Genomic DNA, 89852 nt, shown 5'->3' on the forward strand with positions numbered 1-89852 from the left:
TCAACGGATGCGCGTCGGGCACGCCCGCCAGCAACGCGGCCACCGCGTCGCGGTCCGACACGTCACACGCCACCACTCGGACCGACGCTCCCAGCGCGGCCAACTCCTCCCCGATCCCCTCGCCACGGCCACGCCTGCTGGCCAGCACCAGGTGCCGCACCCCGTGCTCGGCGACCAGGTGCCGGGCGAGCCGGGCACCCAGTCCGCCGGTGCCGCCCGTGATCAGCACCGTGCCCTCGGGCTCCCAGTCGAGCCCGGTACCGGCGGGTACCGGCGCGACCCGCGCCAGCCGGGCCGCGAACACCTCGCCGTCCCGCACCACGACCTCGGGCTCCCCGGTGGCCGCGGCGGCCAGCAGCAGAGCCTCGTCGGCATCGCCGGATTCCACGTGGACCAGTCCGAAGCGACCGGGGTGTTCCGACTGCGCGGACCGGACCAGACCACGCGCCGCGGCGACGGACACGCCTCGCCCGGTCACGAAAACCGTTCGAGAGGTCACCGAAGCGTGGCGCTGCACGTGATCGAGCACCTCTGCGGCCAGCCGGTGAGCCGTGTCTACCACGTCCCCGCGGTCGTCCTCGATCCGCACCAGGAAGACCTCGTCCGAGGACGCGCCTGCGCCAGGTCCGTGAAGAGCGATCGGAACCCGGTCGATCCGGAACAGGTCGTCCTGGCCCGGCGAGAGCCGTCCCTCCGGCACCGGGCGCAGGACCAGGGACCCGATCGACGCGACCGGGCCACCGGACTCGTCGGTGATCGCGAGGGAAAGCCCACCGGTGGGCAGGCCCGACAACCGCACCCGCACCGCGGTGGCACCGGTGGCGTGCAGCGACACGTCCTCCCAGGAGAAGGGCAGCCCGAGCGAAGTGCCCTCGACGAAACCACCCGCGTGCAGCGCCGCGTCCAGCAGCGCCGGGTGGATGCCGAACCCGGCGGGCTCGTCGGGCAGGACGACCTCGGCGAAGACGTCCCCGTCCCGCCGCCACACCGACCGCAGACCGCGGAACACCGGTCCGTACCCGAGCCCGGCCTCCTCCAGCCCTTCGTAGAACCCCTCCAGGTCGACCTCTTGTGCGCCCAAGGGCGGCCACGGCGCGAGGGCGGACATCGCGCCGGAGCCCACCTCGGTGAGGACGCCCGTGGCGTGCTCCGTCCACGGCGAATCGCCGCTGTCGGACCGCGAGTGGACGGTCACCTGACGGCTACCGGCCTCGTCGCGGTCGCCGACGTGGACCTGCACCTGGACCGCGCCGTGCTCCGGCAGGACCAGCGGTGCCGACAGCGTCAGTTCCCGGATCCGACCGCACGCGACCTCGTCGCCCGCGCGCACCGCGAGCTCGACGAACCCGGCGCCCGGGAACAGCACCCGATCCCCGACGACGTGATCGGCCAGCCAGGGCTGCGCCGACAGCGACAGCCTGCCGGTGAGCACCACCTCGCCGGTGCCGGCCACCCGCAACGACGCGGCCAGCAGCGGGTGGCCGGGGCGATCGAGCCCCGCCGCGGCCACGTCGCCGAGGAACGCCGTTCCGCTGGGCCAGAACCACCCGTGGTCGAAGGGGTAGGTCGGCAGGTCCGCAAACCGCCCGGTAGGGACGATGCTGTGCCAGTCGACCTCCACACCGTTGACGTGCAGAACACCGATCGCAGTCACCAGTGACGTCTCTTCGTCGCGGCCCCTGCGCAGGGCGGGAACCGCCAGACCTCCCTCGACCAGACCGGCCAGCACGCCATCCGGGCCCAGCTCCAGGAACGCCGACACCCCAGCGTCCGTCAACGCCTCGACACCGTCGGCGAACCGGACAGCCTCCCGCACGTGCCGCACCCAGTACTGCGGCGAGCACACCTCATCGGTGACCAGAGCACCGGTCACGTTCGACACCAGCGGAACACGCGGCTCCGCGAACGACAAACCCTCCAAAGCCCGGGCGAACTCGTCGAGCATCGGCTCCATCAACGGCGAGTGGAACGCGTGCGACACCCGCAGACGCGTGACCTTGCGATCCTCGAAGCGGGCCGTCACGGCCAGCACAGCAGTCTCGTCCCCTGCCACGACGACGGAGGACGGGCCGTTCACCGCCGCGATCGACACGCCCTCGCCCAGCAGTGGGAGCACCTCGGCCTCAGTGGCAGCGATGGCGACCATCGCACCACCTGACGGCAACGCCTCCATCAACGCGGCACGCGCCCGCACCAGTGCACAAGCACCGTCGAGCGACAACACCCCGGCGACATGCGCCGCCGCGACTTCACCGATCGAATGTCCCGCCACGAAATCCGGGCGAACACCCCACGACTCGACCAGGCGGAACAACGCCACCTCGACCGCGAACAGTGCGGGCTGAGCGAACCCGGTGCGGTTCAACAACTCCTGATCCGCACCCCACATGACGTCACGCAGACCCGGCTCCAGCCGGTCCAGCACCTCGTCCAACGCCGCAGCGAACACCGGGAACCGCCCGTACAGCTCCCGGCCCATCCCCAGACGCTGCGAACCTTGACCGGAGAGCAGGAACGCCAGCTGTCGTTCAGCGGCAGAACCGCGGGCGACCTCTGTGATCCCCTCCTCCGAAGCCAGCAGGACCGCCCGGTGACCGAAACTCGCGCGTCCCAGCAGAGTCGAGCCCACGTCCACGCGGTGGTCCTCGACCGAACGCACCCGCTCGACCAGTTCCGCCAAAGCCCGCTCGGACTTCGCCGACACCACCCACGGCACCACAGGAACATCCACCGGCTCCGGCACGGCCACCGGCGGAGCCTGTTCGACGATCACGTGCGCGTTCGTGCCACTGATCCCGAACGACGACACACCAGCACGCCGTGGCCGGCCCACCTCCGGCCACGACACGGCCTCGGTCACCAGCTCGACCGCACCCTCGGACCAGTCCACGTGCGACGACGGCGAATCCACGTGCAACGTCTTCGGCACCACGCCATACCGCAGCGCCTGCACCATCTTGATGATCCCGGCGACACCGGCTGCCGCCTGCGTGTGACCGATGTTCGACTTCACCGACCCCAGCAACAAAGGCCGCTCGCGATCCTGACCATAGGTCGCGAGCAGCGCCTGCGCCTCGATCGGATCACCCAGCGTCGTACCTGTACCGTGCGCCTCGACCACGTCCACATCGGACGTTCCGAGTCCCGCACTCGCCAGGGCCTGGCGGATCACCCGCTGCTGCGACGGACCATTGGGCGCCGTCAAACCGTTCGACGCACCATCCTGGTTCACCGCCGAACCACGCACCACCGCCAGCACCCGATGCCCGTTGCGCTTCGCGTCCGACAGGCGCTCCAGCACCAGCACGCCGACACCCTCACCCCAGGCCACGCCGTCGGCGGCGTCCGCGAACGACTTGCAGCGCCCGTCCGGCGACAGCCCGCGCTGCCGGGAGAACTCGACGAAGACCTCCGGAGTGGACATCACCGTCACACCACCGGCCAACGCCAGCGAGCACTCCCCCGCTCGCAGCGCCTGGGCCGCCAGGTGCACCGTCACCAGGGACGAGGAGCACGCCGTGTCCACCGTCACCGCGGGTCCCTCGAAACCGAGGGCGTAGGACACCCGGCCGGACGCCACGCTCGGCGAACTGCCGGTACCGCGCAGGCCCTCGAACTCGTCCCCGGTCAGCAGGGCGCCGTAGTCGTTGTACATCACGCCCGCGAACACACCGGTCCGACTACCCCGCAACGACACCGGATCGATCCCGGCCCGCTCCACCGCCTCCCACGACACCTCCAGCAACAACCGCTGCTGCGAATCCGTCGCCAACGCCTCCCGAGGAGACATCTCGAAGAAGTCCGGGTCGAACCGGCCCGCGTCGTGCAGGAACGCACCCTGCCGGACGTGCGTGGTCCCGACGTGGTCGGGATCCGGGTGGTGGACGCCGTCCAGGTCCCAGCCCCGGTTGACGGGGAAGCCGGAGATGACGTCCCGCTCCTCTAGGACGACCTGCCACAGGTCCTCAGGCGACTCCACTCCTCCCGGGTAGCGGCAGGACATGCCGACCACCACGACCGGGTCGTCCGAGCCGGACGGCACGGAGACCGGTGGCGGTGTGCGCACGACGGCCGCCGACCCCGTCAACTCCTCGCGGAGGAAGGTCGCCAGCGCCGCGGGGGTCGGGTGGTCGAACACCAGGGTCGCGGGCAGGCGGAGCCCGGTCTCCGCGGCCAGCCGGTTGCGCAACTCCACGGACGCGAGCGAGTCGAAGCCGAGAGCGCGGAACTCCCTTGCGGGATCGATCCTCCCGATGTCGGAGTGCCCCAGTGCCAGCGCGACCTGAGCGCGGACCAGCTCCAGCACCGCCCTCGGCCACTCCGCCTCGTCCAGTCCGGCCAGCCTGCCGGCGAATCCCGACGTCACCACCGCCGATCGCGGGGAAGGCCGCGTGATCATCCCTCGTAGCAGCGGCGGTACGTCGCCGAGCGCCCGGAGCGCGGGCAGGTCCAGCCGCACCGGGACGACCGCGGGCTCGTCCGCGGCCAGGGCGGCGTCGAAGAGAGCAAGTCCCTTTTCCACCGACAGCGGCGGCATCCCGGAGCGGGCCAGGCGCTCCATGTCCGCGTCCGACAGGCTGGCGGTCATGCCCGCGGACTGCGCCCACGAGCCCCACGCGAGCGACACCGACGGCAGTCCCGAATCGCGCCGGTGCCGGGCGAGCTCGTCCAGGAAGACGTTGGCCGCCGCGTAGTTCGCCTGCCCTGGCGCACCGAACACGCCCGCCGCCGAGGAGAACGTCACGAACCTGTGCAGGCCGAGACCGGCGGTGAGCTCGTGCAGATGCCATGCGGCGTCCACCTTCGGCCGCAACACCGCAGCCAGCCGTTCCGGCGTCAACGACTCCACCAGACCGTCGTCCAGCACACCCGCCGCGTGGATCACAGACGTGCACGGGTGTTCGGCCAGCAGGTCCGCCAGCTCGGCCCGGTCCGAGACGTCGCACGCGCGCACGACGACCTCGGCGCCGAGGCCGGTCAGGTCGTCGGCCAGCAGGGGTGCGCGGCCACTTCGGCTCACCAGCACGAGGCGGCGGACGCCGTGCTCGGTCACCAGGTGGTGGGCCAGCAGTCCGCCCAGACCTCCGGTGCCTCCCGTGATCAGCACCGTCCCGTCCGGATCCCAGCCGTTCTGCGGCGGCGGAACCGGAACGCGGACGAGCCGTGGCGCGAACACCTGTCCACCGCGGATCAGCACCTCCGGCTCCCCCGGATCGAGCGCCGCAGGCAGCGGTTCACCGGGTGCCAGCTCGACCAGGCCGAAGCGCCCGGGGTGCTCGGACATCGCCGAGCGGACCAGGCCGCGCACGGCGGCGGCACGCACGCCCGTGCGCGTCACGAACACGAGCCGGCGCCCGGCTGTCTCGTCGCTCGCGAGCCACTGCCGGACCAGTTCGAGGACGCGGGTGGTGCTGTCGTGCACCGCACCGACGACGTCCTCCTGGCTCTCGCCGACGACAGCCAGGACGAGGCCCGTGCTCCCACCCTCGACCGCGGCGACGTCCAGGCCGATCACGGCGGCGGGCGCCTCGACCGACCGCATCACGACCGGGACCAGGTCGACCCGGTAGAGGTCGTCCCCGACAACGCCGAACTGCTCGGGCGTCACCGACCGCAACGCCAGCGAGTCGACCGACGCCACCGGCGCACCACGCTCGTCGGTGATCGCCAGGGACACCGCGTTCCCACCGGCGCGAGCCATCCGGACGCGCACCGCGGACGCCCCGGTGGCGTACAGGCACACCCCTTCCCACGCGAACGGCAGGCCGCCGCCGACGCCCTCGGCGAACACGCTCGCGTGCAGCACGGCGTCGAGCAGTGCCGGGTGCACGCCGAACGCGGCCGCGTCGGGCACGTGGTCCGGGAGCGCGACTTCCGCGAACACCTCCGTGCCGCGGCGCCAGACCGCGCGCAGGCCCTGGAACACCGGACCGTAGGCGAACCCGGCGCTCGCGAGGCCGTCGTAGAGGCCGACCAAATCGACCGGCTCGGCACCCTCGGGCGGCCAGGTCACCTCCACGTCTTCCGACGGGGACGCGAGGTCGGGACTCAGCGTTCCGGTGGCGTGCCGGGTCCACTCCTGCTCGACGTCGTCGGCGGGTCGCGAGTGCACCCGCACCTCCCGCCGGCCCGTCCCGTCGGCGGCACCGACCCAGACCTGGAGCTGCACCGCGCCCGTCTCCGGCAGCAGCAGCGGAGCGGCGACCGTCAGGTCCTCGACGGCGGGGCAGCCGACCTCGTCGCCCGCGCGCACCGCCAGCTCGACGAACGCCGTGCCCGGGAACAACACCCGTCCCAGGACGTCGTGATCGGCCAGCCAGGGGTGGGTCGACAGCGACAACCGGCCGGAGAGCACCACCTCGTCCGCACCGGCCACGACCACGGCCGCACCGAGCAGCGGGTGTGCCGCGGAGCTCAACCCGGCCGACGTCATGTCGGCGGGCGCGGTCCCCAGGCGGCCGAGCCAGAAGCGTTCGCGCTGGAACGCGTAGGTCGGCACGTCGACCAGCCGCCCGGTCGAGATCACCCGGCGCCAGTCCACCTCCGCGCCGTGCACGAACAGGCGGGCCACCGCGGTCAGCAGCGAGACCTCCTCACCGCGGTCCTTGCGCAGAGCGGGCACCGCGGGCACGTCGCCCACCAGAGCCGAGAGCACACCGTCGGGGCCGAGTTCGAGGACGGCCGACACGCCGGCCTCGGACAGGGTCCGGACGCCGTCGGCGAACCTCACGGTCTCCCGGACGTGTCGCACCCAGTACTCCGGATCACACACCTCGTCCGTGACGAGGCCTCCGGTCAGCGCCGAGACGAAGCGGAGCCGGGGGCGCGCGAACGACAGGCCTCGCACGATCCCGGCGAACTCCGCCAGCATCGGGTCCATCAGCGGCGAGTGGAAGGCGTGCGAGACCCGCAGCCGCGAGGTCCTCCGGTCGGCGAACGCGCGGAGCACACCGTCCACAGCGGACTCTTCGCCCGCGATCACGAGCGACGACGGCCCGTTGACGGCGGCGATCGACACGCCGTCGCCGAGGTGGGCGGCGACCTCGGCCTCTTCCGCCTCCAGGGCCACCATCGCGCCGCCCTCCGGCAACGCCTGCATCAGCCGCGCCCGCGCGTCGACCAGCGCGCACGCGTCGGCCAGCGACAGGACACCGGCCACATGTGCCGCGGCGATCTCCCCGATCGAGTGCCCGCCCACGAGGTCCGGGACCACACCCCAGGACTCCACCAACCGGAACAACGCCACCTCGACCGCGAACAACGCGGGCTGCGCGAACTCCGTGCGGTTCAGCCGTTCGTGGTCGGTGCCCCACATCGCGTCGCGCACGCCGGGGCCGAAGTGCTCCAGCACCTCCTCCACCGCGGCCGCGAACACCGGGTACCGGTCGGACAGCTCACGCCCCATGCCCAGCCGCTGCGACCCCTGACCGGAGAACAGGAAGGCGACGGACCGGCCACCCGCGTGGGCCCGAGCGGCCTCCACCACGCCCTCGTCCGAGGCCAGCAGGACCGCGCGGTGCCCGAACACCGCACGTCCCGCGAGAGTCCAGCCGACATCGGTCCGGGCGCCGCGCGCGGACCGGACGCGGTCGAGCTGGTCGGTCAGGGCGCCGTCCGTCTTGGCCGTCACCACCCACGGCACCAGCGCGGCGGTGGCGGGCTCGGGCTGCTCGGCCTCCTGGTGGTGTTCCAGGACCACGTGCGCGTTGGTGCCGCTGACCCCGAACGCGGAGACCGCGGCTCGGCGCGGCCGGTCGGCCTCAGGCCAGGCGGTGCTCTCGCGCACCAGCTCGACCGCTCCGGAACCCCAGTCCACGTGGGACGAGGGCACGTCGGCGTGCAGGGTCTTCGGCACGACGCCGTGCCGCATCGCCAGCACCATCTTGATCACCCCGGCGACACCCGCGGCGGCCTGCGTGTGACCGAGGTTGGACTTGACGGACCCCAGCAGCAGCGGCCGGACCCGGTCCTGGCCGTAGGTGGCGAGCAGCGCCTGCGCCTCGATCGGATCGCCGAGGGGGGTCCCCGTGCCGTGCGCCTCTACGGCATCCACATCGGACACCGACAGTCCGGCCTGCGCCAGCGCCGACCGGATGACCCGTTGCTGCGCGGGTCCGTTCGGCGCGGTGAGGCCGCTGCTCGCGCCGTCCTGGTTGATCGCGGAGCCGCGGATCACGGCGAGCACGGGGTGTCCAGCCCGTTCGGCGTCGGACAGTCGCTCCAGCAGCAGCACGCCGGCACCCTCACCCCACGCCGTGCCGTCCGCGTCGTCGGAGAACGCCTTGCAGCGCCCGTCCGCGGCCAGGCCGCGCTGGCGGGAGAACTCCACGAACATGTCCGGGGTGGGCATGACCGTGACCCCGCCCGCGAGGGCCAGCGAGCACTCGCCCTTGCGCAGGGCGTGGGCCGCCCAGTGCAGCGCCACCAGGGACGACGAGCACGCGGTGTCCACGGTGATCGCCGGGCCCTCCAGCCCGAGGAGGTAGGCGACCCGACCGGAGGTCACGCTGGTCGACACACCGGTCATCAGGTGGCCCTCCACCGACTCGGGCACCTCGGCTCCCGACGCGTACCCGGTGCCGTAAGAACCGATGAAGGTTCCCGTCCGGCTTCCCCTCAGGGTGAGCGGGTCGATCCCGCCGCGCTCGACCGCCTCCCACACGACCTCCAGCAACAGGCGCTGCTGCGGGTCCATCGCGAGAGCCTCGCGAGGGGAGATCCCGAAGAACTCCGCGTCGAACTCCGTCGCGCCCTCCACGAACCCACCGCGGGTGGAGTAGGTCCTGCCGCGCTCGTCCGGGTCCGGACTGAACAACGCGTCGACGTCCCACCCCCGGTCGCGGGGGAACTCCGACATCGCGTCACGGCCGTCTGCCAGCAGGGACCACAGCTCCTCGGGCGATCCGACGCCGCCCGGGTACCGGCAGGCCATACCGACGATGGCGATCGGCTCGGCGTCCGACGCCTCCTTCGCCTGCAGTCGCCGACGCGTCTGCTGGAGATCGGTGGTGACCAGCTTGAGGTAGTCGCGGAGCTTGTCCTCGGTGCTCGCCATGGGTGGGTTCCTCCAGGAGTGGATCGAACTCAGTCGAGACCGAGTTCCTTGTCGATCAGGGCGAACATCTCGTCGTCGGTCGCGTCCGCGAGGACCAGCGCCGGTTCGTCGTGCGGCCCGGCGGTGCCGAGGAGCGTCTGTTGCAGATCGGTCAGGCGCCGGAGCAGGCTCTCCCTGTCCTCACCGGACAGCCGCGGTGCCGCGCTTTCGAGCCCGGCGAGCAGTGGTTCGATCGCGGGCTCGGCCTCGGCGTACACCGCGGCCCGCAGGTGTGCGGCGAGGACGGCGGGGGCCGGGTGGTCGAAGACCAGCGTGCTGGGCAGTCGGATGCCGGTGTCGGCCGCGAGCAGGTTGCGCAGCTCGACCGCCGTCAGCGAGGTGATCCCGAGTTCGAGGAAGCCCCGGTGTGGCTCGACCTGGTCGGCCGACTCGAGACCGAGCACCGTCGCGACGTGACCGGACACGAGGCCGAGCACCAGCTCGTCCTGCTCGCGCGGGTCGAGTCCGGCCAGCCGTTCGGCCAGCGGGGGAACCGCGGGCCGCTGCTCGTCCGCGCTCCGCGGCACGGTGGGAACCAGGTCGCGCAGGACCGCGGGCACGTCCGCGCCCACCAGGACACGCGTGTCCAGCGGTGCGGGCACGACCAGAGCGTCCGGTAGCGCCGATCCGACGTCGAAGAGCTCCAGCCCCCGCGCGGTGTCCAGTGCGATGGCACCGCTGCGCCGGAGCCGGGCGAGGCCCGCGTCGGTCAGATCGCCGCTGATGCCGCTGCGCTCGGCCCACAGGCCCCACGCCAGCGACGTCGCCACCAGTCCGCTGGCACGGCGTCGCTGCGCCACCGCGTCCAGGAACGTGTTCGCCGCCGCGTAGTTGGCCTGCCCCTGGGCGCCGAGGACACCCGCGGCCGAGGAGAACAGGACGAACAGTTCGAGATCGAGGTGCTCGGTGAGCTCGTGCAGGTACCACGCCGAGTCGGCCTTGGCCCGCAGCACCCGGTCGATCTGCTCCGAGGTGAGCGTGCCGACCACGCCGTCGTCCACCACACCCGCGGCGTGCACGACACCGGTGAGCGGGTGTTCGGCGGGGATGTCGGCGAGGAGGCGGGCCACCGCCTCGCGGTCGGCCATGTCGCAGGCGACGACGTGGGCTTCAGCCCCCAGTTCGGCCAGGTCGGCGCAGAGCCGACGCGCGTCCGGCGCCTCGGGGCCGCGTCGGCTGGTCAGCAGCAGCCGGCGAACGCCCCGGCTGGTCACCAGATGGCGGGCGACCAGACCGCCCAGCGTGCCCGTGCCCCCGGTGACGAGAACGGTGCCCGACAGGTCGCCACGGTGTTCGGTCATCGCCGGGGAGTCGAGGACGGGGGAAAGGCGCGGAACGGAGACGACGCCTTGCCGGATCGCGAGCTGTGACTCGTCCCCGGCGAGCGCGGCGCCGACCGCAGCGTCCAGGACGTCCTCGGACCGGTCGTCGCCGTCCAGGTCGACCAGCAGGAACCGGCCGGGGTGTTCGGACTGGGCGGACCGCACCAGCCCCCACACACCCGCGGCGGCGATCCCGGTCACCTCCTCGGCCGGACCGGCCGCCACGGCCCCGGTGGTCACGACGACCAGCCGGGCACCGTCGGGACGGTCGGCTGCGAGCTGGTCCTGGACCGCCGCGAGCGCCTGGCGCGCGGAGTCGTGGACTCCCGCGACGACGTCGCTCCCGATGGACGGCCGGAAGAACTCCAGGTCCCGGCTCACCCCGGCCGGACCGGGGGGCAGGGGGACCCAATGCACCCGGAACAGGCTGTCGTGTGACGCTGTTGCGGTGGCGGGGCCCTCGAGCCACAGCCGCTGGTGCTGGAAGGCGTAGGCGGGCAGTTCCACCCGGCGTCCGGCAGGCACGACCCGCCGCCAGTCCACCCGCACCCCGGCGACGTGCGCCCTCGCCGCCGCTGTCAGCACAGCGGTCTCCTCGTCGCGGTCACCGCGCAACACCGGCACCACTGTCGTGTCGTCCGCCAGTGCCGCCAACGCGCTGCCGGGCCCGACCTCCAGCAGCAGGGTCGCGCCTGCGTCGGTCACCGTCCGCAGGCCGTCGGCGAACCGCACGGTCTCGCGCACGTGCCGCACCCAGTACTCCGGTGAGCACAGTTCGTCCGACACCAGGCCACCGGTCAGGTTCGACACGACCGGCAGGGACGGCCGGCCGAACCGCAGGCCCGCCACCACCCCGGCGAAGTCGTCCAGCACCGGCTCCACGAGTGGTGAGTGGAAGGCGTGGGACACCCGCAGCCTCGTCGTCCTGCGTCCCTCGAAACGGGCGGCCACCGCGAGGACGTCGTCCTCCGGTCCGGCCACCACGACCGACGAACGGGAGTTGACCGCGGCGATCGCCACCGTGGCGGGGAGCACCGCGAGGACCTCGGCCTCGGTCACCGCGATCGCGACCATCGCACCGCCCGGCGGGAGCGCCTGCATCAGCCTCGCCCTGGTCTCGACGAGCAGGCAGGCGTCGGGCAGGGAGAACACCCCGGCGACGTGTGCCGCGGCGATCTCGCCGACGGAGTGACCGCCGACGAAACCGGGGACGATCCCCCACGACTCAAGCAGCCGGCACAGCGCGACCTCGACCGCGAACAGCGCGGGCTGGGCGTTCCCCGTCCGGTTCAGCTCGTCCGCGTCCGATCCCCACATCCGCTCCCGCAACCCGGCCGGGAGGTACCCCAGGACCTCGTCCAGGGCGTCGGAGAACACGGGGAACCGCGCGGCGAGGTCCCGGCCCATCCCGAGTCGCTGCGAGCCCTGCCCGGAGAACAGGAAGGCCGGGACCTGCTTCCCGGCGACGCCCCTGGCCACCTCGGTGACACCCGTCGCGGTCGCGAGCAGCACCGCCCGGTGGTCGAACTCCGACCTGGCCAGCAACGACCAGCCGACGTCCCCGCGCGGGGCGCCGACCTCGCGCAACCGGCCGATCTGGGCCGTCAGCGCCGGTTCCGACTTCGCGGACACGACCCACGGCACGACAGGCCGGTCCGGGGAGTCCTGGCCGGCCGACGGCCCGGGCTCCTCGATGATGACGTGCGCGTTGGTGCCGCTGATCCCGAACGAGGAGATCCCGGCGCGCCGCGGCCTGTCCCCGGTCTCCCAGGGCGTGTTCTCCGACAGCAGCCGCACCGCGCCCGCCGACCAGTCCACGTGGGACGAAGGGGGGTCCGCGTGCAGGGTGGCCGGCAGGACGCCGTGCCGCATGGCCATGATCATCTTGATCACGCCGGCGACACCGGCGGCGGCCTGGGTGTGCCCGATGTTGGACTTGATCGCGCCCAGCAGCAACGGCCTGTCCCGGTCCTGCCCGTAGACGCCGACCAGCGCCTGCGCCTCGATCGGATCGCCGAGCGTCGTGCCGGTGCCGTGCGCCTCCACCGCGTCGACGTCGGACGGCGACAGCCCGGCACCGGCCAGCGCCCGGCGGATCACCCGTTGCTGCGACGGCCCGTTCGGCGCGGTCAGGCCGTTGCTCGCGCCGTCCTGGTTGACCGCGCTGCCGCGCAGCACCGCCAGGACCGGGTGCCCGTTGCGTTCGGCGTCCGACAACCGCTCGACGACGAGGACGCCCACGCCCTCCGACCAGCCCGTGCCGTCCGCCCGGTCGGAGAACGGCTTGCACCGGCCGTCGGGTGCCAACCCTCCCTGCCGGGTGAACTCGACGAACGCGTCCGGTGTGGACATCACCGTGACGCCACCGGCCAGGGCGAGGGAGCACTCCCCCGAGCGCAGCGCCTGGGCGGCGAGGTGCAGCGCGACGAGCGACGACGAGCAGGCGGTGTCGATCGTCATCGCCGGTCCCTCGAACCCGAACGTGTAGGACACCCTGCCGGACAGGACGCTGGCCGCCAGCCCGGTTCCCGCCATCCCGCCGACGTCCTCGGACGCGTTCTCCACGAGGGTCGAGTAGTCCTGGCCGTTCGTGCCGACGAAGACACCGGTCTGGCTGCCCCGCACCGACTCCGGGTCGATCCCGGCGTGTTCGAGCGCCTCCCACGACGTCTCCAGCAGCAGCCGCTGCTGCGGGTCCATCACCTGCGCCTCGCGCGGCGAGATCCCGAAGAAGCCCGCGTCGAACCCGGCGATGTCGTGCAGGAACCCACCTGACGCCGTCGCACTCAGACCCGGCCCCACCCGCCAGCCACGATCCGCGGGGAAGTCACCGATCGCGTCCTCACCTGAGAAGACGAGCTGCCACAGCTCCTCGGCCGAGCCGACCCCGCCGGGATACCGGCACGCCATTCCGACGACGACGACCGGGTCCCCCTCCACGCGGGCGACCGCCTCCACCGCCGCCTGTCGTCCCGACGCGGCCCCGAACAGCTCCTCCACCAGGTACTCGGCGAGCACCTCCGCGGTCGGGTGGTCGAAGGCGAGGGTGGTGGGCAGGGGCAGCCCGGTCGCGGCGACCAGCCTTCCGCGCAGGTCCACGGCCGTCAGCGAGTCGAACCCGAGGTCGCGGAACGCCCTGCCGGGCGGGACCTCGGCGGCGTCGCCGCGTCCGAGGGCGGCCGACGCGGTCGTGCGCACCAGGTCCAGCACGGCCTGTCGCCGCTCCTGCTCGGGCAGACCGGCCAGGGTGCGTCGCAGTCCGGCGTCCTGGCCGCTGACGTCGACCGCCAGTGCCGCGGCGACCTCCGGCAGCTCGGCCAGCAACGGGCTGGGCCGTGCGGCGGTGTAGCCGGACACGAACCGCGCCCAGTCCATGTTGGACACGGTCACGGCGGTGTCGCCGGCCTCGATCGCCCGGCGCAGCGCCGTGAGCCCGGCGTCGGGCCGGATCGGCAGCACGCCGCGCTTGCGCAGGTGGTCCCCCACCTCGGGATCGGACGCCATGCCCGCTTCCGCCCACGCGCCCCAGGAGACCGCCGTCGCGGGCAGGCCCCGGCCCCTGCGGTACTCCGCGAGTCCGTCGAGGTAGGCGTTCGCCGCCGCGTACCCCGACTGCCCGCCGGTGCCCCAGATGCCCGCGATGGAGGAGAACAGCACGAACGCGTCCAGCTCCGCGTCCTCGGTCAGTTCGTGCAGCCACCGGGCCGACGTCACCTTCGCGCGGATCTCCCCGTCGAGGTCGGCCGGTGTCAGCGACTCCACCCCGGCGTTGCCCGCCACCACACCCGCGGCGTGGAACACGGCGGTCAGCGGCACGTCGGCAGGGACGGCGGCGAGGACGCCGGAGACCGCGTCCCGGTCGGCGGCGTCGCAGGCGACGACGGTCACCCGTGCGCCCAGGTCCTCCAGTTCCGCACGGAGTTCGGCGGCACCCGGTGCCGCCGGGCCGCGCCTCGACATCAGCACCAGGTGCTCGGCACCGTCGCGCGCGAGCCACCGGGCGACGAACGCGCCCAGGCCGCCGGTACCACCCGTGATGAGCACGGTCCCCCGCGGCTGCCAGTCGCCGCCCGCGGTGATCGGTGCACGGACCAACCGGCGGCCGAAGACGCCGGTTGCTCGCACGGCGACCTGGTCCTCGCTTCCGGCGAGCACCGACCGGAGGCCCGCGACTACCCGCTCGTCGATCTCGGCGGGCAGGTCGACCAGTCCGCCCCACGTTGCGGGACGCTCCAGCGCCACCACCCGGCCGAGACCCCAGACCATCGACAGCCCGGCGTCGGCGACCAGCTCGTCCCGGTCCACGGCGACCGCACCTCGCGTCACGCACCACAGCCGCGCGTCGAGATCTGCGGCGAGCACGGCCTGGGTGAGCAGCAGCACCGACTCGACCGTGTGCGGGAAGATCAGCACACCGGTGTAGGAGCGCGACGGGTCGATCGGGTCGCCCTGGACCTGGAGGTCGACGTCGTCGCCGAGCACGTCGGTCACCCAGCCCGTGTCACCACCCTCGGACATGATCACCAGCCACCGACCCGGTGACACCTCGGCGTTCGTGGTGGGCACCGGGAGCCAGTCGACGCGGTAACGCCAGGAGTCCACGTCCACGACGTGGTCGATCTCGGGCCAGAAGCGTTCGTGTTCGAAGGGGTAGGTGGGCAGGTCCACCAGCCGGCCCGCGGGGACCACCTGCCGCCAGTCGACGTCCACACCCCGCACGTGCAGCTCGCCGAGCGCGGTCAGCAGCGAGGTCTCCTCGTCGCGGTTCCTGCGCAACGCCGCAACCGCCGGGCGTTCGTCGACCAGGCCGGTCAGCACGCCGTCCGGTCCCAGCTCCAGGAACGCCGTCGCACCCGCGTCCGTCAACGCCCGCAGGCCGTCGGCGAAGCGCACCGCCTCCCGCACGTGCCGCACCCAGTACTGCGGCGAGCACACCTCATCGGTGACCAGAGCACCGGTCACGTTCGACACCAACGGCATCAACGGCTCACGGAACGACAGGTTCTCCAGAGCTCGAGCGAACTCGTCGAGCATCGGCTCCATCAACGGCGAGTGGAAGGCATGGGAGACCTTCAACCGCGACGTCTTCCGGTCTTCGAACCGGGCCGCGATCTCCAGCACCGACGACTCGTCGCCCGCGAGCACCACCGAATCCGCCCGGTTCACCGCCGCGATCGAGACGCCCCCGCCCAGCAACGGCAACACCTCGGCCTCGGTCGCCGCGATCGCCACCATCGCCCCGCCCGACGGCAACGCCTCCATCAAGCCGGCACGCGCCCGCACCAGCGTGCAGGCATCGTCCAGCGACAACACCCCGGCGACGTGTGCGGCCGCAACCTCACCGATCGAATGCCCCGCCACGTAATCGGGTGTGACACCCCACGACTCGACCAGGCGGAACAACGCCACCTCGACCGCGAACAACGCCGGCTGAGCAGAACCCGTGCGGTTCAACAACTCCGCGTCAGATCCCCACACCACCTCCCGGAGCCCCGGCTCCAGGCGGTCCAGCACCTCGTCGAACGCCGCGGCGAACACCGGGAACCGCCCGTACAGGTCCCGGCCCATCCCCAGCCGCTGCGCACCCTGCCCCGAGAACAAGAACGCCACCGACTGTTCCGCCGCCACGCCGCGCGCTACCTCCATGACGCCGTCCTCGGTCGCCAGCAGCACCGCGCGGTTCTCGAACGCGGTCCTGGCCGAGAGCGACCAGGCGATGTCGGTCCGGAGGGCGTCGACCGAGCCGACGCGCTCGATCTGCGCCACCAGCGCCGGCGCGGACTTCGCCGACACAGGCCATGGCACAACGGCCGGATCGGTCGGTTCCGGTTCCTCCGGAACGGCGACGTGCTCCACGATCACGTGCGCGTTCGTTCCGCTGACGCCGAACGACGACACGGCCGCGCGTCGGGGACGCCCGGTCTCCGGCCACGCTGTCTGCTCGGTCACCAGGTCGATCGAGCCGGTCGACCAGTCCACCGCGGAGGTCGGTGCTGTCACGTGCAGCGTCTTCGGAACGACACCGTGACGCATCGCCTGCACCACCTTGATCAGCCCCGCGATGCCGGCCGCCGCCTGGCTGTGCCCGATGTTCGACTTGATCGACCCGAGCAGCAGGGGGCGTTCGCGGTCCTGCCCGTAGGTCCTCAGCAAGGCGTGCGCCTCGATGGGATCGCCGAGTTTCGTGCCGGTTCCGTGGGCCTCCACGACGTCCACGTCGGACGACCTGAGCCGTGCGTCCGCCAGCGCCTGGCGGATGACCCGGCGCTGGGCCGGACCGCTGGGAGCAGTCAGACCGTTGGACGCGCCGTCGGAGTTCACGGCCGAGCCGCGCACGAGTGCCAGCACGCGACGACCGTTGCGTCGTGCGTCCGAAAGCCTTTCCAGCAACAGCATTCCGACACCCTCGGACCACGCGACACCGTCCGCGTCGTCGGAGAAGGACTTGCTGCGCCCGTCGGGTGCAAGACCGCCCTGCAGCGAGAACCCGACAAAGGCGTCCGAAGTGGACATCAGGTTGACACCGCCGGCCAGCGCGAGCGAGCACTCGCCCCTGCGCAGGGCCTGGGCCGCCCAGTGCAGTGCCACGAGGGACGAAGAGCACGCGGTGTCGACCGTCACCGCGGGGCCCTCCAGCCCCAGGCTGTAGGCGACCCGCCCGGACATCACGCTGGCCGCGAGCCCGGTGCCCGTGTGGCCGAGGACGTCGTCCTCCGCGGTGAGCATCAGGTTCGCGTAGTCCTGTCCGTTGGTGCCGACGAAGACCCCGCTCTGGCTGCCGCGCAGGGACGCCGGGTCGATGCCGGCCCGTTCGACCGCCTCCCAGCACACCTCCAGCACCAGGCGCTGTTGCGGATCCATCGCCAGCGCCTCGCGCGGCGAGATGCCGAAGAAGCGGGCGTCGAACCCGGCTATGTCCGCGAGGAAGCCACCGGAACCGGTCACGCTGCGCCCGGAACCCCCTCCTGACAGGGCGTCGAGGTCCCAGCCGCGGTCGGAGGGGAACCGGCTGATCCCGTCGGCACCGTCCGCCACCAGCTCCCACAGGTCCTCCGGTGAGCCGATGCCACCGGGGTACCGGCACGCCATCCCGACGATGGCGATCGGGTCGTCTGCCGACACCGCCCGCAGCGGGTGGGGCCTGTCGGTGTCGGTGTCCTGGCCGAGCATCGCCGATGCGAGGTGTGCCGCGAGGGAACTGGGCGTGGGATGGTCGAAGACCGCGGTGGCGGTCAGTTCCACCCCTGTCATCGCGGCCAGGCGGCGCCTCAGCTCCACCGCCATGAGCGAGTCGAACCCCAGGTCTCCGAACGCCCTGTTCGTCGCGACGCGATCGGCGCTGGTGTGTCCCAGCACAGCCGCGGTCTCGGCGCCCACCACCTTCGTCATCGCCTTGGTCCGCTCGGCGATGCTTCCCGACAGAACGAGGTCCTCCGCGCTCACCTGGGTGGCGGCCGCGGCCGGTGCTCCCGTCGGCCAGAACCGTTCGCGCTGGAAGGCGTAGGTCGGCAGGTCGAGCAGACGACCGGCGGGAACGATGCCGCCCCAGTCGACGTCCACGCCGTGGACGTACAGGCGACCCAGCGCGGTCAGCAGCGAGGCTTCCTCGTCGCGATTCCGGCGCAGGGCGGGCACGGCAACGCCGTCCTCGACCAGACCCGTCAACACGCCGTCCGGGCCCAGCTCCAGGAACGCCGAGGCACCCGCGTCGGACAACGCGCGCAGGCCGTCCGCGAACCGGACCGCTTCCCGCACGTGCCGCACCCAGTACTCGACCGAACACGCCTCGTCAGTCACGAGCTCACCGGTCACGTTCGACACCAACGGAACACGCGGCTCAGCGAACGACAAACCCCGCAGTGCCGCCGCGAAATCGTCCAGCATCGGCTCCATCAGCGGCGAATGGAACGCGTGTGACACCCGCAAGCGAGTGGTCTTACGACCCTCGAAACAGGCCGCCACCGCCAGCACGGCCGCCTCCTCCCCCGCCACGACAACAGAAGACGGGCCGTTCACCGCCGCGATCGAGACACCCTCGCCCAGCAGAGGGAGGACTTCGGCCTCGGTGGCTGCGATCGCGATCATCGCCCCGCCTGAGGGCAGGGCTTCCATCAACCCGGCACGCGCCCGCACCAACGTGCAGGCGTCATCCAGCGACAGCACCCCGGCGACATGCGCCGCCGCCACCTCACCGATCGAATGCCCCGCCACGAAATCCGGCGTGACACCCCACGACTCCACCAACCGGAACAACGCCACCTCGACCGCGAACAACGCCGGCTGCGCAAAACCCGTGCGGTCCAACAGGTCCTGATCCGCACCCCACACGACGTCGCGCAGACCCGGCTCGAGGCGGTCCAGCACCTCGTCCAACGCCCCCGCGAACACCGGGAACCGCCCGTACAGGTCGCGGCCCATCCCCAACCGCTGCGCACCCTGACCCGAGAACAAGAACGCCAGCTCGTGCTCCCCGGCCACACCACGCGCGACCTCGGCAACCCCGTCCTCCGAGGCGAGCAACACCGCCCTGTGCTCGAACACCGAACGGCTCAGCAGCGTCCACCCGACGTCCACGCGATCGTCCGTCCGGGAGCGCAGGCGGTCCACCTGGGTCGCCAACGCCGGCTCCGCCGTCGCCGACACCACCCAGGGCACCATCGGCGCGCCCACCGGCTCGTGGTCCGCCGGTGCGGGGCCCTGCTCCAGGATTACGTGCGCGTTCGTGCCGCTCACGCCGAACGCGGACACGGCGGCCCGCCTCGGACGGTCCACCTCCGGCCACTCCGAGGACGCGGTCAGCAGTTCGACCGCGCCCGCCGACCAGTCCACGTGCGACGACGGCTGGCCGAGGTGCAGGCTCTGCGGTGCCACGCCATGGCGCAACGCCTGCACCATCTTGATCACGCCCGCGAGTCCGGACGCGGCCTGCGTGTGACCGATGTTCGACTTCATCGACCCGACCAGGACCGGACGGTCGCGCTCCTGGCCGTAGGTGGCGAGCAGGGCCTGCGCCTCGATCGGATCACCGAGGGTCGTCCCGGTGCCGTGCGCCTCGACGACGTCCACATCGGACGGTGTGAGTCCCGCGCGCTTCAGGGCACTGCGGATCACCCGCTGCTGCGAGGGTCCGTTCGGCGCCGACAGGCCGTTCGAAGCCCCGTCCTGGTTCACCGCCGAACCCCGCACCAGGGCGAGGACGCGGTGCCCGTTGCGTTCGGCGTCGGACAGGCGCTCCAGCACCAGCATCGCGGCGCCCTCCGCCCACCCCGTGCCGTCGGCGGCCTCGGAGAAGGACTTGCAGCGCCCGTCCGGAGCGAGGCCGCCCTGACGGGAGAACTCCACGAACACACCCGGCGTGGCGAGCACTGCCACACCACCGACCAGTGCGAGGTCGCACTCGCCCTGCCGCAGCGACTGGCCCGCCCAGTGCAGGGCGACCAGCGAGGAGGAACAGGCGGTGTCCACGGTGACTGCGGGGCCTTCGAGCCCCAGCAGGTAGGACAGCCTGCCCGACACCACCGCCATCGAACCGCCGGTGAGGTTGTACCCCTCGGTGCCCTCCGACGCGGCGTCGTAGTCACCGGCCGACGCACCGACGAACACGCCGGTCTGGCTCCCGGCCAACGACGCGGGATCGATGCCGGCTCGTTCGAGCGCCTCCCAGCAGACCTCCAGTGAGATCCGTTGCTGCGGGTCCATGGCCAGCGCCTCGCGCGGGGCGATCCCGAAGAACTCCGCGTCGAAGCCCGCCACGTCGCCGAGGAAGCCACCGGAGCCGGTGATGCTCTGACCCGGTCCCGTGCCGATCAGTCCGGCCAGGTCCCAGCCGCGGTCCTGCGGGAACCCGGAGACGGCGTCCCGGCCGTCGCGGACGAGGTCCCACAGGTCCTCGGGTGACTCGACCCCTCCCGGCAGCCTGCACGCCATCCCGACGACGGCCAGCGGCTCGACCCTGGCGGCCACGAGCCGCTGGTTCTGCCTGCGCAGCCGGTCGTTCTCCTTGAGCTGGGCCCTGAGTGCCTCGACGAAGTCCGCCGCGGGCTGGTTCATCGCGCTCTCCACGGTCATCCTTCGCTCGTGATGGTCCCGGTGGCCAGCCGCAGCAGGCTCGCGGCGTCCAGGTCGTCGAGGGACTCCTCCCCCTCGCGTGGCGGCTGGGGAACCGCGGTGTCACCGGAGGCGAGGCCCAGCACGAGATCCAGCAGGCCGGCTTCGCGATAACGCTCGACCGGGATGCTCGCCAGGACCTCGCGGATGCGCGTCTCCTCGTCGTCCTCGTCCGTCTCGGCGGGGAGGTCCGGGAGCAGCGCGGACCTCAGGTGCCGCGCGAGCGCCGCGGGTGTCGGGTGGTCGAAGACGAGCGTGGACGGCAGGGCGAGACCGGTGGCGGCGACGAGCCGGTTGCGGAGGTCGACCGCCGTCAGGGAGTCGAAACCCAGCTGGCGGAAGGCCTTGCCCGCCGGGACGGCGTCCGCTGACCGGTGACCGATCACGGCCGCAGCGTGCGTGCGGGTGAGGTCGAGCAGGACGGACAGCCGCTCCTGCTCCTCGATCCCCTCAAGCCGGTGCCGCAACGCGGTTCCCGCCTGCACACCGCCCTGCACGGCGTCCGCGATCGACAGCGCCGCGACGGCCTCCGGGATCGAGGAGAGCAACGGGCTCGGCCTGCCCGCGGTGAACGCGGGCGCGAAGAGCTCCCAGTCGAGGCCTGCCACGGTGATCGCCGTGTCGTCGTGGTCCAGCGCTGTGCGCAGGGCGGCCAAGGCCGTTTCCGGGTTCATGGGGGTCACACCGCGTCGCCACAACTGCGCAGCGTCGGCGGCGGCCCCCACCTCCGCCCAGGCCCCCCACGACACCGAGGTCGCCGTCAGCCCTTCGGAGCGGCGGTACTCGGCGAGCCCGTCCAGGTAGGCGTTCGCGGCAGCGTAGGCACCCTGGCCCGCGCCGCCCCAGATCCCCGCTCCGGACGCGAACAGCACGAACGCGTCGAGCTCCAGATCGCGGGTCAACTCGTGCAGGTGCGCGGCGGCGACCATCTTCGCGTGCAGCACCGGGTGCAGTTCCGCCGCGGTCAACTCGGCCAGCTCGTGGTGGTCCACGACTCCCGCGGCGTGGAAGACCGCCGTCAGCGGGCGGTCTGCGGGAACCCCGGCCAGCACCTCCGCGAGCCGCGCCCGGTCGCCCGCATCGCAGGCCACGACGGAAACCCCCACCCCGAGCCCGGTCAGCTCCTCGGCGAGTTCCGCCGCTCCAGGAGCGTCCGGACCGCGCCTCGACACCAGCAGGAGGTGGTGGGCTCCTTCGCGGGCCAGCCGGCGCGCGAGCACGGCGCCGATGCCGCCGGTACCGCCAGTGATCAGGACCGTGCCGCAGGGCCGCCAGGAACGCACCGCGTCCGCGGACACGGGCGCGTGCACCAGCCTGCGCGCGTGCACTCCGGACTCCCGCACCGCGACCTGGTCCTCGGTACCGCCCGCGGCCAGCACCCCGGCGAGGGCGGTGGCGGCCTCGGTGTCGAGTTCGGCGGGCAGGTCGACGAGGCCGCCCCACCACCTCGGGTACTCGAGCGCCGCCACCCTGCCGATGCCCCACACCGCGGCCTGGCCGGGGTCGTCCACCCGGTCACCGTCACCGACGGACACCGCGCCGCGCGTCGCGCACCACAACGGCACCTCCAGTCCGGCGCCGGCGAGCGCCTGCACCAGGTCCAGCGTCGATTCGACCGTCGCCTCCAGCGACAGCACGCCCGCCGGCGGCTCCGAGACCGAGCGCGCCGCGACTTCCGACCGCGCGACGACGTCCAGGGGCATCACGGTCCTCAGGGACTCCACCACCGAGTTCGCCCACGGATCGTCCTCACCGACGACGGCGAGCCAGGTGCCCTGCTGTGCCGCGGTCCTGACCTCGGGCAGCCGCGTCCACGTCACCCGGTACCGCCAGGAGTCCACCGTGGATGCCGTGGTCCGCCTGCGCCGCCAGGACGACAGCGCCGGGAGCACGCCCGCCAGCACGGCCTCGTCCACGCCGAGCTCGTCGGCCAGCGAGGCGACGTCCGCCTCCTCCACCGCCGACCAGAACCCGGCGTCGGCCGCGTCTCCCGCGGGAGCCGGCTTCGGTGACGGCCAGAACCGCTCGTGCTGGAAGGGGTAGGTCGGCAGTTCGGAAGGAGGTCCGGCGGGCAGCACCTGCCGCCAGTCCACGGCCACGCCGCGCACGAACGCCTCGGCCAGCGATGTCAGCACCCTCGTCGGGGAGTCGTCGTCGCGGCGCAGCGTGCCCAGCACGGCCGCCGGTGCGCCACAGGCTTCGACGGTGTCCTGGATGCCCGGCGTGAGGACGGGGTGCGGACTGCATTCGACGAAGACGCCGTGGCCCTGCTCGACCAGGCTCCGGACGGCGTCGTGCAGCCGCACCGTGTTGCGCAGGTTGTCGTACCAGTAGCCGCTGTCCAGTGTGGACGGATCAACCCAGTCACCGGTCACCGTGGACAGCCACGGCACGTCACCCTCGCGCGCGGTCACCCCGGCGAGTGCGGCACGCAGTTCCTCCTCGAGCAGCTCGACGTGGGACGAGTGGGACGCGTAGTCCACCGGGATCCGCTTGACCCTGATCCCGTCACGCTCGCACGAGGCCACGAAGTCGTCCACCAGGCCGGAGACCACGACGCTCGCCGGACCGTTGACCGCCGCGATCGACACGTCCCCGGCCCGCGCCAGCACGGCGTCGACCCCTGCCGCCACCGAGGCCATGCCGCCCTTGCCGGAGAGCACCCGCGCGATCAGCCGGCTGCGCGTGGCCACGATCCGGGCGCCGTCCTCCAGCGACAGCACTCCCGCGACGCACGCCGCCGCGATCTCACCCTGCGAATGGCCCAGCACAGCGGAGGGCACGACGCCGTAGGAGCGCCACAACGCCGCCAGAGACACCATCACGGCCCACGAGACCGGTTGCACGACGTCCACCTGGTCCAGATCCGCACCGGAACGCACCACGTCCAGCAGGGACCAGTCCACGTGCGGGCTCAACGCAGCGGCGCACTCCTGCATGCGCTCGCGGAACACCGCGGAGGTCTCCAGCAACCCGCGGCCCATGCCCGGCCACTGCGCGCCCTGGCCGGGGAACACCAGCACCAGCCCGCCGTCCACCGCGACTCCGCGCGCCGCTTCGGAGACGCCGTCCTCGGTGGCGAGCAGCACGACCCGGTGCTCGAACGCGGAGCGGTCCAACAGGGACCGGCCCACCGCGGTGCGCGAAGCGTCCACCGAACACACGGCCTCGACCTGTGCGGCCAACGCCGCATCCGACCTCGCGGACACCACCCACGGCACCAGGGGGATCTCCGACGGGGCCGGCTCGGCGCGCTCCGGCGCCTGTTCCAGGACGAGGTGCGCGTTGGTACCGCTGATACCGAAGGACGAGACAGCGGCCCTGCGCGGCCGGTCGGAGGTGGTCCACTCCGTGTTCCCGGTCAGCAGTTCGACGGCGCCCCCCGTCCAGTCCACGTGCGAGGACGGCTCGTCCACGTGCAACGTCCTCGGCAGTACACCGTGCCGCAACGCCTGCACCATCTTGATCACGCCCGCGACACCCGCCGCCGCCTGCGTGTGACCGATGTTGGACTTGACGGATCCCAGCAGCAGCGGACGATCGCGGTCCTGGCCGTACGTCGCCAGCAGAGCCTGTGCCTCGATCGGATCACCGAGCGTCGTCCCTGTGCCGTGCGCCTCCACGGCGTCCACATCGGACGCGATCAGTCCGGCCGCCTCCAGCGCCTTGCGGATGACCCGCTGCTGGGACGGACCGTTCGGCGCCGACAACCCGTTCGACGCACCGTCCTGGTTCACCGCGGAACCCCGGATGACCGCCAGCACCCGGTGCCCGTGGCGCTCCGCGTCCGACAAGCGCTCCAGCAGGAGCACGCCGACGCCCTCGGACATCCCGGTACCGTCGGCGGCCTCGGCGAACGCCTTGCAGCGCCCGTCCGGTGACAACCCGCCCTGGCGGGAGAACTCGGCGAAGACGAACGAGTCGGTGAGAACGGTGATCCCGCCGGCCAAGGCGAGCGAGCACTCCTGCGTGCGCAGTGCCTGAGCAGCGAGGTGGATCGCCACGAGAGAGGACGAGCACGCCGTGTCCAGCGTGACCGCCGGCCCTTCCAGTCCGAGGGTGTAGGACACCCGACCGGAGATGACGCTGGCCGCGCTTCCGGTCAGGACGAGTCCGTCGGAGGCCTCGGACAGCAGGTCGGAGTAGCTGCTGCTGCTCCCCGCCGTTCCGACGTACACACCGGTACGACTGCCCTTCAAGGACAGCGGATCGATCCCGGCGCTCTCGATCGCCTCCCACGCGTTCTCCAGCAGTAGCCGCTGCTGTGGGTCCATGGCCAGCGCTTCTCGAGGGGATATCCCGAAGAACCCCGCGTCGAAGCCGGCCAGATCGGACAGGAACCCGCCGAACCCGGCCGCGTCGAGGCCCCAGCCGCGGTCGGTGGGGAACCCGGAGATCGCATCCCCACCGGACACCACGAGCTCCCAGAGCGCGTCGGCGGAACGGACGTCACCCGGATAACGGCAGGCCATTCCGACCACGGCGATCGGTTCGTGCCTGCCGGATTCCAGTTCGGCCAGCCGCTGGCGGGTCTGGTGCAGATCGGCGGTGACTCGCTTCAGGTACGCGACGAGCTTCTCTTCGTCCGGCATGGAGAATCCCTCACCTCGAGATGGACCGGATCAATCGGTGGTGCTCTGGCCGAATTCCCTGTCGATGAACGCCAGCACCTCGTCCGCGCTGGCCGATTCGATGTGCTGGGCCGCGGAGCCGGCCGTGCTCACCTGGCTGCCCCACTTCTCGAGGAGCCTGCGCAGTCGAGCGGTCACACCGGCTTTCGCGTCCTCGTCGAACACGCTCGCGGCCAGCAGCGCGTCGAGTCGATCGAGGTCGGCCAGTGCGGATGCGTGTTCGTCCGGTCCCTCACCCACTCCCAGTACGCCGACCAGGTGCTCGGCGAGGACACGAGGCGTGGGGTGGTCGAATGCCAAGGTCGCCGGCAGCCTCAGCCCCGTGGCGGCGTTCAACCTGTTGCGCAGCTCCACGGCGGTCAGCGAGTCGAGTCCGAGTTGCCGGAACTCCCGCTCCGCCTGGACCAGGGCCTTGCCGTCGTGCCCCAGGACTGCCGCAACCTCCGACCGCACGAAGTCGACGACGAACGGCACACGGTCGGAGGTCCTGACCGACAGCAGCCGCCGGCCGAGACTCGCCCGGCCGGTTCCGCCCGCGGCGGCCGTGCGTCGCGCCGCCCTCACCAGCCCGCGCAGGAGTGCGGGCACCTCGCCCGACATCCGCCAGTCGGTGACGCCCGTAAGGGCCACGGCGGCCTCGTCCGACCCCGTCGCGACGTCGAAGAGGGTGAGCCCCAGCTCCGTGCTGATCGGTGGCAGCCCGTCGTTCTCCATCCGGCGCACGTCGGTGCTCCCGAGCGCGCTCGTCATGGTGGTGGCTCGCTCCCACAACGGCCAGGCGAGCGAGATCCCCGCCAGGCCTCGGCTCCTGCGGTGTTCCGCGAGGCGGTCGAGGAACGCGTTGGCCGCGGCGTAGTTCGCCTGGCCGGCGTTCCCGACGACACCGGCCAGGCTGGAGAACAACACGAACCCGGGGAGGTCCAGATCGCGGGTCAGCTCGTGCAGGTGCACGGCGGCGTCCACCTTGGGCCGCATCACCGCATCGAGTCGCTCCGGCGTCAGGGAGCCGAGGACGCCGTCGTCGAGCACACCTGCGGCGTGCACCACCGCGGTCAGCGGGTGTTCGGGAGGAATGGTGCCGAGCACCTCCGCCAGTGCGCTGCGATCCGCCACGTCGCAGTTCGCGACCGTGACCACGGCGCCGAGTCCGGCGATCTCGTCGAGGAAACCAGGTTCGGTCTCGCCGGTGCGGCTGACCAGCAGGAGGTGTCGCACGTTCCGGGTGGACACCAGGTGCCTGGCGAGCTCGGTGCCGAGTCCGCCCGTACCGCCCGTGATCAACACGGTTCCGTCGGGATCCCACTCGCGCGGCATCGTGAGGACGATCTTGCCCACGTGCTCGGCCAGACTCATGAACCGGAACGCTTCCGGAGCCCGCCGCACGTCCCAGGTCCGCACCGGCAGCGGCTGGAGCGCCCCCTCCTCGAACAGGTCCACCAGGTCGAGGAGGATGCGCTGCACGCGGTCCGGGTGCACCTCGCTCAGGTCGAACGGCAGGTAGTCCACACCGCCCGCGCCGGTGAGCTGCCGGATGTCGGTCTTGCCCATTTCGACGAAACGCCCGCCGTCGCCGAGCAGGGCCAGCGACGCGTCGACGAACTCCCCCGCCAGCGAGTTGAGCACGACGTCGACACCGGGGAAGCGGTGCCCGAACTCCGTCGTCCGCGAAGAGGCGATGTGGTCGTCCGCGACACCGAGAGAACGCAGGACGTCCCACTTCCCCTCGCTCGCGGTGGCGAACACCTCCGCCCCCAGGTGCCGGGCCAGCTGGACGGCCGCCATGCCGACACCACCGGCGCCTGCGTGCACCAGCACGCGTTCGCCCGCGCGCAGGTGCGCGAGGTCGACGAGGCCGTGGTAGGCGGTCGTGAACACGGCCGGTACCGAAGCGGCGACCTCATCGGTCCAGTCCGGGGGCACCCGCACGACGTGGCGTTCGTCCATGACGGCGATCGGTCCGAACGCAGCGGTGAACAACCCCATCACGCGGTCGCCCGGTCGCACGCCGGTCACCTCCGGACCGATCTCCGCGACGTGGCCCACCGCCTCGGCTCCCAGGAGGACGTCGTCTCCGGGGTACATCCCCAGCGCGGTGAGCACATCCCGGAAGTTCACCCCGGCCGCCGTGACCCGCACTCGGATCTCCCTGCCGGTCAACGGCTCCAGCACGTCCGCGCAGGGCACCAGCGACAGTGCGTCGAGACTGCCCTTGGCGCGGCTGTCCAACCGCCACGGGACCCCCACAGGCGGAACCAGTGAGTCCACGGCACCGAGGCGGGCCGCATGAACCGCACCGCCCCGCACCGCCAGCTGTGTCTCCCCCGGCGCCGACGTGCGGACCGCTTCCGCGACCGAGGTGGGGTCGTCCGCGTCCACCAGCAGGAAGCGATCCGGGTTCTCCGACTGTGCCGACCTAACCAGGCCCCACACCGCCGACGCGGCCACGTCCACCACGGTGTCGTCGCGGTCGACGGCGACAGCGCCCCGCGTCACGAACACCATCCGCGACGCCCCGAACCGTTCGTCAGCGAGGAACTCCTGGACCAGGTTCAGCACCTCGGAGGTGACACGCCGGGGTGCCTCCCGACCGGCGATGGGGACCAGCACGTGGTCGGGTGGTGCCGAAGTGAGTTCGCGCAGGGAGCCGGCGACGGTCGCGATGCCCATCTCCCACTCCGTTCCCAACACCCCGAAGCTCACGTCGGAAGCGGGGGCCACGACATCCGCGGGGATCCAACGGACGCGGAGCAGCGACGCGGGTGTGGCCGTCGGGGCGGCCGCCCGATGAACCGGCCGGAAGCTCAACGAGGCGACGGACAGGACCGGGGAACCTTCCGGATCCAGTGCGGTCAGTGCGACCGAGCCGTCCTCGTTCTTCGCCGACCGGATCCTCACGAACGAGGCACCGGAGGCGTGCAGGGAGACACCCCGCCAGGAGAAGGGCAGCATGCCCGCGTCCTCGCCGAGGTCGAGGTGCGAGGTCGCGTGGAGTGCCGCGTCGAGCAACGCCGGGTGGATGCCGTACGACGAACCGTCGTGCACGTGTTCCGGCAACTCGGCCTCGGCGAAGACCTCGTTCCCGCGGAGCCAGACGACTCGCAAACCCTGGAACGCGGCACCGTAGTCGAATCCCGCCTCTGCGAAGGACTCGCGGCACGCGTCCAGGTCCACCGGCTCGGCGCCCGCGGGCGGCCACGCCTCCCCGTCGGCCGTCGAGCCGAGAGCCTCGACGGCGAGCGTGCCGGTCGCGTGCTGGGTCCAGCCGCTTTCACCCCCGTCGGCCGGACGCGAGTGGACCCGCAGTTCACGACGTCCGTGCTCATCCGCCACACCGATCCACACCTGGGTCTGCACGGCACCCGACTCCGGCAACACCAGCGGCGCGGCCAGGGTCAGCTCCTCGACCAGGCCGCAGCCGACCTCGTCCCCGGCGCGGATCGCCAGCTCGAGGAACGCGGTCCCGGGGAACAACACCTGGCCACCGATCCGGTGGTCGCCCAGCCACGGGTGCGTGGCGAGCGACAGGCGGCCGGTCAGCACGACCTCGCCCGAACCCGCGACCGGCACCGCCGCGCCGAGCAGCGGGTGCGTCGCCGACGCGATTCCCACGGCCGCGACGTCGCCGGCGAAACCCGTTCCCCGTGGCCAGAACCGTTCGTGCTGGAAGGGGTACACGGGCAGCTCCACACCGGTCCCGGCGGGCACGACCTGCCGCCAGTCGACGTCGACCCCGTGGACGAACGCCTCCGCCAGTGAGGTGAGCACTCGTGCGAGTGAGTCGTCGTCCCGACGCAAGGTGCCCACCACGGCCGCGTCGACGGCGTCCTGGATGGAGGCCGTCAGCACCGGATGCGGACTGCATTCGACGAAGACACCGTGACCACGTCCGGACAACGCCTCGATCGCACCGTGCAACCCGACCTGGTTGCGCAGGTTGTCGTACCAGTAGGAGCCGTCCACAGTGGATCCTTCGACCCACTCGCCCGTCACCGTGGACAACCAGGGAACCGCACCCCCGCGTGCTGTCACTCCGGCGAGCGCGTCCTTCAACTCCGCTTCCAGCAGCTCCACCTGAGCCGAGTGCGACGCGTAGTCGACTGGAATCCGCTTCGTGCGCAGACCCGCGCTCGCGCAGGCCGCACCGCACCGGTCCAGGTCGTCCAGGTCTCCGGAGATCACGACGCTCGAAGGACCGTTGACGGCGGCGATCGAAGCCCGTCCGAGGTAGGGGGCCACCACGTCGGCCCCGGCCGAGACCGACATCATCCCGCCCTTGCCCGACAGCACGCGCGCGATCAGGCGGCTGCGCACCGCCACGACCCGTGCGGCGTCTTCCAGCGACAACACCCCGGCCACGCAAGCAGCGGCGATCTCACCCTGCGAGTGCCCCACCACCGCGGCGGGTACGACGCCGTACGACCGCCACAGCGCTGCCAGGGACACCATGACAGCCCACGAAACCGGTTGGACCACGTCGACGCGGTCCAGGGCGTCACTCCCGCGCAGGACGTCGGTCAGCGACCAGTCGACCCACGGCGCCAACGCGCTGCCGCAGGCCTCGATGCTGTCGCGGAAGACCGATGACGTTTCCAGCAGTCCTTTCCCCATGCCCTGCCATTGAGCGCCTTGTCCGGGGAACACGAAGACCGGTCGGCCGTCCCCGGCTGCCACACCGCGCGCGACTTCCGCGACACCGTCCTCGGACGCCAGCACGACGGCCCGGTGCTCGAACACCGAGCGACCGAGCAGCGACGCGGCCACCTCGACACGTGGCTCGCTGATCGAGCTCAGCCTTGCGACCTGGGCCGACAGCGCGGACGGGGACTTCGCCGACAGGATCCAGGGCACCAGGGGTACGTCGAGCGGATCCGGCCGATCCGCCACCGGAGCCTGTTCGAGGATGAGGTGTCCGTTCGTGCCGCTGATCCCGAAGGAGGACACTCCCGCGCGACGAGGCCGGTCCACCGCCGGCCATTCGACCAACCCCCTCGCCAGCTCCACCGCGCCGCCGTCCCAGTCCACATGAGACGACGGCTCGCCGACGTGCAGGGTTTCCGGGACGAGCCCGTGCCTGATCGCCTGGACCATCTTGATGACGCCGGCGACACCCGCGGCGGCCTGGGTGTGGCCGATGTTCGACTTCACCGACCCGAGCAACAACGGTCGCTCCCGGTCCTGGCCGTACGTGGCCAGCAGCGCCTGCGCCTCGATCGGGTCCCCCAGCGCGGTGCCGGTCCCGTGCGCCTCCACGACGTCGACGTCGGAGGTTGCGAGCCCGGCCGAACGAAGGGCCAGGCGAATCACCCGTTGCTGGGAAGGTCCGTTCGGCGCGGACAGGCCGTTGGACGCGCCGTCCTGGTTGATCGCGCTCCCGCGCACCACGGCGAGCACCCGGTGCCCGTTGCGCTCCGCCTCCGACAGCCGCTCCAGCACGAGCACGCCGACGCCCTCGGCCCAGGCGGTGCCGTCCGCCGTGTCCGCGAACGCTTTGCAGCGCCCGTCGGAGGCCAACCCGCCCTGGCGCGAGAACTCGCTGTACATCAGCGAATCCGCCATGATCGAGACGCCGCCGGCCAACGCCAGGGTGCACTCACCCCCACGCAGTGCCTGGGCGGCGAGGTGCAGTGCCACCAAAGCGGACGAACACGCAGTGTCCACGGTGATCGCCGGTCCCTCGAACCCGAACGCGTACGACACCCGGCCGGAGATGACGCTGGTCGTGTTGCCGGTCAGCACCAGTCCCTCGGAGCCGGCGTCCAGCAGGTTCGCGTAATCGGTGCTCGATGCCCCCGCGAACACACCGGTCTGACTGCCGCGCAACGACTGCGGGTCGATCCCGGCCCGCTCGAGCGCTTCCCACGACGTCTCCAGCAGCAGCCGCTGCTGGGGATCCATCGCCAGCGCCTCGCGCGGGGAGATCCCGAAGAACGCGGCGTCGAACCCGGCGACGTCGTCGAGGAACCCGCCGAAAGCGGTCGCACTGCGCTCGGCATCGAGCGCCCACCCCCGATCGCCGGGGATGCGGGTGATCGCGTCCGTGCCACCGGCGACCAGGTCCCAGAGGTCGTCCGGGGAGGTCACCCCGCCGGGGAACCGGCACGCCATGCCCACGATGACGACCGGGTCGTCCGTCGTCACGGCCGCAGGAGCGTCCTCCGGGACGACCGCGTCGTCCGAGCCCGTCAACTCCCGCACCAGGAACCCCGCCAGCACGTCCGGTGTGGGGTGGTCGAACACGAGGGTCGCGGGCAGTCGCAGTCCGGTGGCGGCGACGAGCCGGTTGCGCAGTTCGATCGAGGTGAGCGAGTCGAAGCCCAGCCCGCGGAACTCGAGTCCCTTCTCGAGCGCGGCCGCGCTGCCGTGCCCGAGCACCGCCGCCGCTTCCGCGCGGACCAGGTCGACCAGCACGCGCACCCGCTCGTCACCGGGCAGTTCGGCCAAGCGCCGCACGAGAGACTTCGAGGAGCTGGACGCACCGGCACGGGACGCGGTCCGACGGGAGCCCCCGACGAGGGCGCGCAACAGTGCGGGCACCTCGCCCTTGGCCCGCACCGCGGGGACGTCGAGCCGGAGCGGCACCGTGAGCGGCTCGTCCGCGCCGAGCGCGTGCTCGAACAGCCGCAGCCCCTCCTCGACCGACAGCGGCGGCATGCCGTCGCGGGTCATCCGCTGGATGTCGGTGTCCGACAGGGTGGCGGTCATGCCGCCGGACTGCTGCCAGGCCCCCCAGGCCAGCGAGGTCGCGGGAAGACCGCTGTTCCTGCAGTTGTGGGCCAGCGCGTCCAGGAACGCGTTCGCCGACGAGTAGGAGGCCTGCCCCGGACTGCCCATGAGGCCCGCGACGGACGAGAACAGCACGAACCCGGCGAGGTCCAGGTCCCGCGTCAGCTCGTGCAGGTTCCACGCGCCGTCCACCTTCGGTCGCAGCACTCGGACGAACCGGTCCGGTGTCAGCGACGTCACCACGCCGTCGTCGAGCACGCCCGCCGCGTGGACGACGGCGGTCAGGGGGTGTTCGGCCGGGACGGCGGCGAGCAGTTCGCGCAGCGCCTCCCGGTCGGCGACGTCGCACGGGCTTACCGACACGACCGCGCCGCGTCCCTCGAGTTCCTCGACCAGCTCCGGCACACCGGGCGCGGCGAGACCCGCCCTGCTGGTGAGCAGCAGGTGCCGAACACCGCCTCCGGCGACCAGGTGCCTCGCCAGTTCCTTGCCGAGACCACCCGTACCCCCGGTGATGAGCACGGTTCCCTCGGGGTTCCACGACTTCGGGATCGTCAGCACGATCTTGCCCACGTGCCGGGCCAGGCTCATGAACCGGAACGCCTCCGGCGCACGCCGCACGTCCCACGTCGTGACGGGCAACGGCTCCAACGCCCCGCTGCGGAGTAGTTCGACCAGTTCACGCAGGACGTGCTGGGCGCTGTCGGGATCGAGGACCGCGACGTCGAACGCCTGGTAGTCCACACCGGACAGCTCCGACGGCTGACGGACGTCGGTCTTGCCCATCTCGACGAACCGGCCGCCCTCGCGCAACAACCTCAGCGAGGCGTCGACGAACTCCCCTGACAGCGCGTTCAGCACCACGTCCACCGGGGGGAACTTCTCCTGGAAGTGCACCGTCCGCGACGATTCGATCCGCTCCAGCGGGATCCCGAGCGAGCGGAGCACGTCCCACTTCCCGCGGCTGGCCGTCGCGTAGACCTCGGCACCGAGGTGCTGGGCGAGCTGGATCGCGGCCATGCCGACACCGCCGGCACCCGCGTGCACCAGCACCCGTTCGCCGGCACGCAGGCCGGCGAGACCGACGAGCCCCCGGTAGGCGGTCATGAACACGACCGGAACAGCCGCGGCGACCTCGTCCGTCCAGTCCTGCGGCACCGGCACGACGTAGCGCTCGTCGACCACGGCGACGGGTCCGAAACCACCGGGGACCATTCCCATGACCCGGTCACCGAGCCGCACACCGGTGACGTCGGGACCGATCTCGGACACCACACCCACGGCCTCGCCGCCGAGCATTCCCGCGTCACCGGGGTACATCCCGAGCGCGCTGAGCACGTCGCGGAAGTTCACCCCGGCCGCGGAGACCCGGATCCGGACCTCGCGGCCGGAGAGGGGGCGCAGCACCTCCGGGCACGGCTCCAGCAGGAGGTTGTCGAGACTGCCCCTGTCCTTGATCGCGAGCCGCCACGCCCCAGGGCCGGGGGGCATCAGCGCGCTGTCGTCGAGCCGGGCGAGCCTCGCCACCCGAGCGACCCCCGCGCGCACCGCGACCTGCGTTTCACCCGCGCTCATCAGCGCGGGCAGGCTCGGCAGCACGGCCGGCGACGTGTCCCTGTCACCGACATCGGCGAGCAGGAACCGTCCCGGGTTCTCCCACTGCACCGACCTCACCAGGCCCCACACCGCGGCGGCCGGGTAGTCCTGCACCCGTTCGCCGCTGTCGACCGCGACCGCCCCCGAGGTCACGAACACGACCCTGGTGTGGTCGAACCGTTCGTCGGTGAGGAGGTCCTGAACCAGCTCGAGCACCCAGGACGTCAGCGCCGCGACGGAGCGCGGTCCACCGGCGGAGTCACCGGCCACCGGAACGACCAGCACCTCTGGCGGCGCGGCGGCGGCATCGGCCAGCGATCCCGCCGCGACGTGCTCACCGACGGCCGCGCCCAGGGGGAACTCCTCGCCACCCACGACACCGAACCGGACGAGTTCCCCCGCGGTCTCCCCCGCGGGTATCCACTCGAGGCGCAGCAACGACTCCGGAGTGGGCTGGGCCGCCTTCGCCGCCGCTGTGAGCGGAGGACGCACCACGAGCGTGTCCACGGTGACCACCGGCGCACCATCGGCATCCACCGCCACCAGGGTGAAGGAGTCCGCCGCGTTCTTGGTCACCCGCACCCGCAGCAGCGCTGCCCCGGTGGCGTGCAAGGACACGCCCTCCCACAGGAACGGCAGTCCGCCACCTGCTTCGTCGACCAGCATCGAGACGTGCAACGCCGAGTCCAGCAACGCCGGGTGCACGCCGAAACCGGTCGTCTCAGCGGCACGGGTCTCCGGCAGCACGACCTCGGCGAACAGGTCGTCACCGCTGCGCCACGCCGCCCGCAGTCCCTGGAACGCGGGCCCGTAGACGAACCCGTCCCCGGCGAAGACGTCGTAGCACCCGTCGACGTCGACCGGCTCCGCGCCGGAGGGTGGCCAGACGCCCGCGCCGACGGCGACGCCGGACGGCGGTTGCGCGGCCAGTGTGCCGGCGGCGTGTTCCTCCCAGTCGCGCTCCGCGCCACCCACCACCGGACGGGAGTGGATCCGGATCTGCCTCCTGCCCGTGTCGCCGGGTGCACCGATCCACACCTGGACCTGCACCTCACCCCGCTCGGGCAGCACCAACGGCGACGCGAGCGTCAACTCCTCGACGCGGGGGCAGTCGACCTGGTCGCCCGCGCGGATCGCGAGCTCCAGGAAACCCGTGCCGGGGAACAGCACCGCTCCCCCGACCTCGTGGTCGGCCAGCCAGGTCTGCGCCGATGTCGACACACGGCCCGTGAGCACCACCTCACCCGACCCCGCGACGGACACCGCCGCACCGAGCAGCGGATGCCGGACCGGTTCCAGCCCCAGGGTGGCCGCGTTCGCGCCGGACGCCGACCGCGCCGGCCAGAACCACTCGTGGTCGAAGGCGTAGGTCGGCAGGTCGACGAACCGTCCACCCGGGACGACACCACGCCAGTCCACGTCCACACCGTCGACGTGCAGCCGTCCCAGCGCGGTCAGCAGTGAGGTCTCCTCGTCGCGGTCCTTGCGCAGGGCGGGAACCGCGAGGCCGTCCTCGACCAGGCCGGTCAGCACACCGTCCGGTCCCAGCTCCAGGAACGCCGACGCACCCGCGTCCGTCAACGCCCGCAAGCCATCGGCGAACCGGACCGCCTCCCGCACGTGCCGCACCCAGTACTCCGGCGAACACACCTCATCGGTCACCAGGCCGCCGGTCACGTTCGACACCAACGCAATGCGCGGCTCAGCGAAAGACAAACCCTCCAGAGCCCGGGCGAACTCGGCCAGCATCGGCTCCATCAACGGCGAGTGGAACGCGTGCGACACCCGCAACCGCGACGTCTTCCGGTCCTCGAACCGAGCGGCGATCTCCAGCACCGCCGCCTCGTCGCCCGCGACCACCACCGAGTCCGCCCGGTTCACCGCCGCGACCGAGACGCCCTCGCCCAGCAACGGCAAGACCTCGGCCTCGGTCGCCGCGATCGCCACCATCGCGCCACCCGACGGCAACGCCTCCATCAAGCCGGCACGCGCCCGCACCAGCGTGCAGGCGTCATCCAGCGACAGCACACCCGCCACATGCGCCGCCGCCACCTCACCGATCGAGTGCCCCGCAACGAAATCCGGTGTGACACCCCACGACTCGACCAGGCGGAACAACGCCACCTCGACCGCGAACAACGCAGGCTGAGCGAAACCAGTGCGGTTCAACAACTCCTGATCCGCACCCCACATGACGTCCCGAAGCCCCGGCTCCAACCGAGCCAGCACCTCGTCCAACGCCTCCGCGAACACCGGGAACCGCTCGTGCAGACCACGGCCCATCCCCAGCCGCTGCGACCCCTGACCCGAGAACAAGAAGGCCAGTCCGTGCTCCCCGGCCACGCCACGAGCGACCTCGGCGACACCCTCCTCCGACGCCAGCAACACCGCCCTGTGCCCGAACATCGAGCGCCCCAGCAGAGCCGAGCCCACATCCACGCGGCCGTCCGCGATCGAAGAGATCCGTTCCACCTGTGCGGCCAGAGCGGACTCCGACTTCGCCGAGACCACCCAGGGCACCACCGGCACGTCCACCGGCTCCGGCACGGCCACCGGCTCCGGCTGTTCGATGATGACGTGTGCGTTGGTGCCGCTGATGCCGAACGACGACACAGCCGCACGACGCGGCCGACCCACCTCCGGCCACGACACGGGCTCGGTCACCAGCTCGACAGAGCCCTCCGACCAGTCCACGTGCGACGAAGGCGCGTCCACGTGAAGTGTCTGCGGGACAACGCCGTACCGCAGCGCCTGCACCACCTTGATGATCCCGGCGACACCCGCCGCCGCCTGCGTGTGCCCCAGGTTCGACTTCACCGAACCCAGCAACAACGGCCGATCCCGGTCCCGGCCGTAGGTCGCCAGCACCGCCTGCGCCTCGATCGGATCACCCAACGTCGTACCCGTACCGTGCGCCTCCACCACGTCCACATCGGACGGCGACAGACCCGCACTCGCCAGAGCCTGACGAATGACCCGTTGCTGCGAAGGACCATTCGGCGCGGTAAGCCCGTTCGACGCACCATCTTGGTTCACCGCGCTGCCCCGCACGACGGCCAGCACCTGGTGCCCGTTGAGCCGGGCGTCGGACAGGCGCTCCAGCACCAGCATGCCGATGCCCTCGGCCCAGCCCACACCGTCCGCGCTGTCGGAGAACGCCTTGCACCGGCCGTCCGGGGACAGTCCTCGCTGACGCGAGAACTCCACGAAGGTGTCCGGAGTGGACATCACCGTCACGCCGCCGGCGAGCGCGAGCGAGCACTCCCCGGCCCGCAAGGCCTGCATCGCCCAGTGCAACGCCACCAGCGAGGAGGAGCAGGCGGTGTCGACCGTGACCGCGGGGCCTTCGAGGCCCAGCGTGTAGGCCACCCGACCCGACGCGATGCTCGGGGAGGCGCCGTTGCCCTGGTACCCCTCGAAGTCCTCACCCGCGGTCAGCATGGCGTAGTCGCTGTACATCACGCCCGCGAAAACGCCGGTCTGGCTGCCGCGCAACGACACCGGATCGATCCCGGCCCGCTCGATCGCCTCCCACGACACCTCGAGCAGCAGACGCTGCTGCGAATCCGTCGCCAACGCCTCCCGAGGAGACATCCCGAAGAACCCGGGATCGAACTCACCCGCGTCGTGCAGGAATCCACCAGACCTCGTGTACGACGTCCCCGGACGATCCGGATCAGGGTCGAACAAACCCTCCAGATCCCACCCGCGGTTCACCGGGAAACCTGTCACCGCGTCCCGGCCTTCGGCCACCAACCGCCACAGGTCCTCCGGCGAGGTCACCCCACCCGGATACCGGCACGCCATCCCCACGATCACGATCGGATCGTCCGAAGTGGACCGGACACCGATCGTGGCCGGCGCCGCGGCGTCCTCGCCCGCGATCTCGTTCAGCAGGAAGCCCGCCAGCGCGGCTGGTGTCGGGTAGTCGAACACCAGCGTCGCGGGCAGCCTCAGGCCGGTGGCCGAGGCCAACTGGTTGCGCAGTTCCACGGACGTCAAAGAGTCGAATCCGAGACTCCGGAAGTCCCGCCCCGGCTCCACCGACGACGTGTCCGCATGCCCGAGCACCGCGGTGACCCGGCCGAGCACGAGGTCCAGCGCCGCACGCGAACGTTCGCCCGCGTCCAGCCCGGCCGTCCGCTGGGCCCAGACCCCCGACTCGATCGCCGCACTCGCGGTGGACCTGCGCCTGACCGCGGGCACCAATCCGCGCCACACCGCCGGGACGTCACCCTGCGTACGCAGCGCCGCCGGGTCGAACCGGATCGGCGCCGGTACGGGCTCGTCGGCCGCCAGGGCCACGTCGAACAGGGCGACGCCCTGCTCCACCGACAGCGGCGGCATGCCCGAGCGCACCAGGCGCTCCACGTCCACGGCCGACAGGTCCGCCGTCATCCCGGTGGACTGCTCCCACGCGCCCCACACCAGCGACACCGCGGGCAGCCCGAGGCTCCGGCGGTGGTGAGCCAGTCCGTCCAAGAACGCGTTGGCGGCCGCGTAGTTCGCCTGCCCCGCCGCCCCCAGCACCCCGGCAGAGGACGAGAACAGCACGAACGCCGCCAGGTCCAGATCGCGGGTGAGCTCGTGCAGGTGCCAGGCCCCGCCGGCCTTCGGCCCCAGCACCGAGAGCAACCGTTGCGGGGTGAGGGAATCCACGACACCGTCGTCGAGCACACCCGCCGCGTGGACCACCGCGGTCAACGGGTGCTCCGCGGACACACCGCCGAGCAACTCGGCGACCTCGTCGCGGTTCGCGACGTCGCACGCGACGACCCTCACCGAGGCGCCGTGTCCGGCCAGCTCCGCCACGAGGTCCGCGTTCACGACTCCGCGCCGGCTCGCGAGCAGCAGGTGCCGCACGCCGTGCCGGACCACCAGGTGCCTCGCCAGTTCCCGGCCCAGACCGCCGGTACCGCCGGTGATCAGCACCGTTCCCCGCGGGTCCCAGGCGTGCTCCGCCGCCGGCGCGAGCCCGCCCAGGCGCGTCATCCGACCCGCCAGGAGAACGCCTCCACGAACCGCCAGCTGCGTCTCGCCCACTGCCGTCAGCGCCACCCCGCCCACCAGGACCTCGGGGGGAACCTCGGCATCGTCGAGGTCGACGAGCAGGACCCGTCCGGGGTTCTCGAGCTGTGCCGACCGCACCAGCCCCCAGGCGGCCGCCGCGGCGAGGTCCACCACGGACTCCTCCGCACCCGCGGCGACCGCACCGCGGGTGACGAACACGAGGCGTGACCTGTCGAACCGCGGTTCGGCGAGGAACTCCTGGAGCGTGCTCAAAGCCCGTGCCGTCGTGTCCAGAACGTGTTCCGTCCCGGCCCCGGAGCCGGTCAGCTCGATCAGAACCACGTCGGCGGCGACGGCGTCGGCCAGGACTGCTCGCGGCGAGACCTCCGCCCCGTTGTCCCGCAGGACCGGCACCAGCCCGAACAGGTCGTCCCCCACGACGGCACAGCTGCCCGGCGAGGACGGGACACCCGGTTCGACCGGTACCCAGCCGAGCTTCAGCACCGAGTCCGCGTCGCCCCACACCGCCTGGAACGGTGCGGCGGCACGCAGGGCCAGAGAGGCGACCGAGATCACCGGCGCGCCCTCGGCATCCGCCGCGTTCACCGACACCGAGTCCGGTCCGGTCCTCTTCAGCCGCACCCGGAGCGCCGTGGCTCCGGAGGCGTGCAGGGTCACGTCGGTCCACGAGAAGGGGACGCCGTGCGACTCGTCCGCGTCCGAGAACGCCAGAGCGTGCAGCACCGAGTCCAGCAGAGCGGGGTGCAGCCCGAAATCGCCGGCGGCCGCGTCTGCGGTCACCCCGACCTCGGCGAAGACCTCGTCGTCCCGGCGCCACACCGCGTGCAGGCCCTGGAACGCCGGTCCGTAGGAGAAGCCCTGCTCGGCCAGCGCCGCGTAGCAACCGCTGATGTCCACCTCGTCCACGCCCGCCGGAGGCCACTGCCCGGTGAACGCGGTCTCAACCCCGCGTGCTCGTGCCGCGAGGACTCCTGTCGCGTGGCGCGACCACTGCTGCGCGCCGTCCTCAGCACGGCGGGAGTGCACGGCCACCGAACGCCGTCCGTCGCCGTTCGGCTCGCCCACCCACACCTGGACCTGGACGGACCCCTGGTCCGGCAGCACGAGCGGCGCCTCCAGGGTCAGTTCGTCGACGGCACTGCACCCGACCTCGTCGCCCGCCCTGATCGCGAGTTCGAGGAAGGCCGTACCGGGGAACAGCACCACCCCGTTCACGCGGTGGTCGGCGAGCCAGGGCTGTGCCGCCGCCGACAGCACGCCGGTGAGCACGGCCTCGTCGGAACCGGCGAAACGCACCGCGGCGCCCAGCAGCGGATGCCCCGCGGGGTTCAGCCCCAGGCCGGCCGCGTCCGCGCCGGTCGCGCGGCTGTCCATCCAGAAGCGGCGACGCTGGAACGGGTAGGTCGGCAGGTCCACCCGCCGCGCGCCGGACCCGGCGAAGAACGCCCGCCAGTCCACCGCGACCCCGGCCACGTGCAGCCTCGCAAGGGTGGCGAGGACGGACCGGACCTCGTCCTCGTCCTCGCGCAGTGCGGGCAGTACGAGCGCGTCGAGGTGGTCCGCGACCATCGCCGACAGCACCGCGTCCGCACCGATCTCCACCACCTTGGTCACCCCGGCGGCGCCCATCGTGTCCACCGCGTCGGCGAACCTCACCGCCGCACGGGCCTGGTGCACCCAGTACTCCGGCGAGCGCATGTCGGCACCGGCGAACTCGCCGGTCACCGTGGAGATCACCGGAATCGAGGGCTCGCGGAAGGTCAGGACCTCCGCGACCCAGCGCAGGTCGGCCAGCGCCGGTTCCACGAGGGACGAGTGGAACGCGTGGCTGACGGCGAGGCGCGTGCAGCGATGCCCGCGTTCGGCCAGTATCTCCGCGGCTCCCAGCACCGCGCTCTCGGTACCGGACAGCACCACCGATCCCGGCGAGTTCACCGCGGCGACGCACACGTCGTCGGAGAGGAGATCGCGCACGTCCTGCTCGGTCGCCCTGACCGCGACCATCGCGCCACCGGAGGGCAACGCCTGCATGAGCCGCCCGCGGTGCGCGGCGAACGCGCTCGCGTCCGCCAACGACCAGATGCCGGCGACGTGCGCGGCCGCGACCTCACCGATCGAGTGGCCGGTGACGTGGTCCGGACGCACACCCCAGGACTCGAACAGCCGGAACAGCGCCACCTGGAACGCGAACAACGCCGGCTGCGCGTAGGCGGTCTGGTCGAGCAGGGCGGCGTCCGGCGAACCGGGCTCGGCGAACACGATCTGCCGCAGCGGGCGGTCGAGGTGCGGGTCGATCTCTGCACAGGCCACGTCGAACGCCTTCGCGAAGACCGGGAACCGGGCGTGCAGTGCCCGACCCATCCGGTTGCGCTGCGCGCCCTGTCCGGGGAAGACGAACCCGACGAGGCCGTGCTTGGCCGTCCCCTGGACCACCGAGGGCGAGGATCCCCCCTCAGCCACCACGTCGAGACCATCGACCAGTCCGGTCGTGTCGGAGGCGAGCACCACGGCGCGATCGGTCAGGGCCGCGCGTCCGGTGGCGGCAGAATAGGCGACGTCCAGTTCGGAACCTGCCGTGCCCAGGCTGGCGCGCAGGAGTCCTGCCTGGGCGCGCAGGGCGGCCTCACCGCGCGCGGACAGCAGCAACGGAACAGGTCCCTCGTAGGTGCTCTGCTCAAAGCCGGCCGGGTCCTGCTCGGGTGCCTGTTCCAGCACGGCGTGGGCGTTGGTGCCGCTGAAGCCGAACGACGAGACGGCGACCCTGCGGGGCCGGCCGGTCGGCGGCCACGGCGTGTTCCCGGTGAGCAGCCGCAACTCCCCCGCCGACCAGTCCACGTGCGGTGTCGGCTGGTCCGCGTGCACCGTCCTGGGGAGCACGCCGCGGCGCAGCGCCTCGACCACCTTGACGACGCCGACGACACCCGCCGCCGCCTGGGTGTGACCGAGGTTGGACTTCACCGAGCCCAGCCAGACCGGATCTCCGACCGGCCTCCTGCCGTACACGCGTTGCAGGGCGTGCGCCTCGATCGGGTCACCGAGCGCGGTTCCGGTCCCATGCGCCTCAACGGCGTCCACATCGGACGGTTCAAGACGGGCGTCCGCCAGCGCCTGGCGAATCACCTGTTGCTGGGCAAGACCGTTGGGTGCGGTCAGTCCGGCGCTGGCGCCGTCCTGGTTCACCGCGGATCCCCGCAGGACCGCCAGCACCCGATGGCCGCGCGCGCGAGCGGTGGAGAGTCGTGCGAGCAGCAGGGTCGCGACGCCCTCGCTCCACACGGTCCCGTCCGCGTCCGCGCCGAAGGCCTTGCACCGTCCGTCCGCGGCCAGACCGCGCTGCCTGCTGAACGCGAGGAACGAGCCAGGCGTCGCCATCACCGCGACACCGCCGACCATCGCGAGATCGCATTCACCGCCGCGCAACGACTGCGCGGCCATGTGCAGTGCGACCAGGGAGCTCGAACAGGCGGTGTCGACGGTGATCGCGGGACCGCGCAGTCCCAGCTCGTAGGAGATCCGGCCGGAGAGCACGCTGCCCGCGGTGCCGGTGATCAGGTGGCCCTCGGCCCCGTCGGGCGCGCGGTCGAGGCCCGGCCCGTACTCGTGGTTCTCCGCTCCCACGAAGACTCCGGTGCTGGTTCCGCGAAGTGAGGAGGGATCTACTCCGGACCGTTCGAGGAGCTCCCACGCGGACTCCAGCAGCAGCCGCTGTTGCGGGTCCATCGCACGCGCCTCGCGCGGTGAGATGTCGAAGAAGTCCGCGTCGAAATCCGCAGCGCCGTCGAGGAAACCACCGCGCATCACGTACGTCCGGCCGGCCTGGTCCGGGTCGGGGTCGTAGACGGCGTCCAGGTCCCAGCCGCGGTCTTCGGGGAACGGACCGATCACCTCGCCGCCGTCGAGCAGCAGGTCCCAGAGCTCGTCCGGGCTCGTGATCCCGCCGGGCAGGCGGCAGGCGGTGCCCACGATCACGACGGGATCGTCGCCGTCGTCACCGGAACCGCCGCGGTGGGTGGGGGCACCGGCTTCGGCATCTCCCAGGAACAGTCCCGCGACGTACTCGGCCATCGCTCTCGGGGTGGGGTGGTCGAACGCGAGCGAGACCGGCAGGTCGAGACCGGTGTCCGCGCGGAGCCGGCGGTGCAGGTCCACCGCGATCACGGATGTCAGACCCAGGTCGGCCACACCGCGTTCGGCGTCGGCCACCTCGGCCTGCTCGACGCCCAGCGCCGCGGCCAGGTGCTTCCTGACCAACGCGAGCGAGGCGTGCACGACCTCGGACCGAGACCGCCCGGAGATCCACCCGTCGAACGAGCCCGGATCGCTGGACGTGTTGTCGGCATCGATCGACATCGGCGGACCACCTCGGAAAAGACCGGCTGGGCAACGGCAGTGCGCTCGGATCGTAGGGTCGGCGCAACTCGGAGATCCCCTAGAAGAGATCCGTCCGGACGCGGTGACTCCGGCCATGGTCTGGGTGATTTCCGGTGGCCCGGAACCAGAAGATGTGAGCGCTGGACGTCCCGGGCCACGACCGGGTCCGGCACAGGTCTTGGAGGGACCACATCATGAGGCTCGCGTGCTGGCAGGCTGAGGCGCAGAACGAGTCGGTGGACGGACACGTCCACCGACTCGCGGACGCGGCGCGGCGTGCTCGCGGGGCCGGCGCGGACCTCCTCGTCACGCCGGAGCTGTCACTGACCGGGTACCGCACGCACGGTCCGGACGTCGAGCACGCGGCGTACCTGGCGGCGGAGGCGGCCGGCAGCGCGGCATCGATCGCCGCACGCGAGGGCGTGGCAATCCTGTACGGCTGTCCGGAGAGGACGGCAGAAGGCACGTACAACACCGTTCAGCTCGTCGACGCACGAGGTGAAGTGGTCGCGGTCCACCGGAAGTCGCACCTCTTCGGCGACGCGGAAGCCGCGGTCTTCGACAGGGGCGACGGGGCTGTCGTCCAGGCCCGGGTCGCCGGCGTCACCGTGGGATTGCTGATCTGCTACGAGGTCGAGTTCCCCGAGCTGGTCCGGGCCCACTCCCTGCGAGGGACCCAGCTGCTCGCCGTGCCCGGTGCGCTGGCCAGGCCGTGGAGCGTCGTCACGCGCACCCTGGTGCGCGCCAGGGCTTTCGAGAGCCAGCTGTACGTGAGCTACGTCAACTGGTCCGGTGTGGACGGAGCGGTGAGTTACTGCGGTCTGACCAGGGTGGTGACCCCGCACGGCCGGGTGCAGACGGCGCCGGAGCACGGCGAGGCGCTGCTGGTGGCCGACATCGATCCGGCCGAGATCGTCGCGGCCCGGCTCCAGACGCCGTACCTGGCCGACCGGCGCCCCGACTTGTACCAGGACCTCGTCACCGAGCGCTGAGGCACGACACTGCCAGAGAGGCGGGCATCGCCATGACCCCTGCCCCGACCGACCAGCTCGCCATGCTCATCCCCGACTTCCCGTTCAGCTACGACGAGTGGTTGCGCCACCCGGCCGGGCTGGGCCAGGTTCCCGCGGACCTGCACGGCACTCCGGTCGCGGTGATCGGCGGTGGCATCTCGGGTCTCGTCGCGGCGTACGAGCTCATGCGGATGGGCCTGCGACCCGTCGTGTACGAGGCGGGACAGCTCGGCGGGAGGATGCGGTCGGCGGGATTCCCCGGCCACCCCGGCTGCGTGGCCGACCTGGGCGCGATGAGGTTCGCGCCGACCGCCCGGACGTTGTTCCACTACATCCACGAGCTGGACCTGCCCACCTCACCCTTTCCCAACCCCCTCGCGCCGTGCACTCCCAGCACCGTGATCAACCTGAACGGCGTGACGCACCAAGGCCGCTCGCAGATGCTGCTGCCCTCGATCTACCAGGAGGTGGCCGACGCCTGGGACAAAACGCTGCGGGACAAGGCCGAGCTCTTCACGATGGAGGACGCGATCCGCCGCAGGGACGTCGACCTGATCAAGGTGGTCTGGAACCGCCTCGTGCACCGACTCGACGACCAGTCGTTCTACGGTCTGCTCGCCGACTCCGCGGCGTTCACCTCGTTCCGGCACCGCGAGATCTTCGGCCAGGTCGGTTTCGGCGCGGGCGGCTGGGACACGGACTTCCCCAACTCCGCGCTCGAGATCCTGCGCGTCGTGTACGCCCACGCGGACGACGGCGAACAGGTCAGCATCGTCGGTGGCGCGCAACGCCTTCCGCTGGGCCTGTGGTCCCACTCGCCGGCACGGATGGCGCGGTGGCGGCCGGGAACCACGATCGCCTCGCTCAACCACGACGCGCCCCGGCCCGGCGTGACCCGACTCGGCAGGGACGGTGCGGACATCCTTGTCGAGGACGCGGGCGGCGGACTCTCACGCTTTCCGGCCGTGGTGTTCACACCGCACGTGTGGACGCTGCTGGGATCGATCGACTGCTCCGCCGAGCTGCTCAGCGCACCGCAGTGGACAGCTGTCGAACGGACGCACTACATGAGTTCGTCCAAGCTGTTCGTGCTCAGCGACCGCCCGTTCTGGCTCGACACCGACGAGCACACCGGTGAGCACGCGATGGGGATGACCCTCACCGATCGCAGCCCTCGTGGCGTCTACCTGTTCGACCACGGCCCCGACCGGCCCGGGGTCATGTGCCTGTCGTACACCTGGAACGACGACTCCGCCAAGTTCCGCACCATGACCGACCAGCAGCGGCTCACCGTCCTGTTGCGACGGCTGAGCGCGATCTACCCCGGTGTCGACATCGCCTCCCACGTCATCAGCGAGCCCGTCACCATCTCCTGGGAGAACGAACCGCTGTTCATGGGTGCGTTCAAGCAGAACCTGCCGGGCCAGTACCGCTACCAGCGCAGGCTGTTCACCCAGTTCGTGCAGCGGGACGCACCGGCCGCCCAGCGCGGCTTCTTCCTGTGCGGTGACGACGTCTCGTGGCTCGGCGGTTTCGCGGAGGGGGCTGTCACGAGCGCGCTGAACGCGGTCTGGGGTGTGATGAACCACCTCGGCGGCGGTACCGATCCGACGAACCCAGGTCCTGGTGACCGGTTCGACGAGCTCGCTCCGGTCGAGCTGCCCCTCTGACCACCTCGTCCCGATCCCCACGTGCGGCTCTTGCACTGTGCCGCAGAGCGAAAGCCCCGCCTACCGACCGGTAGCGGGGCTGGAACGCAGGAGTTCTTCCCGGGGATCTGCCGCGAGAACCTCACTTCCACGCGGTCTTGGGCGTGACGGCCACGACGCGGAGGTTCCGGGTGGTGCAGTCGAGCCGGTGGAACAACAGATCGGGCCCGGTGATGTACGCGGTCGACACCCCGCGGCCGGTCAGGGTGCCGACCACCGCCGGCCAGTCGATGGGCTGGTCGAACGTCTCCAGCACCATCCGCCGGACCCCCGCGGCCGAACCGACGAGCCTGCCGTCCTGATCGGCGACCACGGGCACGCGGGGATCGGCGAACTCGTAGCGGCTCACGACCTCGGCCTCGGCCTTCTGGCGCAGAGGAGCGAACCGCCTGGCGTGGACCGGTGGGCGCATGGTGCGCATGGAGTACCCGCCCGCGGCGCGGACCGACGAGATGACCTCGTCCAGCAACGACGCGCGCAGCGACACCAGGTACCCACCGCGGTCCAGCGTGCCCGACACCTCGATCCACTCGTCCCGTTCGGTGAGCTCCGCGAGCAGCGCGTGGAACGGCTCGTCCGGCACGTGCACGAAGCAGTGCGTCACCAACTCCTCCGGCTCCGAGGCGAAGTACTCCCGTTCACAGCGGGCGAGTTCGATGGTCATCCGCACGGCGTCGGCGAAGCCCAGAGCACCGGTGTACACCGCGAGCGGCCGCTGTCCGAGGCTCGGGCCGGCGCAGAAGTCCGGTTTCACGCCCAGTTCGCGCTCGGCCCGATCAGCGAGCGCCAGACAGCACACCAGGAACGCGATCTGGGAGAAGTCCCCGTACTGGTCGCCCTCGGCGCGGAACCCGGCGAGCAACGACCCGCCCAGCACCCCGTCGGCTTCCTCCGTGCGCTCCCGCGCGTACCGGTCCAGGACGAGGAACCGGCCGATGTCGGCGAAACCCGCCGCTCCCATCCCCGGGAAGACCAGCGCGATGCCCTCGGTCATGACGCGACGCTCGCGCCTTCCAGCGCCATCTCCTCGAGGCGCTTGCCGTCCGGTTTCCCGTTGCGGTTGAGCGGGAAGTTCTTGACGACGACCACCCGGTTCGGCTGTTCGTACGCGGGCAACACCGGCATGAACTGCTCCTTCCAGTACGACGCCGGCCGGTTCTGGTCGTCCTCGACGAACGCGACGAGGAAGCTTCCGAGGCGGTCGTCGGGCAGTGCGACGACCTTCGCCGAGCACCCGGCCGCACCGATCTTGCGTTCGATCATGTCCGGGTAGAGCGTGTGCCCCATGCGGTGCACCGCCCGTTTGCGGCCGAGCACGTGGAGGTTGCCCGCTTGGTCGAGGAAACCGAAGTCCCCGCTGGCGAACCACCCCGGTTCGACCGGATCGAGCACGCCGTTCTCGTCGAGGTAGCCCGTCATCAGGTCCGGCGTGCGGACCATGATCTCGCCGGTGACGCCCGCGGGAACCTCGGCTCCGTCGTCGTCCACGACGGACAGGTCGACGCCGCGCACGGCAGGCCCGCAGGCGACCGGGTTGCCGACCGACGCGAACGACACGTTGCCCATCTCGGTGCTGCCGTAGCTGTCGAGCAGCGGCATGCCGAACTCCTCGACGTACTGGTCCACCAGACCTGGGTACAGCGGAGCCGCACCGACGCACAACATCCGCGCCGATGCGACGACGGTGCGCAGTGCGGGCCGCGTCCGGACGATGTTGACCATGCTGCGGTACGTGGCGGGAGTGGCGTCGAAGACGGTCGCACCGCACAGGCCCGCCATGCGCAGGGCGTGGTCCAGCCTGCGGTAGGGAGCGACCACCAGGGAGCACCTGGCCAGCCAGGCGATCAGCACCATGGACAGCCCGTACTGGTGCGAGAAGGGCAGCAACGGCACGAGCACGTCGGTGCCGACGTGCCCGACCAGGTCGATGTTGCGCCGCAGGTTCGCGAGGAACGACGCTCCCGTCTTGACGACCAGCTTCGGTGTTCCCGTGGATCCCGACGAGCACATCAGCAGGCCGTCCGGCAGCTCGCACCAGGTTCGGACGTCCAGGTCCACCTCGTCGCGCACGGCGCGTCCCGCGGCGGCCAGCTGCAGCTGGTAGATCGTCAGGACGGCGACCGCCGTCTCCGGCACCACCGCGTCCTCGTCGGCGACGCACAGCACCACGCGCGCCTGACCGATCACCCGCTCGGTCACCTCGGCGGGCTCGTTGTGGTCGAGCAGCACGATCGACGCGCCCGCGTGCATCAGAGCCAGCAGCACGGTGACGTAGCCGACCGAGTTCTGCGCCTTGAACAGGACGCGGTCGCCCCGGTGGAGCCCTCGTTCACCGAGTTCGGCAGCGATGCGCACTGCGTCCTGCTCGAGGTCCTCCAACGTGCGGACGGTGTCCGCACCGCAGATCTTCGCCATCTCAGGACCTTCCTTCGACTTCCGCCCTGGCACGTTCGGTTTCTCGAAGCAGGGCCAGTGTCATCTCCCAGCACGAGGGAATTCACTCGAAAGTGGATGATCGACCGCCGGGCGCGGCCGGAACACTAGGGGTTTCTCTCGAGGTCGCCCGCCACCCGGGACAGCCGCGGACCTGGTCGGCGACGATGCCGGGACTGTCCCGGTGTCTCCAGGACTCCTGGCGGCCCCCACCTGGTGGAGAGTGTTGTTCATGGCGTCGACCCGGCGACCCGTCCTGTTCGTCAGCTATCCGGAGAGCGGACTGATCAATCCTTTGCTCGTGCTGGCAGGGGAACTGGCGCGCAGGGGCGTCCCCGACCTCCACTTCGCGACGGACGAGAACCGGCGGGCGGAGGTGGAAGCGCTTTCCGCTGCCTCGCCCGTCTCGTTCGTGTCGCTGGGCGAGGTCGACTCCGAGATGTCCGCGACCTCGTGGGAGGACGAGGTCTACCGCGCGGTCACCCAGAAGTCGAAGTCGAAGGCGAACCAGGCGGTGATCCGCCAGACCTTCCGGCCCCGCGGCCGGATGGAGAAGTACGCGAGGCTCAAGGCGGCCGCCGAGTCGATCGGCCCGGCGCTGATGGTGGTGGACAGCATCAGCCAGTTCGGCTGCGAGCTGGCCATCACCACCGGCACCCCTTTCGTGCTCGGGGTTCCCTTCCTGCCGAGCAACGTGCTGACGACCCGCACCCACCTGGGCACGTCGCGCACGCCGAAGGACTTCCCGGTCCCGCACTCCGGACTTCCCTACCCGATGAACCGCCGTCAGCGGCTGGCCAACCACCTGATGAAGATCAGGACCCTGCTGCCGTTCCTGACGCCGTCGATGCGGAAGGTCGTGGAGGAGGACGCCGAGCTCCGCCGGCGGCACGGCATCGCACCGGCGGCCAAGGGCGAGATGGCACGGATCGACCAGGCCGAACTGGTGCTCTGCTACTCGATTCCCGAGATGGACTACCCCTTCTCGCTGCCGGAGAAGATGCGCACCGTCGGCGCCCTCGTCCCGCCCCTGCCGCAGGCGCCGGGAGACCACGAACTCACCCGGTGGCTCGACTCACAGGACTCCGTGGTGTACCTCGGCTTCGGCACGATCACCCGGTTGACCCGCGAGCAGGTCGCATCACTCGTGGCGGTGGTCCGGCGAATGCACCGGCACCAGTTCCTCTGGAAGCTCCCCCTCGAGCAGCAGCACCTGCTGCCCCCGGACGACCGGCTCCCGGAGAACCTCCGGATCGAAGCCTGGGTGCCGTCCCAGCTCGACGTGCTGGCCCACCGGAACGTGCGGCTCTTCTTCACCCACGCGGGCAGCAACGGTGTCCACGAGGGTCTGTACTTCGGCACACCACTCGTCACACGACCGCTGTGGATGGACTGCCACGACCTCGCGGTCCGCGTCCAGGACCTCGGCCTCGGTCTCACCCTGGACCAGCCGGAGACGATCGACACCGACGACGTGACCGACAAACTGACCAGGGTGCTCGGCGATGACTCCTTCCGCAGGCGCGCCGAGCTGATCGGCCGGCTCCAGCGGGCCGCGGGCGGGCGGGTCACGGCCGCCGACCTCTTGCTGGACCTCCCCGCCCTCACCTCCGCCCGTCCCCCGCGGCGGAGCACTGCTTCCTGAGATGAGGACACATGACGTTCAAGTACCCGGTCTCGCAGCCCTGGCTCGGAGGGCGTGAGCGCGAGTACGTCTTCAAGGCGGTCGACGCGGGCTGGATCTCGTCGCAGGGTTCCTACGTCGCCATGTTCGAACAGGCCTTCGCGGACTACAACGACATCGCGCACGGCGTCGCCTGTTCGTCCGGTACCGCGGCGCTCACCCTGGCGTTGCGAGCGCTCGGCGTCGGTCCCGGGGACGAGGTGATCGTCCCGGAGTTCACCATGATCGCGACCGCGTGGGCGGTCACCTACACCGGTGCGACACCGGTCTTCGTGGACTGCGGCAACGACTTGAACATAGACGTCACCCGGATCGAGGAGAAGATCACCAGCCGCACCAAGGTGATCATGCCGGTCCACGTCTACGGCCGCCGGTGCGACATGGACGCGATCATGAGCATCGCCCGCGACTACGGCGTGCGGGTGGTGGAGGACTCCGCCGAGGCGCACGGTGTACTGCCGGTCGCTGACATCGCCTGCTTCTCCCTGTACGCCAACAAGATCATCACCTCCGGCGAGGGCGGCATCGCGATCACCGACGACCCGGTGCTGGCCGGGCAGATGAGACACCTGCGGGCCATGGCGTTCAGCGACGACCACAGCTTCCTGCACAAGAAGCTGGCCTACAACTTCCGGATGACGAACATGCAGGCGGCGGTCGCACTGGCCCAGGTCGAGCGGCTGCCGGAGATCCTCGCCGGACGTCGCGACATCGAACAGCGCTACGACGCGGGCCTGACGGGCGTGCGAGGCGTGACGCTGATGCCGCCGCGGGACGTGCTCTGGATGTACGACATCCGCGCCGAACGCCGCGACGAGCTCCGCGCCTTCCTCACGCGGAACGGCATCGAGACGAGGGTGTTCTTCAAGCCGATGAGCAGGCAACCGGGGTACTTCGACCCGGACTGGTGGACGCTCAACGCGAACCGGTTCAGCGAGGACGGCCTGTACCTGCCGACCTACGGCGAGCTCACCGAGGCCGACCAGGACCACATCGTCGGCAAGGTCCGGGAGTTCTACGAGAAGGGTGAGTGAGCGTTGTCCGCACCGAACTTCCCGCCGCCGGACTACGCGCGGTTCCGGGAGCAGCCCGGTCTCACCCGGATCACCTTGCCGGGCGGTGCCCCGGTCTGGCTCATCTCCCGGCACGAGGACGTGAAGGCGGTCCTCACCGACCCCAGGATCAGCTCCAACCCGGCGCATCCCGGTTTCCCCAACCCCGGCCGTACCGGCGGCGTGCCGTCGCAGTCCGACGTGCCGGGGTGGTTCGTCGGCCTGGACGCTCCCGAGCACACCAGGTTCCGCAAAACGCTCCTGCCCGAGTTCACCGTGCGGCGGATCAAGGAGATGCGGCCGTCGATCCAGCGCATCGTCGACGGCCTGATCGACTCGATGCTCGCCGCGGGCGGCACCGCGGACCTCGTCAGCGCGTTCGCCCTCCCGGTGCCCTCGCTGGTGATCACCGACTTGCTCGGGGTCCCCTACGCCGACCACGAGTTCTTCGAGGCGAAGACGCGCACGCTCGTCACCATCTCGTCGTCCGACGAGGAACGGGACGCCGCCGGCAAGGAGATCCTGCGCTACCTCGGCCGGCTGATCACCGTCAAGCGCAAGCGGCCCGGAGACGACCTCACGACAAGGCTGATCCACGCCGGCACGATCACGCCGGAGGAACTGGCCGGCGTCACGATGCTGCTGCTGATCGCCGGGCACGAGACGACGGCCAACAACATCGCCCTCGGGGTCGTGACGCTGCTGGCCAACCCGCGGTGGATCGGTGACGACCGGGTCACGGAGGAGCTCCTGCGGCTGCACTCCGTCGCCGACATCGTGGCGTTGCGCACCGCCGTCGAGGACGTGGAGATCGCCGGTCAGCTGATCAAGGCGGGCGAGGGAGTCATCCCGCTGCTCGCGGGGGCCAACCACGACCCAGGCGCATTCTCCTGCCCGGCGGAGTTCAAACCGGACAGGGCGGAGCGCCACCACGTCGCGTTCGGCCACGGCGCCCACCTGTGCCTGGGCCACAACCTCGTGCGCGCCGAGATGGAGATCGCCTTCCGGTCGCTGTTCGAACGGATTCCGTCCCTGCGGCTCGCCGTCCCCGTCGAGGAACTCCCGTTCAAGTACGACCGCGTCCTCTTCGGACTGCACGCCCTGCCGGTCAGCTGGTAGTCCTCACCGGAAGGAACGCGAGAAGAGGCCAGGGCCGGGAATTTTCGGCCCTGGCCTCTTCTCGTGCAGTCACCAGGCCGTCGCGTGGAGCAGTCCGAACGTGGCCGGGGCCGTCCACTACCTCGTGGACGCCCCCGGCCACGGCCCGCCCCACTCGCGGTGGGCCCGGCGAATCACCCGAGCACGGTGGTGAGCCAGCCGTCCACCACGTCCGCCGTGAGACCGGAATCCTCCATCGCCAGTGCGAAGTGGTCGGTCTCGACGACGCGGACGTCCGCACCCGCCACGACCGGCTCGGCTTGCTCGTCACGCACGAGCGGTTCGCCGTCGGACATCAGCGGGACGGCGCACCGCACCAGGAGCACCGGGGCGCTGGTCGGCCGCACCTCCAGGTCCGCCATCTTCGAGAACCAGTGCGTCATCGCCGACAGCCTCGTGCTGGTCACCTTCACGGCGGTGTCGGACTCGTCCAGGTACACGCGGGTGAGATCGGTGAAGTCGGACGCTCCCCCGGAACCGTGCGTGATGCTCAGCGTGTCGAGCAGGACAACGGCCTCCGGCAGGATGCCCCAGGTGGACTCCAGCACGCCTGCGGCCGCGTAGGCGAGCGAGCCGCCCGAGGAGTGGCCGACGAGCACGAACGGTTCGCCGTCGCTCGCGTGCAGCACGCTCTCCGCGACGACCCTGCTCACCGCCTCAGCCGTGGCGGGAAGGCTCTCCCCCGGAGCGAACCCGGGCAACGGCAGCGCCTGCACGGTCCGCTTGCCGCGGAAGTGGGCGGCGATGCGCGCGTACTGGTGCACACCACCGGTCACCGTCGGCGAACTGACGCAGAGCAGCCTGGCGGGGGCGGGTCCTTCGGCGAGCGTGACCGGCTGGGGCAGTTCCACCAGCTCGGCGGGGGTCTCGAAACCGGGACGGGTGAGGGCGACCGCCTTGAGCATCTGCAGACCCTCCTGGAGCCTGCCGTTCGCCATCGCGGCGAAGAAGACCCCTTCGACGGTCTCGCTCCCGGTGTCAGCGGAGCGGCGCACGGCCGGGGCCGCCTCGCCCAGTTCCCCGTCGAGCCAGCGGGCGAGCCGGCCGGGTGTCCCGGTGTCGAAGACCACCGTGGACGGCAGGCGGACGCCCACGGCCTCGCTCAGCTTGTTGCGCAACTCGACCGCGATCAGCGAGTCGAACCCGAGGCCCAGGAAGTCGCTGTCCGGGGTGACCACGTCCTTGTCCGCGTGACCCAGCAGCGTCGCGGCGAACTCGACGACGAGATCGCACAGTGCCCGCTCCCTCTGCTCGCCGCCCAGATCGCGCAGCCGGTCCCGCAGCGTGGTGGTCGTGCGGCTCGCGGCGGCACGCCGCCCGGTCCGCACGAGGCCCCTCAGCAACGCGGGCACCTCGCCCCGTACCGCGACGGAACCCCTGCGCAGTCCGAAGGGGACGACCAGGGCCGCGTCGGCCGCGGTCGCGGCATCGAAGAGCGCCAAGCCCTGCTCGGTGCTGATCGGTGGCACGCCGCCGGACTTCCTGCGCTCGACCGTGCTGCCGAGGATCTCGCCGGTCATGGTGGTGGCGCGTTCCCACAGCGGCCAGGCGAGCGAGACCGCGGGAAGGCCCTCGCTCCTGCGCTGGTGCGCGAGGGAGTCGAGGTACACGTTGGCCGCCGCGTAGTTGGCCTGGCCGGAGCTGCCCGTCACCCCCGCGAACGACGAGAACAGGATGAACGCGGAGAGATCGCGGGTCAGTTCGTGCAGGTGCCACGCACCGTCCACCTTGGGCTTCATCACCGCGTCGAGGCGTTGCGGCGTCAGGGACTGGACCACACCGTCGTCCAGGACACCCGCGGCGTGGACGACCACCTCCAGCGGGTGCTCAGCCGGAATCCGTGCGAGCAGCGCGGCCACCGCCTCGCGGTCGGCGACGTCGCACGCGACGACCTCGACCGCGGCGCCCGCCGCCCTGAGGTCCTCGACGAGTCCCGGCTCGGCGACCCCACCACGGCTGGTGAGCAGGAGGTGGCGCATTCCGCCCCGCAGCACGAGGTGCCGGGCCAGCTCACTGCCCAGTCCCCCGGTCCCGCCGGTGATCAGCACGGTGCCCTCGGGATCCCACTCGCACGGCACCGTCAGCACGACCTTGCCCACGTGCTTGGCCAGACTCATGAACCGGAACGCCTCCGGAGCCCGCCGCACGTCCCACGTCCGCACCGGCAACGGCCGCAGCACACCCCGCTCGAACAGGCCCACCAGTTCGGTGAGCATCTGCTGGACGTGGTCGGGGTGGACCCGGCCCACGTCGAAGGGGTGGTATTCCACGTAGGGCAGGTCGCCGGGATCGCGGAGATCGGTCTTGCCCATCTCGAGGAACCGCCCGCCCGCACCGAGCAACCTCAGCGAGGCGTCGACGAACTCGCCGGTCAAGGCGTTGAGCACCACGTCCACCCGCTGGAACCTGTGCTCGAACTCGGTCGTCCTGGAAGACGCGATCCGCTCGTCCGGCACCCCGAGGGAGCGCAGCACCTCCCACTTGCCCTCGCTCGCCGTCGCGAACACCTCCGCCCCCAGGTGCTGCGCGAGCTGAAGGGCGGCCATGCCGACACCACCGGCTCCGGCGTGCACGAGGATCCGTTCACCCGCCTGGAGTCCCGCCAGGTCGAGCAGGCCGTGGTAAGCGGTCAGGAAGGCCACGGGGACCGACGCGGCGGTCTCGTCGGACCAGCCGTACGGCACCTTCACCACGAACCGCTCGTCGGTGACCGCCAGCAGCCCGAACACGCCGGGGAACATGCCCATCACCCGGTCACCGGGACGCACGCCCACGACCTCCGGGCCCGCGTCGACCACCACGCCTGCAGCTTCCGCGCCGAAGACGCCCGCGTCGCCGGGGTACATCCCCAGTGCGTTGAGCACGTCCCGGAAGTTCAGCCCGGCGGCGCGGACGCGGACGCGGACCTGCCGGCCGGTCAACGGCTCCAGCACCTCGGGACAGGGCACGAGCTCCAGCGCGTCCAGGCTGCCCTTGCGCGCACTGTCCAGGCGCCAGGGGACTCCTGCGGGCGGCACCAGGGCGCCGCCGACGGACGAAAGGGGCATCAGCCTGCCCACCTCCGCCACTCCCCCACGCACGACGACCTGGGTCTCACCGGTCCCGACCAGGCCGACCAGGCCCGGCACCGCCGCGTGCGACGCCTGGTCGCCGTCGACGTCGACCAGCAGGAACCGGCCGGGGTTCTCCGACTGGGCGGAGCGGACGAGACCCCACACCGCCGACGCCGCCAGGTCGGTGACGGGCTCGCCGTCGCGGACGGCGACCGCGCCACTGGTCACGACCAGCAGGCGCGACCGGGAGAAGCTCTCGTCGGTCAGGAACTCCTGGAGCAGAGCGAGCATCCGCGTAGTCAGTTCTCGCACAGTCGCGGGCGCGGGGTCGTCACCGGACACCGGGACGACCACCACGTCAGCGCGAGCGCCGGCCAGGGAGCTCGTGTAGGCGACGACCGACTCACCGCGCATCTGCAGCACGTAGCCGAGGTCGAAGCGGTCCGCACCCACGATGGACCAGGTGTGGTGCCCGGACGGCGCCTCCTCGGCGGGGATCCAGCCGAGAGCCAGCAACGAGTCGGCGTCCCGGCGACCGGCCGTGACCGGGCCGGGCGCCCGCATGGTCAGCGACTCCACCGACACCACCGGCGCGCCCTCGACGTCGACCGCGCTCAGCGACAGCGACGCCGGTCCCGTCTTCACCATCCGCACGCGCAACACGGAGGCCCCGGAGGCGTGCAGGGTCACGCCCTCCCACGAGAACGGAAGCCCTCCGCGGACCTCCAACCCGGCCAGGCCGGCCGTGTGCAGCGCGGCGTCGAACAACGCCGGGTGCATCCCGTAGGCCGGCACGTCCGCGAGCTGGTCTGGGACCGTGATCTCGGCGTACACCGCTCCGTCGTCCAGCCAGGCCGCCCGCACGCCCCGGAACGACGGACCGTATTCCGCGCCGCGCTCGGCGTAGCCGTCGTAGAAGTCCGCCAGGTCGGCCACCACCGCTTCCTGCGGTGGCGGCCAGCTTCCGCTGCCGAAGCCCGCGGGGTCGTCGGCGGCGGTCACGGTTCCACCGGCGTGCTGGATCCAGTCGTCGTCCTCGGCGTGCTTCGAGTGGATCTGCAGCTCGCGCCGGCCGTCCTCGTCGAGCGCGCCCACCCGCACCTGGACGTGCACCGCGCCGGACTCCGGCAGCACCAGCGGCGTGGTCAGTGTCAGCTCCTCGACCCGGCCGCACCCGCACTCGTCGCCGGCACGGATCGCCAGTTCGACGAAACCCGTGCCGGGGAACAGCACCACGCCACCGATGCGGTGGTCCGCGAGCCACGGGTGCGTGGCCAGGGAGAGCCTGCCGGTCAGCAGCACCTCGTCCGATCCGGCGACCGACACCGCGGCACCCAGCAGCGGGTGAGCCGCCGCCCTCAGCCCGGCGGTGGCCACGTCGCCCGCCGACTGGGCACCGCCGGGCCAGAACCGCTGGTGCTGGAACGCGTACGGCGGCAGGTCCACCAAGCGACCGCTGGGCACCACCCGGCGCCAGTCGACGCCGGCACCCGCGACGAAGGCCTCCGCGAGGGAGGTGAGCAGCCGCTGCGGGGTGTCGTCGTCGTGCCGCAGGGTTCCCAGCACGGCCGCTGTCGAGCCGATGGCCTCCAGCGTGTCCTGCACACCGGTGGTGAGCACGGGATGGGGACCGCACTCGATGAAGACTCCATGTCCCTCGCGCACGAGGACCTCGACGGCATCGCGGAGCCGGACGGTCCCGCGCAGGTTGTCGTACCAGTACTCGGCGTCCAGCTCGGCGGGATCTACCCACCGCGCGATCACCGTCGACAACCACGGCACCTCGCCCTGACGCGCGGTGACTCCGGCGAGGGACTCCCGCAGCTCGTCGGCCAGGGCCTCCACCTGCGCCGAGTGGGAGGCGTAGTCCACCGGGACGCGCTTCGCGCGGATCCCGTCACGCCGACACCCCTCCACGAACTCGTCGACGTCGCCCGGCTCCCCCGAGACCACCAGGCTCACGGGACCGTTGACCGCCGCGAGCGACAACCGGCCCATGCGCTCGGCCACGACCTCCTGGGAAGCGGCGACGGAGGCCATCGCGCCCTTCCCCGACAGCACGCGCTTGATGGCCTGGCTGCGCACCGCCACGATCCGCGCACCGTCCTCCAGGGACAGCACGCCCGCCACGCACGCCGCCGCGATCTCGCCCTGGGAGTGCCCCAGCACCGCCGACGGCTCCACCCCGTGCGACCGCCACACGGCCGCGAGAGACACCATCACCGCCCACGAGACGGGCTGGACGACATCGACCTCGTCGAGTTCCAGCGCTCCGCGCAGCACCTCCGTCAGCGACCAGTCCACGTACGGGCTCAAGGCCTTCTCGCAGGCGGCGATGCTCTCGGCGAACTCGGCCGAGGTCTCCAGCAGCCCGCGCCCCATCCCCCGCCACTGCGCCCCCTGGCCGGGGAACACGAGGACGGGGCGGTCGGCACCGGGCACGACCTTCCCCCGTGCCGCTTCGGTGATGCCGTCACCGGTCGCCAGCAGCACGGCCCGGTGGTCGAAGACCGGACGGGCGAGCAGCGACCAGGCCACGTCGGAGCGCGCGGCGCCGACACCGCCGAGGCGGTCCACCGCGTCCGCCACCGCCTGCGGAGACTTGGCGGACACCACCCACGGCGTCACCGGCGACTCCTGCGCGGCGGGCTGGTCGGTCGCGGGCGCCTGCTCCAGGACCACGTGCGCGTTCGTCCCGCTCACCCCGAACGACGACACACCGGCCCTGCGCGGCCTGCCCGCCTCCGGCCAGGACGTCGGCTCGGTGACGAGCGCGACCGCTCCCTCCGACCAGTCCACGTGGGACGAGGGCGCGTCGACGTGCAGGGTCGCGGGAACCGTGCCGTGCCGCAAGGCCTGCACCATCTTGATCACACCGGCCACACCCGCCGCCGCCTGGGTGTGGCCGATGTTCGACTTGACCGACCCCAGCAGCAACGGCCGGTCCCTGTCCTGGCCGTAGGTGGCCAGCAAGGCCTGCGCCTCGATCGGGTCACCGAGCACCGTGCCGGTGCCGTGGGCCTCCACGACGTCGACGTCGCGTGTGGACAGACCGGCGCCCGCCAGGGCCTGGCGGATCACACGTTGCTGCGCCGGACCGTTCGGCGCCGACAACCCGTTGGACGCGCCGTCCTGGTTCACCGCGGAACCGCGGACCACGGCCAGCACCCGGTGTCCGGCGCTCAGCGCGTCCGACAGCCGTTGCACCACCAGCACGCCGACGCCTTCGCCCCAGCCGGTGCCGTCGGCCGCGTCGGCGAACGCCTTGCACCGGCCGTCGCTCGACAACGCTCCTTGGCGGGAGAACGCCGCGAAGTTCATCGGCGTCGCCATCACCGTCACGCCGCCCGCCAGTGCCAGGGTGCACTCGCCCCGGTGCAGGGCCTGCATGGCCAGGTGCAGCGACACCAACGACGACGAGCACGCCGTGTCGACCGTCATCGCGGGGCCCTCGAAGCCGAAGGTGTAGGCCACGCGCCCGGAGAGCACGCTCGCGGCGAGGCCCGTACCGGCGTGACCCTCGACGTCCTCCTCGGACGCCAGCACGGCGTGCGCGTAATCCTGCCCGTTCGTCCCGACGAACACTCCCGTCCGGCTGCCCCGCAGCGACCGCGGGTCGATCCCGGCGTGTTCGACCGCCTCCCAGGAGACCTCCAGCAGCAGCCGCTGCTGCGGGTCCATCGCCAGCGCCTCCCGCGGGGAGATCCCGAAGAACGCGGCGTCGAAGCCGGCCACACCGGACAGGAACCCGCCGTGGTAGGTCGCGGGTGCGTCGTCGTGGGCCAGCAGGCTGAGGTCCCAGCCGCGGTCCGCGGGAAGCGGGCCCATCGCATCTCCTCCGGAGACGACGAGGTCCCACAGCTCGTCCGCGGACCTGACACCACCGGGGAACCGGCAGGCCATGCCGACGATCGCGATCGGTTCGTACCTGCCGGACTCGGCCTCCTCGAGGCGCTGACGGGTCTCGTGCAGGTCCGCGGTGACCCACTTCAGGTACTCGACGAGCTTGTCCTGCTCAGACATCGCGGTGCGCCCTTTCATTCTCACGGCAGACGGAGGATCAGCGATCCCGCAGGCGGCCGAGCTCGTTGTCGATGAACGCGAAGACCTCGTCGGTGCTCGCGGTGTGGATCCGGTCCGCGACCGCGCGCTCGTCGGACTCCTTGGTCTGACCGCTCCACTGCTCCAGCAGCAACCGCAGCCGGATCGCGACGCCTGCCCGGAGGTCGTCGTCGGCGTCGCAGGCCGCCAGCACGGACTCCAGCCGGTCCAGTTCGGCCAGCGGTGACAGGTCTCCGCCTTCCCCGGAACCACCGGCCAGCGCGGTCACCAGGTGTGCCGCCAGCGCGGCGGGTGTGGGGTGGTCGAACACCAGCGTGGCGGGCAGCCGCAGCCCGGTGACGGCGCTGAGCCGGTTGCGCAGCTCGATCGCGGTCAGCGAGTCGAACCCCAGCTGCCGGAACTCCTGGTCCGCCACGACCTCGTCCGCGTCGGTGTGCGCCAGCACCTCGGCCGCGTGCGACCGGACCAGGTCGAGGGCGAACGCGGTCCGCTCGCCCTCAGGCATCCCGCGAAGCTGGTCGGCCACCGAGTCGACGACGGGGATCGCGCGCGCGGCCGTCCGGCGCCGCGGATCGGTCGTGCTCGCGGGAGGCAGTGCGACCACCGAGGGTTCACCGGAGGCCAGCGCGGCGTCGAAGAGCCGCAGTCCCTGCTCCACCGACAAGGTCGCCGCACCGGCGCGGGACATCCGTTCGAGCGCGGCTTCGCCCAGCGTCGCGGTCATGCCCGCGGTGGGCGCCCAGGCACCCCACGCCACCGACACCGCGGGCAGGCCCTGACCCGCGCGGTGCGCCGCCAAGGCGTCGAGGAAGACGTTCGCCGCGGCGTAGTTCGCCTGTCCGGGGCTGCCCACGACACCGGAGACCGAGGAGTACAGCACGAAACCGGCGAGGTCCTTCTCCCGCGTCAGCTCGTGCAGGTGCCAGGCCGCGTCCGCCTTCGGGCGCAAGACCGCGTCGAGCCGCGGCGCGGTCAGCGAGGCGATGACGCCGTCGTCGAGCACACCCGCCGTGTGCACCACGGCTGTCAACGGGTGTTCGTCGGGGATACCCGCCAAGAGGCCGGCCAGCGACGCGCGATCGGAGACGTCGCACTCGGCGACCACGACGTGTGCGCCGTGCCCGGCCAGTTCGGCGACGAGCTCGGGGGCGCCCGGTGTGGCGAGGCCACGCCGACCGGCGAGCACGAGCCGCCGGGCTCCGTGCTCGCACACCAGGTGGCGTGCCAGCTCACTGCCCAGCCCGCCCGTACCGCCGGTGATCAGCACCGTGCCGTCCGGGTCCCACCGAGCCGGTTCGGTGCCGGCGGGCGTGCGCGTGAGCCGCCCGACGCGCACCTCACCGGCGCGGATGAGGACCTGGGTCTCGTCGGGCAGAACCTGCTCGGCCAGTCCCGCCAGCGCCACCGAGTCGTCCGAGTCGACCAGAAGCAGCCGGCCCGGTTCCTCCGACTGCGCCGAGCGGACCAGGCCCCACACCGCGGCGGCCGCGACGTCGGCCACGTGCTCACGGGCGTCCGCTGCCACGGCGCCCCTGGTGAGGAACACCAGCCGTGAAGTCGCGAACCGGTCGTCCGCCAGGAACTCCTGCACCACCTCCAGCGCACGTGCGGTCAGCAGGTGGGTGGAGGCGACGACGTCGTCGGGGTCTCCCGCGACCGGGACGACCAGGGTGCCCGGTTCCGCGTCGGCGAGCCCGCGGTCGAACCAGCCGCCGACCTCGGTGACAGGAGCCGCGGCGGGCTGGACTGCCAGTGCCGCCCACTCCAGCCGCAGGAGCGGCTCGGGCGAGCCGACGACCGCGACCGGGGTCGGCGCGGGCCCGAGCACCACCGAGGCACACGTGATCACAGGCGCTCCCGAGGCGTCCACCGCGCTCAGCGACACGGTCTCCGCTCCGCTCCTGGCCACGTGCACCCGGATCGCGGAGGCGCCGGACGCGTGCAGCGCGACGCCGCTCCACGAGAGCGGGACCACGTCGTCGAACCCGAGCAGTGCCGCGGCCCCCACGGCCGCGTCGAGCAGTGCCGGGTGCAGACCGAACGCCTCTCCGTCCTCGTGGTCGGGCAGAGAGACCTCGGCCAGCACCTCGTCGCCGTGCCGCCACACCGCCCGCAGGCCAGGGAGGCCACCGGTCTCCCGCCGTGTCGCGCCGTCCGGTGGCCACGCCGAAGTGAGCCGGGTCCCCGCGTCGAGTCCGGTGCTCAGCACGCCGGTCGCGTGTTCGACCCAGTTCCCCTCATCGGCCACGCGGGCGTGCACGTGCAGTGCGCGCCGGCCGGACTCGCCGGGAGCACCGATCCGCACCTGGACCTGGACCGCCTCGCGTTCGGGCACCACGACCGGGGCGACCACCTCCAGCTCGTCCACCCGCGCACAGCCCACCTCGTCGCCCGCCCTGATCGCCAGCTCCAGCAGGGCCGTGGACGGGAACAGCGCGACGTCACCCACCCGGTGCCCGGCCAGCCACGGATGCGTCGCCTGGGACAGCAGACCGGTCAGCACGACCTCGCCGGAGTCCGCCAGGTGCACCGAGGCGCCGAGGAACGGGTGGCGGGCCTCGACCTGGCCGACGCCGGACGGGCCCGCGCTCGCCGCCGACACCGCCGGCCAGAACCGGCGGTGCTGGAACGGGTACGGCGGGAGATCCACCAGACGCCCGGGGACGAGCACCTGCCGCCAGTCCACCTCGGCACCGCTGACGTGCAGCCGGGCCAGCGCGGTCAGCAGAGCGGTCTCCTCGTCGCGGTCCCTGCGCAGCGCCGGCACCGCGAGTCCCTCGTCCACCAGGCCCGACAGGACACCGTCGGGCCCCAGCTCCAGAAACGCGGTCACCCCCGCCTCGGTCGCCGCCCGCACCCCGTCGGCGAAACGGACGGTCTCGCGCACGTGCCTCACCCAGTACCCCGGCTCCCGGAGTTCGTCGGTGGCGGGCGCTCCGGTCAGGTTGGACACCACCGGCACCAGAGGTTCGTGCAGCGTCAACCCCTTCACGACCACGGCGAAGTCCTCGAGCATCGGCTCCATCAACGGCGAGTGGAACGCGTGCGACACCCGCAACCGGCGGGTCCTGCGCTCGGCGAACCCCTCGGCGATCGCGAGCACCCCGGCCTCCTCGCCCGAGATCACCACCGAGTCGGACCTGTTCACAGCCGCGATCGACACACCTCCGCCCAGCAGCGGCAGGACCTCCTCCTCGGTGGCCTCGATCGCGACCATCGCTCCCCGTGACGGCAGGGCCTGCATCAACGCGGCCCGTGCGTTCACCAGCGCGCACGCGTCCTCCAGCGACAGGATTCCGCCGGCGTGCGCCGCGGCGACCTCGCCGATCGAGTGGCCGCCCACGAGGACCGGCCGCACGCCCCACGACAGGACGAGGCGGAACAACGCCACCCCGACCGCGAACAGCGCGGGCTGCGCGTGCACGGTCATGTCCAGCAGGTCGGGGTCCTCCCCCCACATCACGTCCCGCAGCCCTGGGTTCAGCAGCGAGAGCGTGGTGTCGAAGGCTTCGGCGAACACGGGGAACCGCGCGTGGAGCTCCCGTCCCATCCCCAGGCGCTGCGAACCCTGTCCGGGGAAGAGGAAGGCGATCCGCTGCGGGCTCGCGACGCCCCGGGCGACCTCGGTGACACCGCCCCCCGCGGAGAGCAGCACGGCACGGTGGTCGAGGACCGGCCGCCGCGCCAACGACCAGCCGACGTCGGTCCGAGGCGAGCCGACGGACCCCAGGCTCGCGATCCGGGTGGCCAGTGCCTGCTCGGACTTCGCGGACACGACCCACGGGATCACGCGGTCGTCGTCGTGTCCGGCGTGGCCGGTTTCCGGGCCCTGCTCCAGGACCACGTGCGCGTTCGTGCCGCTGAGCCCGAATGACGACACACCGCCACGCCGCGGCCTCCCTGTAGCGGGCCACGTCGTGTTCTCAGTCGTCAGCTCCACCGCGGCCGCGGACCAGTCCACGTGCGATGAAGGCGCGTCCACGTGCAGCGTCTTCGGGGCGACACCGTGCCGCAGTGCCTGCACCATCTTGATGACGCCCGCGACTCCCGCCGCGGCCTGGGTGTGCCCGATGTTCGACTTCACCGATCCCAGCAGCAGCGGGTGCCGGCGGCCCTTGCCGTACACGGCCTGCAGTGCCTGGGCCTCGATCGGGTCTCCCAGCGGCGTCCCGGTGCCGTGTGCCTCGACGACGTCCACATCGGACGGTGCGAGGCCGGCCTGCGCCAGTGCCGCGCGGATCACGCGCTGCTGGGACGGGCCGTTGGGGGCCGTCAGCCCGTTCGACGCGCCGTCGGAGTTCACCGCCGAACCGCGCACCACCGCGAGCACCCGGTGCCCGAGGCGGTCCGCGTCGGACAACCGCTCGACCACGAGCACGCCGACGCCTTCGCCCCAGCCCGTTCCGTCCGCTCCGTCGGCGAACGCCTTGCACCGGCCGTCGGGCGACAACCCGCCCTGGCGCGAGAACCCGGCGAAGTTCATCGGTGTGGTCATCACGGTCACACCACCGGCGAGAGCCAGCCCGCACTCGCCCCGCCGGAGGGCCTCGACCGCGAGGTGCAGCGACACCAACGACGACGAGCAGGCGGTGTCGACCGTCATCGCGGGACCCTCGAAGCCGAACGTGTAGGACAACCGTCCGGAGAGGACACTCGCGGCGAGCCCGGTGCTAGCGTGCCCGGCGGTGTCCTCCCCGGAGGCGAACACGGCGTGGACGTAGTCCTGGCCGTTGGTGCCGACGAACACCCCGGTGCGGCTGCCCCGCAGCGCGACCGGATCGATCCCCGCCTGTTCCAGCGCGTCCCAGGAGACCTCCAGCAGGACCCGCTGCTGCGGATCCATGGCCAGCGCTTCCCTCGGGGAGATCCCGAAGAAGGCCGCGTCGAACCCGGCGACGTCCGGCAGGAAGGCACCGGACGACGTCGATCCCAGATCAGCGCCCAGGTCCCAGCCGCGATCGGCGGGGAAGTCGCCGATCGCGTCCCTTCCCGCGCACACCAGGTCCCACAGGTCGTCCGCCGACTCCACGCCTCCCGGGAAGCGGCAGGCCATGCCGACGACCACCACGGGGTCGTCGTCGGCGGCCACCGGCACGAGTCCGGCCCCGATGTCGTCGCGGCCGGTTCCGGTCAGCTCCGCGACCAGGAACGCCGCGAGCGAGGACGGGGTGGGGTAGTCGAACACGAGCGTCGCGGGTAGCGGGACGCCGGTGGCGGCCTTGAGCCGGTTGCGCAGCTCGATCGCGGTCAGCGAGTCGAAGCCCAGTTGGCGGAACTCGAGCTCCGCGGCGACCTCGTCCGCGTCCGCGTGTCCGAGCACCTCCGCGGCGTGCGTCCGCACGATCTCCAGAGCCCGCACCAGCCGGTCTCGCTCCGGTAGCGCGAGCAACCTCGCGGCTTCGCTCTCCACGGGGACGTCCGCCGGGCCGGGCGTCTCCCGTTTGTCCACAGCGGACGCCAGCGCGAGAACGGCCCCCTCGCCCGACGTCACCGCCAGGTCGAACAACCGCAGGCCCTGCTCCACCGAGAGCAGTTCGGCGCCCGCACGGGACATCCGCCGCAGGCTGGTCTCGTCGAGCGACGCGGTCATCCCCGCCGCAGGCTCCCACGCGCCCCACGCCACCGACGTGGCCGGCAGGCCCGCGCTCACCCGGTGCTGGGCGAGCGCGTCGAGGAAGACGTTGGCCGCGGCGTAGTTGGCCTGCCCGGGAGCTCCCAACGCTCCGGACACCGAGGAGTACAGCACGAAACCGGCGAGGTCGAGATCGCGGGTGAGCTCGTGCAGGTGCCACGCGGCGTCGGCCTTGGGGCGCAGGACCGCGCTGATCCGGTCGGCCGTGAGCGACCTGAGCACGCCGTCGTCGAGCACCCCCGCCGTGTGCACCACGGCCGTGAGCGGGTGCTCGGCCGGGATCGAGGCGAGGAGTTCCTTCACCGCGGCACGTTCGGCCACGTCGCACGCGGACACGGTCACCTGGGCTCCCAGGGCGGTCAGCTCGGCCACGAGTTCCGCGGCACCGGGTGTAGCCCCACCACGTCGGCCCGCGAGCAGCAGGTGCCGCATTCCGTGGCGCACCACCAGGTGCCGGGCCAGTTCGCTGCCGAGCCCGCCGACTCCCCCGGTGATCAGAACCGTGCCCTCCGGGTTCCAGCCGAGGCCGTCGACGACCTCGGGGGTGGCCGGTTTCCCGAGTCGGCTCGCCCGCACGACACCCGACCGCACGACCACTTCCGGCTCATCGGACGGGAGCCGGTCGGCGAGCACGGCTCGCGACGCAGCCGAGTCGTCGACGTCCACCAGCGCGAACCGTCCGGGCTCCTCGGACTGCGCGGAGCGGACCAGTCCCCACACCGCGGCGGCGGCGACGTCCGTGACGGACTCACCCGCACGGGCGGACACCGCCCCGCTCGTGACGAAGACGAGCCGGGAACCGGCGAAGCGCTCGTCGTCCAGGAAGTCCCGCAGCACCTGGAGCGCACGTGCGGTCAGGGAGTGGGCGGAGGTGATGACGTCCTCACGATCACCTGACACGGGAAGGACGAGAGTGCCCGGTCGTGCGGTGGTGATCCCGTTCTCCAGCCAGTCGTCCACCACCACCGATGATGTCGTGGCGCCCCTCACGTCCACGGGAACCCACTCGCGGTGAACCAGCGACTCCGCGGCCGGCGCCTGGTCGGCGGGCCAGTACCGGTTGCGCTGGAACGGGTACGTCGGCAGGTCCACCCGCCTCGCGCCCTGCCCGTCGAAGAACCTGGCCCACAACGGCTCCACCCCGGCGACGTGCAGGCGGCCGAACGCGGTCAGCAGTGCGGTCTCCTCGGCCCGATCACCGCGCAACACGGGTATCGCGAGCGCGTCGTCGACCAACCCGGACAGGACACCGTCCGGCCCGAGTTCGAGGAACGCGGTCGCTCCCGCGGCGGTCAGCGCTTGAAGACCGTCCGCGAACCGCACGCACTCCCGCACGTGCCGCACCCAGTACCGCGGGTCGCACACCTCGGAGGTGACCAGCCCGCCGGTCACGTTCGACACGAGCGGGATCCGCGGTTCCCGGTACGTCAGGTCCTCCAGTGTGCCGGTGAACTCGTGGAGCATCGGTTCCACGAGCGGCGAATGGAACGCGTGCGACACCTTGAGGCGAGTTGTCCTGCGGTCGTCGAACCGGCTCGCGACCGCCAGGACCGCGCTCTCGCGCCCTGCCACCACCACCGAGCCGGCGCGGTTCACCGCCGCGATCGACACGTCTCCGCCCAGCAGCGGCAGCACCTCGCCCTCGGTCGCCTCGATCGCGACCATCGCGCCGCCAGGCGGAAGACCTTCCATCAGCCGGGCCCGGGCCGACACCAACCGGCACGCGTCCTCCAGGGACAGCACGCCCGCGGCGTGTGCCGCCGCGACTTCGCCGATCGAATGCCCGCCCACGAAGTCGGGGATGATCCCCCACGCCTCGACGAGCCGCCACAGCGCGACCTCGATCGCGAACAACGCGGGCTGCGCCCACCCGGTCCGGTTCAGCGGTTCCGGGTCCGAGCCCCACATCACCTCCCGCACACCGGGATCGAGGTGCTCCAGCACCTCGTCCAACCCCTCGGCGAACTCCGGGAACCGGTCGTACAGCTCCCGTCCCATGCCCAGGCGCTGCGAGCCCTGACCGGAGAACAGGAAGGCGACGGACCTCCGTCCCGCCACTCCCCTCGCGACTTCGGTGACAGCGCCGGCGGTGGCGAGCAGGACCGCACGGTGCTCGAACGGTGTGCGGCTCAGCAGCGACCAGCCGGTGTCCACCCGGGACGTCCCGGCCGCACGCACCGCCTCGACCTGAGCCGTCAGAGCGGACTCGGTCCTCGCCGAGATCACCCAGGGGACCACGGGCGGCGCGTCGGGCCGGCTCTCCGGTTCCGGATCCTGGTCGGCCTGCTCGATGATCACGTGCGCGTTCGTGCCGCTGATCCCGAACGAGGACACCGCGGCCCGGCGGGGCCGATCGACATCGGGCCACGGCGTCGTCTCCCTCAGCAGGGCGACCGCGCCCGCCGACCAGTCCACGTGCGACGACGGCACGTCCACGTGCAGCGTCTTCGGGGCGACGCCGTGCCGCAGCGCCTGCACCATCTTGATCACACCGGCCACCCCGGCGGCGGCCTGCGTGTGCCCGATGTTCGACTTGAGCGATCCGAGCAGCAGCGGCTGGTCCCGGTCCTGCCCGTAGGCCGCCTGCAGTGCCCGCACCTCGATCGGGTCGCCGAGCGGGGTCCCGGTCCCGTGCGCCTCCACGACGTCCACTTCGGACGGTCGCAGACCTGCCGCCGCCAGCGCCTGCCGGATCACGCGGTGCTGGGCCTGCCCGTTCGGCGCGGTGAAGCCGTTGGAGGCACCGTCCTGGTTGACCGCCGAGCCGCGCAGGACGGCCAGCACCTTCCGCCCGTTGCGCGTCGCGTCGGACAGCCGTTCCAGCGCGAGCACGCCGACGCCCTCCGCCCACCCGGTGCCGTCCGCGCTGTCGGAGAACGCCTTGCACCGCCCGTCTGCGGCGAGTCCTCCCTGCCTGCTGAACTCGACCAGCGAACCCGGCGTGGACATGACGTTGACCCCACCGGCCAGCGCGAGCGAACACTCGCCGTTGCGCAGCGCCTGTGCCGCGAGGTGGACGGCCACCAGCGACGACGAGCACGCCGTGTCGACGGTGATCGCCGGCCCCTCGAAGCCGAAGGTGTAGGCGATGCGGCCGGAGGTCGCGCTCGCCGCGATCCCCGTGCCGATCCCGCCGTCGGCGTCCTCCAGCGACCCGACCACCAGGTAGGCGTAGTCCTGCCCGTTGGTGCCGACGAAGACACCGGTCCGGCTGCCGCGCAGGCCCGCGGGATCGATCCCGGCCCGTTCGACCGCCTCCCACGAGGTCTCGAGCAGCAGTCGTTGCTGCGGGTCGAGGGCGACCGCCTCCCTCGGGGAGATGCCGAAGAACGCCGCGTCGAAGTCGGTGGCGGTGCTGAGGAAACCGCCCTGGGTGCTCAGGCCCATGCCACGTGCGTCGACACCGCTGTCGCGCAGGAAGCGGAGGTCCCAGCCCCGGTCACCGGGAAAGCCGGTGATCGCGTCGCCCCCTGAGCAGGCCAGGTCCCACAGGTCCTCGGGTGAGTACACCTCACCGGGGTACCGGCAGGCCATGCCGACGATCGCGATCGGTTCGGACGCGGCGGCGAGCAGGCTCTGGTTCTGCCTGCGCAGCCGCTCGACCTCCTTCATCGACGCCCGCAGTGCCGCGACGACCTTGTCCCCGGAAGACTCCATGATCAGTTCTGCTCCTCGAGTGCCGCACGGACCAGGTCGTCGACGGACATCTCGTCGATGCCGTCCTGCTCGTCGGTGTCGTCGTCCGCCTGCCCGGCGGCCAGGCGCCGCATCTGGTCGAGGAGTCCCGCCTCGCGCAGCCGGGCGATCGGCACGGACGCCAGCAGTTCCCGGAACTCGGCCTCCTCGTCGTCCGCGGGCCTGACCGACGAGCCGGGGTCGAGTCGTCCGAGCACGTGCTCGGCCAGCAGGGTGGGCGTCGGGTGGTCGAACACCAACGTCGAGTCGAGGCTCAGCCCGGTCGCCGCGTTGAGCTGGTTGCGCAACTCGACCGTGCCCAGGGAGTCGAAGCCGAGCTCCTGGAACGGGGTGTGCACCCCGACCGCCTCGACCGTGCCGTGGCCGAGCACGTCGGCGGCCCGCTCGCGCACCAGGTCGAGCACCGCCTCCGCGCGCTTGGCGGGCGGCAGGGCCGCCAGGTCGAACCGCGGCGCCTCCTCGGCCGGCGCCGACTCCCGGTAGCCGGGCATGTCCCGGAACAGCGGAGCGGGACGCGACGAGGTGGTCCCCCGCACCGGACCCACATCGGCGACCATCGTGACCGGTTCCCCCTCCGCGACCACCTGCCGCAACGCGGTGTAGGCGAGGTCGGGGTCCATCGCGCCGATGCCCGCGCGGCGGGACAGCTGCTCCGCCTTGCCACCCTCGGCCATGCCTCCGCCGGCCCAGGCACCCCAGGCGATCGACGTCGCCGGCAGACCCGCGGCCCGGCGGCGCTCGGCGAGTGCGTTCAGCACGGCGTTGGCCGCCGCGTAGTTCGCCTGACCCGGGTTGCCCGCGATCGCGGTTCCGGAGGAGAAGAGGACGAAGGCGTCGAGGTCGAGATCGCGGGTCAGCTCGTCGAGCAGCACGGCAGAACCCACCTTGGACCTGAACACGGAGTCGAAGCGGTCCGGGGTGAGCTTGTCCAGCACGCCGTCGTCGAGCACACCGGCCGCGTGCACCACACCGGTCAGGGGGTGTTCAGAGGGGATCGCCGCCAGCAGCTCCCGCACCGCCACCCGGTCGGCCACGTCGCATGCGGCCAAGGTGACCTCGACACCGAGCTCGGTGAGTTCGGAACGCAAATCTTCGGCGCCGTCCGCCTCGGCACCGCTCCTGCTGGCCAGCACCAGGTGCCGCACGCCGTCCCGGGCGAGGCCGCGGGCGACGTGCCCGCCGACCGCGCCGGTGCCCCCGGTGATCAGGACCGTGCCGTCCGGACGCCACAGCTCGTCCGGCCGTGGGGCGGGAGCGGGCACCAGCCTGCGCCCGAACACCGCGGACGAGCGCACGGCGACCTGGTCCTCGCGGTCGAGTCCGGCCAGGATCGCGGCCAGCCCCGCGGCGGACCGGTCGTCGAGCACCTCCGGCAGATCGACCAGACCACCCCAGCGGTCGGGGTGTTCCAGCGCGGCCACCACGCCCAGACCCCAGTGCGCCGCCTGGAGCGGTTCGGCGGGCACGTCGGTGGGAGCCACTGACACCGCGCCCCTGGTGACGCACCACAGGGGTGCGGTGATCCCGGCGTCTCCCAGCGACTGCAGCAGCACCGCCGTGTCCGCCACGGTCTTCTTCTCGGCGAGCAGCGAGACGACGCCGTGGAAACCGCCGTCCAGCTCCCGAAGCCGCTCGGCGAGCGCCGCGCGGTCCAGGTCCGCCACCACGAGCTCGACCACCTCGGTGCCGGCCAGCGCGGTGAGCACCGGAGAGCTGTCGGCACCGGCAGGGGCGACGACGAGCCAGCGCCCGGCGGGCCCTGCCTGCGGCTCGACGACGAGCGGCCTCCAGTCGATCCGATACCTCCACCCGTCCACCAGGGAGCGGTCGGTCTGCTCCCGCCTCCACCGCAGCAGGGCGGGCATCACCTCGGCCAGCGCGTCCTGGTCCACGTCCAGCGCGGTCCGCAGGGTGGTGAAGTCCTCCTGGCCGACCGCCTCCCAGAAGGCGTCGTCCTCGCGGCCCGCCCGCTGGGCGGGCCCTGCCGTGGTCTCCGGCCAGTACCGCTCGTGCTGGAAGGCGTACGTCGGCAGGTCGACCCGGCGTGCACCCGTCCCTTCGAACAGTCCCTGCCAGGACACCGGCACGCCGATGACGTGCAGCTGGGCGAACGCGCTCAGCACGGCGGTCTCCTCGGACCTGTCCTTGCGCACGGCGGGCACCACGACCGCGTCACCGGGCAGCGACTCCGCGGCCAGGGCGGAGAGCACGGAGTCGGGTCCGAGCTCCAAGAACACCGTCGCGCCCGCTTCCGACAGCGCTCGCACGCCGTCGCCGAACCGGACGGTGTCACGCACGTGCCGCACCCAATAGCCCGGTGTGCCGACGTCGGTCGCCAGCTGTCCGGTCACGTTGGACACCACCGGAATCCGGGCAGGTTCGAACGACAGTCCGGCGACCACCCGCGCGAAGTCCGCCAGCATGGGTTCCATCAGCGGCGAGTGGAACGCGTGCGACACCCGCAACCTCGACGTCTTTCGGCCCTGGAGCCGCGCGGCGACCGCGTGCACCGCGTCCTCCTCACCGGCGAGGACCACGGACGAGGGACCGTTGACCGCCGCGATCGAGACGCCCTCGCCCAGCAGTGCGGAGACCTCGGCCTCGGTGGCCTGGATCGCGAGCATCGCCCCGCCCTCGGGCAGCGCCTGCATGAGCGCGGCGCGCGCGGCGACGAGGCGGCACGCGTCCCGCAGCGACAGCACGCCCGCGACGTGCGCTGCCGCCACCTCGCCGATCGAGTGCCCGCCGACGAAGTCGGGGCGAACACCCCAGGACTCCACCAGCCGGAACAGCGCGACCTCGAACGCGAACAGCGCGGGCTGCGCGTGTCCTGTGCGGTTCAGCGTCTCCTGGTCCGAGCCCCACATCACCTCGCGGAGGCCGGGCTCCCAGTGGGCCAGTACCTCGTCGAGGGCGGCCGCGAACACCGGGAACCGGTCGTACAGCTCGCGCCCCATGCCCACTCGCTGAGCCCCCTGCCCGGAGAACAGCGCCGCCAGCTTGCTCGACCGAGCCGCCTCGCCACGCACGACGTGCGGGCTGCGCGCCTCCTGCACCAGTGCGGTGAGTCCGTCGAGCAACTGGTCTCGGTCCGCCGCCACCACGGCGGCGCGCTGTGCGAAGACGGCGCGGGTCGTCGCGAGGGAGAACGCGAGATCGGTCAGGCCGACGTCCGCCGCGCTCACGTGCTCGAGCACACGGCGGGCCTGCGCCCGAAGTGCCTCCGGCGTCCGTGCCGACAACGTGACCGGGAAGGTCCCGCTGACAGCGGGGACGGGAGGTTCCCCGCCCGTGGGCGGCTGTTCGAGCACGAGGTGGGAGTTGGTGCCGCTGGCACCGAACGAGGAGACCGCGGCGCGCCGGGGCCTCCCGGTCTCGGGCCACGGTTCGCTGCTGGTCAGCAACCGGATCGAGCCCGCTGTCCAGTCCACCCCGGACGACGGCTCGGTCACGTGCAGCGTCCTGGGCAGCAGCCCGTGGCGCATCGCCTGGACCATCTTGATCACGCCGGCGACGCCGGACGCGGCCTGGGTGTGGCCGATGTTGGACTTGAGCGAGCCGAGCAGCAACGGCCGTTCGCGGTCCTGGCCGTAGGTCGCGAGCAACGCCTGGGCCTCGATCGGGTCTCCCAGCCGGGTGGCCGTGCCGTGCGCCTCGACCGCGTCCACCTCGGACGGGTGGACGCCTGCGACCGCCAGTGCCTTGCGGATCACCCGCTGCTGGGCGGGACCGCTCGGCGCGGTCAGGCCGTTCGACGCACCGTCCTGGTTGATCGCCGAACCGCGGACGATCGCGAGCACGTCGTGCCCGTGGCGCCGCGCGTCGGAGAGCCGCTCCACGACCAGGATGCCGACGCCTTCCGACCATCCGGTGCCGTTCGCCGTGTCGGAGAAGGCCCGGCACCGGCCGTCGGGTGAGAGCGCCCCCATACCGTCGAACTCGATGAGCACGTTCGGGGTGGCCATCACCGTCACGCCACCTGCCAGAGCGAGGCGGCACTCACCGCTGCGCACGGCCTGCACGGCCAAGTGCAGCGCGACGAGCGACGACGAGCAGGCGGTGTCGACCGAGACCGTCGGCCCCTGCAGGCCGAAGGTGTAGGCGAGCCTCCCGGACAGCAGGCTCGCCGACTGCGCGGTCTGCCACTGGCCACCCGGCTCCGCGGACGGGCGGTAGTCACCGCTGCCGCCGCCGACGAACACACCGGTGTCGGTGCCGCGCAGCGAGGCCGGGTCGATCCCGGTGCGTTCCAGTGCCTCCCACGCCGTTTCCAGCACCATGCGCTGCTGCGGGTCCATGACCATCGCCTCACGCGGGGAGATCCCGAAGAAGCCGGCGTCGAAGTCGGCGGCGATGTCGAGGTAGCCGCCATTGGTGGGCGTGCCGCGCGCCATCAGGCCCGCGAGGTCCCACCCCCGGTCGACCGGCAGTCCGCCGATGGCGTCGACCTCACCGCTGACCAGGTCCCACAGGTCCTCGGGCGAGCGCACACCTCCGGGGTAACGGCAGCTCATGCCCACGATCACGATCGGGTCGGTGGTGTCCGCGGTGGCGGTGCCGCCCTGGTCGGGGCGTTCCTCCGCCTGGCCACCGAAGAGCTCGCCCAGCAGGAAGCCGGCCAGTTCGGCCGGTGTCGGATGGTCGAACACCAGCGACGCGGGCAGGGTCAGTCCGGTCTCGGCGGTGAGCAGGTTGCGCAGGTCGACGGCGGTCATCGAGTCGAATCCGAGGTCGCGGAACGGCCAGTCGTCCTCGATCCCGCCCGGTGAGCCGTGTCCCAGCACCGCCGCGGCCTTGGCCCTGACCAGCGTGAGCAGTGCGGCGCGACGTTCCGCCTCGGGCAGTCCGGCGAGCGCCTCCCGCAGCGGGTTGCTCCGGTCGTGCGCCTGCTCGTCCGGCGCGGGCACGAGGTTCACGAACAGCGGGCCCCGGCGGTTCGCCGCGAAGACGTCCCACTGCACGTGCGCCACGACCAGAGAGCCGCCGTCCGCGCCCGTGCGGGCGAGCGCGTCGAACGCCCGCTCCGGCTCCATCGGGGGAAGGCCGTTGTGCCGCAGGTGCGCGGCGGACCGCTCGTCCAACGCGCCCGCCAGCGCTCCCCACGAGACCGACTGACCGGGGAGTCCGCGGTCGCGGCGCAGGCGCGCGATCGCCTCGAGGTAGGCGCCGACCGCCGCCTCCTCCCGCCTGCCGGCGAAGCCCCAGGTCCCGGAGACCGAGCCGCACAGCACGAACCGGTCGAGCGGCCGGTCACCGAGCAGCGCGTCCAGGTCGGCCACGTCGGTGAGCTCCTCGATGAAGTCCCCCGTGACGAACACCGCGGAGGGCGGGAACTCCTCGATCGCGTCCGCGAGCGCGTCCCGCTCCACGAAAACGATCTCGGCGTCGATCTCGGGAAGGTCCACCTCGGCACCGGTCAGGACCAGGCGGGTCGCGCCGCGGTCGGCCAGCCAGCGGGCGAGCCGGCGGTCCGCGGTCCCGGCCGCGCCGGCGAGCAGCACCGTTCCACCTGGATGCCAGGGGTCCGACGCGACGTCGGCACGGACCAGGCGCCTGCCGACGACGCCGGTGGAGCGCACGGCAACCTGGTCCTCGTCACCACCAGCCGCCAGGACGTCGACGAGCAGGGACAGCACCCGGTCGTCGAGCTCGGCGGGCAGGTCGACCAGACCGCCCCACCGCTGCGGTTCCTCGACTGCGACGACCAGGCCTTCGCCCCAGACAGCGGCCTGTCCGGCGCTGCGCAGGCGTTCGGTCCGGTCGACTGCGACCGCACCGCGGGTGAGGCACCACAACGGGGCGTCGATCCCGGCCTCGGCCACGGCCTGGAGCACCGCACCGGGCCAGGCGGTCTCGGCGGGCAGCGCGTCGTCGCCCACGGCCAAGAGGGACACGACCCCGGCGAGGTCGCTGTAGCTCGGCAGCTCGACGGACTCGGACACGCTGACGACCTCGCCACCGAGCGCGTTCGCGACCTCGGACGTCCACGGGTCGTCCTGCCCGGCGGGCACGAGCACCAGCCACTTGTCCGCGGTTCCGGGCGGAACGGGCACCGGCTCCCAGTCCACGCGGTAGCACCAGTCGTCCACGACCGACCGGCGGCTCGGCGCCACCTGCGGCCAGAACCTCTCGCGTTGGAAGGCGTACGTGGGCAGATCCGTGCTGGTCGCACCTGTTCCGTCGAAGAACGCCTTCCAGTCGGGTGTGACACCGGCAGCGTGCAACCGGGCCAGTGCCGCCACGAGTGCCGCCTCCTCACCGCGACCCTTGCGCTGCGCGGGCACGACGACGGCGTCCTGCGGCAGCGACTCCCCGGCGAGCGCGGACAGCACCGCGTCCGGGCCGAGTTCGAGGAAGGCGGTCACCCCGGCGTCCGACAGGGTCTTCACGCCGTCGGCGAACCGGACGGCCTCGCGGACGTGCCGCACCCAGTACTCGGGCGACCGCACGTCCGTGCCCAGCTCACCGGTCACGTTGGACACGAGGGGAATCCGCGGCGCCTCGAAGGTGAGCTCCGCGAGCACGCGTGCGAACTCCGCGAGCATCGGCTCCATCAACGGCGAGTGGAACGCGTGCGACACCTTGAGCCGGGTGGTCTTGCGGTCACCGAACGCGTCCGCGACCGCCCGCACCGCGTCATCGGAGCCCGCGACCACCACCGATGCGGGCCCGTTGACGGCGGCGATCGACACGTCCCCGGTCAGCAGCGGCAGGACCTCGGACTCGGTCGCCTGGATCGCCACCATGGCACCGCCGGCGGGCAGTGCCTCCATGAGGGCGCTGCGCGCGACCACCAGCCGGCACGCGTCGGCGAGCGACAGCACGCCCGCCACGTGTGCGGCCGCGACCTCGCCGATGGAGTGCCCGCCGACGAAGTCGGGCCGGATGCCCCACGACTCGACCAGCCGGAAGAGCGCCACCTCCACCGCGAACAACGCGGGCTGGGTGAACCCGGTCCGCGACAGCGCCTCGGGGTCCTCGCCCCAGACGACCTCGCGCAGCGGACGGTCGAGGACGAGGTCGAGGTGGGCCGCCACCGCGTCGAACGCCTCGGCGAACACCGGGAAGCGTTCGTGGAGCTCGCGGCCCATGCCCAGGCGCTGCGACCCCTGACCGGAGAACAACACCGCGAGCGACCGCTCGCTGGCGACGTCGCGGATGGTGTCCGCGTTGCCCTCGCCGCGGAGCAGCACCGCACGGTGCCGGAAGGCCGCACGTCCGGTCGCCAGCGTGAAACCGATGTCCAGGACGGACAGGTCGGGGTGCTGCCCGGCGAAGGCGCGCACCCGCTCCAGCTGGGCGTCGAGCGCGGCGCGGGTCTTGCCGGAGACCACCCACGGCACCACGGCGGGAGAACGACGCGGTGCGACGGCCGGACGCGCGGGCGGCGCCTCCTCGACGATGACGTGGGCGTTGGTGCCGCTCAGTCCGAACGCAGACACGCCTGCGCGGCGGGCGTGCCCGTTCCGCGGCCACTCCTGCGGCGCACGGAGCAGCGACACGCTGCCGGACTCCCAGTCCACGTGGGACGAGGGCTCGTCGATGTGCAGGGACCGGGGAAGGACGCCGTGCCGCAGCGCCATGACCATCTTGATCACGCCTGCGGTGCCGGCCGCGGCCTGCGTGTGGCCGATGTTCGACTTGACCGAGCCGAGCCACAACGGGCGGTCCCGGTCACGGCCGTACGTCGACAGCAGCGCCTGGGCCTCGATCGGGTCGCCCAGCGTCGTGCCCGTGCCGTGCGCCTCGACCGCGTCGATGTCCGCCGGGACGAGGCCGGAATCGGCCAGTGCCTGCCGGATGACCCTCTGCTGGGAAGGACCGTTGGGGGCGGTGAGGCCGTTCGACGCGCCGTCCTGGTTGACCGCCGAGCCGCGCAGCAGGCCCCAGACCTCGTGCCCGTTGCGCAGCGCGTCGGAGAGCCTTTCCAGGACGAGGACTCCCACGCCCTCCGACCAGGCCGTGCCGTCGGCACCGTCGGCGAACGGCTTGCACCGGCCGTCCGGCGCGAGGCCGCCCTGCGAGGTGAACTCGACGAACGATCCGGGGGTCGACATCACCGACACGCCACCGGCCAGCGCCAGGGTGCACTCGCCGCCGCGCAGCGCGCGGGTGGCCCAGTGCATCGCGACCAGCGCCGACGAGCACGCCGTGTCGACGGTGACCGCGGGGCCTTCCAGGCCGAGGGTGTAGGAGAGCCTGCCGGACAGCACGCTCGCGGTGGTGCCGGTGGCCACGTACCCCTGCACCTCGTCACCGGCGTCGGTGAGCAGGTCGGCGTAGTCCTGCCCGTTGGTGCCGATGAAGACGCCGGTCTGGCTGCCGCGCAGGGTGGAGGGGTCGATGCCGGCGCGTTCCAGCGCCTCCCAGGCCGTCTCGAGCACCTGCCGCTGCTGGGGGTCCATCGCCAGCGCCTCACGGGGTGAGACGCCGAAGAAGCCCGCGTCGAAGTCGGCGACGCCGGTCAGGAACCCGCTCTCGGCGGTGGCGGAGTAGCCGCTCGCCAGTGCGGCGAGGTCCCAGCCCCGGTCGTCGGGGAAAGCCGAGATGCCGTCCCTCTCTTCGGACAACAGGCGCCACAGCCCCTCCGGGGAGTCCACCCCGCCGGGGAACCTGCACCCGATGCCGACGATCGCGATCGGGTCGTCGGCGGCCGAACGGGCCGCACGGACCTCCTGTTCGGGTTCGTCCAGCTCGCCGAGCAGTTCGGACAGCAGGAACTCCGCCATCTCGGCGGGGCTCGGGTGGTCGAACACCAGCGAGGCGGGCAGGGTCAGCCCGGTGGTGGCCGCCAGCGCGTTGCGCAGCTCCAGCGACGTCAGCGAGTCGAACCCGAGGTCCTGGAACGGCCGGTCGGCGGCGACGGTGCTCGCGTCGGCGTGGCCGAGGACGGCCGCGACGTGCGCCCGCACCAGGTCCAGCACGCGCCGCGACCGCTCGGCGGCGGGCAGGCCCGCCAGCGAGTCGTCGGCCTGGACCTCGGGCTTCGCCCGCTGGAGCGCCCTGACCTCCGGCAGGTCGGCGACCAGGGGCACGTCGGCGAACGCCGCCGCGAACCTGGTCCAGTCGACGTCCGCGACCATCAGGACGGCGTCGCCGCCCTCGATCGCCTGCCGCAACGCGGTGATCGCCAGGTCGGGCCGCATCGGCTCGAAACCGCCGCGGCGCAGCCTGCTCTCCACGCCCGCGGCGTCGACCATGCCCGCATCGGCCCACGGACCCCACGCCACCGAGGTCGACGGCAGGCCGAGGGACCGGCGGTGCTCGGCGAAGGCGTCCAGGAAGGCGTTGGCCGCCGCGTAGTTCCCCTGTCCCGCGGCGCCGATGACGCCCGCGGTGGAGGAGAAGGTCACGAACGCGGACAGCTCCGCGCCGATCGTCAGGTCGTGCAGGGCGGTGACCGCGGTCGCCTTGGCGCGCAGCACGGCCGCGAGCGACTCCGGCGTCAGGTCGTCGACCAGACCGTCCTCGATCACGCCGGCCGCGTGGAAGACCGCGGAGAGCGGGAACTGTTCCGGGATGCCGTCGAGCACCGGGGCCAGCGCATCCCGGTCGGCGACGTCGCAGGCCACGACGGTGACCCGCGCGCCGAGTTCCGTCAGCTCCCGGCACAGGTCCTCGACACCCGGAGCATCCGGTCCGCGCCTGCTGGTCAGCAGCAGGTGCTCGGCGCCCTCACGGGCGAGCCACCGGGCGACGTGCCCGCCCAGCCCTCCGGTGCCACCGGTGACCAGCACCGTGCCGGTGGGCCGGAACGCCTCGGCCGCCGGCCGCTCCACCGGCCTGCTGCGCGTCAGCCTGCGCACGAACACCCCGGAGGTCCGGACGGCGACCTGATCCTCGTCGCCGCCCACGACGGTGCTCAGCCGCTGTGCGGTGCGGCGGTCGAGCACCTCAGGCAGGTCGACGAGTCCGCCCCATCGGCCCGGCTGCTCCAGCGCCACCACGCGGCCGAGGCCCCACACACCCGCCTGGGCGGGCGACAGCACCTGTTCGGAGCGCCCCACGGCGAGAGCACCGCGGGTGACGCACCAGAGCGGGGCGTCGACGCCGGCGTCACCGAGCGCCTGGACCGCGGTCGCGGTCATCGCGAGGCCCGCTGGCACCTCCGGATGACCCGGCAAGGCACCGTCCTGCACAGCCAGCAGCGACAGGACTCCGGCGAACGGTGTGTCCGCGACCTCCCGCAACCGCTGCGCGAGAGCGGCGCGGTCCTCGCAGGGCACCTCCAGGCGGACCACGTCCGCACCCAGTCCTCCGACCAAAGCCTCCTGCCAGTCGTCCGGCGCCGCAGCCGGGGCGAGCAGGAGCCAGGTCCCGGCAGCGGCCCCGCCGCCTCCGGTGACCGGAGTCCAGGACACCTGGTAGCGCCAACCGTCCACAACGGACTGGTCACGCCGTGTTCGCCGCCACGACGACAACGCGGGCACCATGGCGCTCACGGTGCCGCCGTCCAGCCCGAGTGACGTGGTCAGCGACTCGATGTCGCCGTGCTCCACCGCCGACCAGAAGGCGTCGTCAGCGCCGCCGAGCGCGGACCCGGTCTCCGGTTCGAGACCGGCGTCCGGCCAGAACCTCTCGTTCTGGAACGGGTACGTCGGGAGGTCGACCCGGCGTCCGCCGGAGCCCGCGAAGAAGGCGTGCCAGTCCACTGCCTGCCCGCGGACGTGCCAGTGCGCGACCGCCAGCAGAACCGACTCGACCTCGGCGCGGCCACGCCGCAGGAGCGGCGTCATGCCGATCTCCGGCGCCATCCCCGCCAGCACGCCGTCCGGTCCGATCTCCAGGAAGGTCCGCACGCCCAGCGTGGTCAGGCACTCCACACCGTCGGCGAAACGCACCGCGCGACGCACGTGCTCGACCCAGTAGCGCGCCGTGCAGACCTGCTCGACCTCGGCCAGGGCGCCGGTCACGTTGGACACGAACGGGATCTCCGGCCGCCGGTAGGCGACGGTCTCGGCGACCTCGCGGAACTCGTCGAGCATCGCGTCCATCAGGGGCGAGTGGAACGCGTGGCTCACCCGCAACCGGCGGGTGCGGTGGCCGAGGGCCTCGAACCGGGAGGCGATGTCGAGCACCGTCCGCTCCACGCCCGCGATCACCACGGCCCGCGGCCCGTTCACCGCCGCGACCGAGACCTCGTCCTCGTGTCCGGCGAGCTGCGCCAGCACGTCGTCCTCGGAGGCTTCGACGGACACCATCGCGCCACCGGACGGCAGCGCCTGCATGAGGCGTCCGCGTGCCGCGACGAGCTTGCACGCGTCGTCGAGGGTGAACACCCCGGCGACGTGGGCGGCGACGAGTTCGCCGATCGAGTGGCCCGCGAGGTAGCCGGGCGTGATCCCCCACGACTCGACGAGCCGGTACAGCGCCACCTCGATCGCGAACAGCGCCGGCTGCGTGTAGCCGGTCTCGTCGAGGAGAGCGGCCTCCGCGCTGCCGGGCTCGGCGAACACGAGATCGCGCAACGGCCTGTCGAGCTCGGCGTCGAAGCGGGCGAGCACCTCGTCCAGGGCGTCGGCGAAGACCGGGAACCGCTCGTACAGCTCACGTCCCGCACCGGCGCGCTGGCTGCCCTGGCCCGTGAAGAGGAACGCCGACGGGCCGGTGGTCGTCTCGGCCTCGACCACCGTGGCCGTCGCCGCGCCGGTGCCCTCGCGCAGCGCCGTGAGGCCCGCCACGAGTTCCTCGACGTCCTTCGCCACCACGGCCGCGCGCCGCTCGAAGCCGGACCGGGTGGTCGCCTGCGAGAACGCGATGTCGGCCAGGGCCGGTGCGGGCTGTGCCGTCACCGCGGACAGCAGCCGGTCCGCGTACGCCCGCAGCGCCTCGTCGGTGCGGGCCGACAGGACGACCGGCACCGCGCCCGGCTCCGGCCGCGCCCCGGGCTCCTCGGCGGCGGGTGCCGCCTCGACGACCATGTGGGCGTTCGTCCCGCTGAGACCGAACGAGGAGATGCCCGCCCGGCGCGGACGCCCGTGCTCGGGCCAGGAGGTCTGCTCGGTCAGCAGCTCGATCGAGCCCGCGGACCAGTCCACGTAGGACGACGGCTGGGTGACGTGCAACGTCTTCGGCAGGACGCCGTGCCGGAGCGCCTGCACCATCTTGATCACGCTCGCGACACCGGAGGCCATCTGGGTGTGGCCGATGTTGGACTTGACCGAACCCAGCAGCAGCGGGCGTTCCCGGTCCTGGCCGTAGGTCGTGAGCAGCGCTTGGGCTTCGATGGGGTCGCCCAGCGCGGTGCCGGTGCCGTGCCCCTCCACCGCGTCGACGTCGGCGGCCCGCAGCCCCGCGTTGGCCAGGGCCTGCCGGATGACGCGCTGCTGCGACGGACCGCTCGGCGCGGTCATGCCGTTCGACGCGCCGTCCTGGTTGATCGCCGAGCCGCGGATCACCGCGAGCACCCGGTGGCCGTTGCGCTCGGCGTCGGAAAGCCGTTCGAGCAGCACGAGCCCGACGCCCTCGGCGAGGGTCATGCCGTCGGCCTGGTCGGAGTAGGCCTTGCAGCGGCCGTCCACCGCGAGTGCCCGCTGCCTGCTGAACCCGATGAAGGCGGCCGGCGTGGACATCACGCTCACCCCGCCCGCCAGGGTCAGCGAGCTCTCGCCCTCGCGCAGCGACTGGCACGCGAGGTGCATCGCGACCAGCGACGACGAACACGCCGTGTCGAGGGTGACCGCGGGTCCCTCCAGGCCGAACAGGTAGGAGATCCGTCCCGAGAGGATGCTCGACAGGGTGCCGGTGACCGCGTGGCCCTCCGATCCCTCGGCGGAGCTCGGGGCCGCGGAGCTGTAGTCCTGGTAGCTCGCGCCGATGAACGTCCCGGTGAGGCTGCCGCGAGCGGACCGCGGGTCGATCCCCGCGCGTTCGAAGGCCTCCCAGGCGGTTTCGAGCAGCAGGCGCTGCTGCGGGTCCATCGCGAGGGCCTCGCGCGGGGAGATCCCGAAGAAGGCGGGGTCGAACCCGGCGACGTCGTGCAGGAAACCGCCCTGCACCGAGTAGCTCTTGCCCGCGCGGTCCGGATCGGCGTCGTAGAGCGAGGCGGCGTCCCAGCCGCGGTCGGCCGGGAACCCGGAGATGGCGTCTCCGCCGCCCAGCACCAGCTCCCACAGGTCCTCCGGCGAGGTGATCCCGCCGGGGTAGCGGCAGGCCATGCCGATGATCGCGATCGGTTCGTCGGAGGTGTCACCGGTCCGGACGGGACCGGTGAACTCGACCGTGCCGCCGGCGATCTCGGCCAGCAGGAAGTCCGCGAGGGCGACGGGGGTGGGGTGGTCGAACACGAGTGTGGCGGGCAGCTTGAGGCCCGTCGCGACCGTGAGCCGGTTGCGCAGGTCCACGGCGGTCAGCGAGTCGAACCCGACGTCGCGGAACGCGCGTTCCTCGGCCAGGGCGTCCGCGGAGGAGAACCCGAGCACCGTGGCCGCCTCCGTGCGGACCAGGCCCAGCACGGCGCGGCGCTGTTCCACCGGCGGCAGGCTCCGCAGGGTGGCGGCGAACCCGCTGTCGTGCGTGACCTCCTGTTCGGCCTCCTCCACCAGCTTCTGGACCTGGGGCACCTCGTCGAACAGCGGGGTCGGGCGGGCCGAGGTGTAGACCGGGTAGTACCGCTCCCAGTCGATGTCGGCGATCGCCAGCACCGTCTCGTCTTCGACGAGGGCCTGCCGCAACCCGCTCAGTGCGAGCTGCGGGTCCATGAACACGAGTCCGCTGCGGCGGATCTGGTTCGGGTCGACCCGGCCGAGTTCCACGTCGTCGGACCAGATGCCCCACGACACCGCCGTGGCGCGCAGCCCCCTGGCCCGGCGGTGCGCCGCCAGGGCGTTGAGGAACGCGTTGCCGGCGACGTAGGCCGCGTGCTGACCGCTGCCCCACATGCCCGCTGTCGAGGAGTAGAGGACGAAGGCGTCGAGGTCCTCGCCGAGCAGTTCGTCGAGGTTGCGGGCGCCGGCCACCTTCGCGTTCAGCACCTCGGCGAAGGCGTCGAGGGTGGTGTCCGCGAGCGAGTGGAGTTCGATGACCGCCGCGGTGTGCACGACGTTGCGGATCACGTGGCCGTCGGCCGCGAGCCGGTCGAGGAGCCCGGCCACCGCGGCGCGGTCGGCGATGTCGCAGGCCACGACCTCGGCCGTGGCGCCGAGTTCCGCGAGCTCCGCGACCAGCTCAGGTGCCCCGGCTGCGGCCAGGCCGCTGCGGTTGGTGAGCACCAGGTGCTCGGCGCCCTGCGTGGCGAGCCAGCGGGCCAGGTGCCTGCCGAGCGTGCCGGTGCCGCCGGTGACCAGCGTGGTCCCCCGGGGCGTCCACTCACGGCTGGTCCCCTGCCTGCCGGGGGCGGCGGGCACGATGCGACGGGCGAACGTGCCAGAGGCGCGCAGTGCGACCTGGTCCTCCAGCACCGCGCCCGACAGCAGTGCGGCGAGCCGGTGCGCGGCCCGCTCGTCGAGGACCTCGGGCAGGTCCACCACGCCACCGAAGCGGTCGGGGTGCTCCAGAGCCACCGTCCACCCCACTCCGTGCACCATCGCCTGCGCCGGGGAGGTGATCGGATCGGACCGGCCGGTCGACACCGCTCCCCTGGTCAGCAGCCAGAGCGGGGCCTCGCTGTGCTCCAGCGCCTGCACGAGGGTGACCGTGAGCGCGAGTCCCAGCGACATGCACGGCAGCGCGGGACTCGGCTGCTCGGCCGACGCGAGTGCCGACACGACGCCGGTCAGCCCGGACAGGTCACCGAGTCGCTCCACCAGCTCGGTCCGGTCGAGGCAGGAGTCGTCGAGCACGACCTCGCGGACGTCCGCGCCGAGCGCGTTCAGGTGGGCCACCAGGTCGTCCGCATCCCCTGCCGACACCACGAGCCAGTCGCCGGTGAGGGACGAGGCGGTCCTGGCGGCGACGGGGGTCCACACGTCCCGGTACCGCCACGAGTCCACAGTGGACTTGTCGGCCCGCTGCCTGCGCCACGACGACAACGCGGGCAGCACCGCGGCGAGGGACTCCTCGTCGACGTGCAGGCTGGCGGCGAGCAGGTCGAGGTTCTGCTGCTCCACCGCGGTCCAGAACTCCGCGTCGGCGGGATCCGCAGCCGCGGCCGGTTCGAAGAACTGCGGCACCGCCCAGAGGTGTTCGTGCTGGAACGCGTACGTCGGCAGCTCGACGCGGCGCGCGCCGGTCGCATCGAACAGGCGCGCCCAGTCGACGGGCACACCGCGGACGAAGACCTCCGCGGCCGAGGTGAGCATCCGGGACAGGCCGCCCTGGTCACGGCGGAGCGTCCCGGCCACCACCGCGCGCTCGCCCGCGTCGTCCACGACGTCCTGCACGCCCACGGTCAGCACGGGGTGCGAGCTCACCTCGACGAAGACGCGGAAGCGGTCGTCGAGCAGCCGGCGGATCGCGGGTTCGAACTCCACGGTCTGCCGCAGGTTGCGGTACCAGTACCCGGCGTCCAGCTCAGCCCCGGTGAGCCACTGCCCCGTCACGGTGGACAGGAACGGGATCTCCGGGATCGCGGGCGTCATCGGCGCGAGGTCGCGCAGCAGTTCGGCTTCGAGGTCCTCGACCTGAGCGGAGTGCGAGGCGTAGTCCACCGCGATCCGCTTCGCGCGGACTCCGGCAGCCGTCAGCCGCTCGACCAGCGTCTCCAGCGCATCGGGCACACCGGACACGACCACGGCGCGCGGGCCGTTCACGGCCGCGACGGACACCTGACCGTCCCACTCGTCCAGCAGGGGTTCGACCTCGGCCACCGGCAGGGCCACCGACACCATCGCGCCGCGACCGGCCAGCGTGCGGGCGATCGCCTGGCTGCGCAGGGCCACGACCCTGGCCGCGTCCGCCAGCGGCAACGCGCCGGACACGCAGGCGGCGGCGATCTCACCCTGCGAGTGTCCGATCACGGCGTCCGGGACGACACCGCAGGAACGCCACATCTCAGCTAGGGACACCATCATCGCGAACGAGGCGGGCTGCACCACGTCCACCCGGTCCAGCGAGGGCGCGCCCTCCGCTCCGCTGACCACGTCGAGCAACGACCAGTCGACGAACGGTGCCAGCGCGGCGGCGCACTGGGCCATGCGCTCGGCGAACACCGGGGACTCGGCGAGGAGCCGTGCGCCCATGCCGGCCCACTGCGCGCCCTGGCCGGGGAACACGAAGACGACCTTGCCGTCGACATCGGCCGTACCCGTCACCACGGCGGCCGACGACCCGCTCGCGGCCAGCTCCGCCAGCCCGGCCGAGAGTTTGGCCTGATCAGCGCCCAGCACCACCGCCCGCTGCTCGAACACCGAACGGGAACGCGCCAGCTCGGCGCCCACGTCGACGGGACGAGCGCCCTCCACGGCGAGGAGCCTCTCCGCCTGCGCCCGCAGTGCCGCCTCGGTGCGGGCCGACACGACCAACGGGACCACGGGCAGATCACGAGTCTCCGCGACCTCAACCGGTTCGACGGTGGGGGCCGCCTCCAGCACCACGTGCGCGTTGGTGCCGCTGACACCGAACGAGGACACGGCCGACCGGCGCGGGCGGCCCGTGTCGGGCCACTGCCGTGATTCCGTCAGCAGTGAAAGCGCACCGGACGTCCAGTCCACGCGCGTCGAGGGCATGTCCACGTGCAGGGTCGCGGGCAGCACGCCGCTGCGCATCGCCATGACCATCTTGATCAGGCTGGCGATGCCCGCCGCCGACTGGGTGTGCCCGATGTTCGACTTCACCGAACCGACGAGCAGGGGCTGCTCCGGGTCGCGGTCCCGGCCGTAGGTCGCGAGCAGCGCCTGGGCTTCGATCGGGTCGCCGAGAGGGGTACCGGTGCCGTGCGCCTCCATCGCGTCCACATCGGACGGCGCCAGGCCGGCATTGGCCAGCGCCTGGCGGATCACCCGCTGCTGCGAGGGACCGTTGGGCGCGGTGAGGCCGTTGGAAGCGCCGTCCTGGTTCACCGCGCTGCCGCGCACGATGCCCAGCACCGGATGTCCGTTGCGGCGCGCGTCGGACAGCCTCTCCAGGACGACAACACCGACGCCTTCGGCGAGCGTCATGCCGTCGGCCGCGTCGGAGAAGGCCTTGCAGCGGCCGTCGCGGGCGAGCGCCCGCTGCCTGCTGAAGGCGATGAAGCCGTTGGGAAGCGGCATCACCGTGGCGCCGGCGGCCACCGCGAGGGTGCTCTCACCGCTGGTGAGGGAGGCGCACGCGAGGTGCAGGGCGACCAGCGACGACGAGCACGCCGTGTCGACGGTCACGGCCGGGCCCTCGAGCCCGAACACGTACGACAGCCTGCCCGAGAGCACGCTCGGGCTGGTGCCGGTGACCATGTGCCCTTCGGAGCCGTCGCCGGCCCCGCTGCCGTAGTCCTGGTAGGACGAGCCGACGAAGGCCCCGGTTCGACTGCCGCGCAGGGACGCCGGTGCGATCCCGGCGCGCTCGAAGGCCTCCCAGGTCGTCTCCAGCAGCAGTCGCTGCTGGGGGTCCATGGCCAGCGCCTCGCGCGGGGAGATCCCGAAGAAACCGGGGTCGAACTCGCCCGCGTCGTGCAGGAACCCGCCCTGGGTCGAGTAGGTGGTACCCGCGTGGTCGGGGTCGGGGTCGTACAGGGCCGCGGCGTCCCAGCCCCGATCGGCGGGGAACTCCGTGATGGCGTCGGCACCGGACGAGACCAGGTCCCAGAACTCCTCCGGGGAGCTGACACCGCCCGGGAAACGGCAGCCCATACCGACGATCGCGATGGGGTCGTCCGACGGGGCGGAGCCCGCACCCGGTCCCGCGGACTCCCCCGCACCGGCACCGAGGAGCTCGCCGAGGACGTACTCGGCGAGCGCCGACGCGCTCGGGTAGTCGAAGACCATGGTGGCCGGCAGGGCCAGGCCCGTCGTGGCGGCGAGGCGCTGACGCAGCTCGACCGCGGTGAGGGAGTCGAAGCCGATGTCGCGGAAAGCCCGTTCGGCGGGCACTTCCTCGACCGAGCCGTAGCCCAGCACGGCCGCCGCCTCGCCGCGGACCAGCTCGACCAGGACCCGCAGCCGGTCCGCCTCCGCGAGGCCGCTGATGCGGCTCGCCAGCTCACCGGACGGACCTTCGGCATCCGCGGAGGTGCCGGCCAGGGCCGCGATCTCGGGCAGGTCGCCGAACAGCGCGCTGGGCCGGACGGCGGTGAAGATCGGGAAGTACCGCTCCCAGTCGACGTCGGCCACGGTGACGGTGGTGTCGCCGCGCAGGACGGCACCGACGAACTCGGAGACCGCCTGGGCCGGCGGCAGCAGGCGGAGCCCGCGGCGGCGCAGGTCACCGGACACGATCTCGTCCGCGCCCATCCCCGCCTCGGCCCAGGGACCGTAGGCGATGGAGGTGGCCGTCAGGCCGCGCGCACGCCGGTGTTCGGCGAGTGCGTCCAGCATCGCGTTCGCCGCGCTGTAGGCGCTTTGGCCACCACTGCCCCAGACGCCCGCGATGGATCCGAACAACACGAACATGTCCAGCTCGCGATCGGCGAGCAGGGCGTCGAGGTGCACCGCGCCCGCGACCTTGGCGGACATCACCTCGGCGAACAAGGGCTGCCCGAGCGTGTCCAGGCCGTCGGAATGGGAGACACCGGCCGTGTGCACGACGCCGGTGACGTCGAACTCTGCGAGCAGCGCGGCGACCTGGTCCCGCTCGGCGACGTCACAGGCGACGACGTCGACGCGGGCGCCCAGGGCGGTCAGCTCGGCCCGGAGCTCGTCCGCGCCAGGTGCGGCGGGCCCCCTGCGGCTGGTGAGCAGAAGGTGCTGCGTCCCGCCACGGGCGAGGCGACGTGCGACCTCTGCTCCGAGCGCTCCGGTTCCGCCGGTCACCAGCACAGTTCCCCGCGTGGAGATGTCGTCGGCGACGACGGGTGCCACCGGGCGTCGCGCGATCCTCCGGCCGAACACGCCCTCCGCGCGCACCGCGATCTGGTCCTCAGCGGCGGGTCCGGTCAGTGCGGCGACGAGCCTGCGAGCCACCTGCTCGTCGAAGGCCTGTGGCAGGTCCACCAGGCCACCCCAGCGCCGTGGCACCTCCAGGGCGGCGGTCCTGCCGAAGCCCCACACCGCGGCCTGGGCTGGATTCCTCACGTGGTCGTCCGCCCCGGTCGACACGGCACCACCGGTCACCGTCCACACAGGAGCCCCGAGGTCCGCCTGTGCGAGGGCCAGTGCCTGGACGAGTCCGACGGTGAGCACGGGGTGAGCCGTGCTCGGCCGTTGGTCGAACGCGAGCAGCGACACGATTCCGGCCGGGTTCTCGAACCCGGCGAAGCGTTCCGCCACGGCGTCGTGCTCGCCGAGCGCGACGTACTCGACCTCCGCTCCGTGCATGTGCAGCGCGTCGCACACCTCGTCAGCAGGCGCGTCGATCGATTCACCGCCGACCACCAGCCACAGGCCTTCGAGCGTGGCGGCGACGTCTCCGAGGCGGTGCCAGGCGACCCGGTAGCGCCACGACTCGAGCCGCGACCGCTCCTCCGCACCCCGGCGCCAGGCGGACAGCGCGGTGAGCAACGACTCAGGTGTGGTGACCTGACCTTCCTCCAGGCGCAGGAGCGCGGCGAGCGCTGCCGGGTCACCTTGTTCCACCACCGACCACAGGGTGCCGTCGGTGACGGTGGTGGCCTGGTCGCCCCGGTCAGCCGCCGGGCCCTCTGGCCAGTAAGCCACGTGCTGGAACGCGTAGGTGGGGAGATCGATCCGCTGCGCGCCCCGCCCGGCGAAGTAGCGGGACCAGTCCACCGGGACGGCCGCCACGTGCAGCCGTGCCACGGCCGTCGCGGCGGCGATCTCCTCCGCTCGATCCGACCGCAGGACCGGCACCGCCAGCACGTCGCCGTCGTCGCCGGCGATGTCGCCGATCATGGCGGACAAGACGCTGTCCGGACCGAGTTCCACGAACGTCGTCACCCGCGATTCGCGCAGAGCGCCGACCGCGTCGGCGAAGCGCACGGTCGCGCGCACGTGCTCGACCCAGTACTCCGGGGAGCAGAGCTGCTCCCCGGTGGCGAGGGAGCCGGTCAGCGCGGACACCAGCGGGATGCGCGGCGCCGAGAACGTCAAGCCCTCGACCACCTCGCGGAACTCTTCCAGCATCGGGTCCATCAGCGGCGAGTGGAACGCGTGGGAGACGCGCAGTCGCTTGGTCTTGCGGCCTTGCGCCTCGAGCCGGGCGGCCACCGCCAGCACCGGCGCTTCCCCGCCTGCGATCACGACCGAGTTCGGGCCGTTGACCGCCGCGATCGACATCTCCCCGGTGAGCGACGGGGTGATCTCGTCCTCGCTGGCCTGGACCGCGACCATCGCACCGCCCGCAGGCAGCGCCTGCATCAGACGACCACGCGCGCAGACCAGGGCGCAGGCGTCCTCGAGCGACAGCACGCCCGCGACGTGCGCGGCCGCGATCTCGCCGATCGAGTGGCCGGCGAGGTAGTCCGGGCGGACACCCCACGACCGCAGCAGGGCGAACAGCGCCACCTCGACCGCGAACAGGGCCGGCTGTGCCCAGCCCGTCCGGTCGAGCGATTCCGCGTCCTCGCCCCACATCACCTCCCGCAGCGGCCGGTCGAGGAAACGGTCGGCCGCGGCGATCACGGTGTCGAGTGCGTCCGCGAAGACCGGGTACCGCAGGGAGAGCTCCCTGCCCATGCCGATCCGCTGGCTGCCCTGGCCCGCGAACACCACGGCGAGCTTGCCGGGCGGGAACTGCTCGCTCCCGATCACGCCGGTACCGGGGACGCCCTCGGCGAGCGCGGTGAGCGCCCGCGCCAGCGACTCGCGGTCACCCGCCACCACCGCGGCGCGGTGCTCGAAGGCGGACCGGGTGGTCGCGAGCGAGAACGCGACATCGAGGTCCCGGATGTCGGCCCTGCCGTCCACGAAGGACCGCAGGTGTGCCGCCTGGCCGCGCAACGCCTCGGGAGACCTGGCGGAGAGCACCCAGGGAGCGGCGGGAGCATCTGCGGGCTCCGGCGAGGCCACCGGTTCGGGTTGCTCGATGATCACGTGCGCGTTGGTGCCGCTGATGCCGAACGACGACACAGCAGCTCGTCGCGGGCGCTCGACCTCCGGCCACGAGAGGTTCTCGGTCGACAGCTCGACCGAGCCCTGGGACCAGTCCACATGCGACGAAGGCGTGTCGACGTGGAGTGTCTTCGGGACGACGCCGTGCCGCAGCGCCTGCACCATCTTGATGATGCCGGCGACACCGGCGGCGGCCTGGGTGTGGCCGATGTTCGACTTCACCGACCCCAGAAGCAAAGGCCGGTCACGGTCCTGGCCGTAGGTCGCCAGCAGCGCCTGCGCCTCGATCGGATCGCCCAGCGTCGTGCCCGTACCGTGCGCCTCGACCACGTCCACATCGGACGTTCCGAGTCCCGCGCTCGCCAAGGCCTGGCGGATGACTCGCTGCTGCGAAGGACCGTTCGGCGCGGTGAGCCCGTTGGACGCACCGTCCTGGTTGACGGCCGACCCCCGCACGACGGCCAG

14 protein-coding genes are annotated in these 89852 nt (G+C 72.2%); 5 read left to right on the top strand and 9 right to left on the bottom strand.

Translation table 11 applies throughout. The features are described 5' to 3' along the window. The 4 genes from BMY74_RS41510 to BMY74_RS45915 form a co-directional block, all read right to left on the bottom strand. Positions 1-9016, bottom strand: a 9016-nt coding sequence (locus BMY74_RS41510) for an SDR family NAD(P)-dependent oxidoreductase (RefSeq protein ID WP_425434903.1), incomplete at its 3' end; no start/stop codon positions are given. 68 nt (positions 9017-9084) lie between these two features. After that, positions 9085-20478, bottom strand: a complete 11394-nt coding sequence (locus BMY74_RS41515; RefSeq protein ID WP_425434904.1) for a type I polyketide synthase — start codon at positions 20476-20478, stop codon at positions 9085-9087. Positions 20479-20480: 2 nt separating this feature from the next. Beyond that, complete coding sequence (locus tag BMY74_RS46520) at positions 20481-25085, bottom strand: type I polyketide synthase (RefSeq protein ID WP_425434905.1); 4605 nt, start codon at positions 25083-25085, stop codon at positions 20481-20483. 60 nt (positions 25086-25145) lie between these two features. Then, complete coding sequence (locus tag BMY74_RS45915; RefSeq protein WP_218159937.1) at positions 25146-42854, bottom strand: type I polyketide synthase; 17709 nt, start codon at positions 42852-42854, stop codon at positions 25146-25148. Positions 42855-43069: 215 nt separating this feature from the next. Here BMY74_RS45915 and BMY74_RS41530 point away from each other — a divergent pair, with 215 nt between their 5' ends. Together BMY74_RS41530 and BMY74_RS41535 are read left to right on the top strand one after the other, a co-directional pair. Beyond that, on the top strand, positions 43070-43867 hold the full coding sequence (locus tag BMY74_RS41530) for a nitrilase-related carbon-nitrogen hydrolase (RefSeq protein WP_089927157.1): 798 nt from the start codon (positions 43070-43072) through the stop codon (positions 43865-43867). 32 nt (positions 43868-43899) lie between these two features. Continuing rightward, positions 43900-45558: a flavin monoamine oxidase family protein gene (locus tag BMY74_RS41535; protein ID WP_089927161.1), complete on the top strand. Its 1659-nt coding sequence runs from the start codon at positions 43900-43902 to the stop codon at positions 45556-45558. Between the two features lie 121 nt (positions 45559-45679). Here the strand turns inward: BMY74_RS41535 and BMY74_RS41540 are convergent, their stop codons facing one another. Both BMY74_RS41540 and BMY74_RS41545 read right to left on the bottom strand, forming a co-directional pair. Then, entirely contained in the window at positions 45680-46591 is a 912-nt protein-coding gene (locus tag BMY74_RS41540; protein WP_218159938.1) for an ACP S-malonyltransferase, read from the bottom strand. Further along, the gene (locus tag BMY74_RS41545; RefSeq protein WP_089927164.1) at positions 46588-48012 is read right to left on the bottom strand and encodes a class I adenylate-forming enzyme family protein; all 1425 of its coding nucleotides are present in this window, start codon (positions 48010-48012) and stop codon (positions 46588-46590) included. The genes BMY74_RS41540 and BMY74_RS41545 overlap by 4 nt, the downstream gene beginning before the upstream one ends. 250 nt (positions 48013-48262) lie before the next feature. Here BMY74_RS41545 and BMY74_RS41550 point away from each other — a divergent pair, with 250 nt between their 5' ends. Genes BMY74_RS41550 through BMY74_RS41560 form a run of 3 tightly spaced genes read left to right on the top strand, consistent with a single transcriptional unit; the run spans position 48263 to position 51885 of the window. After that, the gene (locus BMY74_RS41550; protein WP_089927167.1) at positions 48263-49675 is read left to right on the top strand and encodes a glycosyltransferase; all 1413 of its coding nucleotides are present in this window, start codon (positions 48263-48265) and stop codon (positions 49673-49675) included. Between the two features lie 11 nt (positions 49676-49686). Then, a complete protein-coding gene (locus BMY74_RS41555; RefSeq protein WP_089927170.1) occupies positions 49687-50748 on the top strand; it encodes a DegT/DnrJ/EryC1/StrS family aminotransferase in 1062 nt (353 codons plus the stop codon). Between the two features lie 3 nt (positions 50749-50751). After that, a complete protein-coding gene (locus BMY74_RS41560) occupies positions 50752-51885 on the top strand; it encodes a cytochrome P450 (RefSeq protein WP_089927172.1) in 1134 nt (377 codons plus the stop codon). A gap of 173 nt (positions 51886-52058) precedes the next feature. Here BMY74_RS41560 and BMY74_RS41565 read toward each other — a convergent pair whose 3' ends face one another. From BMY74_RS41565 to BMY74_RS41575, 3 genes are all read right to left on the bottom strand, one after another. Further along, entirely contained in the window at positions 52059-59000 is a 6942-nt protein-coding gene (locus BMY74_RS41565; RefSeq protein ID WP_089927175.1) for a type I polyketide synthase, read from the bottom strand. A 37-nt stretch (positions 59001-59037) separates the two neighbouring features. Further along, positions 59038-68328 carry a type I polyketide synthase gene (locus BMY74_RS41570; RefSeq protein ID WP_089927178.1) on the bottom strand — a complete coding sequence of 3097 codons (9291 nt, stop codon included), beginning with the start codon at positions 68326-68328 and terminating at the stop codon, positions 59038-59040. Between the two features lie 2 nt (positions 68329-68330). Continuing rightward, the coding region (locus BMY74_RS41575) for a type I polyketide synthase (RefSeq protein WP_089927186.1) at positions 68331-89852 on the bottom strand (21522 nt) is incomplete at its 5' end.

This window comes from Lentzea albida (assembly GCF_900111005.1).
In the GTDB taxonomy this organism is placed as follows: domain Bacteria; phylum Actinomycetota; class Actinomycetes; order Mycobacteriales; family Pseudonocardiaceae; genus Lentzea; species Lentzea albida.

What these genes read in the sequence shown, in the direction of transcription:
- BMY74_RS41530 (WP_089927157.1), top strand. Translation starts at nt 43,070, where the DNA reads ATGAGGCTCGCGTGCTGGCAGGCTGAGGCGCAGAACGAGTCGGTGGAC.
- BMY74_RS41565 (WP_089927175.1), bottom strand. Translation starts at nt 59,000, where the DNA reads ATGTCTGAGCAGGACAAGCTCGTCGAGTACCTGAAGTGGGTCACCGCG.
- BMY74_RS45915 (WP_218159937.1), bottom strand. Translation starts at nt 42,854, where the DNA reads ATGTCGATCGATGCCGACAACACGTCCAGCGATCCGGGCTCGTTCGAC.
- BMY74_RS41555 (WP_089927170.1), top strand. Translation starts at nt 49,687, where the DNA reads ATGACGTTCAAGTACCCGGTCTCGCAGCCCTGGCTCGGAGGGCGTGAG.
- BMY74_RS41535 (WP_089927161.1), top strand. Translation starts at nt 43,900, where the DNA reads ATGACCCCTGCCCCGACCGACCAGCTCGCCATGCTCATCCCCGACTTC.
- BMY74_RS41545 (WP_089927164.1), bottom strand. Translation starts at nt 48,012, where the DNA reads ATGGCGAAGATCTGCGGTGCGGACACCGTCCGCACGTTGGAGGACCTC.
- BMY74_RS41540 (WP_218159938.1), bottom strand. Translation starts at nt 46,591, where the DNA reads ATGACCGAGGGCATCGCGCTGGTCTTCCCGGGGATGGGAGCGGCGGGT.
- BMY74_RS41570 (WP_089927178.1), bottom strand. Translation starts at nt 68,328, where the DNA reads ATGGAGTCTTCCGGGGACAAGGTCGTCGCGGCACTGCGGGCGTCGATG.
- BMY74_RS41550 (WP_089927167.1), top strand. Translation starts at nt 48,263, where the DNA reads ATGGCGTCGACCCGGCGACCCGTCCTGTTCGTCAGCTATCCGGAGAGC.